At 67.7% G+C, this 115,343-nt stretch carries 90 protein-coding genes and 20 pseudogenes (1 of these 110 only partly in view); 52 read left to right on the plus strand and 58 right to left on the minus strand.

What is annotated here, in order from left to right; genetic code table 11:
- Nucleotides 1-72 precede the first annotated feature (72 nt).
- Nucleotides 73-222: a hypothetical protein gene (locus GTY58_RS01030; RefSeq protein ID WP_154696703.1), complete on the plus strand. Its 150-nt coding sequence runs from the start codon at nt 73-75 to the stop codon at nt 220-222.
- 376 nt (nt 223-598) lie between these two features.
- Here GTY58_RS01030 and GTY58_RS01035 read toward each other — a convergent pair whose 3' ends face one another.
- A complete protein-coding gene (locus tag GTY58_RS01035) occupies nt 599-7,663 on the minus strand; it encodes an RHS repeat-associated core domain-containing protein (protein WP_242432095.1) in 7,065 nt (2,354 codons plus the stop codon).
- Nucleotides 7,664-8,234: 571 nt separating this feature from the next.
- On the opposite strand from GTY58_RS01035, the gene GTY58_RS01040 reads away from it, so the two are divergent.
- Nucleotides 8,235-8,456 (plus strand): DUF6207 family protein, encoded by a 222-nt coding sequence (locus GTY58_RS01040; protein WP_037651062.1) that lies wholly within the window; start codon nt 8,235-8,237, stop codon nt 8,454-8,456.
- A 157-nt stretch (nt 8,457-8,613) separates the two neighbouring features.
- On the opposite strand, the gene GTY58_RS01045 is transcribed toward GTY58_RS01040, so the two are convergent.
- From GTY58_RS01045 to GTY58_RS01055, 3 genes are all read right to left on the minus strand, one after another.
- A complete protein-coding gene (locus GTY58_RS01045) occupies nt 8,614-9,375 on the minus strand; it encodes a hypothetical protein (protein WP_010981638.1) in 762 nt (253 codons plus the stop codon).
- A gap of 435 nt (nt 9,376-9,810) precedes the next feature.
- Nucleotides 9,811-10,236: a DUF4267 domain-containing protein gene (locus GTY58_RS01050; protein ID WP_010981639.1), complete on the minus strand. Its 426-nt coding sequence runs from the start codon at nt 10,234-10,236 to the stop codon at nt 9,811-9,813.
- A 325-nt stretch (nt 10,237-10,561) separates the two neighbouring features.
- Nucleotides 10,562-11,008 (minus strand): DUF1772 domain-containing protein, encoded by a 447-nt coding sequence (locus tag GTY58_RS01055; protein ID WP_010981640.1) that lies wholly within the window; start codon nt 11,006-11,008, stop codon nt 10,562-10,564.
- A gap of 90 nt (nt 11,009-11,098) precedes the next feature.
- Here GTY58_RS01055 and GTY58_RS01060 point away from each other — a divergent pair, with 90 nt between their 5' ends.
- Complete coding sequence (locus tag GTY58_RS01060) at nt 11,099-11,677, plus strand: TetR/AcrR family transcriptional regulator (RefSeq protein ID WP_010981641.1); 579 nt, start codon at nt 11,099-11,101, stop codon at nt 11,675-11,677.
- Nucleotides 11,678-11,873: 196 nt separating this feature from the next.
- Here the strand turns inward: GTY58_RS01060 and GTY58_RS01065 are convergent.
- The 4 genes and pseudogenes from GTY58_RS01065 to GTY58_RS01080 form a co-directional block, all read right to left on the minus strand.
- A pseudogene (locus GTY58_RS01065) lies at nt 11,874-13,017 on the minus strand (transposase); the annotation flags it as partial.
- A gap of 664 nt (nt 13,018-13,681) precedes the next feature.
- Nucleotides 13,682-14,338 (minus strand): annotated as a pseudogene (gene istB, locus GTY58_RS01070) (IS21-like element helper ATPase IstB); the annotation flags it as partial.
- Between the two features lie 16 nt (nt 14,339-14,354).
- Nucleotides 14,355-15,545 carry an IS110 family transposase gene (locus GTY58_RS01075; protein ID WP_010981645.1) on the minus strand — a complete coding sequence of 397 codons (1,191 nt, stop codon included), beginning with the start codon at nt 15,543-15,545 and terminating at the stop codon, nt 14,355-14,357.
- A gap of 309 nt (nt 15,546-15,854) precedes the next feature.
- Nucleotides 15,855-16,814 (minus strand): helix-turn-helix transcriptional regulator, encoded by a 960-nt coding sequence (locus GTY58_RS01080; protein WP_010981646.1) that lies wholly within the window; start codon nt 16,812-16,814, stop codon nt 15,855-15,857.
- A 259-nt stretch (nt 16,815-17,073) separates the two neighbouring features.
- Between GTY58_RS01080 and GTY58_RS01085 the strand changes: the two genes are divergently transcribed.
- Nucleotides 17,074-17,370 (plus strand): hypothetical protein, encoded by a 297-nt coding sequence (locus GTY58_RS01085; RefSeq protein WP_137951561.1) that lies wholly within the window; start codon nt 17,074-17,076, stop codon nt 17,368-17,370.
- Between the two features lie 874 nt (nt 17,371-18,244).
- On the opposite strand, the gene GTY58_RS01090 is transcribed toward GTY58_RS01085, so the two are convergent.
- The 4 genes from GTY58_RS01090 to GTY58_RS01105 form a co-directional block, all read right to left on the minus strand.
- Nucleotides 18,245-18,916 (minus strand): hypothetical protein, encoded by a 672-nt coding sequence (locus tag GTY58_RS01090; RefSeq protein ID WP_010981648.1) that lies wholly within the window; start codon nt 18,914-18,916, stop codon nt 18,245-18,247.
- On the minus strand, nt 18,913-19,515 hold the full coding sequence (locus tag GTY58_RS01095; protein ID WP_010981649.1) for a sigma-70 family RNA polymerase sigma factor: 603 nt from the start codon (nt 19,513-19,515) through the stop codon (nt 18,913-18,915). Before GTY58_RS01095 ends, GTY58_RS01090 begins: the two co-directional genes overlap by 4 nt.
- 991 nt (nt 19,516-20,506) lie before the next feature.
- Nucleotides 20,507-24,190, minus strand: a complete 3,684-nt coding sequence (locus GTY58_RS01100; protein ID WP_010981651.1) for an ATP-binding protein — start codon at nt 24,188-24,190, stop codon at nt 20,507-20,509.
- 594 nt (nt 24,191-24,784) lie between these two features.
- A complete protein-coding gene (locus GTY58_RS01105; RefSeq protein WP_010981652.1) occupies nt 24,785-25,669 on the minus strand; it encodes a nucleoside triphosphate pyrophosphohydrolase family protein in 885 nt (294 codons plus the stop codon).
- Between the two features lie 117 nt (nt 25,670-25,786).
- On the opposite strand from GTY58_RS01105, the gene GTY58_RS01110 reads away from it, so the two are divergent.
- From GTY58_RS01110 to GTY58_RS01125, 4 genes are read left to right on the plus strand one after another with little or no spacing between them, the layout of a single operon-like run.
- Nucleotides 25,787-26,047 (plus strand): acyl carrier protein, encoded by a 261-nt coding sequence (locus GTY58_RS01110; RefSeq protein ID WP_010981653.1) that lies wholly within the window; start codon nt 25,787-25,789, stop codon nt 26,045-26,047.
- Nucleotides 26,044-26,451 (plus strand): helix-turn-helix transcriptional regulator, encoded by a 408-nt coding sequence (locus GTY58_RS01115; RefSeq protein WP_010981654.1) that lies wholly within the window; start codon nt 26,044-26,046, stop codon nt 26,449-26,451. Before GTY58_RS01110 ends, GTY58_RS01115 begins: the two co-directional genes overlap by 4 nt.
- On the plus strand, nt 26,448-27,344 hold the full coding sequence (locus GTY58_RS01120) for an ImmA/IrrE family metallo-endopeptidase (protein ID WP_010981655.1): 897 nt from the start codon (nt 26,448-26,450) through the stop codon (nt 27,342-27,344). The genes GTY58_RS01115 and GTY58_RS01120 overlap by 4 nt, the downstream gene beginning before the upstream one ends.
- 42 nt (nt 27,345-27,386) lie before the next feature.
- The gene (locus tag GTY58_RS01125; RefSeq protein ID WP_037650995.1) at nt 27,387-28,175 is read left to right on the plus strand and encodes a hypothetical protein; all 789 of its coding nucleotides are present in this window, start codon (nt 27,387-27,389) and stop codon (nt 28,173-28,175) included.
- 41 nt (nt 28,176-28,216) lie between these two features.
- On the opposite strand, the gene GTY58_RS01130 is transcribed toward GTY58_RS01125, so the two are convergent.
- Nucleotides 28,217-29,248 carry a nucleotide kinase domain-containing protein gene (locus tag GTY58_RS01130; protein ID WP_010981657.1) on the minus strand — a complete coding sequence of 344 codons (1,032 nt, stop codon included), beginning with the start codon at nt 29,246-29,248 and terminating at the stop codon, nt 28,217-28,219.
- Between the two features lie 47 nt (nt 29,249-29,295).
- Between GTY58_RS01130 and GTY58_RS01135 the strand changes: the two genes are divergently transcribed.
- From GTY58_RS01135 to GTY58_RS01145, 4 genes are all read left to right on the plus strand, one after another.
- Nucleotides 29,296-29,583, plus strand: a complete 288-nt coding sequence (locus GTY58_RS01135; RefSeq protein WP_010981658.1) for a hypothetical protein — start codon at nt 29,296-29,298, stop codon at nt 29,581-29,583.
- A 1,355-nt stretch (nt 29,584-30,938) separates the two neighbouring features.
- Nucleotides 30,939-31,853, plus strand: a complete 915-nt coding sequence (locus GTY58_RS01140; protein ID WP_255253749.1) for a helicase associated domain-containing protein — start codon at nt 30,939-30,941, stop codon at nt 31,851-31,853.
- A gap of 158 nt (nt 31,854-32,011) precedes the next feature.
- Nucleotides 32,012-32,965, plus strand: coding sequence for a hypothetical protein (locus GTY58_RS39290; protein ID WP_137951558.1), 954 nt, complete (start codon nt 32,012-32,014; stop codon nt 32,963-32,965).
- Nucleotides 32,966-33,084: 119 nt separating this feature from the next.
- Nucleotides 33,085-33,726, plus strand: a complete 642-nt coding sequence (locus GTY58_RS01145) for a hypothetical protein (RefSeq protein WP_137951557.1) — start codon at nt 33,085-33,087, stop codon at nt 33,724-33,726.
- Here GTY58_RS01145 and GTY58_RS01150 read toward each other — a convergent pair.
- From GTY58_RS01150 to ltrA, 3 genes are all read right to left on the minus strand, one after another.
- Nucleotides 33,713-33,952 (minus strand): DNA-binding protein, encoded by a 240-nt coding sequence (locus GTY58_RS01150; RefSeq protein ID WP_242432094.1) that lies wholly within the window; start codon nt 33,950-33,952, stop codon nt 33,713-33,715. The genes GTY58_RS01145 and GTY58_RS01150 overlap by 14 nt on opposite strands.
- A 65-nt stretch (nt 33,953-34,017) precedes the next feature.
- Nucleotides 34,018-35,268, minus strand: a complete 1,251-nt coding sequence (locus tag GTY58_RS01155) for an IS256 family transposase (RefSeq protein ID WP_107082937.1) — start codon at nt 35,266-35,268, stop codon at nt 34,018-34,020.
- 56 nt (nt 35,269-35,324) lie between these two features.
- A complete protein-coding gene (gene ltrA, locus GTY58_RS01160) occupies nt 35,325-37,091 on the minus strand; it encodes a group II intron reverse transcriptase/maturase (protein WP_010981662.1) in 1,767 nt (588 codons plus the stop codon).
- 476 nt (nt 37,092-37,567) lie between these two features.
- Between ltrA and GTY58_RS01165 the strand changes: the two genes are divergently transcribed.
- From GTY58_RS01165 to GTY58_RS40065, 3 genes and pseudogenes are all read left to right on the plus strand, one after another.
- Entirely contained in the window at nt 37,568-38,818 is a 1,251-nt protein-coding gene (locus tag GTY58_RS01165; RefSeq protein WP_037644659.1) for an IS701 family transposase, read from the plus strand.
- A gap of 254 nt (nt 38,819-39,072) precedes the next feature.
- A pseudogene (locus tag GTY58_RS01170) lies at nt 39,073-40,529 on the plus strand (NF041680 family putative transposase).
- 20 nt (nt 40,530-40,549) lie between these two features.
- On the plus strand, nt 40,550-40,786 hold the full coding sequence (locus tag GTY58_RS40065; RefSeq protein ID WP_010981665.1) for a transposase: 237 nt from the start codon (nt 40,550-40,552) through the stop codon (nt 40,784-40,786).
- Between the two features lie 42 nt (nt 40,787-40,828).
- Here GTY58_RS40065 and GTY58_RS01180 read toward each other — a convergent pair whose 3' ends face one another.
- The 6 genes from GTY58_RS01180 to GTY58_RS01210 form a co-directional block, all read right to left on the minus strand.
- On the minus strand, nt 40,829-42,262 hold the full coding sequence (locus GTY58_RS01180; protein ID WP_244905190.1) for an arylsulfotransferase family protein: 1,434 nt from the start codon (nt 42,260-42,262) through the stop codon (nt 40,829-40,831).
- Nucleotides 42,263-42,891: 629 nt separating this feature from the next.
- On the minus strand, nt 42,892-43,206 hold the full coding sequence (locus GTY58_RS01185) for a hypothetical protein (RefSeq protein WP_174879196.1): 315 nt from the start codon (nt 43,204-43,206) through the stop codon (nt 42,892-42,894).
- Nucleotides 43,203-43,976, minus strand: coding sequence for a heavy metal-responsive transcriptional regulator (locus tag GTY58_RS01190; protein WP_037652979.1), 774 nt, complete (start codon nt 43,974-43,976; stop codon nt 43,203-43,205). The genes GTY58_RS01185 and GTY58_RS01190 overlap by 4 nt, the downstream gene beginning before the upstream one ends.
- A gap of 241 nt (nt 43,977-44,217) precedes the next feature.
- Nucleotides 44,218-44,736 (minus strand): hypothetical protein, encoded by a 519-nt coding sequence (locus GTY58_RS01195; protein ID WP_010981668.1) that lies wholly within the window; start codon nt 44,734-44,736, stop codon nt 44,218-44,220.
- A gap of 247 nt (nt 44,737-44,983) precedes the next feature.
- Nucleotides 44,984-45,268, minus strand: coding sequence for an SMI1/KNR4 family protein (locus GTY58_RS01200; RefSeq protein ID WP_010981669.1), 285 nt, complete (start codon nt 45,266-45,268; stop codon nt 44,984-44,986).
- 194 nt (nt 45,269-45,462) lie between these two features.
- On the minus strand, nt 45,463-45,909 hold the full coding sequence (locus GTY58_RS01210) for an ATP-binding protein (RefSeq protein WP_037652981.1): 447 nt from the start codon (nt 45,907-45,909) through the stop codon (nt 45,463-45,465).
- Between the two features lie 223 nt (nt 45,910-46,132).
- Here GTY58_RS01210 and GTY58_RS01215 point away from each other — a divergent pair, with 223 nt between their 5' ends.
- The 3 genes and pseudogenes from GTY58_RS01215 to GTY58_RS01225 all read left to right on the plus strand — a co-directional run bounded on the left by GTY58_RS01215 (nt 46,133) and on the right by GTY58_RS01225 (nt 49,218).
- Nucleotides 46,133-46,495, plus strand: a complete 363-nt coding sequence (locus GTY58_RS01215; RefSeq protein ID WP_037652984.1) for an STAS domain-containing protein — start codon at nt 46,133-46,135, stop codon at nt 46,493-46,495.
- An 838-nt stretch (nt 46,496-47,333) separates the two neighbouring features.
- Nucleotides 47,334-47,486, plus strand: a pseudogene (locus GTY58_RS01220) (cold shock domain-containing protein); the annotation flags it as partial.
- A 5-nt stretch (nt 47,487-47,491) separates the two neighbouring features.
- Nucleotides 47,492-49,218 (plus strand): annotated as a pseudogene (locus GTY58_RS01225) (SpoIIE family protein phosphatase).
- 25 nt (nt 49,219-49,243) lie between these two features.
- On the opposite strand, the gene GTY58_RS41470 reads toward GTY58_RS01225, so the two are convergent.
- The 3 genes from GTY58_RS41470 to GTY58_RS01240 form a co-directional block, all read right to left on the minus strand.
- Nucleotides 49,244-49,777, minus strand: coding sequence for a hypothetical protein (locus GTY58_RS41470; protein ID WP_154696704.1), 534 nt, complete (start codon nt 49,775-49,777; stop codon nt 49,244-49,246).
- A 263-nt stretch (nt 49,778-50,040) separates the two neighbouring features.
- Nucleotides 50,041-50,421 (minus strand): hypothetical protein, encoded by a 381-nt coding sequence (locus tag GTY58_RS01235; RefSeq protein ID WP_174514675.1) that lies wholly within the window; start codon nt 50,419-50,421, stop codon nt 50,041-50,043.
- Nucleotides 50,418-50,675 carry a hypothetical protein gene (locus tag GTY58_RS01240; protein WP_037653012.1) on the minus strand — a complete coding sequence of 86 codons (258 nt, stop codon included), beginning with the start codon at nt 50,673-50,675 and terminating at the stop codon, nt 50,418-50,420. The genes GTY58_RS01235 and GTY58_RS01240 overlap by 4 nt, the downstream gene beginning before the upstream one ends.
- Nucleotides 50,676-50,837: 162 nt before the next feature.
- On the opposite strand from GTY58_RS01240, the gene GTY58_RS01245 reads away from it, so the two are divergent.
- The gene (locus GTY58_RS01245; RefSeq protein WP_137951555.1) at nt 50,838-51,020 is read left to right on the plus strand and encodes a hypothetical protein; all 183 of its coding nucleotides are present in this window, start codon (nt 50,838-50,840) and stop codon (nt 51,018-51,020) included.
- A gap of 95 nt (nt 51,021-51,115) precedes the next feature.
- Here the strand turns inward: GTY58_RS01245 and GTY58_RS40075 are convergent, their stop codons facing one another.
- Entirely contained in the window at nt 51,116-51,370 is a 255-nt protein-coding gene (locus GTY58_RS40075; RefSeq protein WP_237528689.1) for a hypothetical protein, read from the minus strand.
- Between the two features lie 1,331 nt (nt 51,371-52,701).
- Here GTY58_RS40075 and GTY58_RS01255 point away from each other — a divergent pair.
- Nucleotides 52,702-53,016, plus strand: a complete 315-nt coding sequence (locus GTY58_RS01255) for a MerR family transcriptional regulator (protein ID WP_010981680.1) — start codon at nt 52,702-52,704, stop codon at nt 53,014-53,016.
- A gap of 162 nt (nt 53,017-53,178) precedes the next feature.
- Nucleotides 53,179-53,337: a hypothetical protein gene (locus GTY58_RS01260; protein ID WP_154696705.1), complete on the plus strand. Its 159-nt coding sequence runs from the start codon at nt 53,179-53,181 to the stop codon at nt 53,335-53,337.
- A 265-nt stretch (nt 53,338-53,602) separates the two neighbouring features.
- Here the strand turns inward: GTY58_RS01260 and GTY58_RS01265 are convergent, their stop codons facing one another.
- Both GTY58_RS01265 and GTY58_RS40080 read right to left on the minus strand, forming a co-directional pair.
- Complete coding sequence (locus GTY58_RS01265) at nt 53,603-54,277, minus strand: LysE family translocator (RefSeq protein ID WP_010981681.1); 675 nt, start codon at nt 54,275-54,277, stop codon at nt 53,603-53,605.
- 101 nt (nt 54,278-54,378) lie between these two features.
- Nucleotides 54,379-54,788: pseudogene (locus GTY58_RS40080) on the minus strand (diaminobutyrate--2-oxoglutarate transaminase); the annotation flags it as partial.
- Between GTY58_RS40080 and GTY58_RS39300 the strand changes: the two are divergent.
- Together GTY58_RS39300 and GTY58_RS01280 are read left to right on the plus strand one after the other, a co-directional pair.
- A complete protein-coding gene (locus tag GTY58_RS39300; RefSeq protein WP_162604334.1) occupies nt 54,700-55,119 on the plus strand; it encodes a hypothetical protein in 420 nt (139 codons plus the stop codon). The pseudogene GTY58_RS40080 and the gene GTY58_RS39300 overlap by 89 nt on opposite strands.
- 83 nt (nt 55,120-55,202) lie before the next feature.
- Nucleotides 55,203-57,419: an NACHT domain-containing protein gene (locus GTY58_RS01280; protein WP_010981683.1), complete on the plus strand. Its 2,217-nt coding sequence runs from the start codon at nt 55,203-55,205 to the stop codon at nt 57,417-57,419.
- Between the two features lie 815 nt (nt 57,420-58,234).
- Here GTY58_RS01280 and GTY58_RS01285 read toward each other — a convergent pair.
- Together GTY58_RS01285 and GTY58_RS01290 are read right to left on the minus strand one after the other, a co-directional pair.
- Nucleotides 58,235-58,549 carry a hypothetical protein gene (locus GTY58_RS01285; protein ID WP_010981684.1) on the minus strand — a complete coding sequence of 105 codons (315 nt, stop codon included), beginning with the start codon at nt 58,547-58,549 and terminating at the stop codon, nt 58,235-58,237.
- Nucleotides 58,550-58,946: 397 nt separating this feature from the next.
- A complete protein-coding gene (locus GTY58_RS01290; protein WP_137951551.1) occupies nt 58,947-59,300 on the minus strand; it encodes a hypothetical protein in 354 nt (117 codons plus the stop codon).
- Nucleotides 59,301-59,463: 163 nt separating this feature from the next.
- Between GTY58_RS01290 and GTY58_RS01295 the strand changes: the two genes are divergently transcribed.
- Nucleotides 59,464-62,934 (plus strand): tetratricopeptide repeat protein, encoded by a 3,471-nt coding sequence (locus tag GTY58_RS01295; protein ID WP_037652988.1) that lies wholly within the window; start codon nt 59,464-59,466, stop codon nt 62,932-62,934.
- An 807-nt stretch (nt 62,935-63,741) separates the two neighbouring features.
- On the opposite strand, the pseudogene GTY58_RS01300 reads toward GTY58_RS01295, so the two are convergent.
- Nucleotides 63,742-64,509 (minus strand): annotated as a pseudogene (locus GTY58_RS01300) (MMPL family transporter); the annotation flags it as partial.
- A gap of 155 nt (nt 64,510-64,664) precedes the next feature.
- On the opposite strand from GTY58_RS01300, the gene GTY58_RS01305 reads away from it, so the two are divergent.
- The 3 genes and pseudogenes from GTY58_RS01305 to GTY58_RS01315 all read left to right on the plus strand — a co-directional run.
- Nucleotides 64,665-65,384, plus strand: a complete 720-nt coding sequence (locus tag GTY58_RS01305; protein ID WP_202497609.1) for an ABC transporter ATP-binding protein — start codon at nt 64,665-64,667, stop codon at nt 65,382-65,384.
- 301 nt (nt 65,385-65,685) lie between these two features.
- Complete coding sequence (locus GTY58_RS01310) at nt 65,686-66,018, plus strand: NUDIX domain-containing protein (protein WP_010981689.1); 333 nt, start codon at nt 65,686-65,688, stop codon at nt 66,016-66,018.
- A gap of 556 nt (nt 66,019-66,574) precedes the next feature.
- Nucleotides 66,575-67,312 (plus strand): annotated as a pseudogene (locus GTY58_RS01315) (IS5 family transposase); the annotation flags it as partial.
- Here the strand turns inward: GTY58_RS01315 and GTY58_RS01320 are convergent.
- On the minus strand, nt 67,247-67,597 hold the full coding sequence (locus GTY58_RS01320; RefSeq protein WP_338059012.1) for a transposase family protein: 351 nt from the start codon (nt 67,595-67,597) through the stop codon (nt 67,247-67,249). The pseudogene GTY58_RS01315 and the gene GTY58_RS01320 overlap by 66 nt on opposite strands.
- 263 nt (nt 67,598-67,860) lie before the next feature.
- On the opposite strand from GTY58_RS01320, the gene GTY58_RS01325 reads away from it, so the two are divergent.
- Both GTY58_RS01325 and GTY58_RS01330 read left to right on the plus strand, forming a co-directional pair.
- Nucleotides 67,861-69,210, plus strand: coding sequence for a M1 family metallopeptidase (locus tag GTY58_RS01325; protein WP_237528690.1), 1,350 nt, complete (start codon nt 67,861-67,863; stop codon nt 69,208-69,210).
- A gap of 227 nt (nt 69,211-69,437) precedes the next feature.
- Complete coding sequence (locus GTY58_RS01330; protein WP_010981692.1) at nt 69,438-70,646, plus strand: ISAs1 family transposase; 1,209 nt, start codon at nt 69,438-69,440, stop codon at nt 70,644-70,646.
- Between the two features lie 252 nt (nt 70,647-70,898).
- Here GTY58_RS01330 and GTY58_RS40085 read toward each other — a convergent pair.
- The 5 genes and pseudogenes from GTY58_RS40085 to GTY58_RS01355 all read right to left on the minus strand — a co-directional run.
- Nucleotides 70,899-71,243: pseudogene (locus GTY58_RS40085) on the minus strand (ATP-binding cassette domain-containing protein); the annotation flags it as partial.
- Nucleotides 71,240-71,659 carry a lasso peptide biosynthesis B2 protein gene (locus GTY58_RS01340; protein ID WP_037652994.1) on the minus strand — a complete coding sequence of 140 codons (420 nt, stop codon included), beginning with the start codon at nt 71,657-71,659 and terminating at the stop codon, nt 71,240-71,242. The gene GTY58_RS01340 and the pseudogene GTY58_RS40085, both read right to left, overlap by 4 nt.
- Complete coding sequence (locus GTY58_RS01345; protein ID WP_037652996.1) at nt 71,656-71,916, minus strand: lasso peptide biosynthesis PqqD family chaperone; 261 nt, start codon at nt 71,914-71,916, stop codon at nt 71,656-71,658. Before GTY58_RS01345 ends, GTY58_RS01340 begins: the two co-directional genes overlap by 4 nt.
- On the minus strand, nt 71,916-73,628 hold the full coding sequence (locus GTY58_RS01350; RefSeq protein WP_197586351.1) for an asparagine synthase-related protein: 1,713 nt from the start codon (nt 73,626-73,628) through the stop codon (nt 71,916-71,918). The genes GTY58_RS01345 and GTY58_RS01350 overlap by 1 nt, the downstream gene beginning before the upstream one ends.
- A gap of 266 nt (nt 73,629-73,894) precedes the next feature.
- Nucleotides 73,895-74,014 (minus strand): lasso RiPP family leader peptide-containing protein, encoded by a 120-nt coding sequence (locus GTY58_RS01355; protein ID WP_107082961.1) that lies wholly within the window; start codon nt 74,012-74,014, stop codon nt 73,895-73,897.
- Between the two features lie 451 nt (nt 74,015-74,465).
- On the opposite strand from GTY58_RS01355, the gene GTY58_RS01360 reads away from it, so the two are divergent.
- The 3 genes from GTY58_RS01360 to GTY58_RS01370 all read left to right on the plus strand — a co-directional run bounded on the left by GTY58_RS01360 (nt 74,466) and on the right by GTY58_RS01370 (nt 75,774).
- Nucleotides 74,466-74,846, plus strand: coding sequence for a DUF4158 domain-containing protein (locus GTY58_RS01360; RefSeq protein ID WP_037653002.1), 381 nt, complete (start codon nt 74,466-74,468; stop codon nt 74,844-74,846).
- A 91-nt stretch (nt 74,847-74,937) separates the two neighbouring features.
- On the plus strand, nt 74,938-75,108 hold the full coding sequence (locus GTY58_RS01365; protein ID WP_154696707.1) for a hypothetical protein: 171 nt from the start codon (nt 74,938-74,940) through the stop codon (nt 75,106-75,108).
- A 207-nt stretch (nt 75,109-75,315) separates the two neighbouring features.
- Nucleotides 75,316-75,774 carry a hypothetical protein gene (locus tag GTY58_RS01370; protein ID WP_159029063.1) on the plus strand — a complete coding sequence of 153 codons (459 nt, stop codon included), beginning with the start codon at nt 75,316-75,318 and terminating at the stop codon, nt 75,772-75,774.
- 48 nt (nt 75,775-75,822) lie between these two features.
- Here the strand turns inward: GTY58_RS01370 and GTY58_RS01375 are convergent, their stop codons facing one another.
- The 3 genes from GTY58_RS01375 to GTY58_RS01385 form a co-directional block, all read right to left on the minus strand.
- Nucleotides 75,823-75,978, minus strand: coding sequence for a hypothetical protein (locus GTY58_RS01375; protein ID WP_154696708.1), 156 nt, complete (start codon nt 75,976-75,978; stop codon nt 75,823-75,825).
- A 106-nt stretch (nt 75,979-76,084) separates the two neighbouring features.
- On the minus strand, nt 76,085-77,683 hold the full coding sequence (locus GTY58_RS01380) for an ISL3 family transposase (RefSeq protein ID WP_042494152.1): 1,599 nt from the start codon (nt 77,681-77,683) through the stop codon (nt 76,085-76,087).
- A 182-nt stretch (nt 77,684-77,865) separates the two neighbouring features.
- Nucleotides 77,866-80,076, minus strand: coding sequence for a pentapeptide repeat-containing protein (locus GTY58_RS01385; protein WP_010981700.1), 2,211 nt, complete (start codon nt 80,074-80,076; stop codon nt 77,866-77,868).
- Nucleotides 80,077-80,420: 344 nt separating this feature from the next.
- Here GTY58_RS01385 and GTY58_RS01390 point away from each other — a divergent pair, with 344 nt between their 5' ends.
- From GTY58_RS01390 to GTY58_RS01400, 3 genes are all read left to right on the plus strand, one after another.
- On the plus strand, nt 80,421-80,981 hold the full coding sequence (locus GTY58_RS01390; protein WP_037652569.1) for a hypothetical protein: 561 nt from the start codon (nt 80,421-80,423) through the stop codon (nt 80,979-80,981).
- 439 nt (nt 80,982-81,420) lie between these two features.
- Entirely contained in the window at nt 81,421-81,621 is a 201-nt protein-coding gene (locus tag GTY58_RS01395; RefSeq protein WP_037652547.1) for a hypothetical protein, read from the plus strand.
- A gap of 482 nt (nt 81,622-82,103) precedes the next feature.
- Entirely contained in the window at nt 82,104-82,454 is a 351-nt protein-coding gene (locus GTY58_RS01400) for a hypothetical protein (protein ID WP_010981703.1), read from the plus strand.
- Between the two features lie 349 nt (nt 82,455-82,803).
- Here GTY58_RS01400 and GTY58_RS01405 read toward each other — a convergent pair whose 3' ends face one another.
- On the minus strand, nt 82,804-83,325 hold the full coding sequence (locus tag GTY58_RS01405) for a hypothetical protein (RefSeq protein WP_037652549.1): 522 nt from the start codon (nt 83,323-83,325) through the stop codon (nt 82,804-82,806).
- 37 nt (nt 83,326-83,362) lie between these two features.
- Nucleotides 83,363-85,606: a hypothetical protein gene (locus GTY58_RS01410; protein ID WP_037652552.1), complete on the minus strand. Its 2,244-nt coding sequence runs from the start codon at nt 85,604-85,606 to the stop codon at nt 83,363-83,365.
- Nucleotides 85,607-86,140: 534 nt separating this feature from the next.
- On the opposite strand from GTY58_RS01410, the gene GTY58_RS40090 reads away from it, so the two are divergent.
- Nucleotides 86,141-86,626 (plus strand): amidase domain-containing protein, encoded by a 486-nt coding sequence (locus GTY58_RS40090; RefSeq protein ID WP_037652554.1) that lies wholly within the window; start codon nt 86,141-86,143, stop codon nt 86,624-86,626.
- Nucleotides 86,627-86,863: 237 nt separating this feature from the next.
- Here the strand turns inward: GTY58_RS40090 and GTY58_RS01420 are convergent.
- A pseudogene (locus GTY58_RS01420) lies at nt 86,864-87,057 on the minus strand (macro domain-containing protein); the annotation flags it as partial.
- 511 nt (nt 87,058-87,568) lie between these two features.
- Here GTY58_RS01420 and GTY58_RS01425 point away from each other — a divergent pair.
- Nucleotides 87,569-88,165, plus strand: coding sequence for an IS5 family transposase (locus tag GTY58_RS01425; RefSeq protein WP_255253784.1), 597 nt, complete (start codon nt 87,569-87,571; stop codon nt 88,163-88,165).
- A 128-nt stretch (nt 88,166-88,293) separates the two neighbouring features.
- Here GTY58_RS01425 and GTY58_RS01430 read toward each other — a convergent pair whose 3' ends face one another.
- A complete protein-coding gene (locus GTY58_RS01430; RefSeq protein WP_052082469.1) occupies nt 88,294-88,626 on the minus strand; it encodes a hypothetical protein in 333 nt (110 codons plus the stop codon).
- Between the two features lie 270 nt (nt 88,627-88,896).
- On the opposite strand from GTY58_RS01430, the gene GTY58_RS01435 reads away from it, so the two are divergent.
- The 5 genes and pseudogenes from GTY58_RS01435 to GTY58_RS01455 all read left to right on the plus strand — a co-directional run bounded on the left by GTY58_RS01435 (nt 88,897) and on the right by GTY58_RS01455 (nt 91,733).
- Entirely contained in the window at nt 88,897-89,094 is a 198-nt protein-coding gene (locus GTY58_RS01435; protein WP_137951546.1) for a hypothetical protein, read from the plus strand.
- A gap of 2 nt (nt 89,095-89,096) precedes the next feature.
- A complete protein-coding gene (locus tag GTY58_RS01440; protein ID WP_202497284.1) occupies nt 89,097-89,840 on the plus strand; it encodes a 2OG-Fe(II) oxygenase in 744 nt (247 codons plus the stop codon).
- 148 nt (nt 89,841-89,988) lie between these two features.
- Nucleotides 89,989-90,873: a hypothetical protein gene (locus GTY58_RS01445; protein WP_107082973.1), complete on the plus strand. Its 885-nt coding sequence runs from the start codon at nt 89,989-89,991 to the stop codon at nt 90,871-90,873.
- A 160-nt stretch (nt 90,874-91,033) separates the two neighbouring features.
- Nucleotides 91,034-91,245: pseudogene (locus GTY58_RS40095) on the plus strand (IS5/IS1182 family transposase); the annotation flags it as partial.
- A 143-nt stretch (nt 91,246-91,388) separates the two neighbouring features.
- Nucleotides 91,389-91,733, plus strand: a complete 345-nt coding sequence (locus GTY58_RS01455; protein ID WP_010981709.1) for a DNA invertase/recombinase — start codon at nt 91,389-91,391, stop codon at nt 91,731-91,733.
- Between the two features lie 19 nt (nt 91,734-91,752).
- Here the strand turns inward: GTY58_RS01455 and GTY58_RS01460 are convergent.
- Nucleotides 91,753-92,070, minus strand: a pseudogene (locus tag GTY58_RS01460) (IS630 family transposase); the annotation flags it as partial.
- Between the two features lie 24 nt (nt 92,071-92,094).
- On the opposite strand from GTY58_RS01460, the pseudogene GTY58_RS01465 reads away from it, so the two are divergent.
- Nucleotides 92,095-93,169, plus strand: a pseudogene (locus GTY58_RS01465) (tetratricopeptide repeat protein); the annotation flags it as partial.
- A gap of 36 nt (nt 93,170-93,205) precedes the next feature.
- On the plus strand, nt 93,206-93,712 hold the full coding sequence (locus tag GTY58_RS01470; protein ID WP_010981712.1) for an NUDIX domain-containing protein: 507 nt from the start codon (nt 93,206-93,208) through the stop codon (nt 93,710-93,712).
- A gap of 212 nt (nt 93,713-93,924) precedes the next feature.
- On the opposite strand, the pseudogene GTY58_RS40100 reads toward GTY58_RS01470, so the two are convergent.
- Nucleotides 93,925-94,047 (minus strand): annotated as a pseudogene (locus GTY58_RS40100) (IS5/IS1182 family transposase); the annotation flags it as partial.
- On the opposite strand from GTY58_RS40100, the pseudogene GTY58_RS01475 reads away from it, so the two are divergent.
- Nucleotides 94,007-94,174, plus strand: a pseudogene (locus GTY58_RS01475) (XRE family transcriptional regulator); the annotation flags it as partial. The pseudogenes GTY58_RS40100 and GTY58_RS01475 overlap by 41 nt on opposite strands.
- Nucleotides 94,175-94,487: 313 nt before the next feature.
- On the opposite strand, the gene GTY58_RS01485 reads toward GTY58_RS01475, so the two are convergent.
- Nucleotides 94,488-94,805, minus strand: coding sequence for a hypothetical protein (locus GTY58_RS01485; protein WP_137951545.1), 318 nt, complete (start codon nt 94,803-94,805; stop codon nt 94,488-94,490).
- A gap of 295 nt (nt 94,806-95,100) precedes the next feature.
- Between GTY58_RS01485 and GTY58_RS01490 the strand changes: the two genes are divergently transcribed.
- Nucleotides 95,101-95,895 (plus strand): endonuclease domain-containing protein, encoded by a 795-nt coding sequence (locus GTY58_RS01490; protein WP_052082473.1) that lies wholly within the window; start codon nt 95,101-95,103, stop codon nt 95,893-95,895.
- 221 nt (nt 95,896-96,116) lie between these two features.
- Here the strand turns inward: GTY58_RS01490 and GTY58_RS40105 are convergent.
- Nucleotides 96,117-96,320 (minus strand): annotated as a pseudogene (locus GTY58_RS40105) (DUF6009 family protein); the annotation flags it as partial.
- A gap of 50 nt (nt 96,321-96,370) precedes the next feature.
- On the opposite strand from GTY58_RS40105, the gene GTY58_RS01500 reads away from it, so the two are divergent.
- Nucleotides 96,371-96,841 carry a hypothetical protein gene (locus GTY58_RS01500; protein WP_237528691.1) on the plus strand — a complete coding sequence of 157 codons (471 nt, stop codon included), beginning with the start codon at nt 96,371-96,373 and terminating at the stop codon, nt 96,839-96,841.
- A 121-nt stretch (nt 96,842-96,962) separates the two neighbouring features.
- On the opposite strand, the gene GTY58_RS01505 is transcribed toward GTY58_RS01500, so the two are convergent.
- Nucleotides 96,963-97,295, minus strand: coding sequence for a hypothetical protein (locus tag GTY58_RS01505; protein ID WP_037652565.1), 333 nt, complete (start codon nt 97,293-97,295; stop codon nt 96,963-96,965).
- Between the two features lie 107 nt (nt 97,296-97,402).
- Between GTY58_RS01505 and GTY58_RS01510 the strand changes: the two genes are divergently transcribed.
- Nucleotides 97,403-98,428, plus strand: coding sequence for a hypothetical protein (locus GTY58_RS01510; RefSeq protein WP_010981719.1), 1,026 nt, complete (start codon nt 97,403-97,405; stop codon nt 98,426-98,428).
- A gap of 767 nt (nt 98,429-99,195) precedes the next feature.
- Nucleotides 99,196-99,465, plus strand: a pseudogene (locus GTY58_RS01515) (tyrosine-type recombinase/integrase); the annotation flags it as partial.
- A 180-nt stretch (nt 99,466-99,645) separates the two neighbouring features.
- Here GTY58_RS01515 and GTY58_RS01520 read toward each other — a convergent pair.
- The 4 genes from GTY58_RS01520 to GTY58_RS01535 form a co-directional block, all read right to left on the minus strand.
- Nucleotides 99,646-100,026 carry a hypothetical protein gene (locus tag GTY58_RS01520; RefSeq protein ID WP_137951544.1) on the minus strand — a complete coding sequence of 127 codons (381 nt, stop codon included), beginning with the start codon at nt 100,024-100,026 and terminating at the stop codon, nt 99,646-99,648.
- Nucleotides 100,027-100,225: 199 nt separating this feature from the next.
- The gene (locus GTY58_RS01525; RefSeq protein ID WP_242432116.1) at nt 100,226-106,786 is read right to left on the minus strand and encodes an RHS repeat-associated core domain-containing protein; all 6,561 of its coding nucleotides are present in this window, start codon (nt 106,784-106,786) and stop codon (nt 100,226-100,228) included.
- A 639-nt stretch (nt 106,787-107,425) separates the two neighbouring features.
- On the minus strand, nt 107,426-107,980 hold the full coding sequence (locus GTY58_RS01530) for a transposase (protein WP_107082974.1): 555 nt from the start codon (nt 107,978-107,980) through the stop codon (nt 107,426-107,428).
- The gene (locus GTY58_RS01535; RefSeq protein ID WP_338059013.1) at nt 107,977-108,576 is read right to left on the minus strand and encodes a helix-turn-helix domain-containing protein; all 600 of its coding nucleotides are present in this window, start codon (nt 108,574-108,576) and stop codon (nt 107,977-107,979) included. Before GTY58_RS01535 ends, GTY58_RS01530 begins: the two co-directional genes overlap by 4 nt.
- A 108-nt stretch (nt 108,577-108,684) precedes the next feature.
- Between GTY58_RS01535 and GTY58_RS01540 the strand changes: the two genes are divergently transcribed.
- Nucleotides 108,685-109,959 carry an IS701-like element ISSav4 family transposase gene (locus GTY58_RS01540; RefSeq protein ID WP_010981725.1) on the plus strand — a complete coding sequence of 425 codons (1,275 nt, stop codon included), beginning with the start codon at nt 108,685-108,687 and terminating at the stop codon, nt 109,957-109,959.
- 85 nt (nt 109,960-110,044) lie between these two features.
- Here GTY58_RS01540 and GTY58_RS01545 read toward each other — a convergent pair whose 3' ends face one another.
- The 3 genes and pseudogenes from GTY58_RS01545 to GTY58_RS01555 all read right to left on the minus strand — a co-directional run.
- Nucleotides 110,045-110,509: a transposase family protein gene (locus GTY58_RS01545; protein WP_010981726.1), complete on the minus strand. Its 465-nt coding sequence runs from the start codon at nt 110,507-110,509 to the stop codon at nt 110,045-110,047.
- A 125-nt stretch (nt 110,510-110,634) separates the two neighbouring features.
- Nucleotides 110,635-111,696 (minus strand): annotated as a pseudogene (locus tag GTY58_RS01550) (IS30 family transposase); the annotation flags it as partial.
- Nucleotides 111,697-111,699: 3 nt separating this feature from the next.
- Nucleotides 111,700-112,401, minus strand: a pseudogene (locus GTY58_RS01555) (IS21 family transposase); the annotation flags it as partial.
- Nucleotides 112,402-112,693: 292 nt separating this feature from the next.
- Here GTY58_RS01555 and GTY58_RS01560 point away from each other — a divergent pair.
- Nucleotides 112,694-113,140, plus strand: coding sequence for a hypothetical protein (locus GTY58_RS01560; RefSeq protein WP_062804687.1), 447 nt, complete (start codon nt 112,694-112,696; stop codon nt 113,138-113,140).
- Nucleotides 113,141-113,338: 198 nt separating this feature from the next.
- On the opposite strand, the pseudogene GTY58_RS01565 reads toward GTY58_RS01560, so the two are convergent.
- Nucleotides 113,339-113,614, minus strand: a pseudogene (locus tag GTY58_RS01565) (transposase); the annotation flags it as partial.
- Between the two features lie 222 nt (nt 113,615-113,836).
- On the opposite strand from GTY58_RS01565, the gene GTY58_RS01570 reads away from it, so the two are divergent.
- Nucleotides 113,837-114,463 (plus strand): TetR/AcrR family transcriptional regulator C-terminal domain-containing protein, encoded by a 627-nt coding sequence (locus GTY58_RS01570; RefSeq protein WP_010981728.1) that lies wholly within the window; start codon nt 113,837-113,839, stop codon nt 114,461-114,463.
- Nucleotides 114,464-114,578: 115 nt separating this feature from the next.
- On the opposite strand, the gene GTY58_RS01575 is transcribed toward GTY58_RS01570, so the two are convergent.
- Nucleotides 114,579-115,343: the 3' portion of a ferric reductase-like transmembrane domain-containing protein gene (locus GTY58_RS01575; RefSeq protein WP_010981729.1), read on the minus strand. The gene runs 585 nt beyond the window's last position; only the last 765 of its 1,350 coding nucleotides appear in the window; the start codon falls outside the window, past its right edge; its stop codon occupies nt 114,579-114,581.

The following is a 115,343-nucleotide window of genomic DNA, read 5'->3' on the forward strand; positions in this document are numbered from 1 at the left end:
GCCGCAGAGATCCAGCGGCTCAGCCCTGCCGCTATCGAGGCTCCCGCGGCCGATCCCGAGTGCTCAGGCCGTATGGACCGCATCACGAGCGTCGTGCTGTGCCTGCTGTTCGACCTGGCTCAGCAAGCGGCACGCTTCGGCTCCGGCATAAACCCGTGGGGGCAGCTCGCTGTGTACGACGGCGACGACTTCTCGCTTTTCACCGCTGAAGGGTCAACATGAAATGCCGCGTCGTGACCTCCCGCCCGCCGGACCGCACGAAGTCCGCGATCACCTGATGACTCCCGTCCCGGCGCGGTTGTCAGGCCAAGAACGGCAAGGCCGCCAGGCCTCGGATTCCTAACGATCGTCGAAGTGCATGGCCCTCGCCAGCTGCACGTCGACCTCCCAGTCATCAGGGCGAGCAGATGGATTCACCCATTGGAATCCAGACTTCTCCCATTTACCCCTAGCTCGAATTACTCCCGTGGGGGTTGAGTCTTCGTACCCAAACTCAACCCCGCAACAGTCGCAAATCTCGTAGCTGGGCGCCTTCCCGTCTTCCCCCCAAGGGGGGTCGCCCTGCAGAAGGCCACAGACTCGGCAGTGCATGTAGGTGTCACTGGGCATTGAAGTAGTCCAGATTCGTCGGGTACCCGTGAGATGCAGGGTCTGGCTTGAAGTACGTGCGCGGCACCCCTGATGGATCCATGACGCCGAACTCATCCGTGGCTGGATTGAAGCGAATCACATCCCCGTTCGCTCGCGTTCGCGTCAGTACGCTTGGATCGGTGCTGCGCAGGAAATCGGTACCCGCCTCCACGTATTCTTTCGCGTTATTGAGGTTCGGGAATTCTGACTTGTGCTTCTTCCAGTGCCCGAAGGCGTTCTTGACGGACGTCTTCCTGTTGGTGGAGCTCCAACAGCTGCCGTTGTGAACGAGGACCGGAGTCTCGCCCGCCAGCACATAGTACGTGTGAAGGCCTTCGACGGTGAGGTCGTACATGTCTGCTGCACCGCGCTGAGCAAGCACAGAGGTGATTGTGGCGTGCTGGTTGCCTGAAGTGTTGACCTTGTGGCCCGTGATCAGCCGCCCGGCTTGCTCCCAAACCTGCGCCGTGTCGTCCCAGATCCGGTGGCGCGCAGTGGTGTGCAGGGTTTGGATTCGTCCGTCAAGGCCTCGGATGCTCAGATCAACAAGGTCGTCGTCGTGGTTGAGGTGAACCGCGGTGACTTCCCTGACTTCTCTATGGTGTCCGGATGTTGGGTCTGCGGCCTCGACTAGGTCCCCAGGCTTAATTTTGCCAAGGGGTTTGGTCTTCCCGTCCTTCATCAACACGCGGGTGGTCGGTTTGAAGCTGCATCCGCGGGCCTTGAGGACCTTGCTGAATGCGGCACCCATTTCGCCAGCGAGCAAAATGGGTACTGCTTCGGATGCTTCCTTCATGGAGTCATAGGCGCCGTTGTCGGCACCGCAGCGCTTTGGGTTCTCTACGCAGAAGGTGGCTGCGACTCTCTTCGCTTTTGCGAAGTCGTGGGTCTCCTTCCAGACGCGGAAGGCCTCGGAGCAGGCGGTGCGGCCGAAACACGCCATGCCGGTCCGGTCTCCGTCGCCGACCGGGGCATCCCAGTAGCCGCCGCCCTGTGTCGTTTGGCCGTAGTGCACCCATACCTGGGCCAAGCGGTCTGCGTCCCAGCCGTTTTCTTCTCGCGGAAGCAGATCGACAAGCTGGTCTTGGACCGTGGGAGCGGGTGTGGGGGTGTCCCCACCGCCTCCGACAGTGCCTGGTCCGCACTTCTGCCATCCGTCGCTGCATTGCGTGCCGTCCGAATTCAGCTTGATCAGCCCGGACGGGTCGGAGTAATTGATGGGATCGTTGCCGCTGTAGCTGTAGGCAGAGAGGTTCTGCGGGTCGTAGGGCGTGCTGAGGGGGTCGGGGCTGAGGAAGCGTCCGAGGCTGGGGTCGTAGGCGCGAGCGCCGAGGAGGGACAGGCCGGTGTTGGTGTCCTCTGTTTTGCCGAGGAAGCCGTGGTTGGTGCCGGTCGGCAGGCTGCCACTGCGTTCGTCACCGAAGGGGGTGTACCTGCGGCGGGTTGCGGTGCCCGTGGCGGCGTCGACGGCGATCTGGGTGGAGGCTTGCGTGTCTCCCATCAGGTAGGTGATCTTGCCGTTGACGGTGTTGTTGCCGTCGGTGGTGCGCATGGCGACGGTTGTTGCGCCGAAGCTGTAGTAGCGCGTCGCGGTGGCGCTGATGCCGTCGGTGGTGCGCAGTTCTGTGCCGCCGATGGAGGCGACGGTTTCCTGCGGGGTGGTGCGGACGAGGAGGTTGCCGCTGGCGTCGTAGGTGTAGCGGGTGAGGTCGCTGCCGCTGGTCTTGGTGGTTTTGACCGTGGCGAGTCGGCCGAGCCGGCTCCAGGTGTAGTCAGTTGTCGTACTGCCTTCGACGCGCTGCTTCATCGCCCCGTCGGCGTAATACGTGTATGTACCCGCTGCCGTGGTGGTACCTGCGCTGACTTTGTTGATTTTGCGGACACCGTGGGGCTGGTCGGCGTTGGCAGTGGTCCAAGTACCGGCGTCGTCGTATCCGGGGTAGAGGTAGTCGCGGGTGGTCGCCGCACCGGCCGAGTTGGTGTCGGTGACCGACTGGAGATTGCCGAGGCGGTCGTAGGTGTAGCCGGTCTGGTAGGGGGAGGTGCCCTTGAAGTCAGAGGTGGTCTTTGTGGTGTCGGCGCAGTTGCCGGCAGTGGTGTGGGTGTAGGCGAGGGTGAGGCGGGACTGGTCGTCGTAACGGAGGCACTGTGACTGGGCAGTCTGTCCGCTGGCCTGTTCGCGCAGTTCGGTGAGCTTGCCGGTGTTGTCGTAGAGGTAGGTGTCCTTCTGTGCCTCGCTGACCAGGTCGTTGATCGTGGTGGTTGTGGCGATGGACCTCAGCCAGCGGGTGCCGTTGCTGTCGTCGTAGCCGTACTGCCGCTGGGCCTGGATGCCGTTGCCGCCGAACTCGGCCCCGTAGTCACGTTCTACCAGTCGGCCATAGGCGTCGTAGGTCGTGTTGTCGATGTAGGCCGTGCCGCCCAGGCTGCTGGTAAGACGGGTGGGCTGCCCGTAGTCGTCGTAAGTGGTGGTCACCTTCTCCGCGGCGAGCTTGCCGGCCGCGGGGTAGGAAACCGAGGTGATGTGGTCGGCTGCGTCGTAGGTGACCGATGTGGTGTAGTCGCCTGCGAGGCCGTTGACAGTGGTCGGCAGCGTGACCGTGGTGTTCAGTGGTCGGCCGCGCTCGTCGAACTTGCCGGTCTTGGTGGTGTAGGTGTTGCCGCTCGCATCGCGGCTGACCGCGGAGGTGATCTGTCCCTTGCCGCCGGTGGCTGCGGGGTCGTCCCAGACCCAGGCGGCCAGTTCGTCGGCGCCGCTCCTGACAGATGTCGCGCGGCTCAGGTTGTCGTAGCCGTAGGTGAGGACGGTCTGGACGTCGTTGGTGGTGGCGGTGGTCTGGCTGACTTGGCCGTTCTCGTTGTACTCGCTGCTGGAGAGGCCGGCGTCCGGGTCGTCGGTGGTCTTGCGCTGTGCGGCCCAGTCGTAGGTGTACAGGGTGTTGTTGCCGCGGGGATCGGTGATCTGAGCGAGTTCGCCCTTGGCGGTGTAGCCGTACGCGGTGGTGTAAGCCGAGCTCGCGGTGTGCTCGACGACTTTGGACACCTGTCCGTACACGTCGGTGTAGGTGTCGGTCGCTGTGCTGTCGACCGGTGTCACGCTGGTGTAGTCGCCCAGGTAGGAGGTGTCGACCCGCCCTGCCTTTTGGGGTGTGCCCTTGACCTGGATCTGCGAGGACACGGTGCGGCCGGCCCAGTCCAGGACCAGGTCGCTGTAGGAGGGCAGGTCGGAGGGCTGCGGGCTTGAGGGGCCGCCGGAGCCAGCCGTTCCCTGGTTACGGAAGACCGCGGAGGCGCCGGTGACTTGTCCGGCCGAGTCGTAGCGGGTGACGGCGACCTGTCGGAACGGCACGATCTGTTTGGTCGCAGGGTCCACGTCGGATGGCAGAGGCGTCTGCGTTTCCCGGGCCCGGCCCAGACCGTCGGTGTAGGCATGGGAGACCAGATAGGTACTTCCGGACTGCAGGGTGTGTGAGGCTACGTGGGGGTAGCCGTCGGCCGAGTCCGGGACTCCGGCGCTGTTGGTGGAGGTGGGGATGGTGTAGCTGAACTTCATCGACGGTGAGCTGCCGGTCTCCGTCGGCTTCCACACCTCTACGGGGCGTCCGGCTGCGTCGAGTGTGACTTTGGTGATGTTGCCGTTGGCGTCTTTGCTGGTGGTCGGCGTGGCCCAGAACCGGGACGTCCACTCGGTGAAGGTGAGGGGGCCGCGGGCCGTCGCGGTGCCATCCGGGTCCGGGCTGGTGGAGGTGATGCCATTCATCGGCCATGTGTTGGCTGGGCTGTAGGTGATGGTGCTGCGGTTGTGTTTGCCGTCCTCGCTCCAGACGATGCGGCCCGCCTTGTCGTAGCCGGTCCAGCTGGAGCGGTATCTGCCCGCCTTCGTGTACGTGCGGACCTCGGTCGCGTTGCCGTCGACCGGCTTGTTGGCGTCGATGCTGGTGGCGTTGTCGTAGAGGGTGGAGGTGTAGCCGTCCTGGTTGCTGTCGGCGATGCTGGAGCAGCCCACGGAGTAGTGCTTGACCTGGTCTTGCACTACGGTCCAGCGCTGGGCGCCGGTGGAGTCGTAATTGTCAGTGTTGTAGGCACGCCCGTAGGTGGTGCAACGGTTGTCGGAGACATTGCTCTGGCCCCAGTCGTCGGTGCGCATGGGCAGGCCGAACGTGGTGGAAGCTGCCTCGCTGTCGTCGTACTCGTTCTCTACGACGTGCTCGCGCCAGCCGCCGCTGATCTTGGTGTTGGTGGTGGACTTGGATTCGCGCACGAAGTGGGCGTCGGGCAGGCCGTCGTACTGGGCGGTGTTGTGGCTCCAGTACGTGTGGTAGGTGCGCTCGTGCGAGATGTCAGTGTCATCGCGCAGCGATGTCGAGAGGGTGTGGCCGGCCAGCCAGGCGTGGTCGGCGTAGTTGTTTCCGTCACCATCATTGACCGTGACTGTCTTCGTCGCCGACGTGTCCGTCTTGGAGGTACGGTCTCCGTCCAGGCCTCGGTAGAGCCAGTACTTCTTGGTCTTCTGCCCAGTGTCCGCGCCGGTGGTGACCTGCGTCTCCTGGTAGCCGCGCCAGTCGGACCAGGACTCGTCCTCGTCCTTGACCAGCGGATCACCGGTGAAGCGCCAGCCTGCCCCGCCCTCGTAGGTGTACGAGGTGGTCATCACTGGCGCGCCGTCCTGGTTGGTCGTGACGGTCGGGTCGACTTCGACCTTGGTCACCAGGAATTTCTTGAACCAGCCGGTTTTCGACTCCGTCTCCCCTTCCGGGGTCCACTTCTGCCAGTAGCAGTCCTGTGTGTTGGAGGCCTGGGTCGGCAGGTGGTCGATGTCGCAGGCGTTGGCGAAGCCGTAGGAGACCTTAGTGGTGGCGCCGAGGTCGCCGTGGATCTCCTGGATGCGGGGGAAGTTCAGTTCTGCGGAGCCGACCTTGTTGTCGAGGTCGGTCCGGTTGAAGTTGATGACCGGCAAGACGATGTCGTCGCCGTCGCCGTAGGTCTTGCGCTGGATGTAGTCGAGCCAGAGGGTCTTGCCGATCGTGCCGTCGGGGTTGGGCATGCCGTATTTGTTCTGGTACTGCTCGACCAGGTCCCAGCCCGTGCCGTCCTGGTCGCTGACGTACGTCTTGACGTCCCACAGCATGTCCGTGGAGAAGAACGTCGGGTAGTACGTCTTGCCCGCGCAGTTGTAGTCGGCCGATGTGCCGTCACACATCAGGTCGACCGGCACGTCCGGATACGAGGTCGGTTTGTCGTCGAAGGTGGGGCAGGTGGCGGGTTCGTCGCGGAGGGGATCATTTTCCTGTACGCGCTCGATGCACCGGTTGACGTGGCTGAGTTCGACCTTCGCCGGCAGCTTGCCGTCGGGGATCTGCGAGGACCAGCCGTACTGGATCTCCTTCACATAGCCACTGGAGACGTACTCGCGGGCCTTGTCGGAGTTGGCGACGGAACGGTAGTGGTTGTACTCCTTGTCATAGAAGTACATGGTCTCGACCTCGTTGGCATCCACCGCCCTATCCAGGCTCCAGCGCCAGGCCTGAGTGCACGGCTCCGGGAACTGGTCATGGCACGGTTCGCCCGTGTCATTGCCGACCACCGGCTCAGTGAAGACCGAGGCGGTAGCGGTACCGGTGCGCTCAGAGCGGCCCCAGCCGAAGTAGTAGCGCTGCCCGTCCTGGGTGGAGATCACCCAGTACTCGCCGTCCCGGCCCGCGCCATACCCATCGAACAGGCGCTGCACGCGCCAGCCCGGATCATTCTTGAGGTGGTAGGCGCCGCTACCGGTGTTGTCCTGGATCAGCTCCGAGGTGACACCGTTGAGGTTGATGACGTAGACCGCGCCGGACGGTTCCTTGGCCGAGTTCGGAGAGTCCCAGCACATGTCGCCGATGGTCGGCAGGCCGTCCTCGGAGCAGTTGCGGTAGCGGCGCTCGATGTAGCCAACGTTGAGGTCCCAGCCCATGCCCGCCCAGGATGCCTGGTTGTTCGAGGCGGAGGTACGGCCGTCGACCGACTGCGAGTTGTACGACAGTGACAGCGACGGCGCTGAGCCCATCGGCGGCTTCGGCAGCTGGATGGGCACGTTGTAGGTGAACGCACCTGAACCAGTGGACACCTCCCACGAACCGGTCGGCGACAGCGTCGACGCCCGGTAGTCACCGGCATCCGACGATGACCCCGACGCTAGCGTGTACACACTCGCGCCGCTCGCACTGGCCTCGCGCATCAGCTGGGTTGAGGCACCCGAGACTTCCGTGTCCGCGGCCGCGGTGACCGTGGCAGTCAGGGTCCCTGTCGCGGTGTCGTTATCCACCGGCACGAACTCGCGATCGGTGCAGCCCTCCGCCTCCGGGGTCTGCAACGCACACGCGGGCAGTTTCACCAGTCGAAGACGCGAGGCGAAGTCGGCACCGTAGGCGTACTGGAAACCCGAGTAGTCGACATCGACTTGCACCTGCCCCGGGGCATTCACCCCGTCGGTCCGGTTCACCTGCAACCCAAGACCGATCCCGCCCGCCGGCTCTACGGTCTGATGGTCCAGTACTCGCACCTGGACCTGATCCGGCGACACCGGGTCCTGGTCGGGCTCGGACGTGACAGAATCCGGGGGCTGTGGTGAGGAACTAGTGCTGGCCTCGGGGCTTGGCGAGGTGCTTGCGTCAGTGCTACTGGAGGCGCTAGGGCTCGGTGAGACGTCGCCGTCCGCACGCCGTTGCGCCGACAGCTGCGTGGTGGCGCCCACAGGATCCGGAGCCGGAGCAACGTCCACGACGTCACCGACCTGAGTGCTGTTCTCGCTGCCCGTGGTAGTCGGCGACGGGGTCACCGTGCCGGGATCCCCGGGCGCTGCCTGCGACAGATCCACCGTCGCCTCGGCAGCGTTGGGCCACTTCGGGTCAGGGAGCGCCTTACCCACTTCTTCCGCCTGCTGCGCGGGAACGGACCCCAGCGACTGCGACGGCACGACCGGCGTCGGATCATCCGCCGTCGCAAACGCCTGCTGCGGTGCAACCACCGACATCGTCGACAGCAGACCCGCCAGCACTGCACCTGCAACACCAGCCGAAAGAAAACGCGTACGCCGAGCAGCCACTCGAACTCCCACCCCAGTGGCCCGCATCCCACACGGGTCACAGCCCAACAGATAAACCGTCAGCTTCCAGGCAGGCCACAGCCGCGCTCCCCAGCACGGTGACGCGCGATCCCACCCGCAAGTTGATCAGTGAACCGAGACAGTAACCGCTGTGAACGTCTTGTGAACAGGGCAATCGAAGAAAGGTTCCATCCCGCCTACGTGTTCTCGATCATGGTCAATCCATGTTTCAAAGGCAGCTGAAATGCCTCGGGGTCCACTGCCGGTCACAGCGGCGACGAAGGCCGTTGGCGATCGAAGCAGTCGCCGACCGCGCCCGCTACAAGCACAACGTGCTCTACCCAGCGCCCTCGCGATGCGTCCCCTTCTTCCGGAGCCTGCTCGCCGGAACGCTTCGGCAGGACACCGCCTCCGTGACAGGTCTCCCGCCGCCCTGTCTGCCGAGGGTCCGTGAGACGAACTCGGTCGGGTGAATCAGGCGCCTGCAGAGAACCCCGCCGTGCACGAGCGCGTACTGACAGACGTGGACCCGATCCAAGAAACGCATCTGTCCGAACCCGGCCTGCTCGTGATCGACGTAGCGGGCATGGACGACGAAACCGTGCTCGCCTTCCAGAACGCGATCGCCCAAACGTGGGCGACCTCGACTGCCGACCGCACCACCCAGGATCCGGGCCAGCCCGGCGTGCGGCTGCGTCTGTACGCCGATCTGCGGCAGGTCCTTGCCCCAACCTCCCCGCCGTAGCGGGCGCTGGCACCAGCACGCAATGAGGCCTGGTCCGCCACCACGGGGGGAGTGACGGACCAGGCCTGAAGTCCACGGTGCCACACCCGTCCCCGAACGTGCGCGGTCTGCGGGTGAAGTCGCCGCAGGATGGCGCGTCTTCGTCCGAGCGGTCGAGTTACGCGCGGGCCCGCAGCAGGGCGAGCACGGCGGCCGCGTACGCGCGGGATCGGTCCCAGACGGCGAAGTAGTCGGTGTGCATCTGACCGGCCTCCTCCATCCGGGAGGGCTGGATGCGTATGCCATTACCGCGGCCGAGTGCGAGGTTGGCGCGGCGGCTCGTCTCCTGGCTCAGGCCGCGGATCGGCGCTACCGGCTCGCCGCCCTCGCGCGTGCCGTCGGGGTGGAAAGCCTCGTACAGGTCGTCGCGCCCTCGGTATCCCACGTGGCTGGCCTGCAGCAGACGTGCCTGCTTGGCGACCTCCTGCACCAGCGGGTCATTCGTGCTGCCGAGCCGGAGCTCCGGTCCGGGGGACGGGATCGCCCGCCAGATGCCCGCGTACGTGGAGTCGATGCTGCTGATCCACCACTGAGACGCATAACCGCCGGGCAGTACAAGCGGCCGCGGCAACCGCCGGGGTGGGCGCTTTCCGTTGGCGCGCCGGGCAAGCAGTGTGTGTGCCGAACGCAGCAGGGCAGCGTCGTGCGCCTTCATCAGAGCCACGGCGACCCTGATGGCGTGGCCCGCCGCCTTGTGCTCGGGGGTCTGTACATACGCGCGCAGCCGGCGCTGGTACTCGGCGCGTTCAAGGCCGGTGCTGCTCGGGCTCTGGCGAGCCGCGGTCGCCTTCGCCTCTTTCACACGCCGGCCGGCCGCCTGGGCTTCGCCGAGTTGCTGCGCAAGCCGTTCGACGACTCCCCGCCACTGGCCCCCCACCATGCTCACGATCTCCCTCCCCGCTGACGCCCGGCCGCTCCTCACCTCAGGCTATCGGCCCGTCGTCCCGCACCCGGCGTCACCGCGGGCGGGACGCTCAGGTCGATGACCTCTTGGAGCGGGAACTCCAGCAGCTCTCACTCCTCGCCTTCGCGATGCTCAACCGGCGGCGCCAATGGGCGTCCACGGCTGAGCTCGAAGAGGATCTGGCCGCGCTGCTCGGACGGCACGCGCACCGGCCGTCAAACTTCCGGGAACCTCTGGGGCAGGCCGAAATCGCCCTCGGGCGCTTCTTCGGCACTCCCCCTGTCCCTAAGTCTGGGCCGGGCGCCGGGGGGCCAGCTTCTCCGTGTGCCAGGCGTCGACGTCGGCCTGCTGGCAGTGTTCGATGGTGCGGCCTCGGTCGGCGAGCCAGGAGAGGAAGGCGCCAAGGTGGCGTTAGGCGGGCTGAGGGGCGGGCGTCGCCGGAGCGGCCGCGACCTTGCGGGTCTCACGCATTATCAGCAGGCCGTTGACCACCATCAGTGTCGCGGTCAGGCAGTGGACGCCGAGCGCGGTGGCCACGGAGCCGTGGTGGGCCAGCACGGCGGTCATGTCGCCGTACGCGGCGAGGGCCTCCACCAGCAGCGCCCAGCCCAGCGCCCGGCGGTGGCCCGTCACCAGCAGGATGCCCAGGACCAGGGCCAAGACGACGTCGCGGATTCCCTTGATGATCAGGAAGCCGTCGCCGTCGCCGGACGGCCAGCTCGGCAGGCCGAAGCCCGGTGCCGTCGTCTCCGGGCTCAGGATGAACTCCGCCCCGAACCAGAGGATGAAGAGGATGAAGGCGGCGGCCAGGACGGTGTTGATCTTCTTCAGCGACATTGTTCTTCTCCTTGCGAGTCTTCGTCAGCTTGGTGAGCTTCATGAAGCTTGCTGAGTCGTGTGGAGCCTGATCAGGCCGCGCGAACGCGGCTGATCGAGGGGCGTAGTTTGTCGGGATCGCCGCTGTGGGATCTGAGCGGCAGCTGCATTCCCGGATGTCGGGATTTCGGTGGCCAGCTGCCGCCTGGGGAGTGGGGATTGTGCGCCACCGGCGCGGCGTCGGCCCGCGGGGTCAGGAATCCGAAGCCCTGCCGCCCTCACCCCGACGGGGCGAAAGCCGTCGATATAACGGGGCGAATCAGCGCAGGTCGGGGCGGCTTTGGTATCAGGTGAGGGCGGCGACCAGCAGGGCGAAGGCGGCGATGATGACGGCGACGCGGACGTAGTGGAAGCGTTCCCAGCGGTTCATCTGCTGCTTCCAGTCGGCGGGCCGGTTGTCAGGGGTCCACGTCTTGTTCCGGTTGTTGATCGGGACGAGCAGCAGAATCGACATGATCACGCTGAGCATCAGCAGCGCGCCGGCGGTGACGACGAGGCCGGTGCCGTGGTGGCGCCATCCCGCGATGGCCCAGACCGCGACGAGGACGAGCGAGCCGATGTACCAGACCGGCATCACGGCGCCGAGCATCCGGCCCCCGTGGGCATGGCCGAGTTGGCCACTGTCCTCGGGGAGTGCGTTGAGGATCGGGTTCATGACGAAGGCGACGGAGAACTCCACCCCCACCATCACGCCGATGATCACGGTGGTGACGACCTCGAGTGCGTTGAACATGATTACCCCCCTGGCATCTAGTGTTGCTAGCTGATGAGGCAACGCTAGTACTGCTGCCGCTTGATTGTCTAGCAGTGCTAGGATCGAATCATGTCGGTACAGGAACGCAAGCAGCGCGAACGGGCGGAGCGCGAGCGCCTCATCGTGGCGACGGCCCGCGAACTCGCCGAGCAGCAGGGCTGGGACGCGGTCACCACCCGCCGGCTCGCCGAGCGCATCGAGTACAGCCAGCCCGTCCTCTACAGCCACTTCCGCGGCAAGCGCGAGATCATCGGCGCCGTCGCCCTGGAGGGCGCTGCCGAGATGGCCGTGGCGGTGCGGGCCGCGGCCTCCAGCGCGGACGGCCCGCGCGAGCGGGTCGCCGCCCTCGCCCGTGCCTACCTCGACTTCGCCGCACGCAACCCGGCGGTCTACGACGCCTTGTTCCAGCTCGACGGCGGCCTGGCGTACGCGCAGGAGGACACCCCGGAACCTCTCAAGGACGCCTTCGCCGCGCTGCTGGAGAGCCTCGGCGAGGTCGCCGGGAACGGCGTCCACCCGGGGCTGTTCACCGAGACGTTCTGGGCGGCCCTGCACGGCCTGGCGACCCTGACCCGGGCGGGACGGCTGCCGCCGGAGGACACCGAGCCGAGGGTGGAGCTGCTGGTGGACCGGCTCGCCATGCTCTGACACACCATCCCGGCGGGCACGCAGCCGGGGCCCTCGGCCTCCGCCACTGCCTGCCTGCCTGCCTGCGGCAACGCTTCCGGTCACCCGCGTCCACACGGCGCAGCGCAGATCGCCGGGCCCCGTACCCCAGACGGGCACCCGCCCCGGAAGCTGCGATGCTCCTTGATCACGACCCGATACTCGCCCTAACGCCGCGTCATTCGCCGGTGCCCTCATCGTCCTCGTCGAGGTGGACGGTCGCCGGGTCACGCAGTGGGCGCAGGCCCTCGAGTGGCGGGCGGGCGGCGAGCTGTAGCGGCCCAGGCAGTTGAGGTTGGCGTGCTTCAGCGGGGAGACCCGGGCCACGTCCTCGTTCAGGACGTCATGCTCCCGCTCCTCGGGCGGCAGGGCCCGCAGGTGGTCGACGGCGGCGTCGAGGTAGCGCGTTGTCCAGAGCACGGCGGCATTGAGGACCACCAGGCCGAGCGCGCCGAGTTGGTCCTCCTGCCCCGTCCTGTATGCCTGCATGATCTGTCCGCGCTTGCCGTGGCAGATGTCGCGGGCGAGCTTGTGCCGTGACTCCTGGACGGTGAGCTGCCGGTTCATCTGGCGCCGGTAGGTGTCGTCGACCGGGTCGACGACCCGGAGCAGGTGCAGGGTCTTGGCGATGCGCCCGTACTCGGCGAACGCCTGGCCCAGCGAGGTCGGCCGCCCCTCGCGGCCGAACATCCGCAGCAGGTCGTACGCGCGGACCTGCCCGGTCACCAGTGAGCCGGTGACCCGCAGCATCTCCGGGCAGTGTGTGGTGACCTTGGTCAGGTTGACCTTGTTGCGGGCCAGGTCCTCCAGCGGCCGGTAGTCACCGGTCTCCGCACCGGGCATCTCCGCCCGCCAGAAACCGCTGGTCGCCCAGGTCCTTGAAGCGCGGCGAGAAGTTGAAGCCCAGCATCGTGAACAGGCCGAACACCATGTCGGAGTACGAGGCGTTGTCGGTGGCGGCCATCTCCGGCTTCACCCCGGCATCCAGGTTCAGCAGCGCGTCCAGGATGTGCAGGGAGTCGCGCGGCGTGCCCGGCACGGCCATCTGCCCAATACCCGCGACCTGGTCATTTACTGCGTTCAGTCAGGTGATGCCGCGCTTGAAGTGTGAAGTGGTAGTACTTCGGCGACGGCCCGGCGTGGATGGTCCGCTTCGGGACGACGAACCGCAGCCCGTCGACTGAGGCCAGCAGGCCCTCACCCCAGAACTTCACGATCGGCACCTTCGCCTGCGCCTCGATCAGCTTCGCGTTCGCCGCGGCGATGGTGTCCACCCGCAGGTAGTACTGATCGACGTGGACCAGCCGGGCCCGCGTGAGCGCCTCGTCCTCGGCGTCGATGACCGGCGTGGCTGCGTAGGTCTTGAGCGAGAGCACATGTTGGTGAGTTCCGGAATCACTCGTCGTCCAGAGAGTGCAGGGATATCGGTGAGAAGTAAGAGCACTCGAAGCGGAGCGGGCTCGCAGTGATCGCATGCGCGGGTAGTACGGACCGTGGCAAGATGACGGCATGTTGACCCGAAAGGCCGATGCCGCGTAGGCGTCCGAGGGGGCTGCGCGCTGAGCGTTGGCGGCCCATAAGAGGTGTCCCCGTTCGCCGGATCCGCGGTGTGTCCGCGGCAACTCGCGTAGCGATCCGGAAGTTGGAAGAGGAGCGTCTGTGGCCGGGGGCTGTGGCCGCTGCCCTGGCGGAGTGCCGGTGGTATCTGGGGCAACCAGGGCGCGTGCTGCCAGATCCGGTGATGGGCTGCGGCTGCTGTGATCCTCTGGTAGCCCGCGACCGTCTGGAGGACGTGCTGCTGTGGCTTCCCCGTGGTGCTCGGACTGACCTCGGCAGGCTCGTTGCCAGGTTGGACGCCGAGTTCGACCGCAGGGCCGTCTCCCTCAGCTCTCACCTCATGCTGGCAACTCCGTTCAGTGCTTGCGGGTATTGGCGCCAGCGATTCATGGAGAACTGAGGGTCGGGTGGTTCCTCGCCGCTCAGCGCTCAGACGACGGCCTGCTGCTCGGCGCGGGCGCGGGTGGTGGCGAGGCGATAGGAGTCCGTGCCGGTCTCGATGATGTTGCCGCCGAAGGTGAGACGGTCGACGATGGCCGCGCAGAGGCGGGGGTCGGTGAAGGTCTTGGTCCAGCCAGAGAACGACTCGTTCGAGGCGATGGCCACGCTGTTCTTCTCCTCCCGCTCCGTCAGAACCTGGAAGAGGAGCTCGGCGCCCCGCCGGTCGAGCTCCATGTAGCCGAGCTCGTCGATGCACAAAAGATCAACGCGGCCGTAGCGGGCGATGGTCTTGGTCAGCTGCTTCTCGTCGGCGGCCTCGACGAGCTCGTTGACGAGCTTGGTCGCGAGAACGTACTTGACCCGGTAGCCGGCCATCGCGGCTTCGGTGCCGAGTGCGATCAGCAGGTGGGACTTGCCGGTGCCGGAGTCACCGATGAGGCAGAGCGGCAGGCTCTTCTTGATCCATTCGCACTTGGCGAGGGTGTGGATCAAGGCAGCGTCGATGTTCGGGTTCGCGTCGAAGTCGAACTTGCGGAGCGACTTGTCGCGGGGAAACCCGGCGGCCTTGATCCGCCGCTCGGAGCGGCGTCGGGCCCGGTCGTCGCACTCGGCCAGGAGGAGTTCGGAGAGGAAGCCGAGGTAGGACTTCCCAATGACGATGTCAAGTCGCTGCCGTGACGGTTGGTCGGACCTCGTAGCACTCTCCGTCGCGGAGCATGGCCCACAAGACGTTGGCTCGTCGACGGGCCAGAGCGAGCAGGGCCTGCTTGTGTCCCTTGCCCTCGTTCCGCTTGCGCCCGTAGTAGGCCTGGGAGGCGGCGCACGTTCTGAGACTGGCCATTGCGGAGAGGTAGAAGGCCCGGAGCAGGCCGCGGTGGTAACGGCGCGGGCGGCGCATGTTGCCGCTGACACGACCGGAATCCCGTGGCACGGGTGACAGGCCGGCGAAGGAGGCCAGGCGATCTGCCGTGCCGAAGGCCTCAAGGTCGCCACCGGTGGCGGCGATGAATTCGGCGCCCAGGAGGGTGCCCATGCCGGGCAGGCTGCGGATCACCGTCGCGTGTCGGTGATCGTTGAACCGGGCTTCGATGAGCGCGTCGAGTTCGGCGATCTCCTGATCGAGTGCCTGCACGCCCTTGGCGATGCGGGCGACCACGGCGGCCGCGAGGGTCTCTCCCGGCAGTGCGGTGTGCTGGGACCTGGCCGCCTCGACAGCTGTTTCGGCGAGCGCGGCGGCGTTCTTCACCTTGCGGTTCTTTAGCCAGGTTCCGATGCGCCTGGCCCCGCTGCGGCGGATCGCGGTCGGCGTCTGGTAGCCGGTCAGCAGCATGACCGGACCCTTTTTGCTCAGGTTCAACGCCCGCTCCAACGCGGGGAAGAACTCTAGGAGTTGGGCCCGCAGCCGGTTGGTCTGACGGGTGCGGTCGTTGACCAGGTCGAGGCGGCGGGCGGTCAAGGTGCGCAGGTCGATGGCTATCTCATCGCCGGGCCGCAGGAGACCGAGGTCCTGGCGCATGCGTGCCTGGTCGGCGATGACGAACGCGTCCTTCTCGTCCGTCTTGCCCTGGCCGCGGTAGGCGGCTGACGCCTGATGCACGGCCAGGCCGGTGATGTAGACCATCGGCTGGTCGTGGCTGAGCAGGAGGCTGATGAGCAGGGCGGCGCCACCGTGGTTGATGTCCACCGCCCACAGGGTGTCCTCGCAGAGCGCGAGTACGTCTGCGATCAGCTCCAGCAGGGCCGGTTCGTCGTTGAAGACCCGGCGTGAAAGGAGGCGTTCGCCGCGTTCGTCAACCACCACGCAGTGGTGGTGTTCCTTGCCTATGTCCACTCCGGCCCAGATCTGGGGCACGGGTCACCTCCGCCAGCTCGTCGTCACAATCGATCCCGCAGACGACCTCGCCGACGTTGTCCTACACAGCGATCAAGTCGCGTATCCCAATTAGCGGTCGAGTCGTCGCGGGGCTCCGGGCGGCCAAGTTCTTTGAGCCATCCAACGGCGACAAGCTCACAGCCATACCCAGAACCCCAGGGGTCCGCCGATCTTACGAATGACCAGCTAAGACCCACGCTTGGAAGGTAGGACAAGCTCAGTCACGCGCGGATACCCGAAGGCCCCGTACCGGACAAGGCCCGGGGCCTTCGGGATATCACTGAGAGATCACCGAATGGTCGCGATGACCGCCGTAACCGTGGCCCCCAGCACGCTCATCACACCCACCGTGAGGACCAGAAGCCGCCTCATGTAATCGGCGCTGATCGAGGGCTCCACGGGAGTGACAGTCAGCGGAGGCGGCGTCTTCCGGTGCCGCAGATTCGCGATCTTGATGCGAGTCACCGTGTAGTGCCAGATCAGCGTCCGCTCCTGGTCGACTCCGCACGCCCGCAGGAATATGTTCAGCCACTCGGTGGTGGGCAGTTCATCCCCGTTGAGCACGTGGGCGAAGGTCGCGCCGGATATCGGGTAGTACTTGCGACTGCGGCGTTCCAGCGCCCCTATGGTCAGTCCCTTGTCCGCCACCAGCTCGCGCATGACGGACAGCACGTCCTGCGGAGTGGTGCACAGCGCCAGCGCAGTGTGCACGTGGTCGACCGTGAGACTGCTGACCCGCTGGGGATCCTCGGGAAGACGGGCGTCCAGTTGCATGTGGGCGTCCATGAACTGCTGCACGAGGGTCAGCAGACCGTCCGGCTGCGCGGGGACGACAGCTTCCGGGGCCGGGACAGGTTTGCGCAGGCCACCGAGCAGGCGGGGGTGATGCACTTCGGTCCGCTCGTCGGCGCCGTCAGGCTCACCGGTTTCGGCTTCGGCAGCGCGCACCTTGACCTTGCCCGCGGCCTCCTCAGTCTTGGCGCGCGCCAGGGCGTTCTTGTGCAGGCGCTGCCAGGTAGTGAGGTCGCCGGTGAAGCCGCAGCCGCGGACGAATGACTCCACGACCTCCCACTTGGGCACTGTCTTCCCGGATGCCGCGGTCGACAGCGCAGCGGAGGAGTAGTGAGACTTGTCGGACAGGTCCTTGTAGGTCAGGCCACTGGAGCGGCGGAGCGCCCGCAGTTCGCGGGCGAGCTCCGCCACCTCCATCGGCGCGGCTGCCGGGATGTCCTTCTCAGGACGCGCCATGCGTGCCCCTAGGCTGGCGCAGGCCGTGCCGAGCGTTGCGCTCGTGGACGCGGCGGGTAAACCGCTTTGCCCCGCGGTGCAGGTGACGGTGGTACAGGTGACGCGGCGTCATTACCGCCTCGGACGGGGATACCCGGGGTGCGGCGGGGTGGGCGTCCTGCCGGCTGGGCCGGGTGCAGCGCGTGCATCCGGGGCGGGCTCCACTCGCCCGGCCGTTTCCGTCGCCGGTTTTATGGCGAGCGGCACGGTCGTCCCCACCGTGTCCGTTGTCGAGTTCACGACGACCGGCACGACCGTGCTCGCCCGGACGGGCCGCGTCGCCGAGGGCGCCGTTGCGGGTGCGTGTGACCTGCAGCAGGAGATCGCCGACGACGCCTGCGACGAAGGCGGCGACCAGCGCACTGAAGAAGGGGTCGGAGATGGCGGCCTGCGCGGCAACGCCGGCGACGGCACCCGCGCCGTTCGCCGTGACGGCGGAAACGATCAGCCGCCGTCGCTTTTTTCGGCTACTGCTGGATGGAGACATCTCAACTCCCGGTTCGTAGGGCTCGTCTGAGTCCCTGTGAAGGTGGAGATGAGTGAGGGCGCCCCTTGCGGAGCAGCCCTCCCTCATGACCCGCCCCGGGAACCGGAGCGGGCGGGTGAGCGGCCTGAGTGCTCAATACGTATTCAGTTAGGGCGCGCTTGGCCCGAACCCGAGAGAGGGAGCGCCAACTCCCGTACTCCCAGCAGTGACCCGAGGGTCACCGAGGCTTCCGCGCGTGGCAAACAGTCTGCCCCATGGGGGTATGGCCGTAGCACCGCGTACACCCCGCCCTCCCCTCTTGTGAACTCGTGAATAACCACCCTCCGGCGACACGGGTGCCGTCAAGAGGGCGTGAAAAACGGGAATCTGATATAGCGACAGGCGCCGCTTCACTCGCACGTTCATGCGGCTACGTCCGCTTTGGCGTACTTCATTAACGCGTACGGGTAGCAGTCAACAGTCTGCGAACAACTCTGGGAAATCTCATTTCTGCAGGTCAGAGGTATAATTTGGTTGTTGGAGTTCTTCAGCGGTGTCCCGCGACCGCTCCACACGACTCCCATGGCAAGACACCATGGGGCTGCGGTCAGCGCCAACTGGCCGGAGCAGGGAGACATCTCAAGGCCTGAGTGCTCCTGCAGGCCCCCCGCAGTAGCGGGGGGCCAAAAAAATGCCACCGCCCGTATGGGGCCTTTGCCCGCTTCGCAGCCTCCGATGGTCATCCGTGAACAACCAGCGGTCAATTCCCCTCGCAGAAGGGCAGTTGTGACCGATGTCACCGACGTGGGGCATACCGGTCTACACCAGCTCTGATCTGCTCCGAGCAGCATTGATCTCCTCCAGGCGCAATCGATCGGGAGCGGACACGTGCGCTCTCCGGAGATGTGACGGCGAGCCCTCACGGTCAGCGCCGGGTGAAGTCGTGCATCAGGTCGGCGAGGCGCCTGCCGGGACGCTGGACGATGATGCAGGAGTCGGCCTTCGCGGTAGCCAGGCGGTCGACCTCCATCTCCAGTCCCCCGGTGGGAGCGCCGGCGAGGCTGGAGCCGGTCCTGCGGACGTACATCGCGACGGCCTCCAAAGTGGCGAGGAAGGCGCTGTCGGGTGCTTCCGAGTCGAGGACGTCGTCGGTGACCTCGTGCAGCCAGTGCCGCGCCTCCCGCACCTCACCCAGGGCAAGGTGGTGCAGGTGCAGGCAATATGCGGCGGCGCGGTGGCCGGCCCCGGCGGCGAGCTGCCACCAGAACTGGGCGCTCTCGCGGTGTTCGGTCAGGTAGAGCAGGCACGCGAAGACGAGGGCGCCGTCGACGTCCAGATGGCCGTCGTCGGCGGGGGTTTCGGGTTCCTGGGCGAGGCGGTCGACGTGGTCAGCGGCGTCGGGCTTGTTGAGGATCCAACGGCACACCACGGACAGCCGCTGTCCGGCCTGGGCGGCGCGGACCATGTCCGGGTTCGGCTTGGCTGCGGCGGCGGCCGCGTCGGCGGCGAGGCGGCGCAGGGCGGCACCCACATCGAAGCCCTCGCGTCGCGTGGTGGGGATGCGGGCGTCGGCCAGGAGGTCGTCGATGGCGGTCACTGTCCTGCCCCTTTCTTGTCCTTGCCGGGAGCGGTCGGCAGGCCCAGCCGGATACGCAGGCGTTCCTTGCCCTTCCGGCCGTGATAGTCGACGGTGCGCGAGTCCAGTCCCATGTAGCGGGCGATGCGTTTGGTGGGGTAGCCGAGCAGGTGGCGCAGGACGATCACGGTGAACTGGCGGGTGGGCAGCTCCAGGATCGCCTCGTACAGGCCGCCTGCGCTGTTGCTGAGCTCGAGCTGACTGCGGACCGCTTCGAGGTTCTTCGCTATCGGGCCGTTGATGAGGAACGCCGGCGAGCGTCCGTCCTCTTCGAGGCGGCGGGTGACGCACCGGTGCAGTACGGAGAGCGTCTGCTGTTCGAGGTCACCCTGCTGCAGCAGTTCGTCCCAGCCTCCGAGGATCTCCAGGAACACCTGGTGGACCACCTGTTCGGCCACCCGTCGGCTGCCGAGGTGGATCTCCGAGAAGTCGTGGAAGAACTCCTGGTGCCCCAGGTAGAAGCCCTCGAAGTCGAGGGGCAGGGCGGGAGGGGCCTGGACGGGCTGGCCATGGCCGCCGTCCTGGGGCGATACGTCAGTGCTGACGTCGCCGTTGCCCATACGGTCCTCCAGGAGATGCGAGCGCCGGTCCTCGTCGTGAGGCCGGCGGTGTCCTTACGCGGGCCAACTTGCCCGCGCGAGTGCCCAGTTGCATCGGGCCCTCATGGATCACCCTGTCGTTTTTCGGGGCCTGAAACTCATGCGACCCTCGGAAATTGTGACTCTGCGATCTTCTCCATAAACGGAATGTGATTGCGATTCAGGTTCACACGTTCGAAGGTGGACCGTGAGCTGCGGCGACAGAGGCACGCGTGAAAGTACCCTTTTCAAGAATCGCCGGGCTCGTGGCATAGGTCACACCATGCTCGGCCCTGCGCGGACATCTCGTGAAACGCAAGCCATCACAGATGGCCGTGTGTGCGCAGAGCCGGTCCGCCGTCACCCCTGGGAGTGACGCGGGGCATTAAGGCGCCGACCGGCGGCCCGGCCTGTCAGCTTCTAGCAGGTGAAGGCGCTTCCCCGTCGCGCACCCCCCCCTTGATCCCAGACGCTCCGCAATTGGGCCTGCCCTGGGCGCGCTCGCCGAGGCCCAGACCTTCCACCTCCAGGGGGTAGGGCGGCTGGCCCGTGCCGAACGGGCTGCCGCCAAACAACGCGCGCAGCAGGATGCGCCCGCATACCTGACCGCGGAGACAGCACGTCTGCATGCGGTCCGTGAACGGATGGCCTCCGAGGCCGAACAGTGGTGGCAGGCCCTGCTCGCCAACGACGAAGACACGGTCTGTGAGGCGGTGAACACCGCCTTCTCCGACAACCCGGCCGCCGGCCGGGCCTTCCGGTAATGCCGCTGGCACCATCTTCTTCGACGACCTGTTCGGCCGTTCCACCCCACCGGACCGCGGCTGACTAGGCTGAGGGGCCCCGCCGGGTGAGTGGAGGCCGTGGCGCCGCCGGTCGGGCCAACGACAGCGCCCGCGCACGGTCCTGCGGTCCTGCGCCGGGAGTCGTCTGGTGAACCTGAGCAACGGACACGTGCACCTGTGCCGACCTGTCACTGCTGGCGCCAGCGGCGGGTGACGAGGTTCAGCTCGTCCAGGAGGCTCGCGTCGTGTACGAGGGGCTGCAGCCAGTCGACGTCGGTGGGGCGCAGGCGGTGCAGTCCGTCATGGGTGAGTGTCTTCAGCAACGGCTCGGCGTGTTGGGCGAGCCAGTCGTCGGCGCCGAGATCGCGAGCCAAGCGGAGCAGGCCGACCACGGCTTGGGGCGGTCTGGGGTGGGGGATGCGCTCCAGCAGAGTGATGCCTTCGGTAAGCACGGCCTGGCCCGGTGGGTGGTCTGCAGCGTGCCACATGGTGCTGGTCTGGGCCTCAGTGAACAGGCAGAGCAGTCGGGTCAATGGGTCGCCGCTGGCATCGAGGGCGGGTGCATCGGCGCCGAAGCGGCGTGTGATCCGGCCCAGTTGAACGTGCGGGATGTCCGGGCGTCCGGCGAGGTCGCTGACGCACTGGGCGAGGACCAACCAGGTCCGGGCGGACAGACCGCCGGCGCTGGTGAACTGGATGGTGGTCAGCTGGTCGAGGATGTCGATGACGGTGGCCGCGGGCAGGTCGGCGGCGGCGTGGAGAAGATGGCGTCCCAGGATGTCCGCGGCCAGCAGGCGCCCGTCGCCGGACAGGCTCCGCAGCATCAGAAGGAGTTCGGCGTAGGGGGTGCCGGGCGGCCCGGGATCGTTGGCGGGCCGGTACAGCAGGGAGATCAGCGCATGTGCGAGGGACAGGCTGCGGGTGCGGTCGACCCCGTGGTAGGTCTCCAGGGCTGCGGGCATCTGGTGCAGGACCGGTGCCACAGCATGCAGCACGTGCTGTGCGCCGAGGTCGTAGGTGAAGGCCGCCGGCCGGTACAGGCCGGCTGGAGCGGTGCCATCGAGATGCTGGAAGGTCTGTGCCGTGGTGTCGTCTCGGGTGGCGAGGTTCACGGTCCAGGCGAGTTCTTGTTCGGGCTGGTGCGTGGACAGCCCCACCAGTAGGTCTCTGCGGCCGGTGGCGGGATCGGTGAAGGGCTCGGCGGCCAGGGCGCGGGTGAAGGCGTCCCAGGATCCGTCGCTGAACTGCGAGCGCCACAGCAGGGTGTGGCGGCGCCAACAGTCGACCGTGTTGCGGCTGCCCACAAGGGCGGAGGCACGGAGAGTGGGGTGGGCCAAGACGGCCAGCAGGAGCAGGTTGGCGCTGTAGACGGCGTCTTGCTGGGTGCGGTGCGTGAGGGCAGGGCGGTACGGCACGTGGGTGCGGTGGTGGGTGTCGCCGGGCGTCTGGTTGAAGAGACTGGTCAGCAGCGAGGTCAGATGCTCGCGCTGTGCCTGGGTGAGGCGGGTGAGTTGTTCGCTGGTGTTGCGTACGACTTCGGCCCGGTCGGTGAGCGGGACGTGGGAGAGCAGCGCGTACAGCCGGCCGTCGTCGACGGGGTGGTCGCTGTCCGGGCTGGTGGTGGGCAGGAGATGGCGCAGTTCGCCGGTGACAAGGCGGGTCAGCAGGTATTCGCCGAAGGTGGCGTGCAGGAATTCGTAGGCTCTACGTTCGTGGCCGGTGACGATGGCCTGAGCTTCGTGGATGAAGAAGAAGCGGCCGAACAGCAGTGGCGTGGCGTCGGCAGGAGCGGGGTCGAGCAGGGCAGCCAGGTCGTTTTCGGCGTCGGTGGCGGTGATGCCTTGCCGGTGGCGGTTGAACATGCCGATCGCGATGACGGACAGGCGCTGCAGTTCGTGGGCGACGCGGGCGGCTTCGGTGTCGGCCGGCAGGGCGTTGTGTTTGGTCACCTGGCGGCGCACGAACTCGGTCAGGAGCCGCTCGTACAGGCCCAGGCGTTGGATGTCCTCACCGTGCAGCAAATGCAGAGCGTTGCCGGAGGCGTCGTAGAGAGCGAGCATGAGCAGCAGCAGCGGCTGGCCGGCGAGTTCTTCGTGACGGCCCACCACATCCCATGTGAGGGGCTGCAGGGCGTGGGTGGAGAAGTAGCGGCGGTTGGTGGTGTTCCAGACGTGGAGCCAGCCGCGGATGCGGTCAGCGTCGAAGGGTTCCAGGCGGATGACGGTGCTGGGATGCGGGGTCAGGGCCTGGTCGGCGACCACGGTGCGGCTGGTGACGATCACGATCGTGGGGCGTGCCTGGTCGGCCTCGCGCTGCTGGAACTGCTGCACGCTTTGCAGGTAGGCGAAGTGGCGTGCGGGATCCATGTGATCGGCCGCAGCCTGGAGCAGTTCGTCGAAGCCGTCCAGGAGGACGACTCTGACGACGCCTGTGTCCGGGTCGGTGACGTCGGGCCAGGGTGTGCGGCGGCCGGTGGAGCGCAGCACGGCCTCCTCAAGCTGTTCCTGGACGCCCAGGTCTGCGGGCAGGTGACGCAGTTCGACGCGCTGGCAGAAGAACTCCGCCGCGGGCAGCCGGGCGGCGATCAGCTTGGTCAGCAGCGACTTGCCAGATCCCGGATGGCCCAGGATCAGCAGCGGCGCACGGGTGGCGTCCTCGGTGAGCAGATGGGCTGCGAGGAAGTCCTCCAGGTCGTCCCACAGCGGCTGGACTTCCCACCAGTCGTCACGGGCCAGGGCACGGTCACCTGAGCGGCCGGCCACGCGAAAGGCGGGGTTGATGTAGCCGGCCTCCAAGTCGGGGATGCGCGGGCCCGACTCCTCGACCTGGGCCAGAGGGGCACGGAGTTGCTGCTGGTGCGCCGGGGTAGGGGCGCCGTTGTCCTGGGCGAAGGTCTCCAACAGCCGGGACAACCCGGCGAGGCCCCGGCTAGATGAAACGTCCGGTGTCACAGGCTCGGACGGGTCCAGGGCTTCGGGCGGGTCTTGCGTCTCGGAGGTCAGGCGCAGTTCGGGGCATTCCCACGTCACCTGGGCCAGCAGGGCTTCGTAGCGGCGCCAGGCGCGGTGCGCGAGCTTGTCCGGCTGCTGGCCGCCTACGCCGCTTTCGTCGCATACGGTGTCGGCCGCGTAGGCGTAGGCGGCGGCGATTTCCGCACGCAGGTCGGCGGGATGCCTCACCCGCTGCGATCCCAGGGTGACACGCTCCAGTTCGGCCACCACGTCGCTGGTGAGATCGGCCTGCTCGTGCCCGAGTTCTGTCGTGTAGCGGATGCCGGAGGCGGCCACGGTCTCGCAGAACGCCGTTACCAGGGTGACCAGATCGGCTGCGCGCAGCAGGGCGGTTCGGGTGGTGCCGCAGCTGGCCCCTACCCGGTCGGCGAATCCTTCCAGCACGGCGTTCAGGTCGGTGACGACGGCACCGTGCAGCTTCAGTGGCTCCAGTAGTTCTGCGGCCAGCCGGTCGAAGCCCGTCCTTTCTCCGATGAGGACGCCCACGGCGCTGACGAAGTCGTCGGGGACGTCGGGGATGGTCTGGGCGGGTGGCAGAGCGGGCGGTTTAGCGGCGCGTGGCCGCGGTGGCGCGTGGTCGGCATCGGTTTCCGCCTCGCGGTGGCGGTGGCGCCAGTAGGCCAGGTCGGAGGCGAGTCCGGCCGACGGGGTGGTAGTTGCCCGTTGGTGGCAGTACTCCACGATGCGGGCAACATCGTCCCAGGGAGGCAGGGTGGAGCGATGCCCGTTGAGCAGCATGGAGATGGCGGCGGTGCTGCGGTTCACGGCGCGTGCTAGGTCGCTTTGCTGGATGCCGCACTCACGCACCAGGCGCCCCAGCAGCTTGCAGAAGACCGCTACCGGTCCCGAAGTCTCCTCCACGCACCCACCCCCGCCATTCACGCTGATTCAGTGTGATCTCTGGCAGCGTAGGCAGTGACCTGCGCCAACCACCGTCCGCTTTGGGACTTTTCAGCGAAACCCCGGCCCGGGCCTGCCGTCCGTCACGGTCGATGCGACACAACCCCAGCCTTCTTCGAGGAGTGCGCATGTCCTGGCTCACCGCCCCCGTCCCGGCTCTCGTGCTGGCCCTCGTGTTCTTTGTGTTTGCAGGCGTCGTGCTGCCCGCGGTGTGGTCCACACAGCCCGCACGCCGGAAGGCAGCCGCCGCCGTTCTTGCGCAGCTCCTCCGAGCCGGACGCGATGTCGGCGGCACACGGCTTTCCATGCCGCCGTCCCCGCCTTCTGCCGGTCCTGCCACGGCCACTCACCGGCAGACGCAGGTCCAGCCACACCACTCGGACAACGACGCGCAGGACGCGGCATCGTGAGCCCGCTGCATGGAGCCAGCCCGCATCGTCCGCGCTCGGCGTGCCGGTGGGATGTGTCTCCTCGGCCTTGCTGTCACCGGCCGGCGCGCTCACGTTCGAAGCGGTTCGGAACGCGTCGGCCGGGGCGTTCCGAACCGCCGGGGTGTCAGTCCTGGGTGACGGTGAGGGTGCGCTGGTCGAGGTCGAGCTGGACGATGCCACCGTTGTGATCGCGGAGCTGGCGCCAGGCGGCATAGCCGGTGAGGATGGCGTGTTCCCAGTCCGCGGCACGGCAGATGCTGACCTCGAGGTGGGCGGTCATGTGACCGATGGTGGCGAGGAGTTCCTGGTCGATGTGCTTGATGTCGGCGAGGTAGCGATGGCGGGCGGCGTACGAGAAGACGAGGGCTGAGATGCCTTCCTCGATGGCGATGGCGCGGCCGCCGTCTTCGGCTTCGTCGGCGCGGGGGTCACTTTTGCGTTTGCGGCCCAGCAGGAAGCGGGTGACCGGGGACCAGCCCAGCACCGTGGCGTGGGCGAGGTGAAAGATGTCGTGGAAGCGGTAGCCGTCTTCGACGTGGGAGGCGCTGGTGAGAGGGTCACCGGCGGGGGTCCCGTCTTCCCGCGTGAGGACGATGACGGTGCGGCCGTCGTCGGTCTTGGTGGGCGTGAAGGTGAGTGAGGTCTGCCGGGGCAACTGTTCGTGGGCGGGGAAGCCGGCGTCGAAGGGGGCGTGCTCCTCTTGGGGGGTGGTGCGCCAGCGGTCTTTGACCTTCTCCAGGTTGGCGGCGGCTACGTCGTCGAGGTCGAGTCCGAAGCGGTGGGTGAGAGCGGCGATGTACCACAGGACGTCGCCGAGTTCTTCGCGTAACTGGTGTTTTCCCTGTTCGAAGGCGGGTCCGTCGCGCAGGAATTTCTTGTACGCGGTGGTCAGGGATCCGACTTCGCCGGCGAGACCGAGGAGAGGGACGAGGACGGGGTCGGTGCCCTCTGCGGGGGGTTGGAGGGTTTTGATGGCCGCTTGCTGGTAGCGCTTGAAGTCCACACGCACGCCTGTCTGATCTTGGGACAGCCCCGTTGGCTTTCCCGACAGTGTGTCGTATGCTACGACAGCGCCGTTGGATATGCAGACGATTGGGGAGAGTTGTCGAACACAGGCACACCGAGCATGGACGACATCACCTCGGTCGTCATCGACTTCCTCGCCGAGTACGAGGGCGTCTCCCCCGGCGAGCTTCGCTCCGAACTGGAGCAGGACGGGCGGGAGTTGCCCGTGGACTCCCTCTTGGTGGTCGAGATCCTCACGCGCATCGAGGAGCGTTACCACGTCGCCATTCCCGCAGACCGGGAAGCGGCCCAGGCGACCGGGTCGGTGCGGGCATTCGCCGCGGCGGTCCTGGACGCGATCGAAGAAAGGCAGCAGTCATGACCCCTCCCCTCTCCGACAACCGTGACCGCGATCCCGAGCTGGTGCGGCTCGGTGAACGGCTGAAGAAGACCCGCGACTACTTGAACATGTCTCAGCAGTTCGTCTCGGACTCCACCGGCATCCCCCGCTCGGCCATCAGCGACATCGAGCGCGGCGAGCGGCGTGTGGACAGTCTGGAGCTGAAGAAGCTGGCGCGCCTGTACCGGCAGCCGGTCGCCTATTTCCTGGCCGAGGAGAAGGACGCGGACGCCAGCGAGTACTCGCTGGCCGGTCTGCCGCGAGCGCTGGCCCAGCTCACCGACGGGGATGCCAGGACCGTGCTGGAGTTCGCCGAGTACCTCACGCTCCGGCGCGCGGCAGAACGCGAGGATCAGAACGCCGAGGGCGGGAGTCCGACGGCGTGAACTGGGCCCTGGCACACCGGATCGCTTCGATCGCCGCCGTCCAGACGCACCGCGACCTCGGCATCGACCGCACGCAGTACGTCCACGTGCACCGGGCGCTCGGGGCAGCGGACGTGATCGGGATGGCGCAGCCGATGCCCCGGCTGTTCGGCGTGTACTTCTCCCCCGCCGACAAGGGACCAGCCGTGATGCTGAACGCTTCGCTGAACGCGATCACCCAGCGGCACACGGCCGCGCATGAGCTGGGGCATCACCGGCTGGGCCATCGCACCGCGGCCGATGAGGAGCTCGATCCCGCGCTGCGCTGGGGCAACGGCAGCTGGCCCGAGGAGGAGAAGACGGCGGAAGCGTTCGCAGCATGGTTCCTGATGCCCCTGCCGGCGGTGCGGGCAGCCCTGGAGCGGATCTGCGGCAGCCGGCCGTCGCATCCCGAGCACGTCTACCGGGTGGCGCGCGAACTGGGTACGTCGTACGCCGGAACCGTACGCCATCTGGTCAACCTCCGGCTCCTCGATGCCGGCCGGGCTGGCCAGTGGTCCAAGATCGCTCCTGCCGACCTGCGCAGCTCACTGGCGGCCGGGGCCTCGCTACCCGGGCAGGCCCAGGTGCACGTGATCACAGCAGCCTCCGCGGGGCAGACGGTGCACGCCGACGCGGGCGATGTGCTGGTGCTGCACCTGGACAACGCGCTCTTCGACGTCCTGCCCAAGGGAGTGGAGCCGTGGACCAGTGACGGTACGACGCCGTTGGCGAGCGCCGTGGTGACCGACGAACTTCCGCCGGGCGAACAGGGCTTGATCGAGGTCGCGGTGCCGACGCACGGCGCCGCGCTGCGGCTGACTGTGGTGCGCGAAGCCCCGCGTGCCGGGGTCGACGAGACCTGGCCCGCCTGAGCCCGACTCCCCGGACCACACCCGTATGTGTCAGGAGGACTGATGCACACCTTCACCGTGACCGAACGCGACGTCACCCAGGCCTGGGTCGCCGCCTGCAACAAGCTGGACCGCAAGGACAACCCGGACCGGACCGGCCTGCACACGGTGGTGCGCATCGCCGACCCGACGAGCGACGACCCGGTGTTCCGCGCCGAACTCGACCGGCTGCGCACCGCTCGCGGGCTCTGGCCGTTGGAGACCGTGGCCAGCACCCTGTTTCCCGCGGCCCTGGCGGCACGGAGCGCCGACCCGGATGACCTCGCCGAGCGCTACCGACGGATGTATCCAGTCATCAAGCGGTACCCGGGCAACCACCGCGGCACGTACTTCGGCCGCCTGGTGTTCTACCCTGCGGCGTCGAAGACCGGCATCGACCAGCTCAGCACCGTCATCAGCCGACTGCGGACACAGGCCGCGGGCACCAAGATAGCCGCCGCGTACGAGATCGACATAGCCGCAGCCACGGACCAGGAGGAGGCTGGCGCGGATCTGCTGGTCCACACTGCCGGGAAGGACAACAGCTACATCGGCTTCCCCTGCCTGAGCCACATCTCCCTCCAGCTGGACCGCGACCGGCGGGTGCACGCCGCGGCCCTGTACCGCAGCCACTTCATGTTCGAGCGCGCCTACGGTAACTACCTCGGCCTGGGCCGCCTGCTGGCCTACATCGCCCAGCAGGCCGAACTGGCCTGCGGAACCCTGACCGTAATGGCCGGCCACGCCCGGCTGGACGGCCCCGTCACACAGCTGCGCCCGCTGCTGACCGGCACCAGCCGCCTCGCGGCATAACGGCAGCCGGCGCAAGGCCACCGCCGTCGCATGCGGCACGCTCAGTGTCCGGGCGGGCCGTTGAGCTGCCACTTGGGCGGGAACCAGGCCGGCATCGCGTCTGCCTGCTGCCGGTAGGTCTGCTTGATGCGGCTGCGGCCGCTGATCCCGGCGATGTCCGGGTGGGCGACCCGGGCGTACTTGTCGACCTCGCAGAACAGGTTCTGGCAGTCGATCAGCTGCAGCGGACGCCCGCGCAGTCCCGCAAAAGAGAGGCCCAGGCGGGCGAAGTGCTCGTCCTGGGTGTCGGCCATGTAGCGGATGACCTCCGCCTCGATGCCGTCAGCCGCCGACCCGAAGCACTTGCGGATGCCGTCGCGCGCCCCGGGCCCGGGGACGACGAAGTCCATCTCCGAAAACGGCATCTCGGCCGCGTAGTTGAGGTCGATCACGAACTGGTAGGCCAGGAACGGCCCGATCGCCGGGAAGCCCAGCAGAACCCGGTAGGCGCCCTCCAGCGTCGGCGCGGACAGCACCCGCTGCGGCGCGTCCGCGGTCATCATCATCTCCAGCAGCCGCAGGTGGTTCTGGTGCTTGCGCTCCTCGCCGAGCTGCGGCGGGGGCACGATGTAGGCGGCCGAGTACAACCGCTGCCCGGCAGAGAACGCTTGGGAGAGCACCCGGTCATAGGTCCGGTAGTCGTAGGCGTTCCACCGCACCTCTCCCAGCGCGCCGTTCAGCAGCCGCCATGTCGAGGTCTTGTTGAAGATCTTGAACAGCAGGGTCCGGAAGAAGACTTCCTCCCACGCCTGCTCGCCCCGGTAGATCACGCCGCCGATCAGGTCCTGGCTGACCCGGTCGGCGGCCCTGAAGCAGTTGGTGAAGCGGTGTCGCTGCAGAATCGGATCGTCTGTGAACGGCCCCGCTCCCCCGGCCAGTCGCGCCTCGTAGACCTTCTGACGCGCCGCCGCGAAACGCCAGTAGGTGTCGAACACCGGCGTCACCGTCAGCGTGCGGCCTGCCACACGGATCTTCCTCGCCGGGCCGCAGTCTAAGACCCTCTGCTCTGCACGCTCTTGCAGCACCGTCACCATGGGGTCAATATATATTCAATATAGATTGGTGTCAGCGAGGGGGACGTGTGGAATTGCTGTGGCAGTGTCCACGACGCAAGACGCTGGTCGACTGGCCGGAGGACGTGGACACGAGGCTGGACGTCCTGGTCCGGGCCGCGGCAGCGGCCGGGGAGCAGACGTCGCGTTCGCAGGTGCTGGCCGCACTCGTGACGGCGGCCGAGGTCCGTCCCGCCGTCATCTCCGAACTCCTCCACTCCTACCGCCAGATGCAAGCCGACGCCCTCGAAGCGGACAACACGCGCGCCGACTTGCCGTCCGTACGCTCTCCCGGACGCACTCGCGGCAGGAGGTGACGCCGAGTCAGTCCCGGTTTCTCACCCGAGTGCCTCCGGTGGCCCGGTCAACGCCATCAAACGCCATAAGGTCACGGCTGCGTGCGCCGTTTCTCGATGGGCGGCCGATCAGATATCCCGCAGACCTGGGCCGATCACTCAAATGCCCTGACCACCGTCGCCGAGGATGGAGCTAAATGGGTCTCCAGGATGACGAGCTCGGCGCCTGGTGCGCTCCGGGCGGCGCGGTGCCTGTACAGGGCGAGACGACATGGTCGTTCCTGCATCGTGTCGCCGTCTGCTACGGCCTTGAGGTGGGCGAGCTGCTGGCGTGGGGGTGGTGGCAGTGGGTGAATCCGGTCACCCAGAGGCGCGGCCGCCGTCCGGACGGCGATGTGCTCCTGAACGTCACAGCCCAGGCACAGGTCGCGGCGTGGGCCGGGGCCCCAGTTGCGCATCTGGCGCGGGCATTGCCGTCGTGGACGGCCGGCCCAGCGTCCTTCGGTGAGCGGGCCCGTGCGGAGGAGGATGGGCACGGTGGCGGGTGGGAGCTCAGGCATGGGGGCCGGTGTCTTTCGGCTGCCGTCCGTGTGCCGCCCGGCGCAGCGGCCGGATGCAGCGGGTCTGGAGGTACGGGCAACGGTGGAATCGGGTGTGTTCCCGGCACGGGCGGTGGCTACTGGATGTCGGCGATGGCCACGACCTGGAGTATCTGGACGTGGGCGGGTGCCAGGAGCTGGCTGCCGCCCAGGCCCGGTGGCCGCGGACGGCCCGGCGGGCGGCGAGCACGGGTGCGGAGCCGGGGGCTGTGTTCGCAGTGGCGCGGGCGGTGGTGTGCGGGTGGTGGCAGCAGGAGGCGTTCTGGGAGCGGGAGCAGGTGTGGAGTCAGCGCCTTGAGCGGATCACTCTCGACACCAGCCGCAGAAGCGAGGTGGCATCGGAGTGGCCGGCAGCGTGGTGGCAGCTGGTCGCGCGCGACGCGGTTGTCTTCCCCGAGGTGGTCGCGGTGGCGGCGGCATTGGTGGATCCGGCCCTGCGACTGCTGGTGACGGATGAACGGCCGCTTGTCCGCCGGTCCCGGCACAATGGCCGTTTCGTGACCGCGCTCGGAGAGCGGCTGGAGCGCGGCTGGCTGGGAGAGGCGGAGTTGACAGAGAAGCCTAGCGCCCTGCAGGCATGGATGAGGGGTCTGGCCCGCGAGGTCCGCTCGCCGTCGCTGTCTGGTTCGGCACGCCGTGAGATGTGGCGGGTGCAGGCGGCCCATCAGCCTGCGGAAGTGGGGGCGGGGCTGCGTCTCTTGGCTACCTCCCCCACTCGCCTTCCGACTGCACGCCGGGTCGACGGGGTGGCGGGCCGAGCTGTGGCTGCCTCGGCGCGTGGGGCAGGGCGCCGGGTTGAAGGCCGTATCCGAGGAACGGTTCCAGGATGGTCTTGGTCACGCGCGCAGGTATGTGGCCCGGCATGGGCATCTGGCCGTCCCGCACGCCGACGCCCCGCAGGATGGGTTCGACCTGGGCCGATGGCTGGCGAATCTGCGCGCCGCTTCTGCCGGCTTGCCGCCTGAGTACGTGCGGGTGCTGGCGGAACTGGACGTGTGGTGGAATCCGCCCTGGCCGATCAGCTGGCAGCGGGCCTGGCACCGGGCCCGTGCTCACGCTCTCGCCCACGGCCCCGTCAGCGGTGGTGACAATCTGGCGGGGTTGCCGCGCTGGCTTGAGCGGTGGCTGCGCCGCCAGATCGCCGAGTACTCCCAGCTGGCCGCGGAACAACAGCAGTTGCTTGCCCAGCTCGGCCTCACACCCGCCGAGATCGACCGCTTCCACGCCTGGCCCGCGCGACGCCGCAGCGTGATGCATGGCCTGGAGGCTACTCACGACTATGCCGCCAGCCATGGCCACCTGGCCGTCTCCCAGCTCACCTCGCACGACGGGTTCGCCCTGGGCAAGTGGCTCAACCAAGTGCGCCACCGCCAGCGCACCGCCACCCAGCCCACGCGTCTCGGCCGGCAGCTCACTGCCCTGGACACCTGGTGGAACCCGCCCTGGCCCCTGGACTGGCAGCGGTACTACTGGGCCACGCGCCATCATCTCCACGGCCTGCCCGAAGGCGTGGTGTGGTGGCCCGGCGCACCGGAAGAGGCACAGACCCAGCAGTGGCTGCACGAGCAGCAGGCGTCCTGGCAGCATCTGCACAACGAGCAGAAGGCGTTGGTGGGCCGCCTGGCAACCGATCAGTCGACGGGTGGCTCTCCCAGGAGCGACCGACCGGACTCATCGCCGCTGTCCAGCTGATCGAGGCCCACCTGGTCTCTCCCCGCGATGGCCCTTCCCTCCAGGCATCCTCCGCAGAAGTGCCTCGCGGGCGACCGCAGGACCTGGCGTGGCGCCAGTTCGTCCGGCCCGCCGCCGTTCCTGAGCCGGTCGTCCTAGCCGCTGCGTACGCTGCACGGATGACGCAAGAGTGGACCTCAGCCATGAGTTTCTCCTCGTTCGCTCCTCCTTCAGGTGGGCAGGACGAGGCGGCACCCGTCGACCCGCGCGAGGCCGTGGAGGCGGTAGCAATGCGCTGGCAGGCCTTCAGCAGTCGCGGAGCCCAAGTGGGCTGGGCTTCGCAGGAGAGTCTGAGGCAGGCCGGCGTTACGGGCTACGGGCCGCTGATCAACCGGGTGGTGGAAATCCACGGGCTGATGGGCAGCATCGGAGAACAACTCGCCCTGGCCCGGGCCGCGGAACAGGACGCACAGCGTCACCAACGGACCGCCGCCATCCATGATCCACGGCAAGCGGCCGTCCTGGAGCACAGCCGGCGGATGGCGGTGCGCGCCCTGTGCGAGATGAGTACTCATTTCGTTCTCGGTGCTGCGCACGGGCTGGCCAACCTCGTGCTGCGGACCGTTTTGTGCCACCCCGCTGCCGCTTACGAGGTAAACCAGGCGAAACGGCTGAAGAAGGCGCAGGGCTTCCCTCCGGGCACCGATCTCAAGGAGGCCTGGCTGACGTTCTCCCCCACAGGCGACGTCTGGTCCACGTTGCTGCCAGCAGCAGCCGAGGCAAGCGGCCTCACCTCGCTGCAGGACCTTGTGGCGCGGCTCTGCCTGCTGCAAGTCGACCCGAGGTTTTCCGCGTTGGAACAACGGCGCGGCATGGACTACCACCGTCACCGCCCGCAGTCTTTGGACCACACCTCACCGCGCGCCGGCCTGTGGTCATACGATCCCGTTCACAAGGTGTCCACGATGCGCATGCCTGGCGCCTCGGCGGACGCCGAGCGGGATGAGGAGACCGTCCATCGCATCAGCGCCGACGCGCTGGAGTGCCTGGGCGCGGCCCTCACCGACATCGAGCCCCTGATGGGCGAGAGTCTGCGCAGCTGCCATCTGTCCTGGATACCAGTCAACGCCTGACACCGATCGCCCACCGGCGGCGTGCAACTGGCCGCCGTCTACGGCGCGGCGCACACCCTAGGCTGGCCAAGTCTTCGCCGGGTCACGCCTTTTCGCTGTCGGCGCCCGGGGGCGTGTACATGGCCGAAAGAGAGAGTCGTGTGGAGTCTAACCCTGCGCCGTCGGCGCCACCTTCGGTTGAGGCCTCGGGCGAGCGCGCTATCGCAGTCGGCGGCGACGTTGAAATCGCCGTGACTGGTGACAACAACATCATCCACCACTATCTGATCTTCGGTGGTGTAGGCGGTCCGGCGGGCCCGACGCGTACGGACGAGGAGGCCCCGGGCTTTCCCGCCGCCAAGGTCAGGGTCGTCGTCCCTGTGCTGATCGGCCTGCTCAACTGGGTTGGCCAGGCTGCCTCGGTGCATCCCGGTCGGCGTCTGGTGCAGTCCTATGTGGAACAGGCTTTGCGCCAGGTTGGCAGTCAGGGACTGGTGGCCTACGGAGAAGAGCAGGACAACGACGAGAGCCTGCTTCTGTTCACCGGGGCAGCGGACATGCGCACGGTGGGAGCCTTCCTGCTGTCCGAGCTGGATCGCATGATGGCTGAGGACTGGCCCAACGTCACATGCAGCACCGGCTATCTCCTGCCGCAGTTGCGGCTTGTCCTGCACGCGGGATTCGGCGAATACGACGGCTCCCGCATCTCCAGTCCGTCCTTCGTGAAAACCATCCGGGGAGCTATTGTCAAGACTTGTGGATCAGTGATCAGAACCAGTTGATCGTGTCCTTCAGGAGGCGGGCGAACTTCGCCCTCCTACTCGCGTTCGCTCGCCAGGTTTCCTCGGCCTGAACGCTGGCGGCTATGACTCCAGCCTGGCCAGCCCGGTTCTCCGCCGGTATCAGACGGCGGTTGGCAATGAGCATCCCAACCCGGATGAGTGTGACGCCCAGGCGGCGGGCGGCTTCTGGCTGGGACATCCAGGCGTCGTCCTCGACGGTGTCCACCTTGAGCAGAACGTAGCCGCGGTTGTTTCGCGACCAAGACCGCCCCTCCCGACGTCGTTCATGCATCACGCTGCGGCCGTCGGTCGCTCGACCAGGAGGCCGCGTTCGAAGTGGGCTCCGGCGCGGACGAGGGCGACGAGGTGGGGAGCGTTCACGGCTCGCCACCGCTGCTGTGCGGACTCGACGAGCTTGAAGACCATGGCCAGGGCGGCGGCCGGACTGCCGGCGCCCCGGGCGACCTTGGTCCGCAGACGGACAGTGGCGAAAGTCGACTCGATCGGGTTGGTTGTCCGCAGGTGGACCCAGTGCTCGGCGGGAAAGTCGTAGAACGCCAGCAGCTCGTCGACGTCGTCGGTGATCTTCTTGACCGCCTTGGGGAACTTCGCGCCGTAAGTCTTGGCGAACTCGGCGACGGCCTTGAGCGCGTGGTCGCGGTCCTCAGCGTTGTAGATCTCCTGCAGGGCCTTCTTCGCGCCGGGCTGGGCGGACTTCGGCAGGGCGTTCGCGACGTTGGCGATCTTGTGAACCCAGCACCTCTGGAGCCGGGCCTCGGGGAACACCTCGGCCAGGGCTTTCCAGAACCCGAGCGCGCCGTCCCCGATGGCGAGGGCGGGAGCGCGCATGCCCCGGCGTGCACAGTCCCGCAGCAGGTCGGCCCACGAGTCGGCGGATTCGCGGTAACCGTCCTTCACGGCGATCAGCTCTTTGGTGCCGTCCCCGCGCACGCCCACCAGCACGAACGCGCACGACTTCGCCTCCCGCAGGCGTATGCGCAGGTGAATGCCGTCGGCCCATACGTAGACATAGTCGCTGGCGGACAGATCACGCTCGCCGAACGCCGCGTGATCGGCCTGCCATTGCTGGGTGAGCCGGGTGACCGTCGCCGGTGAGAGGCCGGCCGTCGAACCGAGGAACTGCTCAAGGGCGGGCACAAAGTCGCCAGAGGACAGGCCGTGCAGATAGAGCAGGGGAAGCACCTCGCTGACCTTCGGGGACTTGCGGCACCACGGCGACAGGATCGCCGAGGAGAACCGCTTGCGCTCGCCGGTGGACTCATCGACGCGCTTGTCGTTCACCCGCGGGGCCTTCACCTCGACGGCCCCGGCCACGGTCGTGACCTTCCTCGCCTGGTGATAGCCGTTGCGGACAACCAGACGGTGCTCGCGCTCATCCCGCTGATCGGCCAACTCGGATATATAGGCGTTGACTTCAGCTTCCAGTGCGGCGGCCAGCATCCGCCTCGCGCCCTCCCTGACGATGTCGTCGATCAGGGAACCGTGTGACGTCGTTCCCTCTTCGTTGACTACCGTGAGCAGTCGGGTAGCTCCGGGGCATTGCTGCACCGGAGCCCCCTCAGAACCGGACGTGCGAGTCATCCCCGCATCCGGCTCAAGCTGGCCTGTGGCCGCCGGTGGGCGTCATACTTCCGGTCGCCAGCGTGTGCCTGGCGATGACAGGTCGTGTGGATCAGCTCCAGGTTGCTCGGGTGGTCGCTGCCGCCCTTGCTGCGGTAGGTCAGATGATGCACGTGAATCGCCCGGAGGCTCCCCGTGAACCAATTGGCCCAGTCCTGAACGTCGTCCGGGTCGAACCCGACTCCGTCGATCAGATCCAGTCCGCACCTGGGGCAGAGCCCCCGCTGACGGTAGGCGAGGGAGAGGATCTTCTTGGGCTCTCCCACGGCCTGTATCCGCTTGCGTCGACGGTTCCCCCAGTACTCTTCCAGCTCCTGATCATCGGGCGACGCGTCGTCCTTGACCAAGGTGTGTCGCTGGATCGGCATCCAGGAGGCTTGCGGCAAGTAGTGCTCGGGGGTGCCGAACACCCACTTGCTGGACCTGCCTGGCTGGAACGTGCCCCAGTACCTCCGTTTGATCCATCCCCAGGGTTTGCGGCGATGCCGTCGCATGGCCCAGCGTTTCAGGACCTCGAAGGTGTGGGCGTCCAGTAGGTTGAAGGTCTCCTTCGAACAGACAGTCCGGTAGTACGTGGACCAGCCACGTACGAACGGTGACAGCGCCCTGACCAGGCTTTCAGTGGGCGAGCCGCTGTTCTCCCTGGCCGTGGTACTGATCCTCTTCCGGGCTCTCTGCAGGGCATCCCGGCTCGGCTTGATGATCAGTTTCTGGCGGAACCTGCCGACGTTGAACCCGAGGAAGTCCACCCCGCTGGAGAGGTGAACCACCCTGGTCTTCTCCTCGTTGAAGGAGAGACCACGGGGTTCGAGCCATGCGGCAAGGTCCTGCTTGGCCTTGATCGCCTCGTTCTCCGTGGTGCAGAACACCACGAAGTCGTCGGCGTATCGAACCAGAGTCGGCGAGGTCGTCTTGGCGTTCCAAGGGCGGTTCGCCCCGATGACCTCTCCCATCCCATGGAGTGCGATGTTCATCAGCAGCGGGCTGATGACGCCGCCTTGCGGGGTGCCTTCAGGCGTTGAGACGAACCGCCCGTCCTCCATGACCCCAGCCCTCAGCCATTGCTGGATCTGCCGTCGTCCCGGAAACAGGCCGACGGAGTCCATGAGGTGCTGATGACTGATGTGGTCGAAGGCGGCTGACAGGTCGGCGTCGAGGACCCATAGTCGCTTGGCGGTCCTCCGCCCAGCGACATTGAAGATCATCTCTATGGCGTCCCAAGCTCCCCGGCCTGGTCTGAAGCCGTAGCTCCTGGCCTCGAACCTGGCCTCCCACTCCGGTTCAAGAGCGTTCTTGAACCTGGCCTGGTCGACCCGGTCCCGGATCACCGGGATACCCAGAGGGCGCCTCTTGCCGTTCGCCTTCGGGATGTACACACGACGCACAGGCTGGGGGTGGGACATGGGGTCAGCAAGTATCTGCCGCGCCGTCTTCCCCCGCTTCTCCGGAGACAAAGCCTTCTGCCCATCGATTCCCGCCGTCTTCTTGCCGGTGCTGACCTGGCAGACCCGCCTGACACTCGTCAACGTGTTGGCCCTGGACCGCCGCATCAGCTTTTGCAGGTTGCGCACCTGCTTCATGTCACCCTCGCGGGCAGCCCTGAAAATCCTCTGACGCAGCCGCTTTACAGACGTCTCTTCTCGACTCCAGTCAATGCTGTGCCAGAACTCGGTGTCGCCCTCGGGTCCGTTCATCCGGGGTTCGGCGATGGCCAGTTCGGTCACCGCAGCCTCCCTTCAGTCCAACTTGCGCCTCGGTACAAGTGCTTGCCCATCGTCTCTTCATGGCCTACCTGGTCCACGTCAGCCGCCTTTCGGCTCCAGCCACAGGCTGGTGTCCACCGGGTTATGAGCCGCCAGGTGGGGACTCCTGGTCGGCGGCCGTTTCCCCTGGGCTTTCGCCCTGGTGGCGTTCGCTTCTTGGACCATCCTGTTCCCGCACGGGGGTTCGACCTCCGTTACCTTCGGCTTACCGGCTGACGAGGCCGGACCCGTACGGGGTTTCCGTGTTCCACATCGTGCAGTTGCGCCCGGGTGGGGTGCTCCCTTTCCGCCGTCCTCCGCGGTGACCTACAGGTCCCTTCCCGATGGGGACCTGCCACGCCGGGCTTCCCAGCCCTAGTAGGGCTTGGTCATCTTCACTTGCGCATGCGTGTCTACTGCTCTGTGAGCGTCGTTGGAGTGGTGTGACACCTGAGGAGATGGCCTCGGTCCGGGAGGATCTTGAGGCGTTCGCGGCGGAGTTGTTCGACGGGTTCTTTCGTGCGGATCAGCGGCGGTGGGGGCAGGCGTATGTGCGGGGGCTTCTCCTGGAGGGGCGGCGCAAGTCGGTGGAGCCGATGGCGGCCCGCCTTGGTGAGGACGGCAATCGTCAGGCGCTGGCGCACTTCATCACCTCCAGCCCGTGGGATCCGGCGCATGTGCGGGCCCGGCTGGCCTGGAGGATGCAGGACGCGATCGGGGCGGAGGCGTTGATCGTCGATGACACCGGCTTTGTGAAGGACGGGGACGCCTCGGCGTGTGTGTCCCGGCAGTACACCGGCACCGCGGGCAAGGTCACCAAATGCCAGGTCGGGGTGTCGCTGCATCTGGCCCGGGATCACGCCTCGGCCGCGGTGAACTGGCGCCTGTTCCTGCCTGCGTCCTGGGATCCGATGTCTTCGGAGGCGGACCCGGACAAGGTCGCCCGCCGCACCCGCTGCGGTGTCCCCGACCGGGTGGGCCATGTGGAGAAGTGGCAGCTGGCCCTGGACATGATCGACGAGACCCGGTCGTGGGGCATCGACATTCCCCTGGTCGTCGCGGACGCCGGCTACGGCGATGCCACCGCCTTCCGCCACGGCCTGGAGGAACGCAAGCTGCCCTATGCGGTGGGTATTTCCTCCCGCCACACCGCTCATCCGGCCGACGCCCGGCCTGTCCAGCCCGCCTATGCGGGCAGCGGACGGCCACCGGCAATGCAGTATCCCGAGCCTGCACAGACCATGAAAGACCTGGTCACCGCAGCGGGACGGGCGGCTGCCAGGGCGGTTTCCTGGCGGGAGGGCTCCCGGCCCGGCAAGTCGGTCAGCGGCTTCAAACGCATGCACTCGCGGTTCGTGGCCCTACGCGTGCGACCCGCCGGACGCGGGGTCCGTCAGAGCACCGACGGCCCGGAGCTGCCCGAACGCTGGCTGCTGGCCGAGTGGCCTGCTACCGAACCCGAACCAGTGCAGTTCTGGCTGTCGAACCTGCCCTCCGGGATGCCGCTGGCCACACTGGTGCGGCTGGCCAAACTGCGCTGGCGCATCGAACACGACTACCGCGAGATGAAACAGGCCCTCGGGCTGGCCCATTTCGAAGGCCGCACCTGGAACGGCTGGCACCACCACGTCACCCTCGTCTCCGCCGCCCACGCCTTCTGCACCCTGCAACGACTGGCGCAAGACCCAAAAGACGCGGCGGAGGAGTGAGCCTCTACCAGGTCATCCGCGACCTGCAGACACTCCTCGCTCTCTGGGCCGGTGCCTGCCCCACCTGCCACCGCGACATACCCACCCCACTCCGAACCTGACCAAGCCCTACTAGCTTGGTCTTTAACATCCGGCGTCGAATGGTGCGTCGAACTTGATCACTCGGTTCGGTAACCGGCGTACACGGAAACGGCCTTCAGCTGAACATGTGCTCCGACCAAGGAACACACACGTCCAGCACGAAGGCCGTGAGGATGAGTCTGCTGCATCACGACTCCCGATCGGAGGCATTGGCGCAACTGTCATGCTTCCGGGGCGAGTTCTACTCCTGTCTGACCGCTCGTTCGGACGCGTTGTTCGAGCTGGCCGATGCCGTTCTGTGTGGCGACGGACCGGTGAGGTCGCTGGCCGAGCTGTCGCTGGTGGGTGAACACCGCCGAGGCCATGGCGGCCTCTACGCCGCCCTGGCCCGTGGACGCATCGATGCCGGCCGGCTGCGGCGGGCACTGGCCGAAGTCCCACTGCCACGGGCTGCCGACGGCCGGCTGGTCCTGGCCGTCGATGTCACCTGCTGGCTGCGGCCCGACGCCCACACCTCACCACAGCGGATCCTGTGCCACACCTACGGCCGGGGCAAGGACCAGCACATCCCCGTCCCCGGCTGGCCCTATTCGATCGTCTGCGCGCTCGAGCCCGGCCGCAGCTCATGGACCGCGCCGCTGGACGCACTGCGTCTGACGCCCGGGGACGACACCGCCACCGTCACCGCCCGGCAGCTGCGCGATCTGCTTCAGCGGCTGATCACCGCGGGGCAGTGGCAGACGGGCGACCCGGACATCCTCATCGTCGCGGACGCCGGATACGACGCACCCCGCCTAGGCTTCCTCCTGAGGGACCTGCCCGTGCAGGTGCTGGCCCGGATGCGCTCCGACCGCGTCCTGCGCAGGGCTGTCCCACCCCGGCTGCCGCACACTCAGGGCCGGCCACCCCGGCACGGCGGCGAGTTCGTCTTCGGACAGCCCGACACCTGGGACACCCCGGACACCGAAACCGTCACCGACACACGCCTCTACGGCCAAGCCACCGCCCGCTCATGGAACCGGCTCCACCCCAAACTGACCCACCGTTCCTCCTGGGCAGCCGCCGACGGCACCCTCCCGATCGTCGAAGGGACGGTCATCCGCCTGGACATCGCCCACCTGCCCAGCGGAGCAACACCCAAGCCGGTCTGGCTGTGGTGGTCAGGCACCGATGCCACACCGGCGGACGCCGACCGTCTCTGGCAGGCATACCTGCGACGCTTCGACATCGAGCACACCTTCCGCCTGTTCAAACAGACCCTCGGCTGGACCTCCCCGAGATCCGCACCCCCGAGGCAGCCGACCGGTGGACCTGGCTAATCCTCGCCGCCTACACCCAACTGCGGCTCGCCCGCCCGCTGGCAGCCGACCTACGTCGGCCCTGGGAGAGACCAACCTCACCGGACAGGCTCACCCCCGCCCGAGTCCGCCGCGACTTTCGGCACATCCGCCCACAAGCCGCCTGTCCGGCCCAAGCACCGAAACACTCCCGCCCCGGCCCCGGACGGCCACCAGGCCGAAAGAACACCCGGCCCACACCCCGCCACGACGTGCACACACCGCGCAAAACACCATCGGCGAAGCAGCGAACGAAGAAGTCAACCACCCCACGACCCCGCCGCACGGGTTAAAGATCAAGCTAGTCGAGGCAATGGTCGAGGTCGTGGCGGACGGGCGCGAGCAGCTGGTCGTCACTGGCAGCAGGTCGCGGGAGAAGGCGTATCTGTTCACCGGGGAGGACCTGGCCGCAATCAGCCCGTACCTGACCGACCACATCATGCGGTTCGGCACCTACGCCACCACGGAGCTGACCGCGCGACCGGTCGCGTTCGACCCGCACCTAGACGTCGAGTTCGAGACGGAAGAGGAAGTACCGGCTGCGGCGTAAAGAGCCGGACAACGAGCTGGCTCTGTTTGTCCCTTGCCGCGACTACCTCTTGGTGTCCCTCGTCGACTGTCGGCTGGAGAGGGTCACGACGTGGGAGGTCCCAAGGACCTTGCCCTGCGCATTAAGCGCCTTTACCTGGAAGTACGGTCCGGGGGCGTTCGTGGTGATGGCTGTCTCGAATCCGGAGCGTGGGGCGCGTCTGACAACGACCGACAGGGAGTGGGGGTCGGATCCGGCGAGTACCCGCCATGCTCTGGTCTGCGTCGAGCCGTTCCAGGAGGCGTAGACGACGCTGTGTCCGCCGTCGGACCGTGCCGCGGTACTCGGTGGGTAGTACGGCGTGCCGATCCATTCGTTCCGGAACGCTCGGTACGAGATGTTGGAGCCCGGCAGCTTCGCGTCGTAGAGCAGGTTCTGCAAGCCGTTGCCCTGGGTGTTCCCCGCACCCGCGTACTCCGAGTAGTACGGGCTTTGGCCCCATCCGATGAATTCGTTGCCGTTGGAAAGGGCCTGGGTGTTTCCCTGGGTCGGTGACTCCAGCGGCGGCTGGTGGTAGTAGGTCCTGTCCACGGTTGCCTTCCGGCTGCGGACGTCGAGGTTGAGGATCAGGCCGTGCGACACCTGTTCGGGGGTGCCGTCGGGAAGGTCGCAGCAGCCGTCGTCGAACATGCTGATCCGGTTTCCTGGCCGGAATCGGGCATCGTGCTGCCAGTAGAAGTCCGCGTTCGGGCCGAAGGTGAAGTCGCTCTTCCTTCCTCCGATCTGATAGCGGATCCTTCCGGATCTCTTGGTGACGTCGTAGATCGCCCACATGTTCCGGGCCGAGATCAGCAGTCGGCCGTCAGGACCCTCGTCGACGGAGTTGATGTGAAAGGCATCCCAGACCCCGTCGGACGACGACGCACTGGAGACCGGCTCCTCGGAATCCGCGGGGTCGAGGTGGTCTAGTGCGTTCCATGAGAAGAGGAGTCTGCCCGTGGCGAGGTCGACCTCCTGGATTTCGCTGTTCTCGATGGCTCCGTTCTTCGGGCCTCCGTAGGGGGTGAGATCCATGGGCACGGGCTTGGACGCGATGAACAGCGCGGTGCCCCTGCGGGTCAGGGTGAATTCGTGCTCGTCCGGGTAGCAGCCGTGATGCGCGAAGACCGTCTTGAGCAGGCGGTAGTGCCTGTCGTAGATGTAGTAGCACCCGCCCTGTTCGGGCGCACCGGCCGGCAGGTTCGTATACGCCGGGGGAAGCGCGAGGGTGCCCTGCCACCAGGTCAGCACCGGTTGTCCCCGGTCCCTGCGGCCGTCGTAATAGGTCTGGACCTTGAAGTCGGCGTTCTGGAGGTTCGTGGAGGGCAGTGGGCGGAACCACACCGGATCGCCGGAGTTGTCGTTAATCAGTGCTCCGGTCTGGCCGACCATCTGGTCCGCGCTGAACGGGGCGACGAAGATGTCTCCGCGCGCCGTCCCCGGTTTGTTCGCGGTCACCTTCACCCGCATGGGGTGAAGGGCCGGATCGGAGACGAAACTCCACACATCGCTGCCCGACAGGATCGGGGGCGGAGTGCTTTCCGATGGGGGGAAGGGCTCCGTCGCGCACAGGCGGGCGCCCCCTTGCGGGCTCGCCGAGGCCGAGGGCACGCTGCTTGTGATGACACACCCCGCGACGAGCAGGCAGGCCCCGGCAGTACGGCGGGTCCGGCTTCGTGTCCGGCGAACCCGCAGCTCTCGCGTCGCCATTACCGACCTCCTGGGCATCCGGGCACCCCTTCTCCGGTGACGGTGCCGCTAAGTCTTCGAACCCTCTGTCCGGTTCACCCCTCCGACCCGGAATGGCGAAGATCGGGAGTTGTTCCTCGGGTGACGGTAAGCAGCAAGGGGCCTCTGCGCCTGCCTAAAGCACTCAAGTAGGCCATTCGGCAGGCGCGGACTCACCCGGGTGGCATAGGACAGCGCCGTCGGAGGACCCGCCAGGCGTTTTGGCGACGGTCAACACCGGATCCGGCACAGCAACCCGAATGACGCACCGAACCGGCCCTCGGCAAACACGGGCCCCCCTTGCCGCATACGTTCACTAACTGATGAGCACGCGGCCTCGCCGTCTTGAGCTTGCCCGCTCAGCGAGCGGTCCTACTCCCGGCCTCGTCCGGGGGCGGGCCGAGGGTCGGCATGCCGAGGTCGGCCGGTGCCGGGGCCGTGCGGCAGGACGCCGCCCGGCTTCGGCGCCGTACGACCAGGACGCCGAGTCCGGCAGCCACGGCCAGCACCGCCAGGGCGGGCATCCACAGGGCGCCGATCGCGGAGGTGACGCCGATGCCGCCGAGGACAGCCAGGATCGGGCCCGCGCAGCACACAGCGCAGGCGGCGAGCGCGGCCGCGCCAGCGCCGAGCGTGCCCCAGGGCCGGGACGGGCGGGGAGAGGATGCGGTCATACGGTCGCTCCGAAGAGGTCCGCCAGCATCCCGGCGGCGGACTCGGGGGCCCGCACCTCCAGCTGGAGAGCGGCCGGAGTCAGGTGCAGGGTGAAGTCGAAGAACGCACAGCAGCCCTGTTCCGCCGCGGCGAGCGCCGCGACCTCGCCGGCCAGCTCGGCCCCGGCAGGGAAGGACAGGCGTACTCCGTCGGGGATCTCCTCGCGCTCTTCCGCCTTGCTGACCAGCTGCTTCCACTGCTCGGTGCGCACGCCCAGCTCTGCGCCGCCCAACGTGCACGCCACCGGGGTGTCCCGCCACGGCTCGGCGATCCGGCTCGGGCGGGTGGGCGACAACGTGATCGGTACGGGCCCGGCCGCCACCGGGCTGGTCGTGGTGCAGCCGCAGTCCGGACCGCACGCCCCTGAGGGCGCCGGCCCCGACAGCTCGGTGTGGACACCGGCCAGGTGGGCGGAGAACGCGCGGAGCTCGGCGATCCGGCCGTCGGTCTCCGCGATCCGGTCCGCGGCCAGCGGCAGCATCCGCGCTCGTACGGACGCACACACCCCTTCCTCGCGGACGTCGAGGAGCTCGCGGATCTCTTCCAGGGCCAGGCCGAGCAGCTTGGCCGAGGAGATGAAGGCCAGGCGCTCCACCGCGTCCTCGCCGTACACCCGGTACCCGGACGGCGTGCGGTCGGCGGGCAGCAGGCCGGCGTCCTCGTAGAAGCGCAGCGTCGTGGCCGGTACGCCGGAGCGTTCGGCCAGCTGCGAGATGCGGTAGGTCGTCACACCGCCGACGGTAAACCTTCGACCCGACTTGAAGGTCAAGTGCCGGCCCGGCCGAGCAGGGGCTCGGCCGGGCACGGATCAGCTGGGCAGCAGCTCGTCGACGAGCGCGCGGACGCGGGTCTCGATCTCATCCCCGCCTCTCGTCGAAGGCGAACCGGTCCTCGTCCACGTTGGTCTGAACTGCCCGGCGCTCCTCGTAGCGAAGAGATATCGCGGACGCTGCCGAGAGGTCGCCGGCCGGTCACCACACGTCGACGGACCAGACGTCGCCCCTCTGATGTCCGTCTGGATCTGGGTCGCCTGACCCGTACGGGTCAGGGTCGGCGACGACGTGGATGCGGGCGGCGGACGCGGATACGCGGTAGCAGTCCATGTCACTCGAAGTGTTGTGCTTGTCAAGTTCGATCGTGCGGCCCAGGGCCAGGATGGCGGCCTGCAGTTGCTTGAAGGGGACTCTGGGTGCGAATTCCCCGTACTCCCGCGAGAGCGGGGACGGCACGGTGTTCGGGGACTGGTCGTACAGCAGCCGTTGGATCTTCACGCCGAAGCCGAAGCACGACATCTGCCCTTGCCGCCCTGGCTGGTCCGGCGAGAAGTTGATTTCCACGAGCCCGTAGTCCCGCCGCAGTAGGCCACCACCGGGAACATCGAGGCATGTCGCCCCCAGGGCAGCCTCCCAGGCTTCCGGGCCGGCACCGAGGCCAACTCCCCGGACCTCACCGCAAACGGCGACGTGAGCGTAGAAGTCCAAAGCGGACACCCGCCAGCTCCCTCAACTATCCGGACAGGACACCACTTGCTGATCTCCGCACAGGACAGGCGGATCAGTGCCCAGTATTCGGTGATCGTACAGAGCGGCCAGTCATGACAGTCGCCGGGTGAGTTCGTCGCCGTCGTCGAAGTCGAAGTCCCAGGCGGGATGTGTCTTTCATTCCCGGTCACCCCGGGCATGCCGATCATCCCCGGAGAAGCACCATGAGCCCCGCCTGCCCCAGAGAATGCTGGCGTCAAGCCGATGTGGAGTCGCCAGGATCGACACCCAAGGCGCTGCCTGCAGTGAGGTTCTCGACGAACATCCTGAAGTCACTCGCGAGTGCGAGTTCGGTGTCGAGATCGGTATCGAACCAGGTGACCGATGGCTCACCGTTCGGGCCACAGGCTCGGTAGTCGAGACTGATCCAGCAGTGCCCGTCGCCAGAGAGAAGCACGATCGGCGATGGCAGCTCCCACTCTTTGACCAAGTAGGGGGTGTCGAGCAACGATGTCATCCGCTCGCGTCGCCCGATGCCCATCAGATCTTCGAAGGGAACGTGGTCTTCGCTCCACGAAGTGGGTCGGTTGGTGGGGAAAGCTTCGTCGCGATGGCGTCAAGGTCGTCCTGGCTGAACGTCGACAGGTTCGTGCCTTTGGGCAGGTACTGCCGGAGCAGCTTGTTGGTGTTCTTTCAGTCGCAGACCGTTGTGATGATTGCGGTGTGCGGGTTGCTCTACTGGGGTCGGCGGCCGGTGATGTCTGCGCCAGGGGTATCGGGCAGGGCGATGCGGGCAGTGATGCGTTTGCCGACCGGCTCGCGCTGGACTTCGAACTCCTGGGAGATGGCCATCACGATTTCCAGACCGTGCTGGCCGATCCGGCCGGGGTCGGCGGCGCGGGCCACAGGCAGGACGGGGTCGCTGTCCCAGACGACGACTTCCACCAGGTCCCCGGCGAGGCGCAGTTGCATCAGGACAGGGCCGGGGGCGTACTTGCGCGCATTGGTGACCAGCTCGCTGACGACCAGCTGGGTCAGGTCCATGGCGCGCGCGGACACCGGCACGCCGTACTCGCTCTGGACGCGGGTAAGGAATTCGACCGCGAGCTGGCGGGCTTCGGCGATGCAGGAGCCGTCGCCGTCCAGGGCCACGGCGGTCTCGATCACATCGGCGCCCGGCATGACGTTTCCCGCACTGCCGGGGGCTGCTTCCACGGCTCCACCCTCAGTCCCCTGTGTTCACGCGGCTGCGTGACGTGTACCCCGCCGCCTGCCGCACATGCGCGCTCGGTGTTGGAGGAAAGACTGTATAGGTGTACCTCGCCAGGGGACTGGGGCAGGGTGGGTGCGCACGCGTTGTGCCAGGATCAGAGATCCCCAGTCAGCGAGCCCAGTCGAGGAAGTTGTGACCGACACCCACGAAGCAGCACGGCCCGGCCTGTCGATCGACCACCAGGCTGTCGACGGCATCCGGATCGTTGTCCTGCGCGGCGAGATCGACCACGCCAACCGCGACAGCCTTCACGAGGCTCTGCTCATACCCGAAGGGGAGGCCGAGCCCCGGACCGTGGCCGACTTCCGCGGCGTGACGTTCATGGACTCCAGCGGCATCAACGTACTCATCACCGCCCACCGGGCCGCCCAGGACGCAGGCGGCTGGCTACGCCTGGCAGGCGTGCAGGAACCCGTACAGCGCGTCCTGGCGCTCGTCGGCATCGACACCCTCATCCCCTGCCACTCCACCCTCGAAGAGGCCCTGACCAGCTGAAAACCCATGCTGCAAGCTCTCGGCACGATGGAGGAAGCCAGCCCCCGGTAATGAGGACCGCACCGGCAGGAGGTTCTCCTGCCGCCACCAGCGCGGCGGCGAGCTGACCGCACGGCCGCCTCGCGCTGACGTCCGGGGGGGTCCCATGCCGTGCGAGGCTCCCGCCATGAGCACCACGCGACGCCGGCTTGGCACCAGACCGGACGCCCCCGCCGCCACCGCCACCGCCACCGCCGGCGGAACCGAAGTCCCCACGGCTGCTCCCCGTCGAACGCATCGAGCCGGACCCGGCAGGCGGCGACCCAGCACCAGGCCGTGGCCGACCGGACAGGCGATGCCACCATTGGGCCGGACCCTGAAGTCCGGCCCCCTGAGCGGCCCCAGGCCAACCAGTCAAGGGGAGGTCCCGGGCTCCTGCTCGCGCTCGCACTGCCGATCCTGATGAGGGCGGCGCTCTTTGCCCTGGATGCCTTCGAAGACCGTCTCTTCCCGCCCCCCGCGCCTGCGGACGACGAAAGCCTTGCCGCCGACACAAGATCGCTCGCCCTGACGACGTCTCCCCCGCGCCCAGCGCGGCCAGGCTCGGACACGGCGAGGGCCCGGCACTGCGCCTATGACGCTGTTGGCGAATCGCCTGCAGGCCAGTGGCACGAGTCTCGTCTCAGGAGCTGAGCCATGACGCGGGCGAGATTCATCCCCCCGGGGTGAGGGCAGGGGAACGAAGCGGATTTCGCCGTGCCGGTGCGGAAAAAGGCAAGTGCCGGGGCCGCTTCGTTGGGCTGTGGTCGGCGCGCGTCACATGTCCGCGCCATGGCACCGACGTTAGGAAGTGGGACCGGTGGCAACAGGCACGGTGAAGTCGTTCGACGAGGACAAGGGGTACGGCTGCATCAGCCAGGACGATGGCGGCGCGGACGGGGGCGTGCACTTCTCGGTCGTCCAGAGCAACGGATTCAGGAAATTGGAGAAGAACCAGCGGGTGGGGTACGAAGAACCATGGACATATCCGGCACCGACACGGGAGATTCCCCCGCGCCCGGCCCCCAGACGTCCTCTGGCGCCCTGCTTGGTGCAACGCTGGAGGACGTGCAGACGGCTGTCGTTGCCGTCGATGACGATGGACTCATCGTCTCGGCCAACGGCGCGGCCCAGAGCATGCTGGGCCGCAGCTTCGAGGAACTCGTCGGGCAGGACTTCCACGACCTGCTGCACCGCGACAGCTACGGGCATGCCACGCCCCGCACGCGCTGTCAGCTGAGAGACGCGCTTCTCGCCGGGAGAACCGAGCACGGCGACTCGGAGTGGTTCGCCCGCGGGGACGGCACGCTCGTCCGGCTGTCCTGGCTCGTCGCGCCTTTCTCCTCCGAGTCGGAGGGGGCGGGTGCGCTGATGCTGTTGTACGGATCGAATCGGGGTGTATCGGACGAGGGCGACGATGAGGTCCCCGCACCGCTGACGGAGCTGGACCGCCTGGCCCTGCTGGCGGAGACGACCACTCAGCTGACGTCCACCTTGGATGTGGACGAGGCAATGCGCCGGCTGGCGGCCCTGACGGTGCCCCGGCTTGCGGACTGGGCGGTGATCGATCTGCTCACCGAACGAGACGAGGTTCGACGCGCCTTGGTGACGGAGCACAAGGACGGAATCCTGGTCGGGCGGGAGGACCTGCAAGGACCCATGCCCCCCGTGCCGGAGGAGTCCCCCATGCCCCTGTCGCGGGCTCTGCGCGGCGCCGCGTCCTCTCTTGCCGGCCCTGCCACCTATCAGGGCCCGCCCGATTCCGGAATCGCGGTCGAACAGGGCCGCTTGTTCAGCGAGACGGGCATGCACTCCGCTGTCATCGCGCCCATCCGAGGTCTGCGCGACGTGCTCGGAGCCCTGACCCTGGGACGCTCGACACGTCCTGACGCCTTCACCGCCGCCGATCTGCCGCTGCTGGAGGACATCACCCGCCGGGCCGGCCTGGCGCTGGACAACGCGCGTCTGTACCAGCGCCAGCGCAAGGTCGCCGAAACCATGCAGCGCCACCTGCTGCCCCAGCTCCCCACCGTGCCCGGGGTGGGCATGACGGCGCGGTACGTACCCGCTCCGCACGCCTCCTCCGTCGGCGGTGACTGGTACGACGCCTTCGCCCTGACCGACAACTCCCACGCCCTGGCCTCGGCGACGTTGTCGGGCACGACCTCGACGCCGCAGCCGGCATGGCGCAGATCCGCAACATGCTGCGCGCCTTCACATGGTCCCAGCCCCAGGCCACGCCCAGCGCCGTCGTCACCCAGCTCGACGACGCCGTGAAGCACATAGCCGAGGTCCCCATGGCGACCATGATCCTGGCCACGCTCACTCTTGGCGACGACGAGCTGTGGCAACTGCGCTGGACGAACGCCGGCCACCCTCCTCCGCTGCTGGTCAGCCATGACGGTCGTGCCCGCTACCTCACCGACGCCCACGGCATTCTGCTCGGTACCGGGACGATCCGGCCTCGCCCCGACGTCTTCACCGTCCTGCCGCCCCGCACCACCGTCCTGCTCTACACCGACGGCCTGGTCGAGTCACCCCACCACTCCATCGACCACGGACTGGAACGGTTGCGCCGACACGCCGCCTCTCTTGCCCACCGCCCTCTGGATTCCTTCTGCGACCTGCTGCTGGAGCGGGTCCGCCCCAGCGACAACGACGACGACGTCGCCATGCTGGCGCTGCGCACGCCCACTCGTGCATAGCCCGGAGGCCACGATCAGCCCGTAGCTACGCCCTGTCACCCGTTCGGACCTCTTGCGCGTGCCCATCACCGGGGAGAGTGTGCGAGGGCACGGAGGAGCAGCAGAAGTGGTCCTTGAGGACTACGACATCTTCTACTTCGACAGCTCCGATCTGCCCTGGGAAGCGCAAGACGCGGTGATCCCAGCTGGGCAGGAGCTGTTCGACGGGGTGCCGGCCGAGGTGGAGGGCGGTCCGCCCCGCGCCCGGCTGGAACTGGGTCGCCGCGACGCCGTCGGCGAGGCCGAACTCTCCGGTGACGCCGGTTTCGCAGAACAAGGCGTCGTCGTGCTGAATCCCGCGCGGCCACAGATTCTCGCCGTCCCCCTCGTCGACCACGACGGGCCCGGCCGCCTCAAGGAAGTGCGTGAACCAGGCGAAGGGCCGCTCGTCGCGATCGACATCGCCGCCGATGACCGCGGGCAGCGCCGACCAGGGGTAGACGGCCCGGGATCCGGGAACGGTGTTGCCCTCTTCGTCGACGGCAGGCCCGAAGGCGCCGATGCGGAGACCAAGGCCCATGCAGGCGGCGCAGTAGCAGTGCGGCCGGACGTAGTTGCTCCGGTGCCCCTGCACGGACCACCGGGGCCAGTGATTGGTACGTGGCAGTCATCCTGTCTTCTTCTGCGCGCGCACCGTCCGGGCGCAGGCCTGGCAGTTCGTCGGGATGCGTCCGTGGGCGGCGATCATCCGCTCGTAAGCGTCCCGGCGGGAGGGCATCCAGAAGTCGGCGAGGTCGGGGCGCCGTACCCGGAACCCCAGTTGGGCTGCTTCTGCTGCTGTGATCAGGGGGTGAGGTCCAGAACCCGGACCGGCTCCCCTTTCCACCGGTTGGGGGCGGTGGTGGCGATGATCGCGCCGTCGGGACGCTCCGGGGTGGGCTGCGCCGCGTACTGACTGTGCGCGGCAGCCCACGTCTTTTGCCGCGCGACGGCCAGGGCGGCGGCCAGGTCCAGATCGAGGACGGTGATGCCGGGAAGGGAAGCCAGGTGCTCGGCCGTGCCGGGCCGGGCGCGGTCGGCTTCGACCAACGCGCACGCCGGGGCGTACAGGAACCAGCCTGATTCAGCGTGGGCGCGGTGGATCAGACGGGAAGCAAGGACGTTGCCCTGGCCGGCTGCGGCCATCGCGGTGTCGTCCAGGACGATGTGCACAGCGTCGCTCACCGGCCGGTCGCCTGGGCCAGGCGCCGGTCCAGCACGCTGTCCAGGTCCTGCTCCTCGGCAGCGGTCGGCGCGTAGCCGTTCCACTCCTTCAACGCGGCCAGGGCCTTCTCCGCCCGCTCGGCCCGCTCGGCCGGAGTCAGCAGCGTCTCAGCGAGACGGGCGAGATACGCGCGCAGCGACAAGCCCTCCGCAGCAGCTATAGCGGCCAGCCGCTCCTTGGCTTCCTCGGGGATACGGACGTTGGCATCGGACATCATCGTGCTCCTTCCCATCCCCGCAAGGGTACGGGTACGTACCCGTACCCGTCATGTGACTGATTTAAGCCACAACCCTGTTGTCTGGCCGAATCCAGTGCAATGCTGTGACGGCGGTGATCTTCCAACCCCCGTGGAGGCCCCACCTCTAACCCCGCCCGCGTGCTGTCACCTGGGCGGGCCGCGCCGTCCCTCCCGACCCTCCCCACAGGAGGGCCGACACCTGCCAGAACGGCCCTCGGCCCGCCACGGACCGACTCCAACATCGTCGTTCTGGCCCTGGGCTGGGGCGCGTTCATCGGCGCCGGGATCATCGCCATGTACTTCCTCGGACACGCCCTCTGACTGAACGAGGAAGACCGCTGCGGCCGACACCAGCAAGGCCACAGCCAGCGAGGGAACCGGGCGGCCAGAGGCGGGCGCCTGAACCGGCGCTCCCCTCAGTCCGCAATGCGGCGTTCGTCGTCCAGGTGAGCCATGGCGTAGTCGCGTTCGTCGGGATGACGGGCCAGGCGTGCCATCACCCACGCGGTCCGGGCGTCCATCCCCTCACCGAAGTCGGCGGCCAGGCGCCGCGCCTGCCACGTCGTGCGCGGGGCGAGCACCCACTGCACGAGCGGGAACCGGACCCGGCCGGTGCCTGCCCCGTCAGGGGAGTGCTCGGAGGGGAGATCAGGGGTGTTCGGGGCAGGCACGATCGCGAGTCTGGCGACGGACCCGTCGACGTCGGTGGTCTTCGGGCCGGAGATCACCGAAATGGGCGGCGTCGGAGCCCGGCGGTTGACGCCTGCTGGGGCCCGCACGGTGCGCCAAGCGAGCGACGCAGCGGCGACTGCACGCGCAGCGGACCTGTTGAACTTGTATGCCGTCCTCACGCCCACGCCGCCGCTCGCCGCGGCCGCCAGCCGTCACCCGCCCCCACGCCCCGCTGACCGGCGATCGTCCGACGGCACAAGGATCGGCACCCACCTGCACGGCACCCCGGCACCGGAGCCCGACACCTCGCACCCGCCCCTCAGCACACCCCTACCAGCCCCGGCCCGGCCTGACCCCATATCAGGTTTCCCGTCCTGCGCCCCGCCCGCCGCTCCCGGCAGTGCGGGGTGCAGTCTGTCTGTCCAACGCGACCTGGAGGACCTGCTCGTGCTCATCCCCCGCCCGCGCCGCCGGACCGGCCGGCCTCGCCCCAGCGACCCGGTCCCCGCTGTCGGAGCCGCTTGCCCCGTCGCTGTGCGAGGGCGATTACCTCACCCGTCGAACATGCAAAATCTATGTTGGCCGGAGTAGACATTGGGTGGTGGCGTGGTTATGGTTTCTCTCGTAGCCAAGAGAGACCGCAGGGCCTGGCAGAGACGAACTGCCGGGCAGCAGTACCCGTAGTTGCAGTTCGCAGGACGGTGCGGTGGTGGAGTTTCGAAGCCAGGTTGTTGGAGGACGGCGACGGGACTGACGACCGGACCGGGTGGCCCGCAGTGATCAGGGGCCGCCGTGAGCAGTACCGCAGTGGCAGTACCCGCAAGTGCAGTTCGCAGTACCCAGCAGTGAAGTCAGTGAGCAGCACCTCGGTGAAGGCGTCGGCTGCGGACGCGCGCACCGGGAGGTTCGGCAGTGGGGTTCTAAGCCAGAGCAGACGCAAGACGGGCGACGGGGCTGGCTGCCGAAGAGCGGCGCTGTCACAGGCCACTGAGCAGTCCCCATCACCAGTAGTACGCAGTACCAGCAGTACCAGCAGTACGCAGTACCCCGCATAAAGAGCAGTTGATCACCGAGGGAAGAACGGAGGAGCCAGACGCCATCAGGATCGCCCGGGCCGAAATCTTGAGCCCGGGTACCGCAGGACATCGATAGTGAGGTGGTCTCCGGTCAAGCAACCGCGATCCCCGCACCCCCGACAGCAACTCGGTCGGGTCAGCGGAAACAGAAAGCCGGCGCAGTACCAGGGCCGGCAGATGGTGTAGCAGTTCCTTCGGGGCCCTGGTGCCAGTACGGCACCAGGGCCCCTCCACGCGTTCCACAGAGAGGTGCAATGACAGCAGACGACTCGCACAACCGACTCGAGGACGACGACTACCCCGCCTACACCATGGGCCGGGCCGCCGAACTGCTCGGCACCACCCAGGGCTTCCTCCGCGCCATCGGCGACGCCCGCCTCATCACCCCGCTCCGCTCCCCAGGCGGCCACCGCCGCTACTCCCGCTACCAGCTGCGCATCGCCGCCCGCGCCCGCGAACTCGTCGGCCACGGGACCCCCATCGAGGCCGCCTGCCGCATCATCATCCTCGAAGACCAGCTCGAAGAAGCCCAGCGCACCAACGCCGAATACCGCCGCACCGCCGAATGAGCGCACCCAACGGCCGCAGCTCAAGCCTGCAACTCCCCCAGGAACTTCACGAATGCCACCCACACATGCTGCCCGGGACGCAAAGCGTTCCGGGCAGCTTCGTCCTCTACGGCCCTGGAGCCGGCAGTGATCTACGCACGGAGAGTCACTCGTGGAGGCGCGGTGACGTCAGCTGGAGGAACCCGGTGCTGCGGCATCGACACCGAGGACGTCCTCCTGGAGGCCCTCGCCGAGCCGCGGCCGCTCTCCGCACATCGACTGCCTGCTCGACTGCACCAGGGTGAAGACCGTCCGCGCATCGGCGGCCGCATCGGCGCCTGACGGTAGCGGGCCCCGGGACGGCCGCAGCATCGGCTAATGCGCGTCGGCCGCCCCGGGCACTCCCATTCTCCGTCACCGGCGCGTGGCCACCCGGCCCGCGGTTCCTCGCGACCCGCACGACGTCCTGGCGGAACTCTTCCGGATAAGGCTTGGGCACAGCGACATCCTTCCCACCCGCCTCACAGGGCAAGCCAGTTCAGATGTCACCCGATCGTGCAGCAGACCCGCGGCGGGGGCAGTGACCCGTCCCGGTCGGTCAGGAACCTCAGGCTGCCGCGGCGACACCGATGCCGATGGCGATGAACAGCCAGCCGGTCGTCAGTTCCCAGCCGTGGCGGACCTTCGGGCGGGCGAGGAACGCCCGTAGCCGCGCGGCGACGGCGACCAGGGCGAACCAGTAGGCGACGCCGATGACGATGTCCAGGGTGCCGAGGAAGAAGATCTGCCGCGAGGTCGAGCCGCCGCCGTGGACGAACTGCGGCAGGATGCTGAGGAAGAACAGCGCCGCCTTGGGATTGAGCACGTTGGTGAGGAAACCCTGGGTGAAGCCGGACCGCCAACGGCCGTGGGCCGGCGCCTCCTCCTCCGGAGTTCGCGGGTCAGTGCCGTCCTCCACGCCGCCGACCGCCTCCCGCCCAGCGGCCCGCTCACGGGCGGCCCGCCGCGCGGCCAGCACTGCCCGGACGCCCAGGTAGACGAGATAGGCCGCGCCCAGCAGCCTGATGGCGTCGTAGACCGCCGGGGAGCGGGCAGCGATCAGGGACAGTCCGACCGCGGCGGCGAGCATGTGCACGCACAGTCCGCTCTGGGCGCCCAGCGCCGCGGCCCGGCCCTTGGCGGGATGCTCGGTGGCCGACCTCACCACCACGAGGAAGTCCGGGCCGGGGACCACATACGCCACCAGTACTACGCCGAGGAAGCCGACGAGGTCGACCGACATCCGTTCTCCCTTTCGCCAGCCCCGCGGCCGTTCTTCGCCGGCCCCGTGGCCGGTTCGCCGCGCGAGGGTCGTGCACCAAGAGGTGCGGTGCCCAGCTCCGCTCAGGCCGCGAGGGCCCGCCTGCCGACCGTCGAGGCCACGGACTCGTCGAGTACCCCAAGGCCCAGTTCCAGTTGCTCGTCCGCCACGGTCACCGGCGGCAGGACCGTGGCCACCTCGTCGTTGGACCCGGCCGTCTCCAGCAGCAGGCCTCCCCGGTACGCCGCATCGCACACCTCGCGGGCCCGCGCCCGCACGGCCGAAGAGCAGCCCCCTCCAGCGCCCGGGCCCCGGTGAGGAACGCCGGGTTGTACCCGCGGAAGGCGCCGTTGTGCTCGCCGGGCTTCCACACGTCGTACTCGGGACGCAGCAGCGTGAGGGCCATGGGCATCCCGTACCCGCTGATGGACTTGGACAGGCAGACGATGTCGGGGACGATTCCGGCCGGCTCGAAGGAGAAGAACACCGGACCCCGTGGTCCGTTCTCCACACCGACCACACCCACCACCCCCTACCCGGCCCGACAGCCCCCGTCTCATGCGACCCTGCCGGGGAAGATCACCCGCGCAGCAGTCAGGCGCGCGTGGAACGAGATCGTCGCAGCCCTCGCCGATGAGGACTTCACCGTGGGCGATGAGCCGTTGCCGACAGGACTGGACAAGTCGGTGGCGTCGCTCTTGCCGGAGCCGATCTACATCCCGGCTGTGAAGGAGCTCAATGACGAGGTCAAAACCAGCTCAACGGCGACGTTCGGGGAACGGCGCCCTGACGGGAATGAGTTACGGCATGATTACTCGCTGTGAGACATGGCGGACGCGGGCGGGGCCCCAAGCGCGTGGGCATGCGCTACTTGTCATTGCTGGTATTTGGAGCGGGCGGAGCGTTAGTGCTGGCGCAGAGCTCCGGCCAGAGCGTGGCCGCAGTGGGGATGGGACTACTGACAGCGCTGGGAGGCTTCTATCTGGCCTGGAAGGCCTTCCAGCAGGACCGCGACCAAGTCACCGCCATGAGCCTGGGGACGGCTGTCGACCAGTTGGCGGAAGCGGTGAAGAAACAGTGGGACGCTGAGGCGTCGGTCCGCCGTTTGAACGACCCATACCCACTGCCGGTCGCCTGGCGGGCCGCTGATGCAGACCTGGTACAGCCCTGGACGTTGCTGGCCGACGTAGCGCGGGGCTGGCCCGGTGGTCCCCCCGGTGATCCCGCCCAATGGCCTACGGATGCCGCCGGGCTGGCGGGCGCTGATGCGCAGATCGGTGAGGTGTTTGCCCAGCGGGTACCCACCCGCCGCCTGGTCGTCCTCGGCGATCCCGGCTCCGGCAAATCCATGCTGCTCATCCGCCTGCTCCACGACCTGATCGCACAGCGACCCGACGATGGCCCGGTGCCGGTGCTGTTCTCCCTGGCCTCCTGGAACCCTACCCACCGACCCTTGCAGAGCTGGCTGGCCGACCAGCTAAGACACACCTACCCCGGTCTACGTGCCCCCGCCCCTTCGGCCGCGCCCCAGGCGGGCCAGATCGACTTGGCCCAGGCGCTGCTGGATACCCGGCGGATCCTGCCGCTCGTCGACGGCTTCGACGAGCTCCCTCCTGCCCTTCACGCGATAGCCCTCGACGCCCTCAACCAGGCCCTGCCCGCGAAACAACCCCTGGTGCTGGCCAGCCGCGCCGCCGCCTACCGGGAGGCACTGGCCCGGTCCGAAGTCCTGGTGCGACCGCTCAACGGCGCCGCCGGGATCCATCTGCTGCCCCTGCCCGCCGACCAGGCCGCAACCTACCTGCGCCATGACGCAGGCGGCGAGCACACCCCCGCCGCCGACCGCTGGAACAGCGTGGCCGCCCACCTGGGCACGAACACCCTCGTCGGGCAGGCCCTGAGCACCCCCCTGGGCCTCTTCTTGGCCCGCACCATCTACAACCCACGCCCCGATATCCTGGGCGCACCCGCCCCCGTCCCTCACCCGGACGAGCTGTACGACACCACCATCTTCCCCACCCGCGCCGCCCTCGATACCCACCTGTTCAACGCCTACATCCCCGCCGCCTACACCCGCCACCAACCGAACCCCCTCCGGTGGTCTCCATCCCAGGCCTACCGCACCCTGGTCTTCCTCGCCCGACACCTGGAGACCAACCGTAACGGCAGCCCGGACCTTGCCTGGTGGGAACTTCACCACGCCAACCCCGCGTACATCCGCCGCCTGACAGCTGGGCTCATGGTCGGGCTCGGGCCTGGGCTCCTGCTCGGGCTCGTGTACGGGGTCGGCCTCGGGCTCGCGGCCGGGATCGGGCTCGCGGCCGGTCTCACGTACGGACTTATAGGTGGTGGGCTTGGGTCCGCCCCCTCAAACATTCCAAGTACACGGCTACGTTGGTCGCGCCGCAGGTTCGCGGGCTGGCTCGGGGCCGGGCTTGCCCTCGGACTCGTGGGCGGACTCGCGTTCGGGCTCGGGATCGCGGGCGAACGCGGAGCCTGGCTCGCGACCGGGATCTTGCCCGGCGAGCACGGATTCGTGGGCTGGCTCGCGTTCGGGCTCGCGCTCGGACTCATTGCCGGACTCGCGTGCGGACTCACGTTCGGACTCACAGGCGAGAAGCCTGCCCTAACCACCATGATCGGCCCTGCGACACTACTCATCCAGGATCTCCGCACCTTCCTCGGAGGCGGGCTCGCGTACGGGCTCGGGGCCGGATTCGTGGGCGGATTCATAGGTTGGTTGGTGAGCTGGCTTGCATTCGGGGCTGAGGACGGACTCGCGTTCGGGCAGGCGTTCGGGCTCGCGTTCGGGCTCGGGGCCTCCCTTGAACAGACAGCATGGGGCGACTGGGTGATAGCCAAGGCTTATTTGGCAATGTGGCGCCGAGCGCCTTGGGATTTGATGACGTTCCTCCAGGATGCGCATCAGCATCGTGGTGTCCTGCGGCAGGTTGGGGCGGTGTACCAGTTCCGCCACCTGGACCTGCAACGCCACCTCGCCCAGCAACCCCGGTCCCTCCCCACCTACGCCGGGCAGCCCGATTCGCCATCTCGGCTCACTGGCGAACAAGCGCGGTCAATTCATCGCCGCGGAAACACCCGAACAGGAAGCCTGTTCGACTGACCAAGCCTCTCGAGCGGTAAGCAGATGGCTGCTCAGAGCTCCCCTTCTCCGGCGGTGCTGGGGGCGGCAAGCAAGGTGGCATAGACGTCTGTACGGACCTCGCGCTGAGTGGCGCGGGCCTAGACGGTGAAGGCCTGGCCAGCGACATTGAACTGGGGGCGAGAACCTGCCGGCGCGGTGATCCACTGCGAATAGCCCACGACGTAACCAGCATTGGCGGTCGCGAGGCGGCAGAAGCCGAACGAGGGTGGGCGGCAGGGCGGAAACCACACGTCGCGCGCGCCGATCTCGCCCGGCTCTCATGGACCGCCCGCGAGGCCGGGGCCGCGCGCCGGTCCGACAGGCGGTAAATGGGCCCTCCTCGGCAGGCCCCGCCGTCCCGGACAGACCGCGCAGGAGGCTCGCTGCCGTGCTCCCGCGTACCCCGGGTACCCGACGGATGCGGAAGCCGACCTCGTCCTGGCGGTGGCGCGGTCGTGCTCACCGTGCCCTTGGGCTGCGCCCGTTACTCGGCGGCCCACCAACTCGTGGGCCTGAGCGAAGCAAGGTTCACATGCGGCTCCCCGAGACCGCGCTGATCACGGTCGGCGCACTCGTCTCGGGCACGAGAGCCCTGTTCTGTGGGGCGTGTTGTGGGTGGGTGATCGCCGAGGACCTGGAGAAGATCAGCAGTCTCGCCACCCCCGCGGGCCATTACGGTGCCGACCCTGACGAAGATCCCGTGCGTGAGGCACTGGCTGTGCCGACTGGCCAGATGCGTGCTCAGTTGGGTGCGATGCCCCGTCCGCTGCCCAAGACCTCGAAGCCGCCGTCCGTCAGATTCCGGCGGCCTGCACTTGGGCGAAGGTGCCGACCTTCGCCGACCATGCCTGCTGATCCGGTACAGCACGCCAGCCGATCAGCGAGTCAGGGGTGACAGTGTCAGGCCAGATCACGTAGCCGAGCATGATGAGTTCGCACCCCGCCGCATGCGCGGCGTCGACCGGGAATGTCGGCCAGTCGGGCCAGTGTGAGAGGTGCTTCTCGGCGAGGGGCTCGAAGCCGTCATCCCGGACCACTTGCAGAAGATAGCCGCTGTCCGCGGCCTTGCAGATGGCAGTGAGATCACGGCGGCAGTTCTCAGTTGCCATGCCAGGACGCTAAAGGAAACGCCGTACTGGCGGAGCGTCGGGTACCGGCGTGGAGGCTGGTCAGCGCCCGCGGCGATCAGACCCCATCCGCCGAGTGCGGCGCTCGGCCGCTACTGACTTCGGCGTTCTAGGGTCTGTCGAGAGCGAGGCCCGTCCCAGGCAAGGAATCCGCCGGGGATGCCGGCCGGTACTGCAGTGCCTTGAGCCATCTACGGAGCAGAGTCTCCAACTCGCCGAGGGTGCGGGGCCGCCAGGTTGGCAAACCTCCGCATGATATGCGCCCATAGGCCCTGGGAGTCGATGGCTGGCGCAGTCAGGAGCGGACGCGCGCGCTGTTGGTCGTGGCAGCAGTGAAGCGCAATGCCGGTAAAGACCCCTGGGCCAAGCCGCCCGGAGGTCAGGAATTCCTCTGCACGATTGAGGAGTTGCTGATCGTGCCTCTGCCGGTTGCTTTGGCGATGGCCTCGGCGTTGTCGATGTTGACTTCCAGGTTCGACACTTCGGCTGCACTGCCGGTGGCTTCGATGCGCACTGCGGCGTCGGCGCCGTGGGCGACCCGGATGCGGTCGAGGTGGCCGCGACGCCGGGCTGTGAGCCGGGCAGTCGGCGGTGAATCCGACCGACCGTGTGCGGCGGAAGCCGCGGCTGCTGCGGCACCGGCGATGACGAGGACCACGGCCGCAGCGATCAGGGCCGGGCTCCACCGGGTGGTGACCAGGTTGGTCACCACCGCGGTGGCGGCGGACAGCACCGCTCCGACCGCCGCCGTGACCTTCGGACCTGGCATGTACATGGCCACCCCCTGTGATGGTCCGACGCGGCAATACACCAACGTGTCCGTCGCCGCAAAGGCACATCCGACATCTCAGTTACCGCCCTACCATCACGACCGATGGCCAGCGTGGAGTCCCACCTTGCCAGAGACTGTCACCGCTGGGGGGCCAACCACCGTGTCTCAGGTATTCACCGATCGCCGGGAGGCACTGGCCGCGGTCGAGCGGCTGACGGGCGAGAGCTCGCCGCTCCGGGTGCTCGTAGTGCAGGGTGTGTCCGGGACCGGCAAATCCACGCTGCTGCGCTACGTGCTGCACCACGGCCGGCGTGGCCTTCGTACGGTCCGGCTGGACGTGCTCGATGTGGTCCTGGCCCCGTTGCCGGTGGAAACCGACGTGGTGCTGCGCCTGGTGAGGTCCCTGGCCATCCAGCTGTCCACGGCCGGGCCCTGGTGGCGCCGACGCCGCCTGCGCCGGCAGGCCGAGCTTATCGGGGCGGAGCACCCCGCAACCATCACCATGATCGCCCGAGGGCACGGGCAGATCACCGGTGTCTCGGCGGTCGCCGACGGGGCCGCGCCTACCGCGCAACGCCGGGAGGCGTGGGTGCAGGCGATGCTGAGCATCGCCGCACGGGTGCGCCGCCCGGTTTTGCTGGTGGTGGATACAACGGAGTTGCTGTATGTGTTCGACGATGCCGCCCGAGAAGACCGGGCTCGCACGGCGATCGGCGTCGGAGACTGGTTCGTGCGGGACATGCTGGTCCGGCTGCTGGACGTGTCTGCCCGGCTGCGGGTGATCCTTGCGGGGCAGGACCAGCTGACGATGACGGGCCTGCCCGATTCGGCCTGGCAGGAGCTGGAACTTTCACCCTGGAGTCAGGACGACGTCGTCGACCACTTTGCCGCCTTGGGCCTGGGCCTGGAGCCGGCGCGACAGGCCTACATGATGTCCGGCGGAATGCCACTGATCGCAGCCGCCATCGCTGACCTTTGCCAGAGCGGAATCGGCGGTGAGGGCGCGTGGCTGGATCAGGCGGCGGGGCAGCCGACGTCGACCTGGCTGGTGGACAACATTCTGGGTCGGCTCTCGGCCGAGCAGCGCATGCTGGTACAGGCCGCCTGCGTGTTACGAGTCATCACCGAGCCCGCGCTGGCCCGCCTGGTGGCCGACACCCCGCTAAGCGCCGGCTGGTTCACTGCCCTGGCTCGCCACCAACTCTTACAGACCGCGCCAGCCACAAACCGGGCACCCCGTCTGGTGATGCACGCCACCATTCGGGGATGGCTGCTGGAGCACCTGGCCCGCGCCGACCGCGACCGGATCCCCGACCGCCGGCAGCTCCCGCGCTGGCACCGGGCCGCTGCCGAGTTCTACGCCGCCTTGGCCGAGGGGAGACTCTCTGCCGAGGAGATGTACCACCGCTTCGCCGCCGGAGACGCCGCTCCCACCAGATGCCGGCTATGGGAACAGGCCGTCCTGGCAGCCGTCACCGACGGCCGTCTCGGTGATGCGTTCACACTGGCCCAGACCGCGACTGTCGCGGCCGCCGAACCGGCCCAGCCGACCGTGCCCCACCCCGCGTTGGCACTGGCCTTCCATGCCCAGGCCCACATCGCGCTCTTGCAAGGCCACCTGCACCAGGCCGACCGTCTGGCCGCCGACGCCGACCGGCACTACCAGCAAGTGCCCGACACTTTCGGGCAGGCACAAGTGGCCTGGATGCGGGGCGAGCTGGCCTGGCGCGAGGACCGCTACGACGACGCCGCGGCTTTCTGGCGCCGCTCACTTCACACCCCTGGAGGCATCACCGAACCGGCCGACCGCGCCGACCTGGCTCTCGCATTAGCCCGTGCCGTCTGCTGCATCGGTGACCTGCCCGCCCTCGACACCGCCGTCGACACTGCACGCCATCTGGCCGCCGACGCCACCGCACCGGCTCCACATCCGACCGATACGACCGCTCACCGGCTCCCGATGATCCCGCTCACCCCCACCACTACGGCCCAGATCCGCCCCGTCACCCTGCTGCGTCTCCAAGCCACCGGCGCCTTCCTCACCAGCAACTATGCCCGCGCCGATGCCCTCATCACGCAGGGTGTCCGCCTGGCCGGCACACTCGGCGAACCCGGCAGGCACGAACAAGCCCTGCTCCACGCCGTGTACGCGAGTGCCGCGCTGCTGCGCGACGACCTCGACGCCGCCGAAGAGGCGCTGAAGCAGGGTCTACAGGCTGCCCGGAACTGTCCCAACGCTCGATGCCGTATCAACCTCCTGCTTCGGCAGGCGCGCCTGGCCCGAATCAGAGCCCAATCCGGCCCCGGTCTGCCCACACACCCGAACCCCGCACCAGCAGCGGTCCAGATCTCGCTGAAGGCCGCCACCGAAGCGGCCCACCAGCGCGCCCTCAGCGAGCGGTACGTCCAAGCCGCCCTCGACCTGGCCCTCGACCTCACCGACCGAGCCAGCCAAGCCGACGCACTGGACAACCTGGGATATGTCGCTCTTGACCGCGGGGACCTCAACACCGCCCATCAGCACCATGAGCAGGCCCTGACCCTCTACCAGCACACCGGAAACCGCCTCGGCCAAGCCCTCGCACTGAACAACCTGGGAAATGTGGCCCGTGAGCGCGGGGACCTGGACACTGCCGAACAGCACCACAACCAAGCCCTGACCTTGTACCGGCAGGCCGGCAGCCGATTCGGCCAGGCCAGCGCACTAGACAGGCTGGGGATGGTTGCCAAGGAGAGCGGGGACCTGGACAACGCCGAGCAGCACCACAACCAAGCCCTGAACCTCTACCAGCAGATCGGCCACCGCTCCGGCCAGGTCGCCGCACTCGGCAATCTGGGGAACGTCGCCCGGGACCGCGGAAAGCCGGAGAGCGCCAAGCAGTACTACGAGCAGGCAATGGCCTCCTTCCAGCAGATCGGCGACCGCTCCGGCCAGGCCACCGCGCTGGACCATCTGGGGAAGCTGGCCCGGGACCGTGGGGACCTGGACACCGCCGAGCAGCACCACAACCAGGCCCTGGCCCTGTTTCAACAGATCGGCCACCGCTCCGGCCAGGCCACCGCGCTGGACAACCTGGGACATGTAGCTGAAGACCGCGGGGACCTGAACACCGCCATGCAGCATTTCGAGCAATCCCTGGCCCTCGAACGGCAGACCGGCGACCGCCTCGGCCAGGCACACGCACTGGACAACCTAGGGCACCTGGCCTGGTGCCGTAGGGACCTGGACACCGCCGAGCAGCACCACAACCAAGCCCTGGCCCTCTACCGGCAGACCGGCAGCCGACCCGGCCAAGCCACGGCGCTAATGGGTCTGGGGAGCGTTGCCCGCGGTCGCCGGGACCTGGTCACCGCCAAGCAGCGCTACGAGCAGGCATTGACCCTCTACCAACAGACCAGCAATGCCTCCGGCCAGGCCGCTGCGCTGAACAACCTGGGGATGGTCGCTCAGGACCGCGCGGACCTGAACACCGCCAAGCAGCTCTACGAGCAGGCCCTCGCCCTGTACCGGCAGACCGGCCACTACCCCGGCGAGCAGCAGGTCCTGCGCTTCATCAACCAGCTCGACGGTCTCGCCCCGCCTTCGGGCCCATGACGGCGCCTGTACGAGTTAGGTGTGGACCTGCCCCAGATGCAGTGGCAGGCACGGGAGTTGAGCTGGTTGGTCACCAGGGTGGTGGCGTGTTCGATGTCGTCGCGGTTGGCGAATGACCGGCCGACGAGGACGGCTTTGGGGAAGATGCGCTACCAGCCGATCGGCTTCACCCCGCCAATCCTGCCTCCGCTAGCAACGGCCGCTTGGTCATGAACGTGCTGCCTACGTCTATAGAGCCGCGGTTGCTCCTTTGCAAAACAGCGGCTGAGCACACGCGGCGGGAATCTGCTCGCGTGCGGTGTACTGGACAGCAGCAGGTTCCCCAGTGCCGGCTTAGACATTGTGCCGACAGACCGCTACGCAGACGGTGGCCAGCCACGGCCATGCTGCCGTCACCTGGATGAGGGTGCCGTTCGGGCCGCCCACCGTCCTGACTGCCAGCTCGGCTCCCGCGATCCGGAAGCAGCGGACGTCGGTGACGTCAACGCGGCCCCGGCATGCCCTTCGGCCCCGAAATCGCCATCGACGCAAGCGCACCACCTCTGGACCGGCTGGTCGCTTTCACCGGCCGCGACCCCGCTTGGGCGCCCCCCGTCAGCTGCGCTGATGAGCGCCTGCGGCGTCGTCCTCGCTTGACGGACCGGCGGGGCGGGCGGCAGCTGCCGCCCGCCCCGCCGGAGCCGCCCGCCCTGGATCATCCGCACGCCGAGAACGGCCGGGGGCGCTGCCTCGTCAGCAGGCTCGCGGCCCGCTGAGCGGTGTCGCCCCAGCCGGACTCCGCGCAGGGCAGGACGCTGTGGGCCGGGGTCAACCCCGTGAGACTGCGGGTTCGGGCTCGGCAGCGGACTCGGGCGCGCTTTCGCTGAGGCCGAACCGGCCGTGGAATCTGCGCAGGAAGCCGGGCGCGTACCAGGCCGAGTCGCCGAGCAGGCGCATCGCGGCGGGAACGAGCACACCACGGATGGCGACAGCGTCGATCAGGATCGCCAGTCCGCTGCCGAGACCGAACATCTGCATGAAACTGAGCTTGGCCGTACCGAAGGCGAAGAAGCTCACCGCGAGCAGGCAGGCGGCGGCGGTGACGATGCGCCCGGTGTGCCCGAGGCCGTTGGTGACGGCGGACTCGGTGTCCTCGCCCGGGGCGTGGAGTTCCTTGATCCGGCTGGTGACGAACACCTCGTAGTCCATCGAGAGACCGAAGACGATGCAGAACATCAGCACGGTCATCGACATCTCCATCGGCTGCGCCGTGAAGCCGAGCAGGGAGGAGAGATGGCCGTCCTGGAAGATCCGGGTCATGATGCCGAGCGTCGCCACCAGGGTGATCGCGTTCAGGGCCAGGGCGCGCAGCGGCTGCACCACGCTGCCGGTGAAGAGGAAGAGCAGGACGAAGGTGGTCACAACCACCAGGCCGATGGCGAGCGGGATCTGGCCGCTGATGGAGTGCTTGGCGTCGACCAGTTCGGCGTCGATGCCGCCCACCAGCGGGTGGGTGCCGGGGGGCGGGGTGAGCGCCCGTACGTCGCCGACCAGGCTCTGCGCCGCGTCGGACTTCGGCGTCAAGGAGCTGACGACGCTCGACCCTGTTCCTGGACGACTGGACCGTCTTCCTGCGCACCGCCCACGGCCTCCGGACGCACCGCGGCACGACCCTGGCCCCGGCGAAGGGTCCCACCGCCATCAGCGCCCGCAACGTCACCTACACCTACCCCGGTACCGCCGTACCCGCGCTGGCCGGGGTCGATCTCGAACTCAAGAGGGGCGAAGTCGTTGCCCTGGTCGGCGAGAACGGCTCCGGAAAGACCACCCTGGCCCACCTCCTGACCGGCCTGTACCTGCCCGACCACGGCACCGTGGAATGGGACCAGGTCGACCTCGCCACCGCCGACCCCCAGAGTGTGTGGAAGTCCGTCGCCATGGTCCCGCAGGACTACACCCGGTGGCCGCTGACCTGCCGCGAGAACATCACCCTCGGCATGCCCAGCGACGAAGGTGACGCCGCCGTACTCCGAGCAGCCGAGGAAGCGGGGGCGATGGCCGTCGTCGCGCACCTTCCCGACGGCCTGGACACCTCGCTAGCCCGCTCCTGGTGGGGCGGCCACGACCTCTCCGGAGGACAGTGGCAACGCATCGCCCTCGCCAGGGCCTTCCACAAGGACGCCCCCGTACTGATCCTCGACGAGCCGACCTCGGCTCTGGACGCCCGCATTGAGCACCAAGTGTTCTCCCGGCTGCGGGAGTTGTCTGCGGGCCGCACCGCGCTGTTCATCACACACCGTCTTGCCAACGCCCGCGTCGCCGACAAAGTCATCGTCCTGGAGAAGGGCGCGGTCGCGGAGAGCGGTACGTACGACGAACTCCTCCGGATCGACGGGCTCTTCGCCGAACTCCACCGGATGCAGGAAGGGGCGGAGAGGGACATCCCGACGCCGCGCACGACACGGATCTGATCCTTCCGCGCGACGCCGGGCAAGGTCCAGCCCGAGTCGGCGGCCTACCTGATGGACGGAGGCGTCGCCGTGCTGCTCTCGACAACAGCGCCTACACCCCATCGGACGTAGCGCGCCGAATCGCCGACGCCATCCCGGCTCTGCCGCTAGCGTCGGTCCCCTCCCCCGCCCCTTCGACCCCCAAGGAACATGAGCGGACAACCGGCAACACCCGTCATCGACATCCACGTCATCCTCCGCGACGGTGACAAGATCCTCTTCTCCCAGCGCGGCGGCCCGTAACGGCTACGGCCGGTGGCACATGCCTTCCGGCAAGCTCGACCAGGGCGATCCCCTGCCCGCCGGTGCTGCCCGCGAACTGTTCGAAGAGACCGGAATCACCGTCGCCCCGGGCCACCTCCGGCTCGTCCACGTCGTGCACCATCGCCAAGACGACGAGGTGGAACGGATCGGCTTCTTCTTCGAAGCCACGGACTGGCAGGGAGAACCCGTCAACCGGGAGCCGGACAAGTGCCTCGCCTTGACCTGGTTCACCGTGCACGAACTGCCCGACGGCATCATCGAGTACCCGCAGGCCGGACTGCGCGGATATCTCGACGAGACCGGTCCCCTCGTCGCACACAACTGGGAGTAGGAGACTCACCTTCAGCCTGACGTGATGTCCAGTGGTTCCCGCGTAGGCGGGGGGCCGCTGCCTGCACCCGAGCCGAGGCGGTCGCCCCGGGCAGCCAGCCGCCGTATCGCCTCGATCTCGCGCGCGGCCACCGGGGGCCCTCCCGGATTCGGGAGGGCCTCCATCCGGTGCCGTCTCAACCCGCCAGTGGACCAGCGGCACTCGACGGGGCGTCCCTGTTCGGCACCGCCCTGGTCGTCTCAGATCAGCCGCAAAAAAATCTTGGTTGTCGTGTCAAGAATCTGAGAAGCTGTTGCTTTATCGATCTTGGTGGGCGTGAGTTCGAGGTCGTCGACTCGGTCGGGTGATCTCGTGGCTGGCCGGGCATGAAAGCGGGGCCTCCCGCACAGCTCGTGGGTGTCGAATCCAACCGAGCAACAGGAGGCCCCTGGTGCTGCAGTCTTCCGTGCCAGCGTCGATGTCGTCCAACTCGGCGTCTCTGTCGTGTGATTGTCTCGCTCACCGGTTCGGGAACGCTGGGGACCGGCCGTACAGGCGACCGAAGTATCCGTCGGACATGAGCGACGCGGAGTGGGCCGTCGTACGTGACGCGATGCCGGTTCCCGGCTGGCTCGAGGGCCGCGGCGGGCAACCGGAGAGCTATTGCCACCGGCAGATGGTCGACGCGGTGCGCTATCTGGTCGCGGGCGGCATCACCTGGCGGGCGATGCCGGCGGACTTCCCCGCGTGGGACCGCGTTTATGCCTTCTTCCGGCGCTGGCGGGACAAGGGCCTGACCGCCGAGTTCCACGACCGGCTGCGTGACCGGGTCCGCCAGGCCGCGGGCCGGGATCTGGAGCCGACGGCGGGCATCATCGACGCGCAGTCGGTGAAGGCAGCCGCATCGGTGCCGGCCGTGACCAGGGGATTCGACGGCGGGAAGAAGGTCAACGGCCGTAAACGGCACATCGTGGTGGACACCCTCGGACTGCTGCTGGCCGTTATGGTGACCGCGGCCTCGGTCACCGACCGGGACGCGGGACAGACACTCCTGGCCCGGCTGCGCGAACGGCACTGGCGCGTCACGCGGGTGTGGGCCGACGGAGGCTACACCGGGCGCCTGGTCGACTTCGCCCGCGACGCCTGGCGGATCGCGCTGACCGTGGTCAGACGCAGCGACGACACCAGCGGTTTCACCGTGCTGCCGAAGAGGTGGCTGGTGGAGCGCACGTTCGCGTGGCTGATGCACTCACGCCGGCTGGCCCGCGACTACGAGACGCGCACCGACACCTCGGAGGCAGTGATCAAGTGGGCGATGAGCACAGTCATGAGGCGCAGCAGGCGCTCGCGCAGCGTTCTCCTCCTGGCCGGCGGCGCGTTCGCGCCCGGCGAGCCAACTTCCGACGGCTGTATCCAGCGCGTCGCCGTCGATGCGTTGGAGGACACGACGCACGGTGGCCTCGGCCGGGGCGACGGGGCCGCGGTCCGGCTCCCGGCATGGGCCACCGAGCCGGGCCAGGACGTTGGGCGGGGCGTCGGCGGCCCACTCCGCGATCGCGGCCAGGGACTTCGCTCCGGCCAGGACCGCGCACGCGGCCAGGGAGAGGACGAAGGCGAATGGGTTGAACCGGGATCCTTACTGTGCGCCAACGTACAGCGAACATCCCCTGCGTACCCTGGCATTTTCGCCGCCCAAGCGGAGCCGACCTCCCCTCTTCGCGCGGGCCTGTGTCGGCCGTGGGGAACCCTGTGACAAGATCCGCTGGCATGTCATCTGTCATGTCGTCCGCCATGCCTTCGTTGCCTTCGTCGCCCACGGGTCCCTCAAGAACCGGTCGCCGTCTGCTGGTCGCCCTGCTCGCGATGCTCGCGACAGCAGGCTCCACCGTGGCCGAGGCCGGCACGCCGTCCGGCCCGGCGCCCGGCGCCGCGGTGAGAGCGGCCGAACCCGCGACGCCTGACCGCCCCAGCTACGACGTGAAGCTGCGCGCCGATGGCGACGGCTCCCACTGGGCGGGCCGGCAGACGGTGTCCTTCCGCAACGCCTCCAGCCGGCCCCTGCGTGAGGTGTACATACGCCTGTGGGGCAATGGCGAGGACGGCTGCGGGACATCCGGAAGACCGTCCCCCGTCCGCGTCTCCCACGTGCGCGGCGGCACTCCGGGCCGCCCCGGCGTGAAGTGCACGGCGCTGCGCATCGCTCTGCCGAGGCCGCTCGCACGCGGTGAGCGGACGGCCGTCTCCTTCGACGTGGCCCTCACCGTGCCCGCACGCAACAACCGCTTCGGCCGCGAAGGCGCGTTCCGCTTCCTGGGCAACGCGCTGCCGGTCCTCGCCGTGCACGACGCGAGGGGGTGGCACCTCGATCCGTATGTGTCGTACGGCGAGAGCTTCTACACCCTGGCGAGCGACTTCCGGGTGCGCCTCGACCACCCGTCCGCCCTCAAGGTCCCGGCGACCGGCAGCACATGGACCCGCCCCGGCGGTACCGGGCGTACGGTCACCCACAGCGTCGCCAAGCGGGTGCGGGACTTCGCATGGGCGGCGGGCCCGTTCCGCACCGCGACCCAGACCTCGCCCGACGGCGTGCGCGTGAAGTCGTATTGGTCGCCGAACACGCCCGCCGCTGGTGTCCGCCTCAACCGCAAGGACGGCGTCGCCGCCATCGACCGGTTCGGCAGGGAGTTCGGCCGCTATCCGTACGGCGAGATAGACCTCGTGATGACCCCCGGGTTCGCCGGCGGCATGGAGTACCCCGGCCTGGTCATCCTTGGCACCGAGGAGGAGGGCGGCGCCACCGTCCATGAGATCGCCCACCAGTGGTGGTACGGCGTCGTGGGCAACGACGAGTACAACTCACCCTGGCTGGACGAGAGTTTCGCTCAGTACGCCAACGCGCGCTACTACCGCTGGGACGGGTTCGAGTGCTCGCCGGACGACTCCTGGCCGAGCGCCACCGCCGCGCTCACCAACTCGATGGCCTACTGGTCTACACACCGTGGCGAGTACTTCCAGGTCGTGTACGGGATCGGCCCCTGCGTCCTGGCCGACCTGGAGCACGTCCTCGGGGCCGGCACCATGGCGCGCCTCATCAAGAAGTACGCCCACGACCACTGGTACGGCGTCTCCACCACCGTCGACTTCAAGAAGGCCGCACAGTCGATGACGCACAGGGACCTCGGCCCCTTCTGGCGGAAGCACCGCATCCGCTGAAGTCGCACTCCGCTCGCGGGTGACGGGCGTACCCCGGCGGCGCCACGATGACGGTGACCGACGGGGTAGGCGGGCAGGGCGGCGTCGTTCCGGCGGTGCATCCGGGTTGATGGGGCTTCAGGAGCTGGGGCAGGACTGCGGAGTGGTCGGCGGGGGCTGACGCGGAGGCAGGCACGACTTCCGGTGATCATGAGGTGTCGAGTCCCTGATCACCACGACGGAAGACCGTGCCTGCCCGCTCATCCTCGCTCATCGCGCGCTCTCTGGGCCAACTCGCCGGCACCGCGCCGACCGTCCCCGATGACCTCCCCGGCCTGCTGACCTGCCTGGCTCAGGTGCCCGATCCCCGCCGGGACCAGGGCCGACGCCACCCGCTCGCCTTCGTCCTCTCCCTGGCCGCGTGCGCGGTCCTGGCCGGAGCGAAGTCCCTGGCCGCGATCGCGGAGTGGGCCGCCGACGCCCCGCCCAACGTCCTGGCCCGGCTCGGTGGCCCATGCCGGGAGCCGGACCGCGGCCCCGTCGCCCCGGCCGAGGCCACCGTGCGTCGTGTCCTCCAACGCATCGACGGCGACGCGCTGGATACAGCCGTCGGAAGTTGGCTCGCCGGGCGCGAACGCGCCGCCGGCCAGGAGGAGAACGACAGCGACCGGCGGCCCCTGCCCTCCCTCGCCGTGGACGGCAAGACCGTGCGCGGTGCCCGCCGCACCGACGGCACCCAGGTCCATCTGCTAGCCGCGATGACGGGGACCGGCCTGGTCACCGCCCAGCGCGAGGTGGACGCCACGACCAACGAGATCACCGTCTTCCAGCCCCTGCTTGCCCCGCTCAACCTGCACGGCACGGTGGTCACCTTCGATGCCCTCCACTCGCAGACCGCCCACGCGCGCTTCCTCGTCGAGGACAAGCACGCCCACTACATCGCGCTGATCAAGGGCAATCAGCCCACCCTGCACCAGTGGCTGAAGGCCCTGCCATGGCGGGAAGTGCCACTCCTGGACAAGACGCGGGCCACCGCGCACGGCCGCGACGAGATCCGCCGGATCAAGGCCGCCGCCGTCGCCGGGATCGCGTTCCCACACGCGGTGCAGGCCGTCCAGATCGAGCGCCGCCGACGGATCGTCACCACCGGCAAGGTCACCCTTGAACGCATCTACGGGGTGACCGACCTGACCGCGGAGCAGGCCGACGCAACCGAGATCGCCCGCCGCGTCCGCGGCCACTGGGGCATCGAGAACAAGATCCACCACGTCAGGGACACCACGTACGCCGAGGACGCCTCCCGCGTACGCACCGGCACCGCTCCACGTGCAATGGCATCCCTGCGCAACCTGGCCATCGGCGCTCTCCGACTCGCCAACCAGACGAACATCGCCGCTGGACTCCGGCACCACACCCGCGACGCCAACCGTCCACTGATCACCCTCGGCATCATGTGATCAACCAGGACACATCACCTGAACGACGCGGCCCTGGGCATCGACCGCATCGAGATCCATCACGATGCCGCCAACCCTGCCAGCGGGGCCGTCGCCCGCCGCTTGGGATTCGCTGAGGTTGAGCGCATACGAGCAACTGACGGGCACGTCGCTCCTGGCGAAGTGGGAATCGATGTCATTTGGCGTATGACGGCAGACCAATGGAAGGCAAGGACAGCCGAGCACGCTCAACAAGCGAGCTGAGTAGAGGTAAATGCCATAGAGATCGGCGTACAGACGCAGGTTCTCCTGGGCAGTCAGGTCATCGTCGGTAGTGGATTCCTGGAAGACGACACCGATTTGGCGGCGCACGTCGTGAGGGGAGCGGGTGATGTCGGCGCCAGCGACCTGGGCGTGGCCGGTGGTGGGGCGCAGGGTGGTGCACAGCATCCCGATGGTGGTCGACTTGCCGGCGCCATTGGGGCCGAGGAAGGCAAAGAGTTCGCCCTGGGCGACGGTGAGGTCCAGGCCTTGGACGGCTTCGACATCTCCGTAGGTGCGGCGCAGGCCCCGGGTAACGATTGTCCCAGGGGGTGAAGTGGGGTCGGCCGGGGTCATCGGCGGGCCGGGACGGACATCACCAGGTGGAAGTCGGTGACGGCGTCAGGGTCCTCGCCGACCGCGTCACCGTCCACGGCGACCCAGGCGTGCGCGGCGAAGGGTCGAGTGGTCACGCCAGTGCACCATTGTGGCCAGGTGCCGCCCAGGCGGCACAGTAGCGCAGTGGCGATGGAACGCTCCAGGCAGCGAGGCCCGGCGATGGTGACGCTGACGGACACCACGGCGTTGCGGGCTTGCAGCGCCTGGGGCAGATCGGCCGGACGAGCGCCCCGGCTCGCGAGTTCGAGGACCTGACGCAGGCGTCGCGGCGATACGCGCGCCAGCAGTCGGGCGGCGGTCACGGTGACTAGGGCGGCGGGGCGCTGGTTCCACGGAATGGCGGTGGACGGTTCGAGAGTCAGCTGGCCGCTCATGACGCGGCCACCTTGGCGGTGCGCAGGGCGTGCAGCAGGTTGTCGACGTCCTGCTCGACCTGGGCGGTTCCGGCGTCGGGGAAACGTTGACACAGGCTGGCAACGACGCCTTGGGGGGACGTACCGTCAAGCAGGGCGCGCAGGGCCAGGGCGCCCGTGCCGTTGAGCAGCCAGTAGCGGCCGGTGCGTTCGTCGAGCAAGACCGTACCGTGCTCGGTGTCGGTGACAGACACTTCAGGTGCCAGGGCAAAGTTCATCATATTTCCTTGACGGTTCGAGGGGAGGGAACGGGCACGGCGGTGGCCCGGGCGGTGTCAGCCGGGGACAGGGTGCGCAGCCACAATTCGCAGGCGAGGGTGGAGTCCAGGGGCATCAGGGGCCGGGTGTCGGCGTGCAGGCCGCGCAGGACGGTGCGCAGGACGTCGGCGTCGACGAAGCCCATGCGGACCAGATGGGAGTCGTCCATGAGCTTGAGGAGCTCGCCGCGCCGACGGCGCAGTCCCGCGTAGAGCTCGGCGCTGGCGTCGCCCTTGGTCGTGCGGCTGAGCAGGCCGGCGGGGACGATGCTGCGCAGGGCCGTGCCGAGCATGGGCTTGAACTGGCCCAGGGCCACCCGGTCCTCCAGCCGTACCGCCAGAATGGCCTCCAGGACCCGGTCGTCGGTGAAGGGTGCGTGGAAAGTGACGCCGGTATGGGCGCCGATATGGGAGTTGCGGCGGGTGGCATTGCCGTTGATGCGGGTGAGCCGGATCATCTCGTGCTGGACGGGCAGGGTGGCCAGCGGCTGAGGTGTGGCTGCGAGGGCGGCGAGGAGTTGACGCCGGACGGTCGCCGCGGCGTGCGGGGTGGCCCAGGGCGGGAGTTTCGGCAGTGGCTCCCAGTCTGCTCCGGCTCCCCAATCGTGCCTGTCGGCAGGGAAGTTGCTGCAGGCGGCCAGCCACTGCGTGTATGAGGGTGCAGAGGCGAGGGTACGGGCGGTTGTAGTCAGGGGCCAGCGGCGCATGGAGCGCAGGGCGCGCAAGTGTGGCAGGGCGGCGAGAGGATGCCGTCGGACGAGGGCGTGCAGAGCCATCGGGCTAGGGTGGAAGAGCTCGTCACCGCCAATGCCTTGGAGGTGACGTCGCGAGCCGTGCGCTGCGGCAAGCCGGGCCAAGTGCTCGGTGGTCGCGCGGGACCGTACGAACGTCAGGGGGCCTTCTCGGTCATGGACGGCGTGGGCGAGAGGCGCGTACCAGTCCGGGGCTTGACCGGGGCCGACCAGAAGGTGCCGGGCGCCCGGCAAAGCGGCCTCGGCCTGGCGGGCCCAGTACCGATCGTCGCTGGACCGGCCCAGCGCCTGGTAGTGGACCGTCACCAGGTGGGCGTCGTGGCGGTCGGCGTCGGCCAGGAAGCACAGGCTGGTGGAGTCCAGGCCGCCGGACAGGTCGGCACTCACGACCTCCTGGCCCGCGGTACAGGTCGCCACCGCCTCGGCCAGCGCCTGTCGGATCATGTCGCCGTTGCCCAGGGGGCGGTCCGGATCCGGCGCAGTCCACCATTGGCGGGTACGCCCCGTGCCGTCCCTGCCGATCTCAAGGCAGTGCCCGGTCGGGGGTGAGCACACGCCACGCCACAGGCTCCGCTCGCTCAGAGGCCACGGCGGCCCGAAGGGCGAGAGCAGTGCCAGTGCCACCTGATCCTCGTCGATGTCGGCCCCGATCCGGTCGGCCAGTGCCTGGGGGCGGTCGGCGGCCAGGGTCACTCCGGCGACCGTGGCGTAGTAGATCTGACACGCCGCTGAGAGCGTGCCCTGGACGCGCACCTCTCCGTTTACCGACGCCACGAGGTGGAAGCTTCCAGCGGCTGTTGCGGCTAGGCCGTCGAGGTCGCGGACCGACCGGACGTCGCGCAGCCGCCGGGTGAGGACGTCTGCGTCCGCGGTGGTGCGGCCGAGCAGAGCCACGCGATGCGGGCCCACAGCGGTGACCATGACGTCCTCTTCGTTCCAGCAGCCCACAATCCACGGTCGCCCCGAGTGGTGCTCAATCACGTGCGTCGGTGGCGGTCCGGCAGTTGGCATGAGCGCCAGGGCCGCAGCGCCGGCCGGGTGGTCGGGAAGTACCAAGAATTCCATGCCGGTCCCTTCCACAAGGGTGAGTAAGAGGTGGGGAAGACGCACGGCTGGCACGGATCGTCTCCGTGCCAGCCGCCGCTCAGGAGTGTTTAGAGCAGGTGCTCAGCTCCGCCGAAGGCGGATCAGAACCACCAGCCGCCGAGGAAATCCACCCAGAAGCCGCGGTAGGTGGCGCGGGTGACGTCGGCGAAGTCACCGATCTCAGTGAGTATGGGCGTCTCGTACGAGGTCTCTGCGGTCATGGAAGGTCAACTCCTTGAGTTGGATACTGCGAACAGTTGGGTGTTCCCCGAGCCAGCACGACAGTGCTGGCTGGGTGTGGGGGGATCTTGATTCGCGTGGCCCGATGCACCGCTCCGGGCAAGCGCCATGGAGCAGCCGGTGAGGAGACTCACTCGGTCGGCCGGGCACAACAGAGCCTGCGGGAGGGGACCGGACAGAGCAACAGCAGAGCCATGTCCCGGACAGCTCCGCTGCTGTCCTACCTGGTCAGATCCTTGTCCGGGTTCTTGTCCCGGTCCGGAGGCGAGACAAGACTGGGCGCTGACGCCTTGTCGGTGAGCTTGCACTGGTTGTCCACGGCACCCAGTAGTGGCCTATCTCAGCGCCGTACTGACCCGATGCCACATCAGTGATCACGTGACTTAAGGTGAGCGCCGTCACAGGGCAACAGAGATGGGGAGGGCGGGGCCGGTGGCGTTCTTGACCGACGAACAGCGCCGTAACTACGGCACGTTCAACCAGGTGCCCGACGACGGGCAGCTCGCCGGCTACTTCCTGCTGGACCGCGACGCCCGGCGGCGGGCGATGACCTGCCGGGGCGCGAGGTCACAGCTCGGCTACGCCGTCCAGCTCGGCACCGTGCGGTTCCTGGGCACCTTCCTGGACAACCCCGAGGACGCGCCCGCCGAAGTCGTCGCCTACGTCGCCGAGCAACTCGGCCACCCGGGATCGGTGCTCGCCGGGTACGGCGCCGAGCGCACCCGCTGGGACCACCAGATCGCCATCAAGGACGCCTACGGCTATCGGGATCTGAAGGGCGACGCCTGGTGGAAGCTCCGGGACGGTGACTGACCTCCACTCCTTCGGGTGAGGCGCCCTGGCGGTGCTGGGGCAGGGTCAGTACGTTCCCCTGGACTTGATGATCGAGGGGGAGAGCCAACGGATGAGCGAGCGCGACGCGTTACGGGGGCTGCGGGCCTTGATGTGGGTGGTGATCGCCATCGAGGTCCCGGTGTACCTGGTGTGGCTGGTCGAGGTCAGCTACCTGACCGGGCAGCAGCTGCCCCGCGGCACCGAAGAAGAAGACGGGAAGCCCCGGGCCGACACCGACTGATGCCGACGGGCAACAGGCCCGTACGGGTTGTGCGTCAGGTACGCAACGAGTCGGACGCCGGGCTGGTGCACGATCAGCCTGCGGGGATGGACAAGTTGATCGAGTTGGCCAGCACGCTCGTATCGGGGGCGTTCATCGACCAACCGCTCCCGCAACCGCCAGGAGCAGCAGGCCGAGATCGGTGCGCTGCGGGTGCAGGCCGACGCGATGGCGGTGGCAGTGATGGAACTGCAGGGCGCGGCCGCCGCCAACCGTCTGCTGTGGGAGGGGCCGGCCGAGCGGGGCCGGACGTTCCTGCTGACGCTGCTCGCCTTCGCGGGTGGCGCCGCCCGGGCCCGCATCGCCGGCGGCACGGATGTGCAGAGCGGGCTGGTGGGCTTCGGGCAGGCGGCTGAGTTGCTGAGCCGGGAACGGGTGGCCAGCAAGCAGACCGTGGCCGCCGTGCGGGAGCCGCTCGCTCAAGCCGCCACCGCCGCCGCCCCGCTCATGCGCTGCTCCGCCCCGGCCGTCGTCGCTGCCACCGAGCAGCTGCTGAACGCCCTGGCAGACGTGGAGAACACCGCGCGCCTGGAGGCTGCCCTGGAGGCCTTCGGCCGGGCCGTCAACGTGGCCACCCCACCGCGGCTGTCCTGGTGGGCGCGGCGGCGCGCCGTCTCGTCAGGATGATGGCCGGCCCCTGGCTGCCCATGCTGAGGCTGCGGGCCCGCAGCCTAGTCAGCGGCGGGTCTCCCACCACAGGATCAGCAGCGTCACGGCGCCGCTGCCCAGCTTGTAGGCCATGCCCTGAAGGAAGTGGTGATGGACACTGTGTCCACCGCTTCCGCGCCATTTCCGCAGGCGAATGTGAATGGACGACAGCCATCTGTCCACGGGGCGTGGATGCTTGTCTCGTGAATTCACGCTAGGCTCCGTACTGGTGTTAGTTGCTCTCGGCGACGCCTGAATTCTGGCTCAGTCAAGATTTCCGTGAAGCCGATCAGTGAGCCGTCTGGTTCGTAACTCTGTGTTGTCGGCGGTCGGCGGCGACGAGAAGGACGCGCTTGCGGAGCAGGGGGAGTCCGGCTCGGCCTGCCATCTGCCGCTTGAGCAGCTTGATGTCCGTGACTCTGCCCTCGACGCAGCCCGAGCTCCATTCCGTGCTCAGTCCGAGGATGACGGCGTCGAGGTCGGCCAGCAGGCCATCGGCGAAGCCGCGCAGGCCGTGGTGCTCGTCGGCGCGGGCGGTGGCGATCCATTCGGGCAGTCGGCTCGCGCTGCGGATGGCCATCATCGCGGCGAAGGACCGGACATGTCCGGTGGCCGCTTCGAGTTCGGGGCAGCGGGCCAGGATGGCCTTGAGTTTCTGCTGGTCGTCGTCGTTCATGCGGTCGGGGTTCCGGGTGATCCAGCCGGTCACCTTGCGGACCCCGGGCGGCCGCGCTGGGGGCGGACGGTCGCCCGACGTTCGGCGGAAGCGCCGGAGGTAGTCGCGGACGACGGAGTAGGACCCCGTGAAGCCGCGCTCACGGAGTTCGGCGTGGAGCTTGGCACCGCTGGTGTGGCCCTCGTGCCACCGCTGGTGCAGATAGGACTTGTAGGGGTCCAGAGTGCTGGGGAGGTTCTGCCAGCGGCCGGTGGCCAGTTCCTCCCAGGTGACGGCGCGGGCATAGCGGCGGACGGTGTTGCGGGACAGCTCCAGGCGGCGGGCGACGGCCCGGATGGTGAGGCCCTGGCCGAGGAGATCGTGCACGGCGGCGTGGTGCCGCCGGGCCCGCTCGGCCAGCCGGCCTGCGTGGGAGAGCGGCGGGTGCAGGACTTCAGGGGGTGACTCCGAGGCGAGGGCGGGTTCACGAAGGCAGGAACTGTGCTTGCTGACCAGGGACTTCACGGTCTCGGCGAGGTTGTGCCAGAGGTGCCAGAGATCTGCGACCTGGACGGCATCTGGGGCCCCGGTGCGGGCACCGTCTGCGAAGGCGCCGCCCCGGTCACGGCAGATGATCTCCACTCCGGGGTGGTCGGTCAGCCACGCTGCGAACGTCGCCGACTCCCGGTCGGGCAGCAGGTCGATGGGAGCATGGGTCTCGCAGTCGACCAGCACGGTGCCGTACTTGTGGCCTTTGCGGGTGGCGAACTCATCGACCCCTAGCACCCGGGGCGTCTCGGCGTACGGATCGGGCAGGGCCATGACCAGGGCCAGCAGGGTAGTGCGGCTGACAGGCACCGGCAGCCGGGCCGCGAGGCGCTCTCCGGCCCGGCCGGCCAGGGCCACCGCGATCGCGCTCAACAAGCACCGCAGCTGCGGCGTCCGACGCCCATACCGCACGGTCAGCCCGTCGACCTGCTCGGCAAAGGTCACCCGTGCACATCTCTGGTCGTCGCAGAACAGGCGGCGGACGGTCAGCTCGATGGACACCTGACGGCCGCCGACCGCACCGTCGGCGAGACGGCGCTGGTATCCGCTGTGCCGTCGCACCGAGGGCGTTGCGCAGTCCGGGCACGGCACCGGAACCGACTCCACGGTTCTTGCCACAATGTGCAACACCCCACCCTCGGGGCTCACTTCTTCCACCAGCACCCCTTCGAGGTGCGGAAACATGGTCTTCAGCAGCTCCCCACACTCGGCGAGTATCACGCGGCCTGTGACGGAGCGTCACCGGCGCACAGGCGCACGATCGGCTTCACGGAAATCTTGACTGAGCCTGAATTCTGGCGTCGCCGAGAGCTTCAGTGTCTTGTTGCTGCGGCGCCTTGTCGGGTCCCTGGCGTGTGAACTGCGGATCAGCGTTTGACGCGGTTACGGACGGCCAGGACCGCCAGGCCCAGGAGGACGGGTTCGGTCACGCGGGACGCCATTTCGATGTAGGTGCCAGCAGTGGTCAGGTCCTGTCCGGAGGAGCGAAAGACCACCGAGTTGAGCGTGCCGGTCAGTGCCTTCTCGAAGCGCTCGCTGGTGAACCTGTCCCCGGTGGGGTTTTGGGGATCAGCCTTGTCGATCTCGAGAGTGACCTTGCCATCGCCGGGGGGCACGGTGCCGGTCGCTACCTGCTTCGGAGAGTCCTTCGGGAGCCCGAAGCCCATCAGCAGCACGATGGTGACGAGCATGGCTGCGGCGAGCCAGCCCAAGGCCCGGGAGGCGCGCAGGCCGTAGCCGGACAGCAGCCAGTAGCCGTGCAGCAGGCCGCGTTCGGTGCGGGTGCTGCCGGTGCGGTCGTGGCGGCGCATCTCCATCTCACCGTAGTAGAAGTCCGCCGCCCCCGGCTCGTTCCTGCTGTCCTCAAACGCCTTGCGCAGCGCCCGGTACACCGGCGCCAACTGTGCCGGTCCGGCGTGTACGGCGCCGGCCACTGCCGCGTTCCAGCCCGGCACTGGTGTCGGCTGGCTTGCACGCCAAAAGCCTTCTTCGGCGAGGGCGCGTCGCTGGGTGAACCGAAGGGGGCGCCAGCGCCGCCAGTGCGTGCGGCGCGGGACGCTGGCGAAAGAGCAGGTGCCCTCCAGCCGGATCTGGTCCAGATGCACGGTGCCGGTGAACAGGCATCCTGACAGGTCGACGTCGGAGAGGACCAGATGGGCCGCGTCTACCCCCCGCAGCGAAGCTATGCGAACTTCGATGTCGGGCGCGTCGATAAGGCTCTGTTCTGCCACTGGTCGTCCGTTGTGGAGCACGAAGGGGTCGGCCTCCGCGGCGATCGTCAGGGGGTACTCGAAGACCGCATGGGCGAAGTCCACCGTGGCATAGCGCAGGCGCAGCTCGGCCGTTGACGACCAACGCGTCCGTCGGCACTCCAGGCAGCGCGTGGCGAACGACAGGGTCACCGGGCATCCGAACACCGCCCCGGACAACTTCACCCGCCCGGCACACACCAACGGCCCGAGACTGGCCGACCGCTCGAAACCCACCTGCTCGAAGCAGGCGTCGCACTCGAAGGTTGCCGACACGAAGGTGGCGTCCCCCTGGAAGATCGATGACTCGAACTTAGCGTCGCGCTCGAAGGTCACTCCCAGGAAGTTAGCGTTGCTTTGGAGAGTCGCTGACACGAAGCTGGTGTCACCGCGGAAGGTCGCCTCGACGAACCGGGCGTCGCCGAAGAAGGTAGCCCTGTCGAATCGGGTGTGGTCAGAGAAGGTCGCCGCCTCCAAGTCAGTGTCGCTTTGGAATGTCGCTGACACGAAGCTGGCGTCGCCACGGAAAATCGCCGACCTGAACCAGGCGTCGCCATGAAAGGTCACCAACCAGAAGCTGGCGATGCCCCGGAATCTCGCCAACCCGAACCGAGCGTTGCGCTCGAAGGCCGCCAACCCGAACCGAGCGTCGCCTCGGAAGTCCGCACCCCCGAAAACGGCGTCGCCCTGGAAGGTGGCCGACTCGAACTTAACGTCGCCTTGGAAGGCTGCCCACCCGAGGCTGGCGGCGCTTTGGAAGGTCGCTGACACGAAGCTGGCGTCGCCTTCGAAAGTAGCCGACACGAAGCTGGCGTCGCCTTCGAAAGTAGCCGACACGAAGCTGGCGTCGCCCTCGAAGCGGGCCGACCCAAACCCGGCGTCGCCCTCGAAGCGGGCCGACCCAAACCCGGCGTCGCCCTCGAAGGTTGCCAACCTGAACCCGGCGTTGCCTTGGAAGGTCGCCGACCCGAAGTCGGCCCATTTCTGAAAGGTCGCCGACCTGAATCCTACGTCGCGCTGGAAGGTCGCCGACCTGAACCGGGCGACACCGAGGCGGGGGTCGCCGGTGTCGGGATCGCGGAGGGCATCGAGGAGGGCATCGAGCAGGTCTTGGCTGAAGGAAGTACCGCGGTGGTCGACGTTGTTGCCGGGGCTCAGGCCGGCCAGGTAGGCGTCGCGGTCGGCATCGGAAAGGTGGGCGAGGCATGCAGTGTGGCCGGATACGCGGATCCCGCGGCAGCCGGCGGGGTCCTCCGGTGTGGTGCCGTGGCCGCACTGCGGCCACGACGGCGGGGTGCTAGACGGTGGTGTGGGTGTAGCGGGCGTCATGTTCCTAGGACGTACCGGGGCCGTCGGACAGTTGCCGAATCCGGCCGCAGCTGTCCGTTCTCATCGAGGTTCGCTGACCGAAGGTCTCTGAGCTGGGAGTTGTCATCTTGGGGTGACACGGTTCCGCCCGCTGGAGTGTCACGTGCTCTGCGGAATGATCAGCAGAGCACGAGTGTGTCATCGAGCATGGTGAGGGGCGGATCGCTGAGCTGTGGTTCGTCATCTTCGCCGATACTGGCCTCGGGCTCTTCTCACTGGACTTGGCAGTATCCGGAAGGGCGCGAGATCGGGGTCTGTGGTCTTGATGTGGCCGCGCAGGGAGAAGCAGCTGAGAAGCTGTGCTCATGATGGACAAGGCCGGTGGAGTTCAAGGTCAGTCGGTTTGCCCGGGGAAGTATGCACGCGTTGAGCGTGAGAGACGGTTCCTGCTGGCTGAACCTCCGAAGCCGTCGACGGTAACGGTCACCCGTGTGATCGCCGACCGTTATCTGGTGGGAACACGTCTGCGGCTTCGACGTGCAGATTTCTCAGACGGCCGCTGCGAACGCAAACTCACTCAGAAAGTGCCGGTCTCTCGTCCCGGCGGTGTTCAGGGCCTGATCACTAACACCTACTTGTCCCCGACGGAGTACGACCTGCTCGCGTCGCTGCCTGCCGCGGTGCTGTCCAAGACGCGTTTCAGCGTGCCTCCCTTGGGCGTCGACGTCTTCGACGGTCCCCTGCAGGGTCTGGTCCTGGCTGAGGCCGAGTTCACCACCGACGAGGAGACCCAGTCCTTCATTCCCCCTTCAGAGTGCGTGGCAGAGGTGACGGACGACGCCCGCTTCACTGGGGGACGGCTTGTCGAGACCTCTCGCCAAGAGCTGCTCGGGTGGCTGGCTGAGTACGGGCTCCGCCCGCAGTGACATCAAAGACGGCGCTCTCTCCGCCCGCCACAAGCCCCAACGACACGAGCAGCAGTCTAACGGGGCCGACTACCGGTCCTCGGAGCTCCTTGACCTGGCAGGCCAAGGTCACGGGGCCACCTATCAGTCTTCGCGGGATTGATCCCGAGTCTGCGTGCGGCTTCCTGGCGGAAGTCTTGATCAGCAGGCCAGTGCGGTGAGGTGAGCAAAGCCGTGAGCTTGACGGTCTCGGGGTAGATTGCGAGTTCTATCCGGGGCTGGGAGGGGCGACGGGGGTCTCGTCTCCGTAGGGGTCCTCGCCGAGCTGGTCGATGCGTTTGTTCCAGCGTTGTCGCAGAGCTGACGGCTTTCCGTCCTGGAACCAGTCCCGGAGGCAGTCGCGGGCAACGGCGTACTCCCGAGCGAGGATGGAGGCTCGGGTTCGACGGACAAGACGGCAATGTCGGCGGTTGGCCTGTTGCAGTTCGGGCAGGGCGTGAAGGCGATACTGCTCGTCGCCGAGGAGCCAACGCTGGTGCCGCAGACAGACGGCTTCATGGGGCGGGATGGTGCGGACCACGAGCCCGTGAAAGCCTCGTCGGGCCATGCACCGGCGGCAAGCCGGACGCCGGAGCACTTCGACGGCCTGGCCGCTCAGTGACTGCAGACGGTTCTCGGCCGGTTCGCCGATCACGGCGAGGGCTGGGATCGCGTGAGACAACTCGGCAGCCGTTCGCCCCGTCAGGGCGGAGAGCCGGCAGAGGGTCTCGGGTGTCCAGCGACCGGGGCGGTTGTCGTCGCGGCGGTGATGCCGGTTATGCCCGAGCAGGATGGGCCGGAACTGGACCGGCAGGCGGTTGGCGTCGGCGAGCCGGTTGAGATAAGAGCAGCCACTTGACTCCCTCAGCCGCAACACGACATGAGGCAACTCAGCGTATGTCCACAGAACATCGGTACGCCGCCTACATCGGACCGCGCACCGGCCGCCGCCTCGCCGTCACCTCCTACCCGTACCCGGCGGCCGACCAAGGGGGTGCGGCCGCATGAACGCCACCGCCCGCACCGCAGCCGGCCTGGGCTTCGAGGGCATCGAGCTGGTCATCAATTGGGGATTGGGGGTCGACTCCCGCGTACTTGGTGAAGATGCTGGAGGACCCGGCCGCTCACGGAGTCGACCTGGACTGCACCATGGTGCTGCACGAGCTCACCGGGGACGAGTGGCCGGCCACCCGCGCCCACGCCGAGGAGTTCGTGCTGCCGCACCTTCGCGAGCACCGTGTCCGGCTCGTTCAAGTCGCCCGGGCCAGCCGCTCGTTGGAGATCACGGTCATAGACGACTCCCGCCAGCCGCAGCGGATCGTCGAGCGGGGGCCCTGGGCACTGTGGGATGAGTACGAGTCGGGCGGCACCGTTCCCCAGCAGGGCGGTATTCGGCTCTGCAGCCTGCATGCCAAGGGCAACTGGCGGATGCCCTTGTCACCGACTACCTGCTGAGGAACACCGCGCCCGCACGCTGTCCAATGACGCAAGCACCGACGGCGGTCTCGACGGAGGGCGTGATCACTCCTCCGTGCGCCGAAGGAGTGGTCTCCAAACTGCTGGGTCGCACGGCTCAGGCGATGGCCGTGGCCAGGAGCGTGAGTCTCGCGGGAGCCACCCCCATGTCGAACCGTGTACTGGGAGGACACGCAGAGCTGATGACTCCTAAACAAGCGAACCTGAACTCCCGCCAACCCCTTCTGGCCAGCTGATCAGCACCTCCCCCACAACGGGGGAGCCTCAACCGTGATGACGCTGGGCTGCGCCCCGCACCAGATCGCTGGTGGTTGGGGCGAAGCGGCGTCTAGCCCTCGTACTTGAGGGGTTTCCCGAGGCGGACGATGGTCGAGCAGTCCAGTTGCTGCTGGAACTCCGTGGAACCCTGCCGGTACCAGTAGCTGCAGCCGGACAGATTGTCGTGGATCGGGCCGGTGACCTTGACCCGTGCCACGTAGTACACGTGGCTGCCCGTTTTCGCTTTCACCGTCATGGGATGGCCGGCGTAGTTGCGAGCCTTGAACAGGTCGCCCACGCTGCCCTTGCCGTCGGTGCGTGCGAACAGGACATTGCCGTCGGTGTCGTCGCCGTTGAAGGCCCGGTACTCGATGACCTTCAGACCCTTGGGGACGTGGGTGAACTTCGCCCGCGTGATCTGGATGTCTTTGCCGGACTCGTTCCAGGGGAGCGGCAGTCCGGCCCAGTACTCCTCGCCGACCTGGGCGTGTTCGTAGCCGACGTCACCGGCGGACTGCATGCCGCCGTTGAGGGCGTCTCCTTCGGGGATGCCGGTGTTCTGGCCGCCGGTCAGCGTGTAGGCGGCGGCCACGGCGAGAAGGAGGGCGACGAACAGGCCAAGGGTTCGTCTAGTTGGAGTAGAAGACGCCAGGCTTGTCGTGAACCGGCCCATTCTTCCCCCAGATCAGGTGTGTCGCGTTCCTACGGGTACCGGCTATGATCTTCTGCTTGTGGTTGGTGTCGTAGCCGGTGGTGACGCCGAGTCCGACGCCCATGAAGTTGACGGCGTTGCCGAACTTGGCACTCTTCTTCCTGGTCAGCTGGAAGTACGTGCCGTTGTCGACCTTGGCGTGGTAGCTCTTCGGGGCCCTGCCGTAGTTGCCGGAGCCGTCCTTGGCCGACACGTCCTTGCCGATCTTGCCGACGGAGCCGCCCGAGGGGACCTTGTAGCGGCCGGGCTCGATCGTGTACCAGGTGGCACGCACGGTGCCGGAGCAGATCCTCTGCTTCTTGTACTTGTTGTACTCGATCGGCACCTGGTACTGGTGGGCGTAGTAGGAGCCCTTGTTGGGGTAGCCCGTCGAGACGCCGGTCTCCGACGAGATTTGCATGCTGCCACCGAGCTTCCAGTCGCCGTTGCTGTTGACGGCGGTGTCGATGGCGCTGTTCATGGTGTCGTCGTAGTCGAACGAGGCCTTCGAGTCCCAGTTCGCGTGTGCTTCACCGACCACCGTGTACTTGATCTTGCTGGTCTGCTTGTACTTCACCGTGTCGCACGATCCGGACGCGTGCGGGGTGACCGTCTCGGCGCTGATGTCCTTGCCGCCCACAAGATACGGGTTGTAGCTGGCGGCCAGGGTGCTGTGGTCGCTCTGCCACATCGGCGTCATCTCGCCCGTCGCCTGCGGGTCGGCTTTGGTCTGGGCAGCGAAGGTCTGCTTCTCCTGGTCGGCGGTGGGCTCCTTTGCGGCGGTGTCGTCCACGGTGTCCGGGATCAGGGGCACGGTGTGATTGTCGTTGATCGCCTCTGCGGCCCGGGCGGAAGCGTCGGTCCCGGCGGCGAGGGCGGTCTTGGACTGCTCGGGTACGGCGGTCAGCGTGTCCGCGCCGAGTACCTGTACACCCGAGGAGGTGGTGGCCGTGGTGGTGGCGTTCAGGTTGAGCGCGCCGCCGTTGTCGTCCATGGCTTGCTTCACGTTCGCCGGCAGCGTCGAGGGCAGGGTCAGCGTCCATGCGCCGTCGGATGCTGTAGTCGCCTTACCGAGGAGGGGCTCTGTCCCCCCGGTGGCGGTGTCACTGCCCGTGTCGACGTCCGAGGCAGTGACCATGACCGTCAGCCCTGACGCCGGCTGCCCGCTGCCGAGGGTGAACCTGCCGGTGATCGTGTTCGACGGCGTCGACGGTGCCGTGTCCGAGGACTCCTGCGCGGTGGGGACGTCGGTGTCGGCGACGGGCGGGGTGCCGAAGTAGGGGACCGTGTCCTGGTCCGGGTCGGTCAGGCAGGGACCTGCATCCGCCATGACGTCGCCGAGGATGCCCGAGCGTACGTCGCTGTCCGCACTCGTCCATGGGCCGGTGGTGAAGGACCGGATCTGCCCGGTGGTGTCCGGATCGCTGGTGACCGACTGGGTGCTGATGGCGTTCGGGCCGGGTGCCCATGCCTGGGCAGCGTCAACACCGGTGGCGATACTGGTCGCTGCCTCTAGCCTGATGCCGGGGCCGGGGGGCAGGTTGGCGGGGCCCGGGGGCAGCGACGTGACAGCGGCCTGCTGGATCGTACCGTCCTTCAGCCACTGCACCGCGGAATTGATCATCCACGCGTCGTCGGCGTCGGCGATCGCACTCGTGACGGACGACTTTGCGCCGTCCATGACCTTCGTGATCGTGCCGTCGCCGCTGTCCGGGCTGGACTGCTTGTAGACGTCCATCGTGCCGTCGGAGGCGATCACCAGGATCCAGTGGCCATTGGCCAGGATCTGCTTCGCCGACGACCAGTTGAAGCTGTAGGTCTTGACCGGGGTGAGCAGGGAACCGCCGGTGGCAGTGTTGTCCTTGTACGACTTCACCTGGCCACCGCCCGTGGCCTCGTAGATGATGCCGTTGCCGCCGCCGGTGAAGACCTTGCTGGTCATCGGCAGGCTCGCCGTGTACAGCGTGTCCAGCAAGTCAGTGTCGGGGCTCTTCGGTCCCCACTCCATGTACTTGTGCAGAACTCGCTTGCTGGCGGCGTTGCTGCTGGTGGCGGGCTCAAAGACGTACGTCGACACGGAGTAGGTAGTGCAGCTGACATCCGCAGCGGATGCCGGGTGGCCCGGAGTCAGGGCCTGCGGGGCGACGGTCAGGCCGGTGGCGAGCACGATCGTGCTCAGCACCTGTATGGCCGTGGTCGTGCCGCGCCCCCTCGAAACAGAAGACATTGGTTCCCCCAATGTGCAGGCGAGCTTTGGTCGGTGCTCGCGTCGCCGAACATCAAACCATCACCGAACGCCCAGTTCAGCGGCACAATCGGGAGATTCAGTTCCGCTTCTTCTGGTTGCATGTCCGCATTTGGATCTTGTGTATCCGATATGAGAACGCCGATTCTTGAGCTTGCTCTGAGCTTCCCCGGCACGGACTTTGCGAGATCAACACGCACATCATGCGGTTTACTTACCGAGCAGTTACCGATCGGTAATGAGCGCGGCTCGGCTTCGACCTGTAGGCCACCGAACAGCCGCACGCGGGAACCAGGCCCCGGCGACTACTGCCGCCGACCGGCTTCGGATGATCGACAGCGGGGGCGCCAGTGTCGGCGGTTCCTCACCCTCGCGATCACGAGTCCCCATGGGGAAGGCGGTTTTCTTTCGGGAGAACGATGTTCGCCAGTGCGCCCTTGGAGGCCCTGGTCGTGCCCTTACGATGATCTGATGCGCCAGGCCGACCCGAAGCCGTACTGGAACACCAACGTCGCCCGGCACCCGGGCATCCTGCGTGCCGTGCCTAAGACCGGCACCGCTTCCGCGACGGCGGCCCAGCCGCTGTTGGACTACATCAACCGCCGGTATCCGCTCACGCAGACGACCCCGCTGGACGCCAACAGGTTCAGGGCCAACGCGGTACCCGAGGCCGAGCCCGGGGACATCATCGCCTACGACTGGCAGAACGACGGCGAGGTCGACCACCTGTCCCTCGTCGTCGACATCGCAGACGGGCAGTATCCGGAGATCGCCGAGTGGGGTGTCGTCGACTGGAACCCGCTCGGGGTGATCAACCGGAACGCGACCACGCCCTACGCCAAGCGCGGCTGGACGTACTCCGAGAAGAACCACAACTGGCTCCAGTCGGTCGAGGAGACCCGGAACGTCTCGGCGAAGTTGATCCACATCGACACCAGGAACGTCACCACCTTCTGAGTGCCGACAGTACGTGCATGGCCCCGCCGCTATGGCGGCGGGGCCTTTCCATGCCTGTGGCGTTGCAGAAGCCCCAACGGATGGACTGCTACCCCGAGATGCCGCGCAAGTCATGCGGCCTGCCCGCACCCGTGCGGGCGTTCTACTTGCTAACGACGAGCTTCTTCATCTCCGTGGTGAGCTCGTCGCGGCGCTCGTCGGAGGTCAGCTTTTGGTCACGGGCGGTCCAGGCGAGTGCATCGATAGAAAGGCGATGGTCTTGGCGCCCAGTTCATCCGCGACCTCAAGGCAGCGCCGGTAGCAGGAGGCAAGGCCTTCGGCCTCGCCGTACTCCCTACCTACCGGACCGTCGGTGTGGATCACGTGCTGACCGGCGGGTTGAGGTCGAAGACCGGCGTCGCCATTGCGTCGCCAGGCTCACATGGACCGATCGCGGCACCCTCGATCGCGAGACGTTGACCACGTTAAGGAGCGGCGCACCGTAGCACTTTGGTGCGCCTGCTTCGGTAATTTCGCCCGGATGTGGCCAGTGCCCGAATCCGATGGAATCCTGGGCTTACACGCCGTGAAGGATTGTCCGTTGTGAGGGGGCACGGATGCAGGTGTGCCCGGCTGTCGTGATCAGGGGCGGGACCGCTACGGCGGCTGCCATGGTGGTGGTCCTGGGCTTCGGAGTCGCGGGGTGCGGTACTTCGGGCGGGCCACCTGGCGGGAATTTGCCTGACGGTGTGCGGACACCGGGAGTGACTTCGTCCGCAGCGACGGTCCCCGGTCAAAATGGTGGCGGAGGATCTGTCAGCGGCCAGAACGACGGCGGAGGATCTGTCAGCGGTCAAGGCGGCGGGAGCGGATCCGTCGGCAGCCAGGACAACGGTGGTGCGGCGGCTGGGGACCCGGGTATTCCCTCCGTGGAACCGCCGCCGACGTATACCGAGCCAACCGATGGGCCCGGCATCGGTGTCACCGGCAGCCCGCCGGCGACGCAAGTACCAACGCCCTCATGCAGCCCAACACCGGCCCCAGGCGAGACCTGTGGGCCGAAGGCCGGGAGCCTCATTACGAGGCCACGAAGACGGTAACGGGGATCTGACAGGTCCGAATCCTGTCGATCGGGGTAAGTACGGCTCGAAGATCCACTTGATCACCGAGCGGACCGGTCTGCCCTTGTCCGTCGCAATCTCGGGCGCCAAGCTGCACGACAGCCAGGCCCTCAAGCCCCTTGTCCGCGGCATACCGCCCATCCGTTCCCGTCGTGGACGCCGGCGACGCAAGCCCGGCAAGCTCCACGCGGACAAGGGCTACGACTATGCCCACCTGCGACGATGGTTACGCGGACGCGGTATCAAACACCGCATCGCCCGCAGAGGCATCGAGTCCTCACAACGGCTCGGCCGCGACCGATGGGTCGTCGAAAGGACCATGTCCTGGCTCGCCGGCTGCCGACGACTCCACCGCCGCTACGAACGCAAAGCCGAGCACTTCCTCGCCTTCACCAGCCTCGCCTGCACCCTCATCTGCTACCGCCGGCTGGCCAAATGAGATGATTCCTAAGGAGGTTGGGAGCCGGAAGTGAAGTGGACGTGCTGCTCGCCGCCGATCTGGAAGGCGGCGGGGCCGTTGCACGTGTTGCCGGACACTTCGGCGGGGCCGGCGTCCGCGGGGCCGGGCTATGGGCGGGCCTGGGCCATGAGTTTGCTGAGCTCCGCCACCGCCTGGTCGCGCTCGACCCCGTCCAGGTCCTCCAGCAGGGTCTCGATCCGGCTCTGCCAGACGGCCTCGTGCCGCACCCGGAGCCGCTCCACCTCGTCCTGGCCGGCCGTCGACAGTTCGGACGCGCTGCGGTCCAGCCGCTCCAGCTCACGGCTCTCCCGCACCGCGTCCCCACGTCCGAACCACTCGGCGACCCGGCCCCGAAAACCGTTCCACAGGTCAGTCCCCGCTGCCTGGACCACTGCAGATCCGCCCGCCGCCGCTGCCGCCGATACCAACTCGTCCAGCATGGCGCCTCTTTCAACTCCCATGGCCCTGCGGGCATTACGACCCTAGCGCGCGAAGGGCGCCCGCGGAGGGAACTCGCACCTGGTCGGTGCCCGGCAAGGTCGACGCCCTCGATGGCGTCAGCCGCTGCGGTACGGAGCAGCCCAGCGCCGCGTGGGACTACCTCGCCTCGGTAGTCCCCTGAGCCGGTCCCCCCCGTCTCCCGGCCCTCTCCGCCGCGTTGGGTACGTCCTGCTTGCTTTGTGGGCTCACCCCGACCTAATATCGTCATCATGACGATAACCGCCCAGTGGTCCCCGCTCCCTGCAGGCATTGACTCCAGGGGCTTCGAGTCCCTCCACGGACTCGAAGCGCACAAGTACGTGGCCCGCGGTCCCGCCGTCCACCTCAATGCGCTGCCCGCGGCCGTTCCGGGCTGTGGGGCCCACGGCCATGTTGGGATCGGCGACGGCCTCAGCACGGAGAAGTGATCATGTTTGAAATGCCGGTAAATCCCTTTGAGCTCTCCGAAGAAGCGCTGAGCCGAATATCTGCCGATGACTCATGGACCCCGATCGAATCAGAGATCCCAAAGGCCAACGCCAAGGTGATTCGCCATTTCCTCACTCCGGCCGAAGTGGAGGCATTCGCGACCGAACTGGCCGCCCAGTGCTTTGCCCCGGTGGGCCGAGACGGCATTGCCGCCAACTATGCAGAGGGAGATCCGGTCGCTCATCTCCGCGCCACGGCCGAATCCACATCCCTGGCGGCAGAATTCTACCGCAGGCTGCGGACGCTTCTATCGCTTGAAGTGGGATCGGACGATCCGACGGATTCGGACGGAAGGCCCTGGAGGCCGGTGGCCGTCAATCCGCGTATGCGCTTCATCACGTACGAACACGGCGGATTCATTGTCCCGCACTACGATTCGCCCTATTTCGCCCCAGACGGAAGGCGCACTCTCCTGACGGTCGTCGTCTACCTGTCGTATGAGGCCGTGGGCGGAGAAACGCGGTTCATCGCCGATAAGCAGAACGATCTTCCCTTTGCGCAACGTGACTTCTCTGACTGGCCGCGGCTCGCGAAGCCTGAGGAAATAGTGAGTGCCCACCGCCCAGAACCGGGCGATGCGCTCCTCTTCTGGCATCGGACGCTTCACGACTCGGCCCCGCTTCTTGAGGGTACGAAAACAATACTCAGAACCGACGTGCTCTACGAGCCCGTAGATGTGCCTTGAGCAGCGGCAAGGCCACCGTCGCGTTGTCCCTCACCCCGGAGACCGACGTCCGGCACGCCGTGATCGCCCACCTCCGAGCCGGGCGGCATCGGGCCCTGCCCGCGGCCGGACATCGAATCCACTCGCACCGAACGGCAGGGAGAGCAGCATGACCAACGGGAGGATCCACACCGACTGGGTGGAGACGGTGTCTCAGGACGGCCTGCACCTGATGCAGACGCGCTTGGAGGTGAGAGTTCCTACGTCTGAGGGTCGCAAGTTCATCACCTGCGGTCTGGCCCGGAAGACGTATGTGGTGAAAGACGGTATTGCTTGTCGGGTTTCGTCCTACGCACTCGGCCGCGACCTGGGCAGCCCGGGCAACTACGACTTCGAGATCGTTTCTGCGACGGGGGGCCCTCCGATCCGGAGGTTCTTCAACTGGGACGGCGTGCCGGCCGAGATACTCGAGGGCGCTCTCTTCGACGCGCATGAGGGGCTTGACGATGGCGAGTACATCGTCCGGATCGCGGCGGGAATGACGACCAGCTGGGACAGCGGGACGGGACAGAGCATCGAGCTCCATGTCCCGTGCCACGAACTCGCATTCGTCGTGGTGGGATCCGCACCGCAGGAGGTGCGCGCGCGTACCGGCGGCCCGTGGGCGGCGCGGCCCTCCGTGGAGATCCCCGTGGTCGATTGGCGCGATCAGCCCACGGCGGAGGCGGCATGGGAGGCCTACCTGAACGGGAGCAGAATCAGTCTGGATGCCTACGGGATCTTCTCCCCGCAGCATCTGATGAGGAATCAACGGGATACCGCTCTGGAGATTCTCCGGAGCGAGGGCTACGCCATACCGCGAACCCCGGAACCCGCCGAGACGCCTGGGACCTGGCTGGGCCACTGGGGTGGAGCATGGATGCCGGCCGATGTACTCGCGGCCCTTCACACCGTGCCGGACGACACCGCGCAACGTGCGTGGTATCAGGGAGCGAAGGAATCCCTGGACATCGCATGGGATATGCACCTCCTGTGGACCACCGACGTGTTCTGACCGGGCCCGCGCTCCGTCCATGACCACCGTGGCGGGCCGTCGGCAGTCACCCTGCACCGAGGTGCCGAGTACCGGCCGCGGCCCGGTCCGCCTCCGGCCTGACTGCCGGTCGCGGCCCGGGCGAGGATGTACGGCAGCACCAGAAGGTGCGCCCGCGAGGTTGCGCCAGCGCGGCATCCGCCACCGCATCGCCCGCAGGGGAATCGAGTCCTCGCAGCGGCTCGGACGCCACCGCTGGACCATAGAACGACCATGGCCTGGCTCGCCGGCTACCGCCGACTCCACCGCCGCGACGAACGCAAGGCCGAACGCTTCCTCGCCTTCACCAGCCCGGCCCGCACCCTCATCTGCTACCGCAGACTCGCCAAATGAGATGACCTCTTTAGTGTTGCCGAATGACGTCTCCGGACGAGCCGGTTCCGCAAGATCGAGCGGATCAGTTTCGAGATCCACGACGGCGGGTTCTCCGCCATCGACCTCACCGCCCGCCACCCGCGCACCGGCGAGCTGCTGTCATGGGGCAAACCCTCGCCGCCGCCGGCGGACTTCAGCGCGACCTCCAGCGCGAGCTGACCTATGACGGGCTACGCGCCGCCGAGGCCAAGGGCAGCAAGGGCGGACGCCGCCCCGCCGTGGCGGCCGCGAAAGCCGAGACCGTGCGCACCGCATACCTGGAAGGCCGCTCAATCGCCGCCCTCGCGCGCGACCACGGCGTCAGCCGCGGCGCGATCCGCACGGCCATCGCCGACCTCCAACACCTTGGCGAGATGGAGTGGATCGGGCCCGTGGGTCAGGGCCTCTTCGGCGCGACGGACGGCGGGCGCCCCTCGCAAGCCGCCGCCCACGCCGGCCTAGTGTGATGCGCCGGAAGTCACGGTCTTAAGTTCCTTGCTGGTTCTCGGTGGCTGGCGGAGTTACCTTACTGAGGTAGTCGGTGAGGGACTTGAGGATCTCGTCGGCAGTCTTGGTCCAGGTGAAGGGCCTGGGGTTCTCGTTCCACGAGTCGATCCAGGCCCTGATGTCGTCCTCCAGCGCTTTCACGGAGGTGTGGACGCCGCGGCGGATGAGTTTGTCGGTCAGCAGGCCGAACCACCGCTCCACCTGGTTGATCCAGGAGGAGCCGGTCGGGGTGAAGTGGAGATGGAAACGGGGGTGCTTGACCAGCCACGCCTTGATCTCGGGGGTGTTGTGGGTGGCGTTGGCCTGAGTGTGTCAGATGCCGATGAGCCCGATGAGCGAGATCCCGTCCTGGCGGCCACCGACCTGGGCCGCGCCGATGTCGAGCGCCGCAGGTTCCTCGCGGTGGCCGCCTTCAGTACCGCCGGCGTCGCCATGCCGCTCGCTCACGATCACGAGGCCACCGCCCGCATGCTCCGCGCCCGCACCGGCACATCTGTAGTCGGCGCGGAGGACGTGGACGTCGTACGCCAGATCACTGCAGCCTTCAGCGCGGCCGACGAACGCCTCGGCGGCGGCCACGGCCTGACCACCGTCACCGCCTATCCTCCGAGGTCGCTTCCCGAGCGAAGCCATACGCCAGGCGGCGTTCGGCGCCGTGGCCGAACTCGCCTACCTGGCAGGCTGGAAACACCACGACCTCGGCCAGGAAGGCGCCGCCCAGCGCTACTACCAGGTCGGCTACCAACTCGCCTGCGAAGCCGACCCGCACGGCCACGCCGCCTGGATGATGCGCGCCCTCGCCCACCAGGCCCTCAGCCTCAAACAGCCCCACCACTGCGTCGACCTCGTCGAAGGCGCCCTCACCCGCGGCCTCGGCCACGTCGACGGCCAGACCGAAGCCCTGCTCTACATCACCCACGCCCGCGCCTACGCCGTGACCGACGAGAAGTCCGCAGCCGCCCGCGCCCTGCTCGCCGCCGAAGACGCCCTCCTGCGCGACGACGTCCCCCAGCCCAGCTACTCCCGCGTCAGCGGCCCCGCAGCCGGCAGCGTAGCCAGCCACACCGCCCGCACCCTCACCGACCTCGCCGACCTCGCCGACCACGCTGGCACCGAACAACAGCACCGCGACGCCCTGATCCGCTGGGACCTAAAGAAGTACAAGCGCGTCCACGCCCTCACCTACGCCGACCTCGGCGACAGCCTCGCCGCCCAGGCCCGCGCCGACGAGGCCGTCGCCGCCTGGTCGCAAGCCCTCACCCTCATGGAAGGCATGACCTCCGACCGCACCCGCAAGGCGATCACCTCGCTCCGCTCCCCTCTCTCTGTCTACCAGCGCCGCAAGGTGCCCGGAGCCGTCGAACTCGCCCGCCGCGCACGACAAGCGCTGGCCTAAGCTGCCCATCAACCGGCCGACGAAGGGACACCAGACGTGGCTCAGCGGACAACGGACGACCTGCCCAACGCCCTGCCGCCCGCCCTCGAATCCATGACCCTGCTGGTCGCCGCCGTCATCGTCCACGACCAGGCCACCAACCGCGTCGTCCTGCTCCAGCGCAGCGAGAACGCCAAATTCGCCCAGGGCATGTGGGACCTCCCCGTCGGCAAGAGCGAACCCGGCGAGCCCATCACCGAAACCGCTGTACGCGAGTTGCACGAAGAGACCGGCCTGACCGTGAAGCCGGAGGCCCTCATGGTCGCCCACATCATCCACGGCTCCTGGGGCGTCGAGGCTCCCAACGGCTTTCTGACCGTCGTCTTCGCCACCCACGAATGGACCGGCGAACCCGAAAACCGCGAACCACGCAAGCACTCCCAGGTTCGCTGGGTTGACGCCGACGCCATCCCCGAGGAGTGCGTGGACACCACCGCCAGCGCCCTCCACCACTATCTGTCCGGAGGAGCCCAGGTGTCACTGGACGGATGGCTCCCAAAGTAGTCACGGCGTAGCCCGCCAGTCATCCAACCTGCGACCGCGCGACGTACCAAGCGAAGTCGTGGGCGGCTCTGGGGTGTGCACGCACTGCTGATACTCCACGCTGCGGGCTACCGGTGGGAGGTGGTCGACTCGCTTGCAGCGCTTCGGCTGGCAGTTCCCGGCCGAAGCGCTGCATACACCGCTCGCTCACGCGTCACGCCTCTCGGTGTGCGAGAGTCGATCACCGCCCGCGACCAGTCCAGCTTCTTCGCGGCCCGCAGCTTTCTCAGCAGCACTACGTGCAGTTCGTCCCACCACGCCGCCCGCCTCCTCCAGGCCCAGCAGGACGGCACCGACGAGGACGACCTCCGCCAGATCGCCGCCGAAGCGCTCGGCGAGGTCTACTTCCGCGACAACGGCCGCCGCGCCCAGAGCCTCGAAGTGAAACTCACCGACCTCGTCGACCTCAAGTTCGAGCTGTAGGCAAGGCAGTACGGCGGCTGCGGCTGTTGAGGCAGGATCGGGTGTGCCCGCCGGGCTGTGCGTGTGGAGCCGGTGCGGTGCGGACGTGGGCGGCTGAAGACCCAGCGCAGCACTTCCTGGTCCACCAGGGGGCGTTCTGTGCGGGCCAGTGCGGTGCGGACGTGGGCGGTCAGCTGGGCCCAGGCGCGGAAGTTGCCGTGTGCGGCATGGCGGTCTTCGTGCGGCTACGCGAGGACGTGAACGTGGAGCATGTCCCCGCCTTCGGCGCCCGAGCCTGACCGGACGCCGACCGTCGCCTCAATCTGTCGCGCGCTTACGCGTCGTCCTCTTGGCCCTGCGTCGGAACTTCGGCGCCGGCGCCGTTCTCCCCGGCTGGCATGGGCGTGGGCACGGCGGTGGAATCGCACCCGCGGCCGCGCACCCTGTTGTAGAGCTGGGTCCCGGCGATGCTCACACTCGCGGCGACGATGGCGCCCTGCGCGCGGCCGATGAGGAGGCCCTGCGCGCGGCCCATGGCGATGCCCTGCGCGCGGCCGATTAGGGCCCCCTGCATGCGGTAGAAGGCCCGCAGTGCTGCGGGCCCGCCTCGCTTCCCGGCTTCCTTGGTCAACTCCGTGTAGACGCTGGTCACGCTCTGCCTCACCTGATTTCGCTCGCCCAGGAACAAGACCGATGTTCGCAGCAATGCCCCCGGGATGTCGGGCAGTTCAGCAAATGCCACGCTTCACGGTGATGGGGCTACCTGAGATTTCAGAGATCCCCATCACGCCCTCCAGGAACTGCTCGCACTCCGCCTGGTCTCGCCGAGACCAGCCCGTCCCCGCACTCCCCGCGCAGAAGGCAACCCCCTCTTCGGCCCTCTCGGCTCGTGCAGCTGCCGCAGGCGTGCGGGCCCGGCTGTCAGTGCTGTGGGCGAGGATCACTCCATGGCCAGCCTCGACGAACTGCCCCCATACCGACGCGCGCAGTTGCTGTGGCGCTGGGCGCACGAGGGGGTGGCGTTCGTCGAGCACTTGGTCTTCGACGCCGCGAAGGAACCCTGCTGCCTGCCCTCTCCCCCGCCGGGGCCGCCGGGCAGGACCGTCGCGGTGCCCGGTGACGACGGCCGGTTCCACCTCGAGCGTGCGGGCCTGATGCTGTGCGGGCAGGCCGAGGCCACCGGCGCCTGGGGCCACCGTCAGCACTGCGGGTGGGTCGAGCGGTGGGACGGGCCGCAGGAGTGGAGAGGCGGCCGCGATGACGGCACGTCGGTCTGGGGCTCCCTCATCGTCGAGTGGCCGGTGCGGGCGAGCGGCCCGGGCGTGGACCCGGGCAGCGTCGACCGGCCCGAGCGCTGCCCCGGCGGCGCGTACGAGCTGCTGCACCTGTGGCCTCCCCGCCCGGCCCGTACGGCATCCGTCCGGCGCCTGCGTGCCGCGCTGGTCGACGCGCTCGGCCCCGACTGCCATCTGTGCGGCCTGTACCCCGGGGCGATGGTCGACCATGACCACCAGACAGGTCGGGTGCGGGGACTGCTGTGCGCTTACTGCAACCGGCTCTTGGAGGAATGCCCGCACCTCACCGACTGCCCCAGGGCCGACTATCTGCTCGCGCCCCCGGCCGACGCGCTGAACCTCATGTACCCGGCCGGCCAGCAGTGGCGGCCCAAGGAATCCACGCGCCTGCGGGTGATTGAGCAGCTGGGGTTCGATCCGTTCGAGGACCTGCGCCCGCCCTTGTAGGCGCCGACCAGACTCAGCTCTCCCTCCAGGGGCCACAAGCGGGGCACCCATGCGGGCGGTGTGCCCCTCCGCTCGACGCTGATGATCGCTGATCAGTTCCTGCGGAACACGAGTGCTTCCGGGGCCGGTTGGGCCGCCTCGGAGGCGCCTTGTCGGGGCAGCCGCGGTTGCGGTCGCACTCCAGCCGACGGCGCTGCGCGAACAGTTGGCCGCCGTCACCGTCAGGAACGGGAGCCGGTGATGGCGGCGGGCCCGCTCTGCGAGCGTGGGGTCTTCTCGCTCACTTTCTTCACCTCGATGGTGTGGGGGTCCACGGCTTCGCCGGGGGCGCCTTCGCGGTACAGGCCGCTGGGGAGGCTGTCGCGGTCGTGCGGGAGGAGGAAGAAGACGCGGCGCGTGTACAGGCCGCTGTCGGGGTCGGGTTGCTTGGCTGGCCCTGCGACGCGAGGGAGGGCTGGACGCGCTCGTCGAACTGGTGCAGTGGCGGGCCGAGAACAGTGAGCAGGAGGAGGTGTGGCCGCGTGACCTGGAGCATCTGCGTGAGCTCGCCCTGGAGTTCAGGATCATGCACTTGAAGAGTGAGCTGAACGCCGCGCTGGGACGGTTCAGCATCGGCATCGGCGGCCTGGACGACCGCTACCCCACCATCCTCTCGGTGGCGTTCCTGCAGCTCTACAACCACCTTGCCGAAGACGCCACGATCCGCGAGTGCGCCAACGAGACCTGCCGCCGGAATTTCGTACGCCAGCGCGGCCGCGCCGAGTATGGGCAGAACCGCACCAGCGGCATTAAGTACTGCACTCGCGAGTGCGCCCGCGCTCAGGCGCAGCGCGAACTCCGCCGGCGCCGCAGACAGCAGAACTCGCCGCTCCAGCAACCACGGTCCGAGAAGCCGGCGCCGCAGGACAGTCCGGAGGCGGTCGGCCAGGCGGGAGGCGAGCGGTGATCAGTCTGCGGAACCAAAACCCGGAGCGGCAAGCTCACCGGCGACCAACTCGCCTCGCTCGCGAAGCCAGCATGGACTGGGTGTAAGGGGTGGGTGGGCTCCGGTAATGGAGCCCACCCACCTACTTCTTCTTTGGGCGCCGTACGACACGCGGCGCCCGGGGAGCAGCCAGTCGAGCGATCTTGGTGTCGCTGGCCAGCAGCGCCATTCGTTCGGCCTGGTCCAACTCCTCCTGCTCAAGAACCGCCTCGGCGACATCTGGCAGGCGGTCGTCGGGGCAGGCTTTCAGGCTGGCTACCAGGCGCTTGTGCTTGGTGTCGCCCGCGCTGGGCGAGGGAAGGCCGAGGCGCTCGCACAGCGCCGGCAGTTCCTTCTCGGTGTAGCGCCTGTACTGCGTGAGGAGCACGCCGTCGATCAGACTCCGCAACCGCGCCGTGTCCATCTGGCCCCCCATCCCATGATGATGAGCGACACCCGGACACGATTCCACCCCACCCCTTCACCTTGGCCAGCAGGCAAATTCGCAGTGCGCCCGCACGCCGCCCCTCTACCTTGATGCGCATGTCGCACAAATCGATCCACGAGCACCTGCTGATATCGGCCCGGAAGTGGGCGCGCACGGCGGTCGACGCGTACCTGGAGGAGCCCATCGACCAGGACTTCGCCGTGCACCACATGGCGGTCGCGGTGGAACACGCGTCCAAGGCATACCTGGCGTCCATCGCTCCCGTGCTCCTCGCGTCGGAGAAGCAACCGAGCGTCGACGACCTGCTGGTCCTGAGCGGGAACGAGGACAAGACGAAGAAGGGCCGCGCCGGGCTCAAGACCATCGGCGGCGAGGGCGCCATCCTCAGGGCAGCCCAGCTCCTCGGCCCCGGGCACAAGGGGCCTGCCAAGCTCAAGGAACTGAGGGAGTCGCGCAACGGCATCACCCACATGGGGTGGGGCCAGCCCGTAACCGAGTGCCGCGAACTCCTGGCCGCGGGCATCGAGCACATCAACGCGCTCCTGAAAGCTCTGTCGACAGAGCCCGACGGCTTCTGGGGCACACACCTCGAAGCCTGCACCGCGCTGGTGGCCCAGGCCATGAGCGAAATGGAGATCCGGTATCACGCGAAACTCCGGCAGGCCCGCGAGCGGTTCGCCGAGACCACCCGGCGCCTGTCCGAAGCCGAGATCGCCGAGCTTGCCAGCAGTCTCTCCGCTCTGCCGACAGCGCACTCTTCGAGGAGCAAAACTGAGGCGCGGACAGTCGAGTCCGGCTCCCTCACGCACTGGGACCATGAGACACGCGCCCCGATGAGCTGCAGCACTCTCTCGGCCCGGGTGAGCTGCATGATGTGCGGGCCGGCCCGGGCCGCGATGCGTCGAGCGCGTCCTCGCCGATCCTCCGCCGCCCGTCGGTGTGAACCGCCGCCGCACCGCGCTCGGCGCCCCGGACAAAGTGACCGTGCGCGAACTGGCAGGCGTCCCGGCACAAGCGCTGAGCGATTACCGGGACCGGCACACCGGCGACGACTCCCTCGTAGAAAAGGCTCTCCTCGCCTGCGCCGCGAGCGGACACAGGTCCGAGGCCGACTTCGATAGGGTGCTGCGGCGTCACACCCTCCGGACACCGTGCTGCTCCCTCTCGCCGAGGGCCTGCGCGAGAACCTCGGCGGTGCACCGACATGGCGCGAAGCCTGGGCCCGTCTGGTCCTGGCCAGGCCGAACACCCAGCGGCCCTTGTACGCGCTCTACCAGCCTGGCCGGCGCTGCACGCCCGGGGGGATCGCTACGGGAGCGCGCATCCGTCGGTGGTCGCCGCGGTACGCGATGCCCTGGGCACCGACCAGGCCGCGTGGAACCGGTTCGCGACCTGCCCGGCAACCAACTCCGGACCGACCGCCTGGCTGCGCCTCGGTGACCTCCTGGACGCGGCTGCCACGGGAGCACCCTGGCCGAAGCCGCCAGGCAGCCGATAAGCCCTGATCTTCGCCCAGCATCCGGCGAACGCAGGGTCGGGGTCAGGTCGCGGGCCGCATGGTCGCGGCGGCGCAGCTGGAGGGTGAAGACGGCAACCGCGTCGAGCAGGGCGGCGCGGATCGAGGCGCCGTCCAGGGTGTGCCGGGGAAGGGCCCGGTGAATGCTCGCGGTGGCGGGCAGGGTGCGCGGGACGACGGGGCGGGGGTCGATGCCGCAGGCCCCGTCATCCCGCAGGATCTCGGCGCGGTGGGCCCGATGCCGTGCAGGGCACTGCCCGGCGGAGGGCGGGTGAGAGGTCAGCCGACGATGTCGACGCCGAAGGCGCGGGCCAAGGCGGCCAGTTGGTGGTCGTATCCCTGGCCGACCGCGCGTACGCGCCAACCTTCGGCCGAGCCGGACTCCGACGCATCCGCTTCCACAACCTCCGCCACTCGACCGCGACCCTGCTCCTGGAACAGGGCGTCGACCTCGTCGTGATCAAGGAACTCCTCGGACACGCCCACATCGGCGTCACCGCCACGGTGTACGCCCACCTCCGACTCCGCCTCCAGCGCGACGCCATCGACCTCCTCGGCAACGCCCTTCGCAACCCCGACGAGACCGCCATCCGACCCGACGACGGTGACGGACCCCCACTTTGTGCAGCACCCGTCCACTGACGTTGCCGTCAACTACTGCCGTCAGACGCCTCAGGAGCCCCGCTGGAGACAGATCCAGCGGAGCTCCTGAGGCAATTTATGCGCACCTACGAAATCGAAAAGATATGGCCATCTACGCTCACCAAAGAGGACAGTAGCGCCGCTGCTGCCAGGCCAGGCAAAATCCGCAAGCGATTCAACTCATACCTGATCCTGTGAGGCTTCAAATCCGTATGGATTCTTCCCGCTCACCAGTCCCCAGATAGGGTCGCCCTCTACCGAGCGAATCCACTCCTCGAAAGATTTCGGACCATCTCGGAACCACCAATCCTCATGTCCGCCGATCAAGCCAAGGTTCGGATCCATCGCGTAACGATATTCGAGCAGGACTTGGGAGTAGCACTCATGCTCGCCCTTCACATCAGCAACAGCAAGCTGGCGCACGAATCCTACGACGAAAGTTGGCTCCGGAAGCCAGTTCACCTTGCCATACTGGAAAAGGAACCCGTCGGAATCCGGGGAATCCGGGACGTCGAACTCGACTAGTGCGAACCGCCGGACCGCCTCGTGCAGCTCGGCCACAGTCGGCACTGCAGTCCCTTCTGCAGACAGACTGAGCAGGTCTCGTGCTACATCAACAGCAGACTCAAGCGACTGCCTCGCGGACATGCTTCACCCTTACCTTCCTCTAGTCTCGAAGCCATTACAGCAGCAGCCCCGCCGCCGCGAGCCATTATTGCGGCTCGATGGCGACAGGGCGACGGCTGGGTAGGCGGTTGCTCTACGGCCAGTAGCCTGCGTTCAGCTGATTTCTAATATGATTTAGAACATCTCTGGCCTCATTGGCAGTCCTCACTCCCGACATCATGTCGTTTACATAGCCATAGTAGTTATTTGTGTGAATCCTTGAGTGCACAGACGCACCAGTCAGATTTGGCGATGCCGATCCGCGCGGCAAGAATACTCCATTGTCCGCATCATTTATATCAATTCCGACGCTAGCCAATTTCGCCCGTGCAGACGCAGCCTTGGGAGATGCACTTGCCACAATGTGATGCGCCGCCGTCTCGGCCGGCCGAATGGTACCTGCGGCCGTCATGTTGTCACCCAAAATCTGGGCATTGGTCGAGCAACTGGAATTATGGACCAGGACTGGCGTGGTACCGGCGAGTGCATAGTACGTGTGCAGATCATTGACTGTGAGGTTGTACGTGGTGGCGTGCTGGGTAAATGCCCGGTTGCCCGTGACGATGACGGTGTCACCGTCATCGGTGAGCAAGGTCATGCCCGGTTCAAGGCTCCCAGCTGTAATCCAGGCACTCTCGGATGGCGACCAGAAGGGGTGTTCATGGGTCGCCGTCAATTCCTCGGCGCCGTCTTCCGTGGCGATGGAGAGTTTGTTGAAGTGCTTGTCGCCCGTAGTGGTGATGAGACGGGTAACCTCGCGAGGTCCGGTTTCGCCGGTTTTGGGGTCGGTGGCCTGGACCTTGTCTCCGAGTTCCACCTCCTCGATGTCCTTGGTCGATCCGTCCGCCATGAGGATGTCAGTACCAGCCAGGAAGCACTTGCAAGGGCCTGCCGCCTTCTTGGAGCTGCCCCGTCCGTTGGTTCCGGGCAGCTCAATGGCTACGGCAGCATTGAGCATGTCTCGTTGCGGGTCGATGCCATCAGGACAACCCCCGACGTCCTCACACGCGTTGTACACAACCTGCCCGACGCGAAGGTCGGCGAGGGGGTCCTCGTGTGGCTTGTAGTTCCAGTCGGTCCAACCAGCCGGCCAGCTGACGATGATTTCCGCGACTCGGTCGTAGAACTCTTGCGCCTTATCCCAGTCCGATGGAACGACGCCAGCCAGCAGATAACCGCCATTCCCGCTGTTGCACGAAGTGCAGGCGTGCTCTCCCGGGTGCTGGCCCGTGTAACCGGCACGCTCCCCGTCGCCGGCGACAGGGTAACCGTCACCGCAGATGTCGCGGCGGCACAGACCGGATGGATCGCTGTAGGAGATGGGGTTGTTGGTCGCGTACGAGTAGGCGTTGAGGTTCTGCGGGGCATACGGCGTGGCCAGGGGGTCCGGGCTGAGGAATCGGCCCAGGTTGGGGTCGTAGGCGCGGGCGCCGAGGAGGGAGAGGCCGGTGCTGGTGTCCTCGGTCTTGCCCAGGAATCCGTTGTCGGTGCCGGTGGGCAGGGTGCCGCTGCGTTCGTCGCCGAAGGGGGTGTAGCGGCGGCGGGTCGAGGCTCCGGTCGATGCGTCGACGGCGAGTTGGGTAGACGCCTGGGTGTCGGCCATCAGGTAGGTGACCTTGCCGTTGGTGGCCGTGGTGCCCTCAGTGGTGCGCATGGCGACCGTTGCTGTACCGCTCGCGTAGACACGGGTCGCGGTGACGGTGGTGCCGTTGGTGGTGCGCAGTTCCATGCCGTCGATGGAGGCGACGGTTTCCTGCGGGGTGGTGCGGACGAGGATGTTGCCGTCGGCGTCGTAGGCGTAGCGGGTGAGTTCGCTGCCGCTGGACTTGGTGGTCTTGACTGCTTCCAGCTGTCCCTGCGGGGTCCAGGTGTAGTCGGTGGTGATGCCCGGCTCGACGCGCTGCTTCATTGTGCCGTCGTCGAAGTAGTAGAGCTGGTCCGACTTGGTGGTGGTGCTGCCGGTCTTGTGGTCGATCTTGCGGACACCGTGGGGTTGGTTGGCGTTGGCGGTCGTCCAGGTGCCGGTGTCGTCGTAGCCGGGGTAGAGGTAGTCGTGCAGGGTGGCGGTGCCGGCCGAGTCAGTGTTGGTGATCGACTGGAGGTTGCCGAGACGGTCGTAGGTGTATGCGGTCTGGTAGGGGGCGGTGCCCTTGAAGTCGGAGGCGGTCTTGGTCTTGTCGGCGCAGATGCCCGTGGTGGTGTGGGTGTAGGCGTTGGTCAGGCGGGCCTGGTCGTCGTAAAGGAAGCACTGCGACTGGGCGGTCTGGCCACTGGCCTGCTCGCGCAGCTCGGTCAGTTTGCCGGCGAGGTCGTAGGTGTAGGTGTCCTTCTGCCGCTCGCTGACTACCTTGTTGAGGGTCGTGGTCGTTGCCACGCTCTTCAGTTCGCGGGTTCCGTTGCTGTCGTCGTAGCTGTAGGTGCGCTGTGCCGCTGCTCCGATGCCGGGGAGGACGGAGTCGACTCCGTAGGACCGGTCCGTCAGGCGGTCGTAGGCGTCGTAGCCGGTGGAGCGGATGTATGTCTGCAGCGCGGATTGCAGGCGCAGAGGGCGACCATAGCCGTCGTACGTCGCGTTGACGGTCTCCGCGGGGAGCCCACCGGCTGCCGGGTAGGCCACCGAGGTGACGTGGTCGGCCGCGTCGTAGGTGAAACCGGTCGTGTAGCTACCGGCGAGACCCTTCACGGTGTCGGGGATGGTGACGGTCGTCTTCAGTGGGCGGCCGCGGACGTCGAACTCGCCGGTCTTGGTGGTGTAGGTGTTGCCGTTCGTGTCACGGCTGGTGGTCGAGGTGATCTGGCCTTTGCCGCCAGTGATGTTCAGGCCGTCCCACGTCCAGGCGGCGAGTTCGGTGTCGCCGCTACGGACCGCCGTCTTACGGCCGAGGGCATCGTAGCCGTAGTCCAGGACAGTCTTTCCGCCATTGCTGGTGATCTTGCTGATCTGGCCGTTCTTGTCGTACTCGGTGGAGCTGACCCCGGCATCAGAGTCGTCCGTGGCGGTGCGCTGACCAGCCCAGTCGTAGGTGTAGGAGGTGTCGTTTCCTCGAGGGTCAGTGATCTTGATCAGTTCGTCTTTGGCCGTGTACGTGTACGCGGTCGTGTAGGTGGCGCTGCCGGTGTGTTCGACGACCTTGGACACCTGTCCGTAGACATCGGTGTATGTGTCGGCGGCAGCGTCGACCTTGTTCTTGACGCTGGTGAAGTCGCCGTCGTAGGTCGTGTCCACGCGGCCTGCATCCTGCGAGGCGCCATTGACCTGGAGCCGTGAGGTGATGGCACGGCCCGCCCAGTCGAGTACCAGGTCCGTGTAGGACGGAAGGTCCTCGACCTTGGCGCTGGAAGGTCCACCGGAGCCCGCCGTGCCCTGGTTGCGGAAGACCGCCGAGGTGCCGGTCACGTTGCCGGCCGAGTCGTAGCGGGTGACCGAGACCTGCCGGTTGGGCACCTCGTTGCCCGTGGCCGCATCGACGCCGTTCCCCATGGGGGTCTGCGTCTCCCGGGCACGGCCCAGGCCATCCACATAGGCGTGTGAGGACAGGTATGTCGTGCCGGACTGCAGGACGTGCGTGGCGACGTGCGGGTAGCCGTCGACCGCGTCGGGCACTCCAGCGCTGTTAGTGGAGGTGGGGATGGTGTAGCTGAACTTCATCGACGGTGAGCTGCCGGTTTCGGTTGGCCTCCACACCTCCACCAGACGGCCCGCCGCGTCCAGGCTCATTTTGGTGACGTTGCCGTTGGCGTCCTGAATCGAGGTCGGCTTGCCCCAGAACCGGGATGTCCATGCTGTGGACGTGAGCGCGGTGTGGGCGGGCAGAGCCCCATCGGGGTCGGGAGTGGTGACGATGACGCCGTTCAACGGCCAGGTGTTGGCCGGGCTGTACTTCGTGAGGGTGCGGTTGTGGCTTCCGTCCTCGCTCCACATCACACGCCCCGCGTCGTCGTAGCCGGACCACGTGGAGCGATAGCTGCCCGACTTTGTATAGGTACGGGACTCGGTCGGGTTGCCGTCGACGGGCTTGTTGGCGTCAACGCTGGTGGCGTTGTCGTACAGCGTCGACGCGTAGCCGTCCTGCTTGCTGTCGGCGATGCTGGAGCAACCGACCGAGTAGTGCTTGACCTGGTCCTGGAGCACGGTCCACCGCTGGGCGCCGGTGGAGTCGTAGTTGTCGGTGTTGTAGGCGCGACCGTAGGTGGTGCAGCGGTTGTCGGAGACGCTGCTCTGGCCCCAGTCGTCGGTGCGCATCGGCAGGCCGAATGTGGTGGAGGCGCCCTCGGTGTCGTCGTACTCGGTTTCCACCGTGTGTTCGCGCCAGCCGCTGCTGACCTTGGTGTTGGTGGTGGTTTCCTTCTCGCGGACGAAGCGGGCGTCGGGCAGTCCGTCGTACTGGGCGGTGTTGTGGTCCCAGTACTTGTGGTAGGTGCGCTCGTGAGAGGTGCCGGTGTCGTCCCGCAGCGATGTGGACAGGATGCGGCCGGACAGCCAGGAGTCGTCGGTGTAGTTGTTGCCGTCGCCGTCGTCGACCGTGACCGTCTTCGTCGCCGACGCGTCCGCCTTGGACGTACGGTCCCCCGACAGGCCTCGGTACAGCCAGGACTTCTTGGTCTTCTGGCCGGCGCCCGCGCCGGTGGTGACCTGGACTTCCTGGTAGCCGCGCCAGTCGGTCCAGGACTCGTCCTCGTCCTTGATCAGTGGATCGTTGGTGAAATGCCAGCCGGCGCCGTCCTCGTAGGTGTACGAGGTTGTCATCACCGGCGCGCCGTCCTGGTTCGTCGTCACTGTCGGGTCGACTTGGACCTGGGTGACCAGGAACTTCTTGAACCATCCGGTCTTCGAGTCCGTCTCGCCTTCCGGGGTCCACTTCTGCCAGTAGCAGTCCTGGGTGTTGGAGGCCTGAGCAGGCAGGTGGTCGATATCGCAGGCATTGGCGAAACCGTAGGAGACCGTGGTGGTGGCGCCGAGGTCGCCGTGGATCTCCTTGATGCGGGGGAAGTTCAGCTCGGCGGAGCCGACCTTGTTGTCCAGGTCGGTGCGGTTGAAGTTGATGACCGGCAAGACGATGTCGTCGCCGTCGCCGTACGTCTTGCGCTGGATGTAGTCGAGCCAGAGGGTCTTGCCGATCGTGCCGTCCGGGTTGGGCATCCCGTACTTGTTCTGGTATTGCTGCACCAGGTCCCAGCCGGTGCCGTCCTGGTCGCTGACGTACGTCTTGATGTCCCACAGCATGTCCGTGGAGAAGAACGTGGGGAAGTACGTCTTGCCCGCGCAGTTGTAGTCCGCCGACGTGCCGTCGCACATCAGGTCGACCGGCACGTCGGGGTATGAGCCTGGTTTGTCGTCGAAGGCCGGGCAGGCGGCGGGCTCGTCGCGCAGGGGGTCGTTCTCCTGGACCCGCTCGATGCACCGGTTAACGTGGCTGAGTTCGACCTTCGCCGGGACCTTGCCGTCGGTGATCTGCGAGGACCAGCCGTACTGGATCTCCTTCACATAGCCGGATGAGACGTACTCGCGGGCCTTGTCGGTGTTGGCGACCGAGCGGTAGTGGTTGTACTCCTTGTCGTAGAAGTACATAGTCTCGACCTCGTTGGCGTCGACCGCCCGGTCCAGGTTCCAGCGCCAGGCCTGCGTGCAGGGCTCGGGGAACTGGTCGTGGCACGGCTCGCCCGCGTCGTTGCCGACGACGGGGACGGTGAACACGGACGCGGTCGCCGTACTGGTGCGCTCCGAGCGGCCCCAGCCGAAGTAGTAGCGCTGACCGTCCTGGGTCGAGATCACCCAGTACTCGCCGTTGCGGCCCGCGCCGTGCCCGTCGAACAGACGCTGCACACGCCAGCCCGGGTCGTTCTTGAGGTGGTAGGCGCCGCTGCCGTTGTTGTCCTGGATCAGCTCCGAGGTGGTGCCGTTGAGGCTGATGACGTAGGCCGCTCCGTCCGGCTCCTTAGCCGAGTTTGGCGAGTCCCAGCACATGTCACCGATCGTGGGCAGGCCGTCCTCGGTGCAGTTGCGGTAACGGCGCTCGATGAAGCCGACGTTCAGATCCCAGCCCATACCGGACCAGGACGCCTGATTGTTGGAAGCAGAGGTACGGCCGTCCACCGACTGCGAGTCGTACGACATCGCCAGCGACGGCGCCGAGCCCATCGGCGGCGCCGGCACCTGGATCGGCACGCTGTAGTTGAACGAGCCCGACCCTGTGGACACCTCCCACGAACCCGTCGGCGACAGTGTCGACGCCCGGTAATCCCCCGCGTCCGAGGACGAGCTGGAGGTCACCGCGTACACACTGGCGCTGCTGGAGCCCGCCTCCCGCATCAGCTGCGCTGAAGCACCCGCGGAGCCCGTGTCGGCAGCCGCCGTCACGGTAGCGGTCAGGGTGCCGGAGTCCGTGTCGTTGTCCACCGGCACAAACTCGCGGTCTGCGCAGCTCTCGGCATCCGGCGTCTGCAGTGCACACGCGGGCACCTTCACCAACCTCAGCCGGGAGGCGAAGTCAGCGCCGTAGGCGTACTTGAAGCCCGAATAGTCGATGTCAACCTGCACCTGCCCCGGGGCATCGACGCCATCGGTCCGGGAGACCTGCAGCCCCAGGCCGATACCGCCGGCCGGGGCCACGGCCTCGCGGTCCAGAACCCGCACCTCGACCTGGTCCGGAGACACCGGGTCCTGGATGGGCTCATCCGAAGCGGACTCTGAAGGCTCCGGCGAGGGACTTGCCTCAGCCGTAGGGGGCGTGCTCGGTTCGGAGCCGTCCGAAACGCTCGGGCTTGGGGAAGGAGTGCTCTCGTCGGCCAGCCGGGACAAACTCAGCTGGGCTTCGGTGCCCAGATCCTCCGCAACCGGAGCAACTTCCACAACCTCGCCGACCTGCGTGCTCTCACCGTCACCGACACCGCCCGAAGCCGACGCGGATGGTTCGGGCGACACCGTCCCCGGCTCTCCGGCAGCCGCCTCCGACAGATCGACCGTTGCCTCGGCCGCGCTCGGCCACTTCGGAGCGGGGAGCGCCTTGCCGACCTCCTCAGTCTGCTGCGCCGGGACCGACCCCAGAGACTGCGACGGCACCACTGGCGTCGGATCGTCAGAAGCCGCGGCTGCCTGTATCGGAGACACCACCGATACCGTCGACAGCAACCCCGCCAGTACCGCACCCGCGAAACCGACCGAAACAAGGCGCGCACGCCGAACAGCCACCCGAACTCCCCCCGTGCCGCCCGCGCCGACGCGCGGGCGGCAGCCCAACAGACAAATCAGCAGCCCCCGGGTATGGCACAGCCGCGCTCCCTAGTGCTGGGTTCCTCAAACGGTGTACACATATCGGCGCCGTAGTCGGCGGGTTGGTGGTGCGGGTCTGCCCCAGATCCAGGGGTTGGCACGGGAGTTGAGCTGGCTGGTTGCAAGGGCAGTGGCGTGTTCGATGTCGTCGGGGTTGGCGAATGACCGGCCGGCGAGGGCGGCTTTGCGGAAGATGCGCCACCAGCCTTCCTGCAGGTTGAGCCAGCACGCGCCGACAGGGATGAAGGCGTGGTGGATGCGGGGATGGTCTTCGAGCCAGGTCCGGGTGGACAGGCTGTTGTGACTGGACAGATTGTCGGTGACGATCCAGAGCTCGCCGGTCGGGTTGGCGTCTTCGATCTGTTGCAGGAACTGCTGGTAGAAGACGCTGTTGCGGGAGGAAGCGGTCATGGTGATCTGCTGGCCGTCCCGGACGCGTAAGGCCCCGTAGACCCAGGTCTTCTCGGGTCCGCGGCTGTAGTCGAGTTCCGCTTTGATCCGGTGCCCATCGGGTGACCAGGCGGGTGCGGGCGGGAAGGTCCGCGGGATCACTGGCCCCAGCTCGTCGGCGCAGATCACCGTCGCGTCGTCGGGCGGGTGGGTGTAGAGGCCGATGATCCTTGTCCTTTTGGGACGAAGTCCGGGTCCTTCGACCTTGTCCAGGACCGGGTGCGGCGCCAGCGCACGCCCTCGGCGAGCAGGATACGGCGGACCTGTGAGCGGCCCACCTCGACCCCCTCGGCCCGCGCTGCCGCGGCCAGAGAATCCAGGGTCCACTCAGGTGGCCCGGACTCGTCGAAGGCCCATAGCTCCCCGACGGGCTCCCACCGCAGCCGCCCCGGCGGCACGGTCTTGACCAGGGAGATGATCCGCGATCGTTCCTCCTCGGTGATCCGTCGCTTGCGGCCCTGCCCGCCCAGATCATCCAGCCCTTGCAGGCCTGAGCGGTTGAAGCGGTGCAGCCAGCACCGGACCGTTTTCTGGCTGCAGTCCAGTTCTCCAGCGATCGCCGGCACCCGTAGTCCCGACCAGCTCAGCTCGATCATCCGGGCCCGCATCACTGCATCGCGGGGAGCCTTCCGTGCCCGCGACAATCGGCGAACGACGGCCCGTTCGTCCTCGTCCCGCCCCGGTCGTGCCCGTAAAACCATCGTCCAGCACCCGCCCCCGAGCATCGTCAACTACCCCGCCACCAGGACATATACCCAGCGAAAGAGGAACCCAGCACTAGTAGGGCTCCGTTAGGTCTGTCTCGCGGTCCTGTTTGGGGGCATGTTGAAGGTGTGGATGCACATGAAGTGAACCGTGCTCGGGCGACGTTGGCATTATTCGTGGCTGACGTGTTCGCGTCGGTGCCGCGTAAGGACCAGCGGGCGAAGGGCGACTGCTATCTGCGGGGGCTGATGCTGGACGGACGGCGTAAGTCGATCCAGCCGATGGCAGAGCGGCTGCCGGATGGCAACGAGCAGAACCTGCAGCAGTTCGTGAACCAGTCGACCTGGGATCCGGTGCCGGTGCGGCGGCGGATCGCGGAGCGGATGGTGGCGCAGATCGGCCCGGATGCCTGGGCGGTCGATGACGTGTCGTTCCCCAAGGACGGCAAGATGTCGGTCGCGGTCGCGCACCAGTACTGCGGGGCGCTGGGCAAGCAGGCCAACTGCCAGGTCGCGGTGAGCGTGCACGCGGTCTCCGACACTGCCTCCTGCCCGCTGCAGTGGCGGTTGTTCGTGCCCCAGGAGTGGGCGCACGACGCGCCACGGCGGCAGAAGACCGGGATACCGCCAGAGGTCGGGCACCGGGAGAAGTGGCGCCTGGCTCTGGACATCTTCGACGAGCTGGCCGGGTGGGGGCTGGTGCCGCCGGTGGTGGTGGCCGACGCCGGCTACGGGCAGAACGCCGACTTCCGCGACGGCCTGGACGGCCGGGGCATCGGCTATGTCGCGGCCATCCGCTCGGATGTGACCGTCCATCCGCACGATGCCGAGCCTTTCGCGCCGCCCTGGTCGGGCAACGGCCGCAAGCCCCAGCCCCGCTACCGCGACAAGCCGTCCTCGGTGGCGGCGCTGGCGACCGGCCACGGGCGGCAGGCCTTCACCGAGGTGACCTGGCGGGAAGGCTCCCGCGGACCGATGCGCTCGCATTTCCTGTCCCTGCGGGTGCGGCCGGCCGGGGTCAAATCCCGACGCCTCGCCCAGGCCGCCGCCACAGACGAAAACTGCTGGGACGGTGTCCTGCCCGAGGTCACACTGCTGGTCGAATGGCCCGAAGGCGCCGAGGCGCCCACCGACTACTGGCTGTCCAACCTGCCCGACACGCTCTCCCTCGCCGAACTGGTCCGCCTGGCGAAGATCCGCTGGCGCATCGAGCACGACTACCGCGAACTCAAGCACGGCCTCGGCCTGGACCACTTCGAGGGCCGCTCCTGGACCGGCTGGCACCACCACGTCTCCCTGGTCACCGCCGCCCACGCGTTCCTCACCGAACAGCGTCTGGCCCCAAAAGCCGGTACAGCGGACTCACCCTCTACCAGACCCTCGACGCCATCCAGGACCTGCTGAACTGCTGGAGCGGCACCTGCACCACCTGCCACCGCCCCCTGCCCAAAACATCCACCACCAGCCACAACCCAAGAGCCAGAGCAACCTAACGGAGCCCTACTAGTACCCGCGGAGTCGCTGCCGCCGGAAGTGGCAAGCGCATCAAGTGGAACAGCACGCTCGTCCGCGACAGCGGCACCTTCAGGATCTGCAGAAGCCGGGCGCCGCCGCGGCCGGCGAGCAGCACCCCGGCCATCTGCACCAGGTGCTGCAGCAGCGGGCTGCGGCGCTGATAGCGCACCGTCAGCCCCTCCACCTGCTCGGTGAACGTCCGCCGACCACAGCCCGGGCCGTCGCAGAACAGTCGCCGTACCGACAGCCCGATAACGACCGGACGGCCGCCGACAGCAACATCGGCCAGCGTGCGGCTATAGCGACTGTGCACCCGCGCGGAACCGCGGCCGCAGTCCGGACACGCCACCGTCAACTCCCGGGTGCAGGCTGCGATACGGACCACGCCGCCCGCCGCCCACACCCGTTCCACCCGCACCGCATCGAGATGCGGAGACACGATCCGTACGAGGTCATCACACTCGCCGACAATGCCGCGTCCTGTGACGGAGCGTCACCGGCGCACGGTGGCACACCCCAGCTTCACGGAAATCTTGCCAGGGCCACGTTCACTTGTACGCCGACACCGCGCTGCCAGGGGCTGTGCGGATCGGCGAAGTAGACCGGGACGCCGGTCTCGATCGTGAACTGGGCGTGCGCCGACAACTCCTTGCCCCGGTCCCAGGTCAGTGATCGCCATAGTTGCTCGGGCAGGGTGCCGATCGTCGCCGCAAGCGCATCCTTCATCGTCACCGCGCCGTAACCGGCCAGCGGCGGCCCGTTCTTGGTACGGGGAACGACGCCGTAGCCGTCCTGGCGGGGCAGGTGGACAAGCACCGTGTACCGGGTCGTGCGATCGACCAGCGTGCCAATCGCCGATCGCTCAAGTCCGATCAGGAGGTCGCCCTCCCAGTGTCCCGGTACGGCGCGGTCGTCGGCTTCGGCCGGCCGTTCGCTGATCAACACCTCGGGCGTGACGTGGGCCCACGCCTTCCGCTTGGACCGGGCACGAGGCACCCGCAGGGCTCTGCCGGTGCGCAGGCAGGCAACGAGCTCACGCTTGAGCGCTCCACGGCCTTCGACGAACAGGGCCTGGTAGATCGCCTCATGGCTGATCCGCATGGACTCATCATCGGGGAAGTCGACCTTCAGCCGGTTAGCGATCTGCTCCGGACTCCACGCCATGACCCATTGGCGGTCGCCGCGGTGCGGCTTGTTCCTCCCCTTCCACCGCGGGCTCTCCGGACCCAGGACCGTCCCGTCCGGGCGGCTGACCTGGCCGGACAGCCTTGCCTGCACGTAGTCCCGCAGCCGGTCGTTCGCGGCCAGCTTCGCTGTCTTCGGGCGCCGGGCCACGAGGTCGGCCTTCCACTGCGCGACCGAAGCCCGGTAGTCCAGCCGACCGCCACGGGTCGCGGCGTTGCGCCGCAGCTCCCGGGATACCGTCGATGGATCGCGGCCGAGACGTCGCGCGGTCTCCCGGACTCCGATGCCCTGCGCTTTGAGGATCGAGATCTCTTCACGCTCGTGAAAGGACAGGTACCGGCCGGACTGCGGAGCAAGATCCATTGGTGGCATGCCGCCACCGTGACAGAACCACCTGCAACCCGCCGCCTGGGATACGCCGACCGCAGCTGCCGCCTCCTCGGCGAGGCCGTCCCAGTGGGTCTCGTCCACGATGCGGGCGCCTCGGCCGACTGCCCTCGGATGGACGGCGAGCATCGTCTGACCGTCCCGGTCGGCGATGGTGGAGTGCAGTGTGACCTGGGACTTCGTCGCCCGGACCTCGACCAGCTGGCGAGGGCGGATCTTGCGGGCGGGGACCGAGTAGAGGTTCGCGTCGAAGGCGACCAGGCAGTCTTTGCCGACATGCCGCAGATGCCGCTGCGTGACCAGATACGGAGTTGTCGGCAGCGGCCGTAGAGCCGTGTGATCGCGCACGGCCCGGTGCCCGATGACCTCGCCGTGGGTGCCATGGACCTTCGCTCGCCGCAGTGGCACCCAGGCGGCGAAGGCCGCGTTGATCTCCTCGATGGAGGAAAAAGCCCGCCCGGCGAGCACATGGTCCCGGACGATGCCGACCTGGCGCTCGACCCGTCCTTTGCCCTGGGGCCGGTAGGCGGCCAGCACGTCGACGTCGAAGTCGTAATGCCCCGCGAAGGCGACCGCTTCCGGGTGCAGCGGGACCGCCTCACCGGGAGCAACGTGCCGGCGCACGACCGTCTTGGTGCGGTCGTAGACGATGCTCATCGGCACCCCGCCGAAGTGCGCGAACGCCAGCCGGTGACAGTCGAAGAACGTCGCCAGATCCTGGCCGGTGGTGAAGCAGCAGAACGGATCACGCGAATAGGCCCCGGTCCTGAACGCCTGGGCAGCCGAGGGGATCACGGACCTCCGGGAGATCACCAGCAGCCACATCACCGCCGTCCTCGATGGGACCGAAGCCGCCCGCCGGCATTCGGTCCACCCCCCGCTCCGGTCGCTCTTTCGCGCGCTGCGCCGCGAACGCAAGATCTTCCGCGACCCCGCCCGCCACATCACCCTGACCACCGCTCCACGGCTCCCGGCCCCGCTGCCGAGCGACACCCTCAAGGGTCTCCTGACCCGCGTCGAGGACGCCCGAAGCCAGCTGATCATCGCCCTCGTGGCCATCCACGCCCTCACGCACGAAGACCTGCCGCGCCTGCTCCTGGACGACCTCGACCGAGCCCGGGGACGACTGCGCGTCCGCCGCCCCGGACGCGCCGACCACTACATCTACCTCGAAGAGATCACCACCGCCCTGGCCACCGCCTGGCTGCGGCAGCCCCATCACAGCTGGCCACGGACCACGAACCCGCACCTCCTCGTGAGCCGCATCTCTGCCACCGATCCCACCAAGCCGATGCTCAGCACCGAGGTCACCAAGACCGTGTTCGAACGCGCCGGCCTCCCCGCGCGCCGACTGCGCGAGGACCGCATCTACGACGAAGCCCGCCATACAGCCGACCCGGTCCACCTGATGCGGCTGTTCGGCCTGGGCAAGGCCACAGCCATGAAGTACGTCACGGCCACCCACCCAGACAAGCGCCCGGACCCGATCGCCCCTTGAACGGTGAGGCGGACGGCCCCACCCCGTCAGTGCGCGCTTGGCCGGCGGCCTGAGGATGGTGGCTGCCGCAGGCGGCCGTGGGCGCTGTGCCGAAGCGCGATAGTTGTCACCAGCCGCCCTGGCGGATCTTGACGCGCTGGGCTGTCCGCTGCCGGACACGGCGGCAAGGGTTCGCAGTCGCGGACGGTGCTGAGCTGGTAGGCCGCGCTCGCGCAGGGAGCGCAGGAACTGAGTCCAGAACACCTGGGTCTCGCTGTCGCCGACCATCATTCCCAGCACCTCGCGGCCGCCGTCCTCGGTGATCCCGGTGGCGATCACCACCGCCCGCGACACGATCTGGTGCTCGACACGGGCTATGCAGCAGGTCGCGTCCAGGTACACGTACGGGAACCGGACATGCTTCAAATGGCGGCTGCGGAATGCAGTGAGCTGACAGTCCAGGTCCTGGCAGACCCGCGAGACCTCGCTCTTGGAACATCAGTCCTTGGCGTTCACCCGCCCGCCGTCGAACTCCATAGGAGCGGTCACCGGTGGGTGGATCGAAGGGGGCGCCGCCACTCCATGCCCAACCGGCGATCTCCAAAATGGATACGGTGTTGCTGTTATGGTTCTAGCCGAGGAGGTGGGCGTTCAGTGGCACCAGCTGGTCCTATGCGAGCGGCCACGGCATCGGCTCGGGGCCCGGGGCGTCCGCCCGTGCCGCTGGAGCGCATCGTCTCCACCGCACTGCAGATCGTGGACGATGAAGGGGCCGACGCTCTCTCGATGCGGACGCTGGCCCAGCGCCTGGGCTCGGGCACGGCGACGCTGTACCGGCATTTCGACAACCGGGCAGCGCTGGTCGCCCATGTCGTGGACCGCATGTTCGGCGCCGTGGAACTGAATGGCGACGAACTCCTCGCGATGGGCTGGCAGCAAGCGCTGCGGACGGTCGCGCATACCATGTTCGAGGCACTGGCCCGGCACCGGAACGCGGCGCGCCTGCTGGTCGAAGAGATACCCCTGGGGCCGAACGCCATGGCGCTGCGGGAGCACTGTGTCGCGGCGCTGCTCGACAGCGGCTTCCCGCCGCGACTGGCCGCGCACGCGTTTGCCACCCTCTCCCGCTACGTCCTCGGATTCGCCATACAGGTCAACGGTCATGGCGGCGGCGGGCAACTCGCGGACGCACAAGTGTCCGCCGTCTTCCAGAGTGTCGATCCAGCCTTGTTCCCGGCCACGGTTACCGTCGCCGGGTCGATGCCCGTTCCGATCGAGGACGAGTTCTCCTTCGGACTCGAACTCCTTCTCAGCGGGCTCGCCCACCTGCGCGACGACGCCTGACCAGCCAGGACGATGCGAACCTGAGCCGCCCGCCTACGGGGTCATCTCGGCCGGCATGGAGCGTCGCCACAGTTGCTGGTGCTAGAGCGCGTGATCTCGTGTGGTCGGCGGCTCGTCAGCGGAAGGCGAAGTGCTCGGCGTGGAGATGCTGGCGGGGGACGCCCTGGCGGTGGAGGCCGCGGGTGAGGTTTTCGATCATTGAGGCGGGGCCGCAGAGGAAGACGTGCGTGTCGGGGGTGATCGGTCCGGCCTCGGCCTGGATTCTTTCGGCGGTCAGACGGCCGTGGCTGCGGCTGAACGTCGGGTGGAGCCGGAACTCGGGGCGGTGTGCTGCCGCTGCGGTGAGTTCCGAGAGGAACGGTGCGTCTTCGGCGGTGGCGGCGCAGTAGAAGAGGTCGGTTTGGGCCGGCTCCGCACCGGGGTGGGTGAGCCAGCCGAGGAAGGGCGCGATACCGATGCCGCCCGCGATCCATATCTGCCGGGGTCCGCCGAGGGTGTGGTCGAACATGCCGTAAGGACCCTTGAGGGTTGCGGGGTGTCCTTCGCTCACGTCCGTGTAGAGGCCGCGTGTACCGCGGCCCAGGGCCCGGATGGTGAGGCGTACCGAGCCGTCGGCCTGCGTTCCGGCGACGCTGAAGGGGTGTTCGTGCCAGCCGCCGACCCGCAGGTAGACGAACTGGCCTCCGGTCACGGGAAGCGCCGTCTTGCCGGTGGGCGTGAGGGTGAGGTCGAGGATGTCGGGTGTCGGCCGCTCGACGCGGTGGATGGTGTAGTCCGCCCGGGGTTCCCTGTGCCGTAGCACCAGTTCGTCGTAGGCGTAGGCGGTCATGCCGACGGTGGCCATGGTGACGTAGATCGCCAGGAGGGGCGTGGATCCGTT

It is taken from the genome of Streptomyces sp. SID5469 (assembly GCF_009862865.1).
GTDB classification, from domain to species: domain Bacteria; phylum Actinomycetota; class Actinomycetes; order Streptomycetales; family Streptomycetaceae; genus Streptomyces; species Streptomyces avermitilis.

Coding starts and splice junctions, on each gene's coding strand:
- GTY58_RS01030 (WP_154696703.1), top strand. CDS start 73: ATGGACCGCATCACGAGCGTCGTGCTGTGCCTGCTGTTCGACCTGGCT.
- GTY58_RS01045 (WP_010981638.1), bottom strand. CDS start 9,375: ATGGTGGGGGGCCAGTGGCGGGGAGTCGTCGAACGGCTTGCGCAGCAA.
- GTY58_RS01050 (WP_010981639.1), bottom strand. CDS start 10,236: ATGTCGCTGAAGAAGATCAACACCGTCCTGGCCGCCGCCTTCATCCTC.
- GTY58_RS01055 (WP_010981640.1), bottom strand. CDS start 11,008: ATGTTCAACGCACTCGAGGTCGTCACCACCGTGATCATCGGCGTGATG.
- GTY58_RS01060 (WP_010981641.1), top strand. CDS start 11,099: ATGTCGGTACAGGAACGCAAGCAGCGCGAACGGGCGGAGCGCGAGCGC.
- GTY58_RS01080 (WP_010981646.1), bottom strand. CDS start 16,814: ATGGCGCGTCCTGAGAAGGACATCCCGGCAGCCGCGCCGATGGAGGTG.
- GTY58_RS01095 (WP_010981649.1), bottom strand. CDS start 19,515: ATGGGCAACGGCGACGTCAGCACTGACGTATCGCCCCAGGACGGCGGC.
- GTY58_RS01110 (WP_010981653.1), top strand. CDS start 25,787: ATGGACGACATCACCTCGGTCGTCATCGACTTCCTCGCCGAGTACGAG.
- GTY58_RS01115 (WP_010981654.1), top strand. CDS start 26,044: ATGACCCCTCCCCTCTCCGACAACCGTGACCGCGATCCCGAGCTGGTG.
- GTY58_RS01125 (WP_037650995.1), top strand. CDS start 27,387: ATGCACACCTTCACCGTGACCGAACGCGACGTCACCCAGGCCTGGGTC.
- GTY58_RS01130 (WP_010981657.1), bottom strand. CDS start 29,248: ATGGTGACGGTGCTGCAAGAGCGTGCAGAGCAGAGGGTCTTAGACTGC.
- GTY58_RS39290 (WP_137951558.1), top strand. CDS start 32,012: ATGACGCAAGAGTGGACCTCAGCCATGAGTTTCTCCTCGTTCGCTCCT.
- GTY58_RS01145 (WP_137951557.1), top strand. CDS start 33,085: ATGGCCGAAAGAGAGAGTCGTGTGGAGTCTAACCCTGCGCCGTCGGCG.
- GTY58_RS01165 (WP_037644659.1), top strand. CDS start 37,568: ATGGCCTCGGTCCGGGAGGATCTTGAGGCGTTCGCGGCGGAGTTGTTC.
- GTY58_RS40065 (WP_010981665.1), top strand. CDS start 40,550: ATGGTCGAGGTCGTGGCGGACGGGCGCGAGCAGCTGGTCGTCACTGGC.
- GTY58_RS01185 (WP_174879196.1), bottom strand. CDS start 43,206: ATGACCGCATCCTCTCCCCGCCCGTCCCGGCCCTGGGGCACGCTCGGC.
- GTY58_RS01200 (WP_010981669.1), bottom strand. CDS start 45,268: ATGGGCATCGGGCGACGCGAGCGGATGACATCGTTGCTCGACACCCCC.
- GTY58_RS01210 (WP_037652981.1), bottom strand. CDS start 45,909: ATGCCGGGCGCCGATGTGATCGAGACCGCCGTGGCCCTGGACGGCGAC.
- GTY58_RS41470 (WP_154696704.1), bottom strand. CDS start 49,777: ATGGGCCTTGGTCTCCGCATCGGCGCCTTCGGGCCTGCCGTCGACGAA.
- GTY58_RS01240 (WP_037653012.1), bottom strand. CDS start 50,675: ATGTCCGATGCCAACGTCCGTATCCCCGAGGAAGCCAAGGAGCGGCTG.
- GTY58_RS01255 (WP_010981680.1), top strand. CDS start 52,702: ATGACAGCAGACGACTCGCACAACCGACTCGAGGACGACGACTACCCC.
- GTY58_RS01265 (WP_010981681.1), bottom strand. CDS start 54,277: ATGTCGGTCGACCTCGTCGGCTTCCTCGGCGTAGTACTGGTGGCGTAT.
- GTY58_RS39300 (WP_162604334.1), top strand. CDS start 54,700: ATGGGCATCCCGTACCCGCTGATGGACTTGGACAGGCAGACGATGTCG.
- GTY58_RS01285 (WP_010981684.1), bottom strand. CDS start 58,549: ATGGCAACTGAGAACTGCCGCCGTGATCTCACTGCCATCTGCAAGGCC.
- GTY58_RS01310 (WP_010981689.1), top strand. CDS start 65,686: ATGCCTTCCGGCAAGCTCGACCAGGGCGATCCCCTGCCCGCCGGTGCT.
- GTY58_RS01325 (WP_237528690.1), top strand. CDS start 67,861: ATGCTCGCGACAGCAGGCTCCACCGTGGCCGAGGCCGGCACGCCGTCC.
- GTY58_RS01340 (WP_037652994.1), bottom strand. CDS start 71,659: ATGAGCGGCCAGCTGACTCTCGAACCGTCCACCGCCATTCCGTGGAAC.
- GTY58_RS01345 (WP_037652996.1), bottom strand. CDS start 71,916: ATGAACTTTGCCCTGGCACCTGAAGTGTCTGTCACCGACACCGAGCAC.
- GTY58_RS01350 (WP_197586351.1), bottom strand. CDS start 73,628: ATGGTCACCGCTGTGGGCCCGCATCGCGTGGCTCTGCTCGGCCGCACC.
- GTY58_RS01355 (WP_107082961.1), bottom strand. CDS start 74,014: ATGACCGCAGAGACCTCGTACGAGACGCCCATACTCACTGAGATCGGT.
- GTY58_RS01365 (WP_154696707.1), top strand. CDS start 74,938: ATGAGCGAGCGCGACGCGTTACGGGGGCTGCGGGCCTTGATGTGGGTG.
- GTY58_RS01370 (WP_159029063.1), top strand. CDS start 75,316: ATGGCGGTGGCAGTGATGGAACTGCAGGGCGCGGCCGCCGCCAACCGT.
- GTY58_RS01380 (WP_042494152.1), bottom strand. CDS start 77,683: ATGTTTCCGCACCTCGAAGGGGTGCTGGTGGAAGAAGTGAGCCCCGAG.
- GTY58_RS01385 (WP_010981700.1), bottom strand. CDS start 80,076: ATGACGCCCGCTACACCCACACCACCGTCTAGCACCCCGCCGTCGTGG.
- GTY58_RS01390 (WP_037652569.1), top strand. CDS start 80,421: ATGATGGACAAGGCCGGTGGAGTTCAAGGTCAGTCGGTTTGCCCGGGG.
- GTY58_RS01395 (WP_037652547.1), top strand. CDS start 81,421: ATGTCGGCGGTTGGCCTGTTGCAGTTCGGGCAGGGCGTGAAGGCGATA.
- GTY58_RS01400 (WP_010981703.1), top strand. CDS start 82,104: ATGCTGGAGGACCCGGCCGCTCACGGAGTCGACCTGGACTGCACCATG.
- GTY58_RS40090 (WP_037652554.1), top strand. CDS start 86,141: ATGCGCCAGGCCGACCCGAAGCCGTACTGGAACACCAACGTCGCCCGG.
- GTY58_RS01425 (WP_255253784.1), top strand. CDS start 87,569: ATGGGCCCGGCATCGGTGTCACCGGCAGCCCGCCGGCGACGCAAGTAC.
- GTY58_RS01430 (WP_052082469.1), bottom strand. CDS start 88,626: ATGCTGGACGAGTTGGTATCGGCGGCAGCGGCGGCGGGCGGATCTGCA.
- GTY58_RS01435 (WP_137951546.1), top strand. CDS start 88,897: ATGACGATAACCGCCCAGTGGTCCCCGCTCCCTGCAGGCATTGACTCC.
- GTY58_RS01440 (WP_202497284.1), top strand. CDS start 89,097: ATGTTTGAAATGCCGGTAAATCCCTTTGAGCTCTCCGAAGAAGCGCTG.
- GTY58_RS01445 (WP_107082973.1), top strand. CDS start 89,989: ATGACCAACGGGAGGATCCACACCGACTGGGTGGAGACGGTGTCTCAG.
- GTY58_RS01455 (WP_010981709.1), top strand. CDS start 91,389: ATGGGGCAAACCCTCGCCGCCGCCGGCGGACTTCAGCGCGACCTCCAG.
- GTY58_RS01490 (WP_052082473.1), top strand. CDS start 95,101: ATGGCCAGCCTCGACGAACTGCCCCCATACCGACGCGCGCAGTTGCTG.
- GTY58_RS01505 (WP_037652565.1), bottom strand. CDS start 97,295: ATGGGGGGCCAGATGGACACGGCGCGGTTGCGGAGTCTGATCGACGGC.
- GTY58_RS01510 (WP_010981719.1), top strand. CDS start 97,403: ATGTCGCACAAATCGATCCACGAGCACCTGCTGATATCGGCCCGGAAG.
- GTY58_RS01535 (WP_338059013.1), bottom strand. CDS start 108,576: ATGCTCGGGGGCGGGTGCTGGACGATGGTTTTACGGGCACGACCGGGG.